Here is a 115,343-nt window from a genome sequence, read left to right on the forward strand (position 1 = left end):
TGCCGGTGGCGTTGGCCGAGAGTGGAAAGCTTTTCCTGCTGTGGCTTCTGGGCCGTCACGTTCTGATCGCCGGTGCTTCCGGGGCGGGTAAGGGCTCGGCGGTGTGGTCGATCGTGCGGGCCCTGGCGCCAGCGGTGAACGCGGGAACGGTTCGGCTGCGTGGCGTGGATCCCAAGGGCGGGATGGAGCTGTTCCCCGGTCGCGCGCTGTTCGGCCGGTACGCCGATGAAGACCTGAGCGACATGCTCGCCCTGCTGGAACAGGCCGTGGCGGACATGAACGAGCGCAAGCACCGCCTCAAGGCCGCCGGCCTGCGCGTCTTCACCCCTTCTACGGATGACCCGCTGGAAGTCATCCTCGTCGACGAACTCGCGTTCCTGACCGCCTACGCCCCCAAAGACATCAAGCTCAAAGTCGCTGCTGCGATGCAGATTCTGCTCTCCCAGGGTCGCGCGGTCGGATTTAGTGTGGTAGCCGCGTTGCAGGACCCGCGCAAAGAAGTGCTGCCGTTCCGGGACCTGTTCACCTACCGGATCGCGCTGCGGTTGTCGGAGGACTCCCACGTCGACATGGTCCTCGGGGACGGCGCCCTTGACCGGGGCGCGGCGTGTCATCTGATCCCGGCGAGCCTGCCCGGCATCGGTTACGTCCACGTCGACGGCGCCCACGAGCCAGTGCGGGTGCGGTTCTCCTACCTGTCCGATGACGACATCGTCGACATGGCGATGCGCTGGCCTGCACCCGAAAACCGCGACTGGACAACCCCGTCCACTGACGGGCCGGTTCGGGTCGAGGTCCAGGACGTCATCGACCGCGATGACACGTATCCCTTCCGATTCTGGACCCGCGATGAAGGTGACGACGCGTGAGCGAGAACCCGGCCACCTCAGGAACGGCCATGCCAGAACCCAGCCACATCCCCGAGGCGAGCGGGCAGACCAGCCCGGCCCCCGCCTGGTGGTCCCGCCTCCAGCGCCCTACGGACCCCAACCACAGCGCCAGTGCCACCCAGCCCGGTCCCGGCCAGGACGTCCCCTCATCCCTGCCGGTGGCGGGAAGCATCGCGGGAGCGGCCCCGCAACTGGCCATCGCACCAAGTGACTGCGCCGCTGAGCTTGGTCCGGACATGATGAGCCCTGGCGGGGCGCACGCGGGTGAAGACCTTCCAGCTGATGAGGCAGAGCCCGTAGACCAGCAGCAGGGCCGAGAGCGCGTTGCGGGCCGACTCGGGGATCTCGTGCACCAGGAGGACGCCGACGGCAAGAACGGCGATCATGCCGATGACCTGCAGCGCATCGATCGCGGCGTCCCTCACGCCGGGGACGATACGTCACCCCCATCCCTGATGTGGCCGGAACGCTGGCGCATCACTCCTGCGGTCGGCGCGATCGTCACCGATGCCGGCGTCACGTTCTCCTTGGCCCCGGCCTCACCGAACGATCACCCGATCCGAGTGCGGTGCACCTCCTGTGACTGGGACACCACCGGACCTCAGCCCGAAACGGTCGATGCCGTCCGCGTCCACGCTCTGCGCCACATCGCCGACCCGACCCCTCGGATCTCCCACTTCCCCGCATGGCTGCTGCCCCGGCTGAAAGGACACCGATGACCACCATCCCCACCGCCGCGAGCAACCTCGGGAACCCGATGCAGCCGCAGAAGGCGGCCCTGTCGAACCTGACCCGTAACAGCCGCGCCGAACGCGCCCGCATGCCCGTAGCCCTGCACGTGGCCGAAGACGTCGCCATCGCCCACGGCGTCTGCGTCCGCCCCATCACCCAGCGGGTCACCGACACCCTGACCGGTGAGGTCACCCTCGTCGACCTCCCGTGCGGGGCGACGCTGGCATCCAAGTGTCCGCCCTGTGCCGAGCGTGCCCGGCGGCTCCGGATGCACCAGTGCCGTGCCGGTTGGCACCTGGATACCGATCCGATCCCGGATGAGGATTCCTCCACGAGCACGCAACAGGACCTGGTGGCGGTCCGCGCGGACGTCACCGCTGCCCGGGACGGATTCCTTGACCGGGACGACCACGAGGCCGCAGCTGCCGCCAGTGAGACGCTCGACGCGATTGACGGCGAACTGCACGAGCTGGGTGTGCGTGGACCACTGGAACGGGAACCCGCCGAGACGGTTCGCCGTAAGCGCTCCACCCGCCGGCGTCAGGACGCACCGGAACTGCCTCGGCGGGCCATGGCGAAAACAACAGTGGGACAGACTTTCACCGGTACCGATGGGAAGGTTTTCCGGCCCTCGATGTTCGTGACGGTGACGCTGCCGTCGTACGGACGGGTGGACCGCAACGGCGTCCCGGTGGATCCGGGCCGCTATGACTACCGACGCGCTGCCAGGGATGCCATTCATTTCCCACGACTGATGGACCGACTGGTGCAGAACCTGCGCCGGGTGGCCGGTTTCGATGTCCAATACTTCGCGACCGTCGAGCCTCAGCGACGGCTGGCACCGCACGCTCACATCGCGATCCGGGGCACGATGCCCCGTGCCTTGGTCCGGCAGGTCATCGCCGCGACCTATCACCAGGTGTGGTGGCCGGCCGCTGACACCCCGGTCTACATCCGGCAGGACGACCTACCCGTCTGGGACGAGGACGCCGACGCTCACGACATCGCCGGAAATCCGATCGGTGACAGCGTCGGCTACCTCGACCCGACCACGGCCGCCGTGCTGCCGACCTGGGACGAAGCCCTCGACGACCTCGACGCCGATGACGACCTCGAACCGCAGCACGTGGTCCGGTTCGGCATCCAGTCCGACATTCAAGGCCTGCTGTCCGGCTCCCCGGACGCTGACCGGCGCATCGGCTACCTGGCCAAGTACCTGACCAAATCCATGGGCGCCGCCCACGGTGAAGACACCGATGCCGCCGTGACCGCCCACGTGGACCGCCTCGTGGCCGCGCTGCGCTTCGAGCCGTGCTCCCCTGGCTGTGCGAACTGGCTGCGCTACGGCATCCAGCCCAAGAACGCCCGTCCCGGCCTGGTCCCGGGCTCTTGCAAGGCCAAGGCGCATCGCCGCGAACACCTGGGCTACGGCGGCCGGCGTGTCCTCGTCAGCCGCAAATGGTCGGGCAAGACCCTCACCGATCATCGCCACGAGCGTCGAGCGTTCGTCTTGGCCCTGCTCGGCGTCGACCCCGATGAGGCCACCCGAGGTGACAAGACCAGCGACCGGTACGTCTGGGAACCGGTCAACCCGAACGAGCTACCCCCGCTCTCGACGCGGCTCCTGCACGCCATCAGTCAACGTCAAATCTGGCGCGCGGCTTACGAAGGCGCCAAAGACGGCAGTCCGCCGAAGCCTTCTGGTCAGTACACATCCGTTGAGACCAAGGAAGGTGCAGCGTGAACCCCACCCGAATCGCTCCGCTGTGGAGTGTTACAGATGTTTCCGAGTACCTCCAGGTCCCTGTGCAGACGCTGTACTCGTGGCGGTCGCAGGGCGGCGGTCCGCCGGCCCGGAAGGTGGGCAAGTACCTCCGCTACGTTCCCGAGGACGTCGTCAGCTGGGTCAACGAACTCGGGACGGAGGTGGCTTGATGGCGCGTCAGTCTCTGCCCCTGGGCACCTACGGGAAGGTGAAGACCTGGCAAGACGGCAGCAGCTGGATTGCCCGTGCCCAGTACCGCGATCTGGATGGGGTTGTCCGTCCGGTGAAGCGTCGGGGGAAGAGTCAGGCTGCGGCGGAGCGGTCGCTGAAAGAGGCGCTGCGGGATCGTCAGACTCCGCTCAAAGACTCGGAGGTGGCGCCTGGGACAAAGATCGCGAAGGTCGCCGAATTGTGGCTCGCTGAGATGGAGACGTTGGTTGACGAGGGCACCCGCAGCCCAGGAACCTACGACACATACAAGTCGGTCTACGGCACCCATGTGAAGCCGGTGCTCGGCTCGCTGACGGTCCGGGAGGTGACGACGCCGGTCGTCGACCGGGTGCTGACGACGATCAAAAAGAAGTCTTCGAGCCGGGCTCGGACGGCCAAGATCGTGATCAGCGGCATCATGAAGTACGCCGCACGGCACGGTGCCGTCACGGTCAACCCGGTTCGCGAGGTCGGGCGAATTGACAGCACACCGAAGCGTCGGCCGCGGGCTATGACCGCTGCGGAGCGGAAGCAGTGGCTAGATGCGGTCGAGTCCAGTGAGAAGGCCCGGACCTGGGACCTTCCCGACCTGACGCGGATGATGCTCGCGACTGGATGCCGGATCGGAGAGTGTCTCGCGATCGGATGGTCAGACGTCGACCTTGAAGAAGAAACCGTTGACATTGCTTGGCGTCTCGTACGACGAAGCGGCGCGGGGTTGTCACGCTTGTCCTCTACAAAGACTGGGGTGAAGGGGGAGCGGCTAATCCCGCTTCCGAGCTGGGCGGTGGGCATGCTAAAGCGGCGTCGAGCGGTGATCGCACCCGAAACGGCCCCAATCTTCCCTGACTCCCTTGGGGGATGGCGCGACCCATCAAACGTACGTCGAGTGTGGCGGGAGATTCGTGATGACGCAGAAATGGGCGATTTGGTCAGCCACACCCTACGAAAGACCGTGGCCAGCTTCCTCGATGACGCTGACATCTCGACACGCAAGATCAGTGACCAGCTCGGGCATGCCAAGGTGAGTATGACCCAAGACCGCTACCTAGGGCGACGACTGAGAGACCGCCAGACGGCGGATGTGCTCGAAAACGTGATCGACGAGGTCTGACTCCTCCGAAGCGGACACGGCCCTGTCCCCATCGGGCCATCCTGTGACATTGGATCTACGCCGCGTAATGGCTTATGGTTCTGGAACCTCAACTGAGGTCTTGGAACCATAAGTCATAGGAGGTATCTTGTCGCAGGACCAGGAACCAGATGATGCGGACGCCGAGGAGCAGAGTGAACGGGCGCGACGAGCTCGTCTCGAAGAGCAGAACCGTCGCCTGCGTCGCTTCAACCTGGATGTCGACGTCTGTCACCAGATCAATGGAGCTCTTTTGACGGAGTACCGGCGGGCCCCTCAGCGAGGATCTGCGGGTGGGCCTGGAAGTTACGCCTATGAGGGCGGGCTTTCGGAGCTGACGGTCCAGCTCGAAGAGCGGGGCTACGACCGGCACGATGTCGTAAATCTTCCGGTCATGGTGAGCGAGTCCCTCAAGACGGGGGTGGTCATCACTTCAGGTGACGCCTACACGGGCGTCTGGAACGCAGGAGTGATGCCAAGTACCCGTTACAGGAAGGGCGGGGTAGCTCACCATGCCATTCGGGCAAATCGAATGCCTGGGCAGGATGTAATCGGCCAGATCCTTTCTAGAGAAGAGCTGCCGCCGGTAGTGGAAGGCTTGGCTGAGCGGGTGGATCGCATCTTGGGAGGTTTCGCGCTCTATTTGTATCTTTTTCGGATCGACTGGGCGCAGTTGGAAGTTCGCAGCGAGTTTTCTCTTCCTGCTCCGAAGCAGGAGTCGGGGCATATACGACGGTTCCTAGATCGTAATGCCATACCTCCGTATCCTATTCCTGAGGGGCGTACCCCGGATCAAGAGGCGGAGATTGATTTTGAAATTGAGTGAGTGCAATGACCTTCGAACCTGCAAGGCTTGTTTTGGCGCGGCGATGGGCCGGATATTCTGCGTCGGCCTTGGCCAAGGCCTTGGGAGTCTCGACCCAGAGCGTACATAACTACGAAGCCTCCAGGCAGTCTCCGTCTCCCTCGACGCTAGCGCAGATGTCGCAGGTTTTGGGTTTTCCGCGGGCTTTCTTTTCCATGCCGCCTGTAGACGCGGTCTCCTATGAGCAGGTCAGTTTTCGGGCTAGGACCAAGATGACTGCCAAGGCTCGAGATCACGCCTTAGGGGCCGCTGACCTGGCAGTTTCTCTGCGACTGCACCTTGAGGGGAAGTATCCACGTCTGCCGTCGGTCGACGTGCCTACCCCTGAGGGTGGGGTGGCTCCTGAGGTCGCCGCCGAGTATGTACGGGCGCGGTGGGGGTTGGATGCACAATCCCCCGCACCCAACATGGTCCACCTGCTGGAATCTAAGGGCGTTGCCGTATTTGCCGTCCCGTCGGCACATTCGAGCTTGGACGCATTTGCATTCTGGCGCAATGAGCGTCCATACGTCTTACTCAGTACGAACAAGAGCGCTGAGAGAAGCCGATTCGATGCTGCGCACGAGTTGGGTCATTTAGTGCTTCACTCGAGCATTGACGTTGCTGGACCTGACGTTGAGCGGGAGGCTAATGCGTTCGCCTCGGCGTTTCTCATGCCCTCAAGAGGTGTAAGGCGGAGAATTCGACCAAACAGCAGCACTGAAGAAATTTTAACAGAAAAGAAATATTGGAAGGTGGCGGCGATGGCATTAACCTACCGCTTGCATGCCCTTCAGCTTCTTTCGGACTGGTCGTATCGCAACAATATTCTTGCTCTGGGGAGGCAGGGGTACCGCTCTGGCGAACCAGCGGGCATGGAACATGAGCGATCCTTGCTTTTCGCGAAGGTCTTTCTCGGGCAGTCAGGTGCACGGAATTTTAAAGAGGCGGTGGCAGCCACGAACCTCACTCCCGGCGTGATCGGGCAGCTGACGTTCGATGTTCGACCCACTCTCGCGGCGAAGCGGCTCGAACCGACGAGCGCCCATCGAGACGAGAACGCAGTCGCTTACGCAGCCCTCCGGGTCGTGAGAGGTTCGTGAGGGGTAGAGACGGTCCGATCTGCAACGTCGATTCTGCGGCCTGACAGCGGTTACGGTGTGGCGTCAGCCCCCTGCCGTTTGATCCTCCCCCAATCGGCCAGCTACGAACCGACCTCTGCAAAAACGTCCCAAAAGTGTCCCGAACGAAGAAGCAGGCCAGAGTCTGAGACTCTGGCCTGCTCTGTTGTGGGCCCCCGGGGGATCGAACCCCGAACCCGCGGATTAAAAGTCCGCTGCTCTGCCGATTGAGCTAGAGGCCCTTGGGACAACACTGACCCGCCCCACAGGTTAGGGCAGGGACGCCCGATCGGCAGCCGACCGGGGTGCAATCCCTCCGACAGATTACCGTGCGGTAGGCCGAATGGTTGGTCTACCCACGGGTTAGGTGCCGGATCCGGGCCAAAATCACCTTCTCGCCCGCCTCGTCCCCACCGTCAGCAACCGCAAGGCAACGCAGGGGTATCTCCCGGCAGTGCTCCGCCGGCGAAGGATACCCAGCCGCTGAGGAGTCACGCCGCAGCCTCCCCGGGCCGGGTCGGCCGCCCGCGCAGGATCCCTAAGGGCAGGTAGTTACGGCCGGGCCGGTGGTAGTGCACCGGATCTGGCTTGTTGCCATCCGGGTCCAGGTAGGTCAAGGGCTTGCTGGGCGGCGGGTTGTGCCAGATCGATCTGTAGGAACGTGGTCAGCGTTCTTTGTGCGATGCGGGGACGAGTACGACCTTGCCGAAGGCGGTGCGGGACTCGGCCAGCTCCATGGCGTCGGCCACTTGATCGAGGGGCATCCGGGCGGCGATCTTGGCGGTGATGGAACCCCTGGCGAGCAAGGTGAGGACTTCGCCCAGATCGCTTCGGACCCGGGACCGGAACGCCGTGGGCCGCAGGAGGTGGCCCGCCCACAGGTCGTAGAAGTAGGCCTTCTTGCCGTTGGGCAGGAGGTGCAGGGCAAAGACGCGGGCGAGGTTGCCCAGGAAAGCCGGCCACAACGACCCGTCCTGGTTCATCGCTGCCGCGATGGCGTACGAGACCAGGGTTCCACCGGGAGCCAGCAGCTTCCCGCGGCTGCTCAGGAAGCGCGGTCCGGAGCCTTCGTCACGGACTTCAGGATGAAGTCCGAGGCCTGTGCCGCCGGCATCGGCCGGGCGAAGTAGTATCCCTGTGCCCGCTGGCACCCGAGCAAGGTCAATTCGTTGGCCTGGTAGGGAGTTTCAATGCCTTCGGCGATCGTGTCGAGGTGCAGGGCCTGGCCGAGGCGGATGACGGCCTCGGCCACCGCCGAACCCTCGGGCTGGCCGTTCAGCTTCGCCACGAAGCTCTGGTCCAGCTTCAGAATGTCGACCGGCAGCTGGGTCAGGTAGCTGATGCTGGAGTAGCCGGTGCCGAAATCGTCGACGGCTATCCGGATCCCGGTGTCGCGCAGCTCCTGCAGCTGGCGCAGGGCGGCGGAGTCCTTGACCAGGGCCGTCTCGGTGACCTCCAGTACGAGGCCGGTCGGGTCGTAGTCGGTCCGGGCCAGCACCTCGAGGATCTCCTCGACCAGGTGAGGGCGTTCCAGCTGGCGGGGCGACACGTTGACGCTCACGGAGAGGGCCGGGATCCGGTCACGCCACTCGCGGACCTGCCGGCAGGACTGCTCCAGCACGCTCATGCCCAGCCCGTGGATCAGGCCGGTCTCCTCGGCGATCGGGATGAACAGGCCGGGGGAGAGCATGCCGCGGGTGGGGTGGCGCCAGCGGATCAGGGCCTCCAGGCCCACCAGATCTCCGCTGCTCAGGTCCATGATCGGCTGGTAGTAGGCCTCGATCTGCTGGTCCGCGACGGCCCGGCGCAGGTCTTCGCGCAGTTCCACGAGCTGCTCGTCCGCCTCCAGCCCGCCGCCGTCGGCGAAGAGCTGCCAGCTGTGGGTGCCGGCCCGCTTGCTGGCGTACATCGCGAGGTCGGCCTGGTGCAGTACTTCGCGTTCGGCGGCGGAGTCCGAGCCCTGGGGAAAGGCGTGGACGGCGATGCCGATGCTGGTCCGGACCTGGACCGGCCGACCGAGGACGTTCAGCGGTGCGGACAGGCCGGCCCGGATCCGCTCGGCGATGGCCACCGCCTCGGTGGCGCTCTCCAGACCCTCGATGATCATGGCGAACTCGTCGCCGCCCAGGCGCACCACGGTGTCCGAGCTGCGCACCGACTCGCCCAGGACATCGGCGAAATGCTGGAGCACCTGGTCGCCGCCGACGTGCCCGAGGGTGTCGTTGATCTGCTTGAACCCGTCCAGGTCGAGCAGCATCACCGCCACCTCCCGGCCGGACTCCGCAGACCGGTCGGCCGCCCGGGGCAGCACCTCGGCCAGCATCAGCCGGTTGGCCAGGCCGGTCAGCGGGTCGGTCAGGTTCATCCTGCGACTGCGCCGCAGCGCGAGCAGGCCCCGCACCGTGACGCCGAGCAGGGTCAGTGCCATCAGGACCGCCAGCACCGTGAGGGCCACCGTGAGGTCACGGGACCGGGCGTACGAACGGCGGGCGGCGAGCATCTCGGCCTCGGAGTCGGCGTCGACGCTCGCGTGCAGCCGTCTCAGCGCGGTCTGGGCGGTGCGGGTGAGCGGAGCGGTGAGGTACTCCCGCAGTTCGAGGAAGGTGTCGGCGTCGCTGGGGAAGTCGGAAGCGACCGGCAGCAGCTCGCGCTGGAACACGGCCCGGTACTCGTACAGCGCGTTGGCGAACAGGGTCCGGTCGGTGTCCAGGTTCGTGGCGGGAAGGGCCGCGAAGCCCTTCCACGACGCATCGATCTGAGCGTTCGCCGCGGCGATGCGGCTCAGGACCTGGTCGAGGCCTTCCTCGTCGTCGGCCAGGACCAGGTTGTCGACCTCGTAGAGGACCTGCTCGTAGCCCAGGCTCACCTCGTTCAGCGCCTGACCGGCCAGCTGGTTGTTGCGGTAGATCTCTTCCAGACGGTCCTGGGTACTGCCGACCTGCCGCACGGCCATCACACCGAGCACGATCAGCACGGCGCACAGCAGCGTCACGACAGCCGTGAGGTACCCGGCGACCGGCCGGTTCCTCGACACCCCGAGCGCCACGACCAGTACCCCGTTCCCTCCGGCGACTGCTCTTCATCGGCGGTCCGGGAGGGATTCTTGACCTTGGGCCCGGTGAAGAACGAAAAGAGCCCCGTGGCATGGGGGTACAAGGCCTGAGCCGGGCGGGTTTCCCCGCCTCGGTTCTCTCAAGCGCGGGTGCCCCACGCTCCGACTCCTAGCAGGACTGAGTGTCGGCCGGAACCCGCTGCCGAATCATCATGACCCGAAAGGTTCTTCCATGGCGTGGCACTTGTTCCGGTTGGGACGCTGGTCGTTCCGTCACCGGCGGATCGTCGCGGGTTTCTGGCTCGCCGTTCTGGTTCTCATGGGGGTGGGATCATCCACCCTCGCCGGTGCGACGAACGACAACTTCTCCCTGCCCGGGCTGGAGTCGACCGATGCGTTCAGTCTGATCGAGGAGCGCAGCCCCGGTGCCTCACCGGACGGTGCCACGGCCCGTCTGGTCTTCGAGGCGCCGGAAGGCCAGACCCTCAAGCAGAACGAGAAGGCGATCACTGCGGCCCTCGCGACGGTCACGACGGACGACGTGCAGTCGATCGCAGACCCGTTCACCTCCGGCACGGTCTCGGAGAACGGCCGGGTCGGGTACGCCACCGTCACCTACTCCACGTCGTCCGTCGATCTGACCGACGCGGACAAGGACGCCCTCGAGGCGGGTAAGAGCGCGGCCGAGGACGCCGGTCTGACCACCGCGATCGGTGGGGACGCCCTGGTCGCCGAGGCGGCCGCTCCGACTGCCGAGATCATCGGTGTGGTGGTCGCTTTCGTCGTTCTGATCGTCACCTTTGGCTCGCTGGTCGCGGCCGGGATGCCGCTGCTCACAGCCATCATCGGGGTCGGGATCGGTGCGGCGGGCATCACCACGCTGACCGGATTCGTCGAGCTGAGCTCCACCACCCCGGCGCTGGGCTCGATGCTGGGGCTGGCCGTCGGCATCGACTACGCCCTGTTCATCATGTCCCGCTACCAGCACGAGGTGAGGTCCGGGCGAGCCCCGGAGGAAGCGGCCGGGGTCGCGGTCGGAACGGCCGGCTCGGCCGTGGTGTTCGCCGGTCTCACCGTGGTGATCGCCCTGGCCGGGCTGTCGGTCACGGGCGTCAGCTTCCTCACCCAGATGGGTATCGCCGGGGCCGCGATGGTCGCCGTCGCCGTGATCATCGCCCTCACCCTGCTGCCCGCCTTCCTCGGGTTCGCCGGGAAGCGGGTGCTCAAGGGCGGCATCAAGGGCCTCAAGCAGAGGGACGCCGAGGGTGACGGCACCGTACGCACCAACGGTTTGCGCTGGGTCGAGGCAGTGAGCCGGCACAAGGTGGTCGCCCTGATCGGCGGCGTCGCCCTGGCCGCCGTCATCTCCATCCCGGTGACGAAGATGGAACTGGCGATCCCGGACGACGCCACGGCCCCCGCCGGCAGTGACACCAACATCGCCTACAACCTGATCGCCGACAATTTCGGCGCCGGCGCCAACGGCCCCCTGGTCGTGGTGGTCGACACCATCGACGCCACCGATCCCGTCGCCGCGGTGAACACCGTGGTGACGAAGCTCCAGGCCATCGACACCGACGTGGCCGCAGTGGTGCCGCCGGTGACCAGCGACAGCGCCGAGGCGACGGCAGCCTTCGAACAGCAGCTGGACGCCGTGCACTTCGCCACCGTCACGGTGATCCCGGAGAGCGGCCCCTCCGAAGCCTCCACCAAAGACCTGGTGCAGGCCATCCGGGACGATCTCTCCTCGTTGCCGGGCGACACCGGTGCGACAGCCATGGTTACCGGCCAGACCGCCGTCGGCGTGGACATCTCGCAGAAACTGCTCGACGTGTTCCCGCTCTACCTGATCGTGGTGGTGGGCCTGGCGTTCATCCTGCTGATCCTGGTGTTCCGCTCGATCCTGGTACCGCTCAAGGCCGCCCTGGGCTTCCTGCTCTCGGTCGGGGTCGCGCTGGGTTCCACGGTGGCCGTGTTCCAGTGGGGCTGGCTGAACAACCTGATCGGCCTGGACGTCACCACCCCGGTGGTGTTCATCCTGCCCCTGCTGCTCACCGGTGTGCTGTTCGGCCTGGCCATGGACTACGAGGTCTTCCTCGTGACCCGCATGCGCGAGGCCTACGTGCACGGGACTGAGGCCCGGCAGGCCGTGATCGAGGGCTTCTCGCACAGCGCCCGCGTGGTGGTGGCGGCCGCGATCATCATGTTCGGCGTGTTCGCGGGCTTCGCCCTCGGCGACGACGTGATGATCAAGACCATCGGATTCGGCCTGGCCGTAGGCGTCATCGCCGACGCCTTCCTGGTGCGCATGCTCATCGTCCCGGCCGTGATGGCCATCGCGGGCAAGGGCATCTGGTGGCTGCCGACGTGGCTCGAGCGGGCCCTGCCCGACTTCGACATCGAGGGCGAGGCCCTGACCGAGAAGCTCGGGCAGCCCGCCGGTTCAGCAGAACACCCGGTGCCCGCGGAGCACTGAGCCCGCGACCGGTCACTGCGGCGATCATGCACATCCCGCCCGGGACGGGCATGATCGCCGCAGACCCCGCCGGATGAACGAGGCCGACAAACCATGATCACGAACCACCTGCCGACCGGTGAGAACCCGCTGGGTCGGCTGAGCCGTTTCGACGGCTCGACCTTCCATACCGTGCCCGAGGGCAGCGTCGACGCGCCGTTCGTGCACGTCTTCGTCCACGGCTGGCAGCCGGGATTCCAGCGCCAGGAACGTCTCCACGCCCTCACCGACGTGCTCCACGCCCTCCCGGCCTGGGACCCGCGCCTCACCGACGCCACCGGCCGCACCCTGATCTCCTACTACCAGGCACTGCTGGACGCCTTGGTATCTCTGGGACCTGACCACTGCGTCCTCTGGTATTCATGGTTGGACGAATCCGCCACGGACACCGACCTTCTGCTGGCCTTCCGTTCCCGGCAGGCGACCCAGATCAACGGCCGGCGGCTGGCCCTGGCCCTGCAACAGGCATCGGGACGGCCCGATGCCCGGTTACAGCTCATCGGGCACAGTCACGGCAGCGCCGTGGCGGTGCACGCGGCGGTCTCGCTGGGCCGGCCCCCGGAACAGATCACGCTGCTGGACGCCCCGGAGAGCGCGATGACCCGGATCGGTGGTGCGGCCGACCTCATCGACGCGGTCCTGCCCCGGCTGGCACCCGGCCGCGACGGTGACACGCCCTTCGTCGACTCGTACACCAGCGTTTTCGGCCGGCCCTACCACCGCAAGCCCGGGCTGTCCGCGGTCGTGGACGTGGCTCTCACCCCGGGCCGTCCACCGATGCGTGACCCGCGCCGGGCCATCAACTGGGCCCACCTGTACGCCGTTGAATGGTATGCACTTTCGGTGCTCGATCCGGACCGCGCAGTGGGCTACGGCTGGTCTCCGCTGACCGGCGCCGACCCATCGGCCCGGTCGGCGCTGTCGTCGTCCTACTACTCGGTCCTCCCACGTCGCCCGCTCGATCTGCGCTCCCGTCGCGACCTTCCGCAGACCCCGGCGGCGCGACGGATGGCGGCGCTGCCGATGCAGCACACCCCGGTCGTCGGTGCTGAGCTGTACCTGAGCCCGCAGGCTCCGGACGCCGCGCTGATCCTGAACAGCGTGCCCGGTGACTTCCTCGTCGAGTTCGACCTCGAGATCGAGGAAGGCGACGAGAACGTGCAGATCCAGATCGCGGTGGACGCGGTGCCCGCCTTCGTGGCACAGACCCGCTTCCCGGTCCCGCAGGCCGGCCGTTACGTGATGCTCTCCGACGGCCGGCCCGGCGAGCATCTGCTCACCGCCACGATGACCGGTAGCGGATCGGCGGTCTCGATCACCGGGGTCAGCATGGTCAACTGGCGCGGCGCCGACGAGGGCTTCTCCTTCCAGCGCACCGCCTGGGCGATCTTCTCGGCCGGGGCCGTGACGGGCGGCATCGCCACCGCGTTCACCCTGATCACCGCGAGCTGGACCGTCCGCCGGGTTCTGTCCCGGATCACCCGTCGGCACCGGTGAACTGCACCAGGATGGACGGGTGACGCAGAGCCTCGAACTCCTCCTCGATCCACAGCTCGACGCCGCCGTTCGTGAGCAGTGGCAGCGGCTGATCGACGCCGGGCTGCCCAGCCAGGGCCGGCACACCGGCTCCAGCAATGCCCCGCACATCACTCTCACGGTCGCGAGCAGTGTTCCGGAGCCGATGGAGGACGAGCTTCACGACCTGGTCGGGAGGGTTCCGGTCCGGATCGGGCTGGGTGGGCTGCAGTGTTTCGGGAGACCGGACGGCCGGCAGATCATCGTGCGCCCGATCGTGGTGAACCAGGATCTCCTGCGGCTCCAGGAAGAGGCGGCCCGGCGCTTCGACGGGCTGCCCGGTACCGATCGGCGCCTGACCCCGGGGCACTGGTCGCCGCACGTCACGCTCGGGCACAAGTTCACGCCGCAACAGGTGGGCGAGGCGATCGAGGTGCTCGGGCCGATGAGCGAACGGGAGGGCGAGGCGATAGCCCTACGCCGCTGGAACTCTGACGCTCGACAGGCCTGGCTCCTCGGCCCCTCCAACAAACCTTCTCCGTGATCATGCAAATCCCCCAGCCTTCGGCCGGGAGGTGCCCCCACTCCCCAGTGTTCTAGAACTCTGACGCTGAGAGTTCTAGAACTCCGGGGAGGTTTTGCATGATCACGGAGGGTTTTTTAGCCGGCGGCTATGCGGCGTAGGGCTTTGATGCCCGGCAGGAGGAAGTACTCCCCGCCCCGGCAGGTGACGATCTGGTTCGGCTGTTCGACGAACGCCGGGTTGGGGCCCTGGACCACGAACTTGCAGCCGTTCGGGGCGGCCCCGGAGATGACGTCGCGGTCGGCGCCCAGGCGGAAGGAGTTGCCGTCACTCATCCAGTGCGCCTGCACGAACTCGAACTGCCGGTGGATGTCGCCGACCAGGGCGACGAAGAGCAGGCCGCGCTCGTCGTGGTCGCCGGCGTCGGAGGGGGCGGGTTCCCCGGCCCAGAGCTGGGCAGAAACCGGCTTCCCGTAGGGAATTCCGCGCCGTAGCATGCGGTGCCGCAGGGCCAGGGTGCCCTCCAGCTCGGCACTGCGACCCTCGATGCGGTCGGGATCGGGGTCGGTGGGGCGGGAGTCGCGGGGATTCGCCCGGCGCACGTGGGCGCCGACCGGGCAGCCGAAGCCCTCGGGGTCGCCGGCCTGGTAGTCGAAGGTGGACTTCGCCAGGGCCGGGCGCGGGCCGTCGGTGGACAGGGTGATCGGGGTGCCGTCGCGCCAGCGCCCCATGATCTTGGCCGCCGCCAGTTCTTTCGGGTCGGTACCGGTGGGCACCCGGGAGGCCAGGTTGCTGGCGAGGTCCTGCGTGAGGGCCTCGAAACCGGCCACGTCCTGCTCCAGCTTGCGCCACACCAGGTAACTGCCGTTCAGGCCGACGCTGGTGGCCAGGTTCGCGCCGGCCGTGTCGCCGTCGATGTCGCGGTAGCCCAGAAGCGCTTCGCCGGGCGGTAGTTCGGCGGTGTGGCGGCCGGTGGTGACGCCGTGCACGCGGGGCTGGGACAGGCCGTCGACGAACCCGAAGTGTTCCCGGAACCCGGCGGCGCGGGCACCGTCCGGGCCGGGCGCGTCGGCGATGCGTCCGGCCTCGACGGTGTCGAGCACGACCAGACCCGAGCTCTCGTCCGGGAGAAGGCCCGGCCGGGAGGCCAGTTCGGCGTCCAGAACCTCGTGCGTCGGGGCGGAGACCATGAGGAGCAGGTGGAGGTCCTGAGTCTGGGTGAACGGGCCCTGCCAGGTGTCGGTGCCGGTTCCGGGGATCAGGCCGGCCTCGCGCGACGCCATACCGGCGCTGAACTCGGCCGGAAAACCGGTGAGCTCGGCCGTCGGCAGGCCGAAGGCCTGCAGGCCCGCGTAGCTGAGGGCCACGTGCACGGCGAAAGTAGGTGAACTGGGCCGTTTCTGGGTCGGGGTACCGGCGTCGGCGCCCTCCACGTCACGTTCCAGCCGGTCCACCAGGTGCTCGGCCCAGCCGGCGGTGGGGATCTCGTCGACGATCCGGCCCAGCCAGGACCGCGCCGAGGCGGAGTCGGTCACCCGCAGCATCAGGTGACGCGCCGCGTGGTGACGTGGGTAGCCGGAGGTGACGAGGTTCTGGACGTCGGTGAGGTCGGGATCGGTGAGCTGCGCGCCGGTGCCCAGCCGCTGGATCGTGCCCCGTTCCGGATCGGCCTGGGCCGGTACGGGTCGCTTTTCGGGGTAGCGCAGGGGCAGGGCGCCGGCCGGCGTGCGCACCCGGTCGGACTTGCGGTGCCCGTAACGGGTGGCGGGCAGGCTGAGGTCGCCCGGGGTGAGGTCGGCCAGGTCGTCGTCGAGGGTGCTGAGCAGGTTCTCGGCGGAGGTCTCGTCCAGGGGCGTTCGGGGCCGATCGGGCCGGTCGTGGGCGGGCTCGGCGGTGGCCGCCTCCCAGGCCTCCCGCAGGCGCACGGCCAGCTCGGCATCGGTCAGGCCGTCGGTCTCCACCGCCAGCGCGGCCACCCTCCGGCGCACCTCCAGGGCGTTGCGCACGTCTTCCACCGAGGGCTCGGCGTCGCTGGCCGAGAACACGTACCCCGAGCGCAGGCTGTGTTCCTCGAGGAACCGGGCGAAGGCCTCGCGGTCGGCCCGGCCCGGGTAGCCCTCGCAGAGCTGCCAGATCTCGTCGGCCCGCTCGCCCAGGCCGACGCGCAGCCGTTCGGCGTAGTCGGCCTGGTCGTGTGCGGCGCTGTGGCCCGCGCCGTCGTAGCTGGCGGTGAAGAGCAGGTAGGAGGTCTCCGGCCGGTCCACCTCCTGCGGCCGCCCGCCGTGCATGACGAGGTCGAGAAGCTTGGCGCCCCGGCCCATCCGGTGACGGTCGGGCCGGGCCTGCGGGCGGAACTCGTGGCTCGGCATCACGGCCAGGCGGGCGAAGTGGGTGCCGGGCACGTCGAGGAACGGGCTGGACCCACCCCGGATCCGGGCCAGGTTGCGCTGCAGCGCAACCACGGCGTCGTCGGGCACCCGGGCCAGCACGGTGATCACGCGCTGCCGCGAGCCACGGGGCGGATTGATGTACTCGTGCACCAGCCCGGGGGGCAGGCGGCGCACCAGGGCACCCGGGAGCACACGGCCCAGAAGGCGGTGGGGTTTCCGGGCCGTCGGTGAGGCAAGGGACGTGGGTGAAGTGGGGGAAGTGGGCATGGCTCGGCTCCGTAAAAGCTCGCGAAAAGTTCTACAGGTCGCGCTGGACGTCGGCGAGCAGGCCGCGCCAGGCGCGCACCAGCTGCGCGTCGTCGAGTTCCTGCGGTCGGGGGAGACGTTCGGTCAGCCCCGCGCGCACCCGCAGGGCGGACGCGATCTCGGTGGCCGTGGCGCCCGGATAGGCGGAGAAGTAGTGCGCCAGCCGCCAGTCGTTGCCACGGATGTAATCGGTGAACGGCCGGGGCGGCATCGGCCCGGGGAAGCCGAAGGCCGAGCCCCAGAGCAGAACCATCTTCTGCGGGGTGGCCCGGGAGAAGACGTCGATGTAGTCCAGCCACGAGCCGTTGAAATTGCTCACGAACATCAGGTAGCTGTACCGGCGCTTCCGCGACTCGCCCGGGAACCGGTCGACCATCACCCAGTACGCGACGTGGATGAACGAGAGCCGACGCAGGGTGCTGTCGGGGCCCGACCATGACTTCAGCCGCAGCACGGCGCGCACCAGCGGGGACCAGAAACGGGGGAGCGGGGTGAAGGTGGTCAGCCCGGTGGCGCGGCCGGACCGGTTGGCGGCGATGATGTCGAGTTCTCCGTGATCGGTGGGATCCGGATGGTCTTCGAGCGTCCCTGCCCCGTGACCGAGCCCGGCGCTCAGGCGCTGGAGCCTGCCGACCGGTGCCACCGGGTCGCCGTCCTGTTGCGACCACATATGGCCCCCTCCTTGGGAAATGAATTCCGGATTGCTCTCGTCCTGACGGGCCGATCACCGTAGAGTGTTCATGTAATTACCGAACGCAATACCGGTAGTGGAAGAAAGGCCCGACCCCCTGACGCTAGGGGGCGGGCGGACGGTCCGCTTCGGGGTTGGACCCTGGGGTATTCACATCACCCGATGGGGCGCACCCAGGGCTCAGAACGTGCTAAACCAGTTTGAATCCTCACATAGACTCGGCGAATGGTATTCGGGCGGATCACCGAACGAGTGGTGATCGACGAACTGCTCAGCGGCGTGCGGGAAGGCCGCGGGGCGGCTCTCGTGATCCATGGCGAGGCCGGTATCGGCAAGAGCACCCTTCTGGGGTATGCGCACGAGCAGGCCAAGGGCATGCGGGTGCTGTCGGTGCGCGGCTTCGAATCCGAGTCCGAAATCCCCTTCGCCGGCCTGGCCGACCTGATCCGCCCGGTGCTGCCGCTGCTCGAGGTGCTCCCGCCGCCGCAGGCCGCAGCCCTGCAGAGCGCGCTCTCCCTCGGCCCCCCGGTGGCCGGTGACCGGTTCTCCGTCTGCGCCGCCACCGTCGGGGTGCTGGCCGCCGCGGCCGCCGACACGCCCCTGCTGGTGGTGATCGACGACCTGCAGTGGCTCGACGTCTCCTCCCGGGAGGCTGTGCTGTTCGCCGGGCGGCGCCTGGCCAACGACGGCATCGGCCTGCTCGTCGCCCTGCGCACCGAACCCGATCGCGCACCCCACGAGCGCGCCCTCGACCGGCAGTACGCGGGCCTCCCGCAGATGGCCGTGTCGGGCCTGGGGCAGTCCGACGCCCGCGACCTCTGCCATGTGCTGCGTCCTTCCGCCTCGCCCGAGGAGATCGAGCAGATCTACTCGGACACGGCCGGGAACCCCCTGGGCATCCAGGAACTCTGCGGGGCGCTGGGCCGGCCTGTCGCCGGGGGCCCCACGGTGCCCGCCCAGTCGTCCCGGCTCACCCAGACGCTGGCCGCCCGGCTGAGCCAGATGCCCGGGCGCACCCGCCAGGCCCTGCTGCTGGTGGCGGCCGCCGGGGGCGGGCGCACCGACGTGGTGCGCCGGGCCGCCGGGGTGATCGGGCTGGAACTGGCCGACTTCGCCCCGGCCGAGGACGCCGGCCTGTTGCTCGCGGACGACGAGCAGGTCGACTTCCGGCACCCCCTGATGCGGTCGGTGCTCAACTCCGCCTCCACCCTGCACGAGCGCACCGCCGCGCACTCGGCGCTGGCCCAGGCGCTGGCCCAGGTGCCCGGCGAGGCCGCCGCCGACGCTCGCGCCTGGCATCTGGCCCAGGCCGCGCTCCCGCCGGACGACCAGGTCAGCGCCCTGTTGGCCGAGGCCGGTACCCGGGCCCGCTTCCGCGGCGGAAACCGGGAGGCCGCTAAAGCTTTCGAGCAGGCGGCGCGGTTCGGCACGGCGGCCGCCAGGCCCGCCCTGTTGCTGCGCGCGGCGCGGTGCTGGCAGCTGGCGGGACGCACCGGGAAGATGATCCCGCTGCTCGACGAGGCCCTGGCCCTCACCACCGATCCGAAGCTGCGCGCCCTGATCCGGCACATGCGCGGTTACGTGCGGATGTGGCGTGCGCTTCCGCGGGACGGCCTGACCGAGATGATCGACGGCGCCAACGAGGCGGAGAAGGTCGACGCGGCCCGCGCCTCGCTGATGTACGCCGACGCCGCGATCGCCCACTTCATGCTCGGTGAACCGGTCGAACTGCTGGCCGCCACCCAGCGCGCGTTCGAGCTGAGCGAGGGCACCGAGGGCGTGGCCCAGCTGGTCGCGGCCGTGGCCTACAGCGGTTCGCTGGTCATCAACGGCCACCGGGCGGAAGGCCAGTCGTTGCTGTCCCAGGTGGTGCCGCTGCTGCTGGAGGTCCCGCCCCTGCCCCGGGCGCAGGAGTTCGCGCACGCCGCGTTCATCGCGATGTGGCTGGAGGACTACCCCCTGGCCGAGCAACTGCTCGACGCGATCATCACCGAGGCCCGGGCCAACGGCGCGCTCGGCGTGCTGCCCCAGGCGCTCTCGATCGCCTCGGAGCTGGCCTTCCGGCAGGGCCGCTGGCGTCAGGCCCAGGCCTACGCCGACGAGAGTGTCGAGTTGGCCAAGGAGACCCGGCAGGCCAATGTCTACGGCCTCTACTTCGTGGCCCGCAACCACGCCGTGCACGGCCGGGCCAAGGCCGCGCACACGATGATCGACCTGACCAACGACGTGCTGGGCCGCTACGAGGCCACCGGGCTGCTGTTCCAGACCACCCACGTGCTGGGCCTCCTGGCGCTCGGCGACGGGGAGCTGGACGAGGCCGTCGCCCGCCTGGAGGAGACCGGCCGCCTGCCCGTCGCCGTGCACACGAAAGACCAGAGCATCGTGCCCTGGGCCTTCGACCTGGTCGAGGCCTACGCCCGGGCCGGCCGCACCCACGACGCGCAGGCCCTGCTCGACGAGATCGCCGTGGACGAGGCCCCGCCCGGCTGCCGCTCCGACCTGCTGATCGCCCGGACCTGGCGCTGCCGGGGCCTCCTGGCCACCGGGAAGGTCCCGGTGGCCGAGGCCTTCGAGCTGGCCCTGGCCGCGCACGACCGGCTGCCGATGCCCTTCGAGCGGGCCCGCACGCTGCTCTACTTCGGCGAGCGCCTGCGCCGGGGCCGCCAGCGCGCCGAGGCCCGTACCCACCTGCGTCAGGCCCTGGAGATCTTCGAGCAGCTCGACGCCCCCAGCTGGGCCGGCCGGGCCCGCAACGAGCTCAAGGCCACCGGTGAGACCCTGGCCCGGGGCACCGGTATCGCGGCCGAACTCACCCCGCAGGAACTACAGGTCGCGCTCGTCGTGGCTCGCGGCACCAGTAACTCCGAGGCGGCCGCAGCGCTGTTCCTGAGTCAGAAGACGATCGAGTACCACCTGAGCAACGTCTACCGGAAGACCGGGCTGCGCTCGCGGGCCGAGCTCATCGCCCAGTTCGCCGACGCGCCCGGGTGACCCGCGTCGTCCATCAGTAAAAGCAGTAAAAGCAGTAAAGGCACAGAACGAAAAAATGAGGGACGCCGACGGGCCCCTGATCCCGTCGACGTCCCTCTCCCCCTGCTCGCGCGGGATCACACCCTCCACGGTGCCCCGCGCGCCCCCACGAAACGTTTTCAGCGCCAGGCCTGAGCATCCAGGCCGGACTCCTCGAGGCGCTTACGCAGCCGGGTCAGGTACCGCCCCCGGGTCGGGCCGATGCTGCCGATGGCCATCCCGGTCTCCTTCGAGATCTCCGCGTAGGCCGGGCGGTCCGAGCCGGTCACCGCGCGCAGCAGGTGGGCGCCACGGGTGGGCAGTTCGTCGACGAAGTCCCAGAGCACCTGGGTCATCGCGTCGTCCGTGACCTGCTTCTCCGGGGTCGGGTTGGACTCGTCCGGCACCGCGGCGAAGAACTCGTCCGAGGTGCCGACCTCACGACCCCGGCGGCGGATCAGGCGCAGGCACTCGCGCTTGGCGGTGGTGGTGAGCCAGGCCCCGACCCGCTCCGGGTCGTTCAGCCGGTTCAGGTTCTCGACCAGGCGTAGCCAGGTCATCTGCACCGCGTCACCGGCGTCGGCCTCACTGAGCCGGAAGCCGCGCACTGCGGCCCAGACCTGGCGCTGGTGGCGCTCCACGAGCTCCTCGTAGGCCCGCCGGTCACCGCGACGGGCAGCCAGGACCAGGTCCGAGACGGTGCGTTCGGCGCCGGCCGCGTACAGCCGCCGGCGGTCGGTCTCTTCGATCACGTCGAGAACGGTCATGGCTCTGGCCTCCGGGAAGTTCGTGGAAGTACACCGAAAACGCTAGAGACCAAGGACCCGGGGCGGATCAGGGTCAGACCCCAGGGTGATGCGCCGACCCGAGGTGGTCACCCCAGGGAGCCGATCATGATTCAGCGGATCCTCCAGGGTTACTTGCGGGATGACGGACGGGTTCCCCGGGGTGCTGATACGGGCACGCACAGTGACGCAATGGCCACGGCCCATGCCGATACGCCAGAATCGTCCTTCCGCCGGGTGACGTCGGCGGTCATCTGGTGGTCGGTTCGGATTAGGAGCGTCATCGCGCCATGGGCACCATGCGCCGTCCTCCCGGGGTACTCGCCGGGGCACCGGTCTCCCCGGTCACTTCTGACGTGCGTCCTTCGCGCCCCTCCAGAACGCCGTCCAGAACCCCGCGGGCGTCCCGCCCGCAGGCCGCGGCCCGGAAGAAACCCCGAGGCAGAATCGGTATCGCACGGTCGCTGGCCGGCTGGACGGCCCTGCCCGTGCTGGTCGCCGCGGCCCTCGTGCCGGGGGTGCGGCCGGGCTCCCTGGCCCTGCTGTGGGCCGCCTACGTGGTGCTGCTCTGGTTCGTCGCGGCCCGCACCAAGACCGTGTCGTGGTCGTACGTGGTGCTCCTGTTGCTGGGCTCCGTGCCCTGGGCCGTGCTCGTCGGCCTGGCCGCCTGGGGGCTGGAGGAGACCCTGGGGTCGTCACTGCCCGTGGCGGCGCACGCATCGGTGATGGCCGCTGTCGCCCAGCAGTCCCTGCTGCTCATCCCGCTGCTCCTGCTCGCCGTGCTGGCACCCACCCGGGCCCGGCGGTTCTCGATGGCCGACTGGCTGCTCACCGGGGTCGTGCTCGGTGCCGGGTTCGAGCTCACCTACACGCTGCTGGTGCCACAGACCGCGCCCGGCTTCTCGTTCAGTCTGTTCGCCGGCGCGCTGCCCGGTCTTCCGGGGCAGCAGGTGCTCACCGGGCTGGGTGGTGGTGCGCTGGGCTTCGCGGTGGCGGCCCGCCGGCACGCCAACAAAGCTTCGCTCTCGCTGCCCGGCCGGCTGCTGTGGCTCGGCCTGACCGCGCTGCTGCCCCTGCTGGTCTGGTGGCTGGCGGTCAGTGCGCAGACCGTGGCCACCCTGGGCGCCGACACCACCTCGGTGCCGCCGGAACTGGTCGCGGGCTGGCGGGCCGGTCTCGAGGGCGCGGCCCTGGGCTGGTTCCTGGTCGCCCTGATGGGGCTCGCCCTCCTGGTCGACGCGGGCCGGCTGCGTAACGCCGCCGAACTGGAACCCGACCCGATTCCCCACCCCTTCCACCCGGTGCAGGCCGCCGACTCCTGGGCCGGGCGGGCCACCCGCTGGGCCGGGACCAGTGAGACCCGCACGGTCACGGCCCTGGTCTGGCTGGTCGCCACCGCCTGTTCGGTCGTCGCCTTCGCCGGGCGCGACCTGGGTGTGGTGTTCGCCGCCGTGCGGCGCAGCGGCCGGGGCTCCGGCGCCGCCCGCTGGACGGCTATCAGCCGGGGCCGGGCCGCCGGGGTGATGGTGCGCTGGGTGCGGGCCGAGGCGATCGGGCTGGCCGCCGACCCCGCCACCCGGGGTGCCCTGCTGCGGAACCGGCTGTCCGCCGTTGCCGGTCTGCTCGTGCTGGCCGCCACCGTGGCGCTGCTCGGGCCGTACTGGGCCGGCCAGATCGACGACCGGCCCCTGACCGGCCTGACCGGGCCGGCCGGGGAGCTGCCGGGTGCCGCCTGGCCCGCCGATGCCCTGGGCCGGCCCGGTCCGGACGGCTTCGCCGGCACGTTCTGGATCGTGCAGCTGGTCGCCGTCCTGGTGCTGCTGGCCGGTGCCGCCGACTGGTCGGCCCTGGGCTACCGCAACACCTTCCTGAGCCGCCGCCCGGTTCCTCAGGGACGCGCGTCCATCGGTGAATATCTCCGCGGTACCGGACTTTCCGGGGCCATCGTCGATCTGGCCTGTCTGCTCGCCGGCACCCTGCCGAGCCGTGCCGAGACCCATCCCTCCGGCAGCGCCATCCGCGCGGCGATCGGTGACTTCCGGGCCGACCCGCGATCGTTCATCGAGCGGCGCCGCCGTCAGATCCGGGCCGGGAAGGTCCAGATCGATGACGAGGACGATGAGCCCGACGTGCTCCCCGCGGTGCGCCGGCGTCAGCCGGGCGAGGAGCTGCCGGCACTGAAACTGGCCGACGGCCGCCTGCTCTCCCCACTCAGCCCGGATGCCGAACGGGAGTTCACGGCTCATCTGAACGGTCTCGACCGCTACGAGCCGGAGCCCGAGGGAGAGGGGGCACGGTGGCGGGTACAGCAGTGCGGCCGGTACGAGTTCCGGGTGTCGGGTCGGCCGGAGATCTGGTCGTCCGGCACCACCGAACGCTCGCTGCGGTACGGGCTGTGCGTGTTCGGCCTCTGGTACTCCGGCGGCTCGTCGTGGCAGGTCTCCGCCGGCCTTCCGTCGGTGCTGCCCGACATGGTGCGGCACCGCGCCGATCTCGAACTCGACCGCCGGCTGATCGAATTCACCACGGTGGTCAACTATCCGGGTAACCCGTTCCGCGCCGTCGAGGTCGTGGTCAGCGACCAGCGGGTGGCCGAGTCGGTGCAGGCGCGGATGGACCGGCTGGCCATCCCCGGGATCGTGGTGGTGGCGCAGTGATCGAGGCGATGCTCACGCCCAACGGCGGCCGTTTCCGGTTCGACCCGGCGCTGCTGGCCGACCTGGCCCCGCACGTCTGGCCCGACGCCGTGCAGGTGCGGGCCCAGGGGCAGGTGGCCGACATCCTCGGGTCGTACCTGCACCTGCCCGGGCTGCACCAGCCCGGCAGCGCCCGCGGGGTGGTGCTCGGCCTGCACCGCAGCGGTGAGGCGATCGGCATCAGTTCCGGCACCGCGCAGAACGCGGCCGACGTGATCGCCTGGATCTGCGCGGTCAGCCGGGTGCCGCAGCCGCACGAGGCCGGTCACGTGCTGCTGATCGACTGGATGCCCGACCCACTGCCGCTGTCCCCGTCCACCACGGCCGAGGAGCTGCTGAGATTCCGGGCGATGCTGCGCAGTTCGTTCTTCAACGGCTAGGGCGTGTCCTAGAGGGTGGTGCCGACCAGGCTCCCGACCAGGTAGGTGACCACCATGGCGAGGGCGCCGCCGACCACCACCCGCACGATCGCCCGGCGCCGCCCGGAACCGCCTAGCGTCGCACTCACCCCACCGGTGAGCGCCAGCGCGAGCAACACCACCAGAAACGTCACCGGTACCCGCGCCTGCAGGGGCGGCAGCACAATGGCGAGCGTGGGCAGAGCCGCACCCAGGGTGAAGCTCAGGGCCGACGCGCCCGCGGCCACCGTAGGGCTGGTGAGTGCGCCGGGGTCGAGGTGAAGTTCGGCATCGGCGTGGGCCGCGAATGCGTCATGTGCCGACAGTTCCACGGCCACCTGCTGCGCGGTCTGCTCGCTCAGGCCCTTCTGCCGGTAAAATCCCGCCAGTTCTTGCAGTTCACCTTCGGGATCGTCTTCCAGCTCACGCATCTCCTGAGCCAGCACGCTGCGCTCGCTGTCGCGCTGGCTGCTGACCGACACGTACTCACCCAGCCCCATCGACACCGCTCCGGACACCAGGCCGGCCACCGCGGCGGTCAGGATGGCCGAACGGTCGTCGGTGGCTCCCGCGACGCCGACCACCAGGCCAGCGGTGGAGACGATGCCGTCGTTCGCGCCGAGCACACCGGCGCGCAGCCAGTTCAGCCGGCTCAGACGGGAGCCGGGATGAGGTTCGCCGCCATGCGGCCCAGTGGACACGGCGGAATCACACCACATTTCTTCTTTCATTGTCTAACAACGCTTTTCAGGTGAGGTAAGCCATTCCTCACCCATCTGCCGGCTCATACGTGTGCGGAGGGTGACGACTCCAGGGCCGATCGGGCTGAACCGGCGGTACCTCCTACACCTGGGCCGGAACCGGGGCGAAGGTCAGCGCATGATGGAGGGGGTGAGAACTGCCGTCATCGTGGACGACGACCCGGAGGTCCGGATGATTCTGCGCGCTGCGCTGGAGTCGACCGGATTCACGGTCTTCGAGGCGACGACGGGGCACGAGGCGGTGGTTCGCGTCCGGGAGCACAATCCCGACCTGGTCACCCTCGACCTGGTCCTTCCCGGCTTCGACGGGGTCGAGGTGTGTCGCCGGATCCGGGAACTGACCGACGCCTACATCGTGATGATCACGGCGAGTTCCGACGAGGCCGACCGGTTGGTCGGGCTCGCCACCGGTGCGGACGACTACGTGACCAAACCGTTCAGTCCGCGCGAGGTGCAGGCCCGGGTCGCCGCGATGTTCCGCCGACCGCGGCGCGTGGCCCGCACCGGGTCCAGGGACCCCGGCGAGGAGCTGGTGTTCGGCCGTCGCAGCTATCTCGACGCGGCCCCCCGGCACAGCGTCCCGCTCCAGAGCACTTCCTCGGAGGGCCGGCACGTCTATGCGGTGCCGGGCGGCGAGACTGTGCCCGACGTCCCGCCCTGGGGCCCTTCCATGCTCTCCGGCGCGGACGAGGACGACCCCGGTCTCCTGCGGCACGGGCACCTGGCCATCGATGTCGAGGGGCGCACCGCGACCTACGCCGGTACCGAGCTCCCGCTCACGAAGATCGAGTTCGACCTGCTCGCCACGATGACCGGGAACCCGCGCCGGGTCTGGCGCCGCGAGACCCTGCTCAACATCGTCTGGGGCGGGCAGTGGTCGGACCATCACGTGGTCGAGGTCCACATCGGCAACCTGCGCCGCAAGCTCGCCGACGTCGCGGGAGCGGGCCTGCCCATCATCAAGACCGTGCGCGGCATCGGCTACCGGATGGCCCCGGTCGACCCGGCCCAGTCGTCGGGACATCACGCCGGCCTGCCCACCACCTACTGAGGTGGGGGGCGTCGTCCCCCATTTGAGGTGAGTGTCGTTGCTCCCTCTACGAAATGAGGGACGACGTCCCTCACCTTTTTGTTCGTGATCACGGAGGGTTGGGGGGAACTTCAGAGGAAGGGGCAGTTCGCGGAGCCGGTCGTGACCGGGGCGCTCGTCCAGTTGCTGTAGACCGCCTGGATCCGGAACTGGTAGGTGTTCGGTGTCAACAGGCCGTTGCGCACGACGTTCACGGTCCAGGTCGTGGTGGCTCGCCCGGAGATGCTGACCGCGGTCTGGGGCGTTCCGTTCAGGACAGGGGTGATGACGTATCCGGTCGCGTAGATCGACGTCGTCACGGACCAGGTGAGTTTCATCGTGGGTTGAACGAAAATGATGATGCCGCAGGTGCTGTTGTCCGCGGTCACCGAGATGGTGGCCGGGGCGGCCAGGGTGGCCGTGCTCGCCGTGGTGCTCGCCACGGCGGTGATCTGGAACGCCGCCCGGGCCTGGAGCGGCGCGAGCAGCACGAAGATGATCGCGGCCAGGGCGATCAGGATCGGCCGGCGGCGCAGGCCACTCAGCGAGGCGGTCATCGGGTAGGTTCCTTCGCGAAAGGGCTCTGGTGGTATTGGATGTCGTGTGGGTCGGGTTGCTTGTTGCTGCGCCGGCGCGGTGTCCAGATGATCGAGAGGGCCAGGACGGCGCCGACGACGGGTGCCACGTACACGGTGACCCGGGCGACCCCCGGCTCGCGGAAGAAACGGATGCCCTCACCGATCTTCGGGATCACCGTGTCGACCCGCCACATCGTGCCGCTGGTGAAGTTGGCGGTCCACGGGTCGTTCGAGGGATTCGCGTCGCCCTTGGTCTGAACGGTGACGCTGCCGTTCGTCTCGGTGGTCACCGTGATGATGCGGTGGCTGACGATGCGGTGATCCTCGACCGGGATCCGGTAGGTGATGATGTCGCCGGGCTTCAGGTCGTAGATCGAGGTGCGGGTGTCCACGGCCACGTCGCCCGGGTTGATCGTGGGCACCATGCTGCCGGTCAGCATGGTCATGGTCTGGTACGGGAACAGGTGGGGTCCGACGGCGAGGAACAGGAACAACGCGAAAGCCACTGTGCTGAGTACATTCCCGATCTGATACGAGAGCACTCCGACGATTCTGCGGAAGTGGGCGGCAGGGCCGTCGGGCACCAGGGTGACGGCCGGAGTTGCCTGCCCCTCACCACCAGAACCAGTGCCAGAACCACAGCCCGCACCGAGCCTCAGCCCAGCCGCCCGGCCTGTTCCGTGCACGATCTCGTCGAAGGAGACGGAGTCGGGTGAAACCGGGCCGGGGAGGTCGCGGACCGGCGCGGTGGCGACCACGACCATGTCCTCGACCTCCCCGGGCGGGTAGAGCTGGCAATCCTTACTGTCGGCCGGTAGGCGGGCGGAATTTACTTGTTCGTGGCGGTCCGCTGGGTACCGAGGAAGGTGAAGCCGATGGTGCTGCTCTGGTTCTGCAACGAGTTGTCCGCCGTACTCGGCAGGGTCAGCGTGACCTTGAGATGGTCGGTGGTTCCGGCGGTCAGGGCGTTGAGGTTGGTCAGGGCCAGGTTCGCACCGATCACCGGGGTGCTGGCGAGGACCGCGGTGGTGGTCCCGCCGCAGGTGTAGGTGAAGGCGGGGGAGGTGCCGGCCTCGGTCCAGGCGGTGGAGCAGTTGTCGATCTTCAGCTGCAGGCCCATCGACGAGCTGGTGTCCAGCAGGCTGCTCGACGTGGCCGCGGTGGTCAGGGCCACGCTGGCCAGGTTCTGGGTACCGGAGTTGGTGAGGTCCACCGCGCGCTGCATGGTGTCGCCCGGCACCAGGCCGGTGGCGCCCAGGGTCAGGCGGTTCGCGGCGGAACCGGCGGTGCCGAGGGCGATGGTGACCGTACCGGTCGCGACGGTGGTGCTGGCCGAGGTCGAGCTGGTGAAGGTACCGAAGGTGCCCAGACCGGCCACGGCGGCCGCCGAGCCGAGGACGGCGACGGAGGCAACGACCTTGCCGGTCATCGTGGTCAGTCCGAGCTTCATATGCCGTGCTCTCCTTGCTGGGCAGGGGTGGGTACCCCTAACGAGTCGGCGGGGCGGTTCTGTTCAGAACCGCCCCGCCCGCAAGGTTTCCGCAAGGAACCCTCAGCCCTCGGATCAGCCCGGACCGAACCTCTCGATCCGCACGTCCGCGGCGGGCAGGCCCAGGGTCACCAGCAGCTGGGAGGCGTGCTCGGTGAAACCCGCCGAACCACACACGTAGGCCGTGGCTCCGGGCACCGCGGCCAGCAGGGGCTCCAGGTCGGCCGCGGTCAGCCGGCCCACCGGGCGCCCGTCGGCGTCAGGCGCCTGCCGGGTGTGGATCACCGTGGTCTCCGGGCCGTACTCACCTGGGTAATACAGATCCTCCGGCCGGCGCACCGACACCAGCAGGCGCAGGGGAACCGGTTCGCCCTGGGCGTGCCAGTAGCGCCGCATCGCCATCAGCGGCACCACACCCGACCCGCCCCCGAGCAGCAGGGCCGGGGTGTCGCCGCGCCAGACGAACCAGCCGCCGAACGGTCCACGGACCTCGACCTCGTCGCCGACCCCGATCTCCTCGTGCAGGTACGGGGAGACCTCGCCGTCGTCGATGCGCTCGACGGTGAGCTCCACCTCGGAGCCGTTCCCGGGGGCGGAGGCGATGCTGTAGGAACGCTGCGCGGTGGAGCCGTCGGGAGCGGTGAGCCGCACGTCGTAGTGCTGGCCGGGAACATGCCGGTCGACGTTCTCGCCCCGGATCGCGAGCCGGAAGGTCCTGGCCCGGGCGGTCTCGTCCCGGACCTGGGTCACGACCGCCGGGAGCCAGAGACGACGGGCCCCGGAGGGTGGGACCCGCCGCGTCACCGGGCCCAGCGTGGGCAGCGCCGGCAGAGAAGCCGGCAGAGAAGGAAGTGCGGGAAGGCCGTCAGTCACCGGAGTACCGCTGTTCCAGCCACGGGTCCCCGAGCTCGTGGTAGCCCCGCTGTTCCCAGAATCCGGGCTCGTCGTGGTCGAGCAGGCGCAGGCCACCGATCCACTTGGCGCTCTTCCAGAAGTACAGGTTCGGCACCAGTAGCCGGGCCGGACCACCGTGCTCGTGGGGGAGCGGCTTGCCCTCGTGCTCCCAGACCACCCAGGCCCGGCCCCCGGTGATCTCGGCCAGCGGCAGGTTGGTGGTGTAGCCGGTGTGGCTCCAGGCCACCACGTGCGTGGCCTCCGGCAGCACCCCGGCCTCGGCCAGGAAGGTGTCCACGCTGACGCCGGAGAATCCGGTGCCCAGTTTCGACCAGCTGGTGACGCAGTGGATGTCGCCGGACCAGGTCGAGCTCTCCAGCCGGTGCGCGGTCTGCCAGTCCCAGGTCTTCGCCTGCTGCACCAGCCCGTCCACGCGGAAGCTCCAGTTGTCGGCGGTGAGCTGGGGGCTGACCTCCGCCGTCAGAACCGGCCAGCTACTGCCGGTGTCGTACTGGCCAGGGGGCAGCCGGGGATCGGGCAGTTGCCCACGGCCGAAGCCGGTACGCGCCATGTCGCTTCCTCTCGCAGATTCTTGGGGTACGGCAAATTTAATCGAACACCTCAGCATCGTTGCAGGTGACGGCATTCCCGGCTACATCTATCGAATTTGGTCCGAAGTTTCGGGTAGCGCTATCCGTGACCGGATGCGCACTATGGTCGGCGTGTCGATCGAAGACCTCGCCCAGGCGGCTGGTCCGGTGGCAGGAACGGTGAGTGATCCCTTGGACGGTCAGCCACTCACCGAGTCCGATGCCGAAGGCTGGATCCCCCGAACCTGTTTCAAGTGTGGCCCACCGCGCACGGTGGGTATCGAGCTGGAATATCTGATTCACCGCGACGTGGACCCGCCGGAGCATCTGGCGCCGGACAAACTGAAACTGCTGCACGACGACATCCAGACCCAGGCGCTACGATCCGGATTCACGGTCGAGCCCGGTGGGCAGGTCGAGCTCAGCTCCCTCCCGGCCGATGATCTTCCCGGTGCGATCGCCGACCTGACAGCAGATCTCGAGAAGCTGACCGCCGTCGCGAGTCGCCACGGGGCCCGGCTGACCGGAACCGGTATCGACTCCCTCCCCCTGCCCGTCCGGTACCTGCAGGAACCCCGATATGCCGCGATGGAGGAGTATTTCGATCGCACCGGCTCGGCCGGGCGGGTCATGATGCGCGCCAGCGCCTCGGTCCAGGTCAACATCGAGGCCGCGCGCATCGGATCCGGTCCCGGTGATTTCGACCGGCGCTGGGAACTGCTGCACGCGATCGGTCCCGCCACCGCCGCCGCGTTCGGCCGGCCCACCCGGCACCCCGTCGCCGACCCCCGTCTGAAGGGCTATCGCCTTCTGCGTCAGGGAATCTGGCGCCGCCTCGACCCGGCGCGCTGCCACGCACCCGTCCCGACCTCCGGTGAAACGCTTCAGGAGGCCTACACCCGCTGGGTTCTCGACGCCCCCGTCCTGGCGGTGCGGCGAAACGGCCGCCCCTGGACGGCGCCGCGCGACCTGACCTTCCGCCAGTGGTTGCGTGAGGGTGCCCGGGCCGTGCCGGACGCCACCGCGCCCACCCTCGAGGACCTGAAGTTCCACCTGACCACGCTGTTCCCGCCGGTGCGGGCACGGGGGTTCTACGAGGTGCGCTACCTCGACCAGCAGCCCGGCCCCGGGTGGCGGGTGGCGGCCGCCACGGTCGCCGCGCTGATGCAGGACGACTCCGCCGGTGACGCCGCGCTGGAGGCCTGCGAGCCGGTGCGCGACGCCTGGGAGCTCGCCGCCCGTGAGGGCCTGGCGAACGACCGGGTGCGCGAGGCGGCCCGGAAGGTGCTGGAGCACGCCGCGCAGGCCCTGGACCGGGACGGGATGGGCGAACTGGCCCAGCAGACCTCCGAGTACCTCGACCGCGTGGCCCTGACCGAACCGAGCGCAGTGGAGGAGCGACCGTGGTGAACCCCGATCTGGGTCCGGCGGAGCTGGACGACGCCCAGTTGCGCGAACGCCTGGCCGCCGACCTGATCCGCGCCCGCGCCCGTACCCAGCAGCTGACCGACGTGGACGACACCGAGCTCACCCACCAGCACTCGCCGCTGATGTCGCCGCTGGTCTGGGACCTGGCACACATCGGCAACCAGGAGGAGCTGTGGCTGCTGCGGGACGTGGCCGGGCGCGATCCCCTGCTGCCCGAGACCGTGGACCAGCTCTACGACGCGTTCCAGTACCCCCGCAAGGACCGGCCGAAGCTCCCCCTGCTGGAGGCCGGGCCGTCCCGTCAGTACGTGGACGGCGTGCGCAGCAAGGTGCTCGACGTGCTGGAGCGGATCCCGCTGAACGGGCGCCCGCTGCTGAACCGGGGGTTCGCCTTCGGCATGATCGTGCAGCACGAACAGCAGCACGACGAGACCATGCTGGCCACCCACCAGTTGCGCACCGGAGAGGCGCTGCTGAGCGCACCGCGGCCACCGCGGGCGTCCGCCAAGAATCTCCCGCCCGAGGTTCTGGTGCCGGGCGGCCCCTTCACCATGGGCACCGACGTCGAGCCCTGGGCCCTCGACAACGAGCGTCCGGCCCACGCCGTCGACGTGCCGGCCTTCTTCATCGACACCACCCCGGTGACCAACCGCGCCTACCGGGACTTCGTCGAGGACGGCGGCTACGACGATCCGCGCTGGTGGGACCCGCGGGGCTGGGCGTACCGGCAGCAGACCGGGCTGAGCGCCCCGCAGTTCTGGAACCGCGAGGCAAACACCTGGACCCGGCGGGTTTTCGGGCGTACTGAACCGCTTCACGACGACCAGCCGGTGGTGCACGTCAACTGGTACGAGGCCGACGCGTACGCGCGTTGGGCCGGTCGCCGGCTGCCGACCGAACCGGAGTGGGAGAAAGCGGCCCGTTTCGACCCGGTGTCCGGGCGCTCGCGGCGTTTTCCCTGGGGCGACGAGGAACCGTCCGCCGAGCACGCCAATCTCGGTCAGCGGTATCTGGAACCGGCCGAGGTGGGAGCGTACCCGGCAGGGCGGTCCGCCCTCGGGGTGCACCAGCTGATGGGCGATGTCTGGGAGTGGACCTCGAGCACGTTCAACGGTTACGACGGATTCCGGGCCTGGCCGTACCGGGAGTACTCGGAGGTCTTCTTCGGGCCGGACTACCGGGTGCTGCGCGGCGGCTCGTTCGGGTCCGACCCCTCGGCCGTGCGGGCCACGTTCCGCAACTGGGACTACCCGATCCGGCGGCAGATCTTCAGCGGTTTCCGGTGCGCCCGGGACCTGACCGCCGCCGAGAAAGATGTGTAGACACCTCGCCTACGTCGGCCCGGAACTGAGGATCGGGGAACTCGTCACCGATCCGCCGCACGCCCTCACCCGCCAGGCCTGGGCCCCGCGCCGGCAGACCCACGGGATCATGAATGTGGACGGTTTCGGGCTCGGCTGGTACGCGCCGGGCGATCCCCAGCCGGCCCGGCACCGCGGCGACGGGCCGGTCTGGGGCGACGAGACCTTCGCCGACCTGGCCCGCACCGTGCGGACCACCGGGCTGCTCGCGGCCGTCCGCTCCGGCACCGAGGGCATGGTGTCGGGGCGGGGGGCGGCCGCACCGTTCCGCGACGGTCCCTGGCTGTTCAGCCACAACGGCGCCCTGCCGGGCTGGCCGGGTTCGGGAGCCGAACTGGTGAAGGACCTCGAACCGGCGCGTCTCCTGCGGCTCGACGCGCCCACCGACGCCGCCGCGCTCTGGGCCCTGACCCTCGACCGGCTGGACGCGGGCCACACCCCGGAGCAGGCCCTGCGGCACGTGGTGCGGCGCACACTCGAGACCACCGGAGGGCGGGTGAACCTGCTGCTCACCGACGGCCGGCGGATTGCCGGCAGCGCACAGGGCGCGAGCCTCTCCTACCGCCGCACCCACGGCGGGGTGGTGGTGGCCTCCGAGGCGTACGACGACCAGGACGGCTGGCACGACGTGCCGGACGGGCAGCTGATCACGGTGGAGGACGGCGACATCGCGCTGAATCCGCTCTAGAGCAGAAAAGGATCTCATGGACTACGGTTTCACCGATCACCTGCCCGAGGACTTCGCCGACGGGAGCCTGCGCGCCGACGTGCTGGCCGGATTCGGGGCGACGCCGAAATGGCTTCCACCGAAATGGTTCTACGACAAGAACGGCAGCGAGCTGTTCGAGGACATCACCCGGCTGCCGGAGTACTACCCGACCCGCAGCGAGCGGGCGATCCTCCAGGCGGACGCGGCCGGTATCGTCGGCCGGTCCGGTGCCCGGCACCTGGTGGAGCTGGGGTCGGGGTCGTCGGAGAAGACCCGGTTGCTGCTCGATCAGCTGGATCAGGACCGGGCCGTCTACACCGCGCTCGATGTCAGTGGGAGCGCGCTGCGGCAGGCCGCCCAGGCGCTGCGCATCGCCTATCCCAGGTTGCGGATAGAGGCTGTCCGGGCGGACTTCGAGCAGCATCTCACCGCGGTGCTACGTGACGGCCGGGACGAGGGGCACCGGATCGTCGCCTTCCTCGGCGGGACGATCGGCAACCTGCGCCCCGAACAGCGTCAGGCCTTCCTCTCGGCCGTGCGGGACGGTCTGGGACCCACGGACTCGTTCCTGCTCGGCGCCGACCTGGTGAAGTCGCCCGCCGTGCTGGTGCCCGCCTACGACGACGCGGCCGGAGTGACCGCGGCGTTCAACCTGAACCTGCTGCGGGTGCTGAATGACCGGCTGGGAGCCGATTTCGACCCAGAAGCCTTCGAGCACCGGGCGTTCTGGAACGAGTCGGAGGCCTGGATCGAGATGCGGCTGCGCGCCCGGGACGACCTCACCGTGCGGTTCGCCGATCTCGACCTCACTGTCGAGTTCGGCGCGGGCGAGGAACTACGCACCGAGATCTCCGCCAAGTTCACCCGTAACTGCCTCGAAGAAGAGCTCACAACGGCTGGTTTCACCCCGGAGGGCTGGTGGACCGACCCGGACGGCCGGTTCTCGCTCTCCCTGTGGAAGCCTCTTCAGGACGACTCGAGTTCTTGAGCCATCCGGGCCTGGATCTCCAGGATCTCCTGGATCCGGTTCTGCACCGAGTCCATCTGGCCGATGATCTCGCTGGTGCTCTGGATGCCGGTGGCCACGGAGCGGGCGTTCGTCTGGATCGCGGCGATCTGGTCGGACACCTGTCCCGTGGCTCGGGCAGTCTCCTGGGCCAGCTGCTTCACCTCGTCCGCGACCACGGCGAAGCCCTTACCGGCGTCCCCGGCCCGGGCCGCCTCGATCGTGGCGTTCAGGGCCAGGAGGTTCGTCTGGTCGGCAATGCTGGAGATGATCTTGATGACGTCGCCGATCGCCGCGGACGCCGCACCCAGGCTCTCCACCTCGCCGGTCATCGCCCCGGCCCGGTCCACGGCCTCGCCGGCCACCCGGGTGGCGTCCTGGGTGGCGCCGCGCAGCTGCTGAACCGTTTCGAAAAGAGCTCGGGCGCCGGATTTCTCGGACTCGGCCCGGCGGAGTGACTCCAGCCGCTGGGAGACCAGCTGCTGCACGTTGCGCAGGGCGCCCATCCGCGACTCGGACAGCTCGATCGTCTCGGTGGTGAAGAAATCCATCGTGCCGATCACCCGGCCGGCGATGATGATCGGGAAGCAGATGCCCGACTTCACCCCGGCCCGGCCCGCGGCGGGAGCCCGCACGCAGTCGGTCAGGTCGGCCAGGTTCTTCACGAAGACCAGGTCGCGCGCCCGCCAGGCGCGGCCCGAGAGGCCCACCCCCTCTGCGAAGCTCGCGGCCAGGGTGACCTGGCGGAACTCGTCGCCGGCGGATCCCGACTCCAGCTCGAACCGCAAGACGTCCTCGCCCTCGGCAATGGCCCAGAAGGAGCCGTAGGCCCAGCCGAACGAGGCGCGTACGGCCTCCAGGGCCGCCCGGGTGCAGCCGGCCTCGTCGACGACCTGGTTCAGGGTGCTGACCACCTCGGTGACGGCCAGCCGGTCGTCGGCGACCTCCTGCAGCTGGGCCTGGGCGATCGCCCGGTACACCGCCATGTCGGCGAGTTTGGCGATCTCGACGATCTTCTCGCGGCGGCCGGGATTCGGGGCGATCGGGGTGGAACAGAAGTACTCCAGCACGCCACGGACCTGGCCCTGGTTGCGGACCGGGTAGAACATGCCGGCCACCATGCCGAGCTTCTCCGCGGCCTGGGCCCGGACCGATCCGGTCGCGGTGTTCAGGTCGTCGACGAAGATCGTGTCACCGGAACGGTAGGCGCGGCCGACCAGGCTGGCGTCCACCGAATTGCGCTTGCCCGGGAAGGCTGCCGACATGGCGCCCGCGATCTTGCCCGACTCGTGGATCAGCCGGAGCTCGCCCTCGTCCAGCAGCCAGGCGGCGCCGTAGTCCACGCCGCTGGCCCGCACGAACGCGTCCACCGAGATGCGGTAGGCGCTCTCCTCGTTGGTCACCGACTCCAGCGCCTCGATGACCTCCGCGTACGTCTCCACGTCACGAGGCGCGGTGAACTCTGTTGTCCCGCCGGCGCGCCTTCTGCCCAACACCACGGATTCCCCATTCCCCAGTCTGTAGTGGCGCGCAGCGCCACTCGTCAGGGGATCGGATCGTGAGGTGCCGAGCTTGAACCCCGAGCGAGGACGCGCGTCCTCAAGTTCTCTTTTCCGGAACTCGAGGACACGCGTCCACCGGGGAACCGATCAGCCGGTGTTGCGCAGCCCGGCGGCGATGCCGTTGATCGTGAGCAGCAGTGCCCGCTGCAGATCCGGGTCGGGCGTGATGCCTGATGCCGAGGCCTGACGCGAGCGGGCCAGCAGCGAGATCTGCAGGGCGTGCAGCGGAGCCAGGTAGGTGTCACGCAGCTCCAGCGTGCGGCGCAGCACGGGCGACGCGGCGAGCAGCTGGTCGCGCCCGGTGACCCGCAGCACCTCCTGCACCGTGCGCTCGTGCTCGGCCTCGATCACGGCGAAGAGCTTGGCGGCCTCCGGGTTCGGGCCGTCGCCCACCAGCGTGCGCACGTAGCGACCGGCGATCTGCAGGTCGGTCTTCGCCAGCGTCATCTGCACGTTCGACAGGAACGTGCGGAAGAAGTGCCAGGAGCCGTACATCTGCTTGAGCGTGTCCTCGCGGCCGTCCTCCCGGGCCGCCGCCAGGCCGCTGCCGACCCCGAACCAGCCGGGCAGGTTCATCCGCGACTGGGTCCAGCCGAACACCCACGGAATGGCCCGCAGATCGTCGAGACCACCCGGGCCACCGGGCCGGCGCGAGGGCCGGGAACCGATGTTCAGGTTGCCCAGCTCGTCCACCGGGGTGGCGGTGACGAAGAACGGCACCAGCAGCGGGTCACGCACCAGCGACCGGTAGGCGACCTGGGCCGATCCGGCGACCAGGTCCATGGTGCTGTTCCAGCCGTTCAGCACGTCGTCCGGAAGGCGCGAGGTGCGGTGCAGCACCGAGGCTTCCAGCACCGCGGCGAGCGCGAGCTCGATGTTCTCGCGGCCCAGCTGCGGCAGTGTGTACTTGTCCGAGATCACCTCGCCCTGCTCGGTGACCTTGATCGGCCCGTTCAGGCTGCCGTACGGCTGGGACAGGATCGCCTCGCCGGTCGGGCCACCCCCGCGTCCGACCGAGCCGCCGCGGCCGTGGAACAGCCGCAGCACCACGCCGTGCTGGGCGGCGACGTCGCGCAGCGCCCGCTGGGCGCGGTGGATCTGCCACTGGGAGGCCGCGATCCCGGCGTCCTTGGAGCTGTCCGAGTAGCCCAGCATGATCTCCTGGACCTCGCCGCGGGCGGTGACCACCCGGCGGTAGGCGGCGTCGGAGAGCAGCGCGTCCATCAGCGGGCCGGCGGCCTCGAGCTCGGTCACCGTCTCGAAGAGCGGCACGAAGCCGATCTTCGCCCAGGCCGGGGCCTCGTCGCTGCCGGTGTCGACCAGCCCGGCCTCCCGGGCCAGCACGACCACGGCCAGGATGTCGTCGATGTCCTGCGCCATCGAGACGATGTAGCTCTCGATCACGTCGGGGCCGAACTTCTGCAGGGCCCGGCGGATGGTGTGGAACAGATCGAGGACGCCCGCGGCGGGCTGGGGGAGGGTGTCCACGCCCGCGCCGATCAGGGGGCGGCGGTGGGCGAGCTCCTTGGACAGCACCTGGATCCGGGTGGGCCGTTCCAGTTCGGCGTAGGGCTGCTCGAGCTCCCCCAGCCGGTCGAACAGCGTGGCCAGGGCGGCGTGGTGCCGGCCGGCGTGCTCGCGGATGTCGAGCGTGGCCATGCCCATCCCGACGGCCACGGCGGTGCGCAGCAGGCGCAGCACCGGGCCGTTGGCGATCAGGGCGCCGTCGTGGGCCAGCAGCGAGTCGCGGATCAGTTCCAGGTCGGCGATGACCTCGTCGAATCCCAGGTAGTCGCGGCCGGGCTCGTGCGGGGTGCCGTTGTCCAGCCGGTCGCGGGTGCGGGACAGACGCACCCGGATGTAGCTGAGCTTGAGCCGGTAGGGCTCCTCGTAGTTCAGCCCGATGAAGGCCGCGTAGGCGCCCGGCAGGGCCAGGCGGTCGGCCTCCAGGCTGGTCTTCAGCTCGTCGCTGACCGAGACGACGCGGGTGGACGAGGCCAGGTCGAGCACCAGTTCGTCGACCGCCGAGATCAGCTCGCGCAGGCCGAAGTCGTGCTGCAGGCCGAGCACGTCGAGCGTGACCTGGGGGGTGACGTTCGGGTTGCCGTCCCGGTCGCCGCCGGCCCAGGTGCCGAAGCGCAGCGGCCGGGCGCCGGCGGGCAGCTCGATGCCGATCCCGGCCAGCTGCAGGTCGAGCTCCTCCAGCAGGTCGGGCACGACCTGGGCGGTGAGGGTCTGCAGGTAGTAGATCGCCGTGCGGGCCTCGTCGGTCGGCTTGGGCCGCTCGGTGCGCAGTTCGTCGGTCTGCCAGAGCAGGTCGACCAGCTCGGCCAGCCGGCGGTGGGTCCGGGACACGTCGACGGCCCGCCCGCGCGGGTCTTCCTGCTCGAGGATCAGGTCGGCGATCTTGCGCAGCAGGTCGAGCACCGAGCGGCGGCTGGCCTCGGTGGGGTGCGCGGTGAACACCGGTCGCAGCTCGACCCGGGCCAGGATCTCCTTGACCAGTTCCGGGTCGATGTCGCCGGAGTCGATGGCCTTGCCGATCCGGCCGACCGTGGCCTGCAGCGGGCCCTCGGGGCGGGCCGTCAGCTCCTGCCAGCGGTGCAGCTGCTCGGTGATGTTGGCCAGCTGGAAGTAGGCGGTGAAGGCCCGGCCCAGCACGATCGCGGTCGGGTCGTCCAGACCGCTCAGCAGGGTGTGGAGCTCACCGTCGTCGGGCTGCCGGGCCAGCACCCGGACCTGTTCGACCAGGGCCAGCAGCTCGGGGCCCTCGTGCCGGGTCAGGGCCTCGCCGAGCAGGGTGGAGAGCTGCCGGACCGAGGCCCGCAGGGCTGTGTGCTGCTCGTCGGAGGCCACGCCACCGGCGAACTGACCGACATCGGGCTCCCGGTGATCGGCGTCCACCATCTGCTGGACGTCGGCCTCGCTGGGGCTCTGGGGCGGGGCGGAATCGTCGCTCATGGGCTTGAGTCTGCCGCAAGCTCCTCGTCGTCCGGGAGGGTCATCCGTTGGTGAAGAATCCGAGGTGCCGGTGCTCCCGGTTCCGGGATCTGAACAACCAGTCCGACATGTGGGACGAATCGGGGTTCCTCGGGGGGTGCGCCCCGCACCCAGGCGGTGCCCCAGGAGGCCGGTGCGCCGAGCCCGGTCAGCACCGCGAAAGGCACCGCAGCCCCGGTCTCGGTGTCGATCAGGTCGTGCCGACCCGGGCCGGTGCGCTCCAGCTCGGCCTCGGTGGCAGCCAGCACCTCGCGGGTCAGCCGGCCCACCACCGCCATACCCCGCGCCTCCCGCCAGGCCCGGCCGGTCGCCAGCAAGCGCACGGCCGCACGCCGGTCACCCTCAGCCAGCGCGACCGCCCCGAGCAGGCTGACGGTGTCGGGCAGGGTGATCAGCTGCCCGGCCTCGTACATCAGCGGCAGCGCGGCCCGTAGCGCCGTGCCCGCCGCGTCCGGCCCGCCCAGCCGCAGCTGCACCAGGCCGGTGCCGGCCAGGACGTCGGCCCGCAGAGGCACCGACTGCCCACTGCCGGCCGCGGCCGCCGCCTCGGCCAGCAGATTGCTCGCGCGGACCGCGTCGTCCTGGTCGGCGGCCACCGCGGCCAGGTTCACCAGTGCCACGGCCAGGTTGCTCGAGGCCTGCTCGACCTGCGACCAGGCCCGGAACGACTCGAACAGCGACTCGGCCGCGTCCGGGTGCCCGGTCTCGTCGAGCAGCTCACCGTGCTCGTTGCCCAGCCGCACCACCAGGGCCCAGGCCCCGGCCCGGCGGGCGGCCAGCAGCGCCTCCTCGACCAGGGTCAGGGCGTGGGCGGGCAGACCGGAGTACCGGGCGGCGACCGAGCGGGCGGCCAGGGTGCGGGCGGTCAGCTCGCCGTCGTCGATCGCGCGGGCGGCCTGGTAGGCGCCGTTCAGGGCGGGCTGCGCCCGTTCCAGGTCGGCGCCGACCAGCGCCAGGTTGCCCGCCATCAGCAGCAGCCGGGCGCGCTCGTGCTCGGAGGTGGCGGCGCCCCGCGCGGCCTCCACCCAGTGGTCGGCCTGCCGCAGACGTCCGGTGTAGAACCAGTGGCCGAGCAGACTCAGCACCAGGCCCACCAGCAGGCTGCCGTCGCGGGCCGTGGCCGCGTGCTCCAGGGCGGCGGTCAGGTTGGCCGACTCCGACTCCAGGGCCAGCAGCACCGGGGAGTCGGGGTTGCGGCCGGGCTCGTCGGCGGCCTGGCGGGCCAGGCCGGCGAAGTACCGCGCGTGCCGGTCGGAGACGGCCCGGCGCTGCTCGGGAGGCCGGGCCGCCAGCATCTGGGCGGCGTACTCGCGGATCGTGGCGAGCATGCCGAAGCGACCGGAACCGTCGGCCAGCACCAGGCTGTGATCGACGAGACGGTCCAGCTCGGCCAGGGCCCCGGCCTCGCACACCGCCTCCATGGCCTCGAGGGTCCAGCCGCCGCTGAACACCGACAGGTCGGCCAGCAGCCGCACGCTCCGATCGGGCAGCCGGGCCATCGCCTCGTCCAGCAGGGCCTGCAGGCTGCGCTGGCGTTCGGGCAGGTCGGACGGGCCGTGCCGGAGCAGCTCCAGCCGTCCGGCCGGGCGCAGGCGCCGCCGCATCTCCTCCGGGGACAGGGTGCGGATGCGGGCCGCGGCCAGCTCGATCGCCAGCGGGTGCCCGTCGAGCAGGTCGCAGACCGCGCCCACCTCGTCCGCGTTCACACTGCTCACCTCGAAGCCGGGCAGCACGGCCGCGGCCCGGTCGCGGAACAGCCGCACGGCGTCGGGCGGGGCCAGCGGGGGGACGGGCAGCAGGTGTTCGCCGCGCAGGCGCAGCGCCGTGCGGCTCGTGGTCAGCACACTCAGCGAGCCGGCCCGGTCGAGCAGCTCGGCCACCACCCCGGCGGCCGAGGGCGGGGCCTGCTCCATCTCGTCCAGCACGAGCAGCGTCGGCTCCTCGTCCAGCGCCGCCGCCACGAGCTCGGGCAGCGGCCTTTCCTGGCGGCCGCTGTGCCCCAGGGCGCGGCCGATCGCGGTCAGTAGTTCCTCGGGGCCCCGCACGCCGTCCAGGCCGGTCAGCACCGTGCGGCGCCCCGGAGCCGTGCGGTGGGCGATCTCCAGAGCCAGCCGGGTCTTCCCGATCCCGCCCGGCCCGATCACCGTGATCAGCCGGGTGCCGCGGGCCAGCAGGTCGTGGGCGGCCCGGAGTTCGGGGTCGCGGCCGATCAAGCCGGTGCGGGGACGCGGGGGACTGCGGCGGCGGGCCGGGGTCAGGGAGGTCGCGTGGCGCAGCACCTCGGCCTGCAGGTCACGCAGTGCGGGAGAGGGATCCACCCCCAGCTCCTCGTCCAGACGGCGCTGGGCCGCGGAGAAGGCGGCCAGCGCGTCGGCCTGCCGTCCGGACCGGTAGAGCGCCGTCATCAGCTGGCCGGTGAAACGTTCGTCCAGCGGGTGGCTGCGCACCAGTTCCTGCAGCTCGGGCACGATCGCGGCGTCCAGGCCGAGGGCCGCGTCGGCGTCCAGCCGGGCTGCCAGCGCCGACAGCCGCTGACCTTCCAGCCGGACCCGGTGCACCTCACCGATGCTGCTGGTCAGGTCGGTCAGGGCGGGCCCGCGCCAGAGGCCGAGGGCCGCCCGCAACTCGCGGGCGGCGGACCGGGGGTCGCCGGCCGCCAGCGCGGCCTGCCCGGTGGCCGCGGCCTGCTCGAAGCGGTGCAGGTCGATGGCCTCGGCCGGCACGTCGAGCAGATAGCCCTGCGAGGTGCTGCGCAGCACCGAGTCGGGGCCCAGTACCCGGCGCAACCGGGACACGTAGACCTGCATGGTGTTGACGGCGCCCCGGGGCGCCGCCTCGTCCCACAGCTGATCGATGAGGCGCTCGGTCGAGATCGGGGTGCGGGCCGACAGAGCGAGCAGAATGAATACGGCCCGTGATTGGCGGCCACCGAGAGTGACTGATGTTCCGTCGTCGGTGACGTCCAGCGGGCCGAGGAGCCGAATCGCAAGACGAGAGGGAACGTCCTGACGGAGTGTCATCGGACGTAAACGTACCGATGTCACGGGTGGGTTCAGGGGAGATTCACGATCGTGTCAGCCCACTCGTGCAGTATCGGCGTGCGGGCCGGTGGTCCTCCGGTGAGATTCCGGTGGTCCTGGAACGGACGGGACCGTCCCGCCGGTCCGCACCAGATCTCATCGGCATGTCGCATCTCATCGGCATGTCGTGCAAAGCGTGCCTCGCGATCATGTAAAGACTCTGCGTGCAAGGGCGTCCGAGGGCTGTCCGAGGGCTGTCCGAGGGCCTTCGAGTGACGTAATTCTCGTGCTGCACGCAGACTGCATCGATCGCCGAATCCCAGGTTCCGCAGGTGGGATTGGCGATCACGGGTCCGGCCTGATCACGGTAGGTCCCGGGTCGCATCCGAGGGGTTCGCGAAGCTCCCGGCGAGGGGCGTTCGGCGGGCTCTGATCTTTGTCGTAAATCACTGTAACGCTGAGACTTTGCTGAAAACTGGCGAATAATGGGCGTTCCGGTTCGCGCGGCGGGTATCGAATGGGAGAAACTGTTCGCTGGCCGACTGCGTAAGACCGGAGATCAATGACCGACAGACAGTATCCGCCGCGAAGCGCCGGTGACCACGGATCGACGACCGCTCATCACGGGCGGGATCCCGGGCCGGTCGGCGAGACCGAAGAACCGAAGAAGCCCAAGCTCCCCGTCAACGTCATCCAGGTCAGCGCCAGTGCGGGTGCTGCGGTGACCTCCGCCATCGCCGCCTCGTACTTCGGGGTCGGTGGCACCATCGCGGGCGCCGCGTTCGGGTCCGTCGTGTCGACGGTGGCCGGTGCTTTCTACAGCGACACTCTGGGTAAGGCGCACAAGGTCGTCGCGACCACGACTGCCGTTGTCGTGCAGCGATTCCCGGGTGACATGCCACAGGCCGAGAGCATTCACCGGATGAACGGCCCGGCGGGGCTGCCGGTCGCCGACTCGCTGAACCGGGTGGGTTCCGAAGACACCCGTCACGTCGACGTCGAGCACATGCAGGTGCCGATCAACGACGAGACCCAGGTGATGAACCCGGTCGGCGACGATGCTACGCGGATGATGCCGCCGGTCACCGGCGCGGGTGGCAACCCGTCGTACCAGCAGCACACGCGCGTGCAGGGGGCTTATCAGCCGCAGGCCGAACACCGCTCCCAGACCTACCGGGCGTCGGGTGCTGCCGGTCGCGCGAGTGCCCGCCGGGCTGAGCCGCAGGAGCAAATCTGGTGGAAAAAGCCGGGTTTCCTGCTGACCGGAATCTCCCTGGCCGGCTTCCTGATCGCCCTGGTCGTCATTCAGGGTACGGAAACCGCTATCGATCGACCGCTTTCGGGTGGTAAGAAAGGCACCACCACGATCAGCAAGTTCGTGAACAGCGACAGCACGGACGACGACACCTCCACCCCGACCGAGTCCGCTACCCCCAGTGAGGCCGTCACCCCGACCGAGTCCGCCGCGCCGACCGCGACCGACAGCGAGACGGTGGTCCCGACCGAGACCGTGGCGCCGACCGAGACGGTGGCGCCGACCGCCACCGACACCGCTCCCGACACGGGTAGCGGCGACGTGCAGCCGACCGACCAGACGCAGAGCACCGACGCCCCCACCGACGGCAGCGCCGACGGTAGTGCTGACGGCAGCGCCGACACCGGTGACGCCGGTGCCGACGCCCAGGTGCAGGAGCAGAGCACGCCCTGACCTGCGGTACCCCGTACGGGTCGTCGGCCTCGCGGCCGGCGGCCCGTGCCGTAGTTTGGCTCTGCATCCATACCCGTAGGAGCAGGAGTCCCGGTTGGCCGCCCGATTACGCTCCCGCCGGATCCTGCTGCCGCTGCTCTTGGTGGTGGTGCTCGCCATCTGGTTCGCCGGGGCCCGCGCCGGTTCCTCCGAGGCCGGCTTCACGCAGCAGAACCTCCAGGTCAGCGGCACCCCCGAGAGCGACGGTGACCCGGTCGACCTGGACGCCACGCTCTATCTGCCCGAACGCACCCCGGCCCCCGCGGTGCTGCTCGCCCACGGTTTCGGCGGGAGCAAGGCCAGCGTCGTGAGTGATGCCGAAGACCTCGCCGAGCGTGGCTACGTGGTGCTCACCTACAGCGCTCGCGGGATGGGTTCCTCCGGCGGGCTGATCCACCTCGACAGCCCGGACTACGAGGTGAAGGACGGGCAGCGGATGCTCGACCAGCTCGCCGGGCGTCCTGAGGTGCAGACCGACCGCAGCGGTGACCCGGTGGTCGGCGTGGTCGGTGCCTCCTACGGCGGCGCGCTGGCCCTGATGCTCGCGGGCACCGACGACCGGGTCGACGCGATCGTCCCGATGATCACCTGGAACGACCTGCGGCAGGCCCTGTTCCCACAGCCCACGAAAACCGGCGGGACCGGCGTCTTCAAGAAGCAGTGGACGGCCTCGCTGCTCGGCTCCACGCTGATCGGATCCGGGGGTTCCCTGGGCACCACACCGTCGGCCGACCAGCTGAAGAACCTCGCCGAGGGCGACACCCAGCAGGCCCTGTGCGGGCGCCTGGCCGAAGACCTCTGCCAAGGCTACGTGCAGACCGCGACCACCGGCGAGCCCACGGCCGACCTGCTCGACCTGCTCGGGAAGTCCAGCCCGGCGCGGGTCGCCTCGAAGATCACCGTCCCGTCGCTGCTGATCCAGGGGCAGCAGGACTCCCTGTTCCCGCTCTCCGAGGCCGACGCGAACGCCCGGGCCATCGCGGCGGCGGGTGGCGACGTGAAGCTGTACTGGGACACCGGCGGGCACGACGCGGGCTTCGACACCGAACCACTGCGCCCCGTCGTGGCCGATTTCCTCGACTCCGCGCTCTCGGGGGGTTCGCTCGCCGGCACACCCGGTTTTCAGGTCGAGGTGGCCTCCGGTGCGCTCGCCTCCGACACCACCGCACCTACCTCCCAATTGAGGACGTCGACGCTGGCACCGGGGGTGCCCTCACGGGACGCGTCGGGTCGGGTCCGGGAGAGCAGCGCCCCGCTCACCCAGCTGAAGCTGAGTGGCGCCGGTCAGTTCGCCCTGGCCCCGCCCGGTGCGACGCCCGCGGCCATCACCTCGCTGCCGGGAGCCGGGGCGTTGCTGAGTGCGCTGGGGTCGACCGGTTCTTCCCTCAACCTGAACGCTCTGCCCGGTGAGTCGGCGACGTTCCAGACCGAGCCGCTGACCCGGGCCCTCACCGTCACCGGCTCGCCCCGGGTGACGGTCGGCATCGCCTCGTCCGCGAAGGAAGCCACCCTGTTCGCCTCGGTCGTCGACGTGGACGAGGACGGCGGCACCACTCTTCCCTCGCAGCTCGTCGCGCCGATCCGGGTGACCGGACTCGGCGCCGGCTCGACTCAGGATGTGACGATCGACCTGCCCTCGGTGGTGCGGGACATCCCGGCCGGCCACCGGCTTCGGGTGGTGCTGAGTACCACCGATCAGGCCTACGCCATGCCCCAGGAAGCGCGCCTGTATCGGGTGTCCCTGGCCGGCGACGGGATGCTGACGATCCCGCAGGCCCGGTTCACGGTGACCGACGCCGGTTCGGCGGTGCCCTGGGGCGGCGTGATCGGTGTGGCCGGTGGGGTGGCCCTGATCCTGCTGCTGTTCCTCGTCCTCCATCGACGCAAACTCAGTGGGAAACCCGACGGGACACTGACCGACACACCCATCGCGATCGAGGGGCTGGGCAAGGCCTACGGTGACGGGTTCCGCGCGGTCAGCGACCTGAGTTTCCGGGTCGAACGGGGCCAGGTACTGGGGCTTCTCGGCCCGAACGGCGCCGGTAAGACGACCACACTGCGCATGCTGATGGGCCTGATCCTGCCCTCGGAGGGGCGTATCCGGATCTTCGGCCACGAGGTGCGGCCCGGGGCTCCGGTGCTGTCGCGGCTGGGTTCGTTCATCGAGGGCCCGGGATTCCTGCCGCACCTGTCGGGCCGCGACAACCTGTCCCTGTACTGGCGTTCCACGGGGCGCACGGCCGATCCGTACCTCGAGGTGGCGCTGGAGATCGCCGGTCTGGGCGACGACGTGGACCGCAAGGTGCGCACCTACAGCCAGGGCATGCGGCAGCGGCTGGCCATCGCCCAGGCCATGCTCGGCCTGCCCGACCTGCTGGTGCTCGACGAGCCCACGAACGGGCTCGATCCGCCGCAGATCCGCGAGATGCGCGAGGTGCTCGGCCGTTACGCGGCCACCGGACGCACCGTGGTGGTGTCCAGCCACCTGCTCGCCGAGGTCGAGCAGTCGTGCAGTCACGTGGTCGTCATGGCCGCCGGGCGGCTGGTGGCCCACGGACGCGTGGACGAGTTGGTCGGTGACGGCGCGTCGGTCACGGTCGAGGTGGACTCGCTGTTGAAGGGGGCCGAGGTAGCGAAGGCGGTCGCGGGGGTGGACGAGGTCCGCGTCGTCGACGGAGTTCTCGTCGTGCGCGCCGACCTGCAGGCTCGCGCCGACCTGGTGCGGGACCTGGTGCTGGCCGGGGTCGCGGTCTCCCGGGTGGCGCCGTCGCGCGGCCTGGAAGAGACGTTCCTGGCTCTGGTGGGGGAGGAGGCCTGATGCCCGCGACCGGTCATTCGGAAGGGCTGGAGCACCTGCCCCCGCCCTCAGATGTGGTGTCACCCGACGGTTCCGCACCGGGTTACAGCGCCCGGCGCACCCTCGGCCTGCGGGTCGAGGCCCGGCGTCAGCTCACCCGGCGGCGCACCCAGATCTCGCTCGGTTTCCTCGTCGTGCTGCCGTTCATCCTGGTCGCCGCCTTCAGTTTCGGTGAGCCCGGCAACGGCAACCCGCAGACCGCCCTCGTCGACCTGGCCACCAGTGGCGCCGCGAACTTCACGGTCTTCACGCTGTTCGTCAGCTCGGGCTTCCTGCTCGTCGTGATCGTGGCCCTGTTCGCCGGCGACACCGTGGCCAGCGAGGCGAGCTGGTCGAGCCTGCGCTACCTGCTGGCCGTCCCCGTACCCCGTTCCGTGCTGCTGCGCCGGAAACTCACGGTGGCGCTGGGGTATTGCCTCTTCGCCCTGGTGCTGCTGCCCGCCGTGACCTATCTCGTCGGTGGGGTCTTCTACGGCTGGTCACCCCTGAAGACCCCGCTCGGCGGAACCATCGAGGGCTCGGAACTGGCTGTGCGACTGGCGATCGCGGTCGGCTACATCGCGGTGTCCCTGCTGTTCGTGGCCGCGCTCGCCTTCCTCGTCGGGGTCTACACGGATGCTCCGCTGGGTGCCGTGGGCGGTGCCGTGATGCTGGTGATCCTCTCCAACATCCTTGACTCCATCACGGCTCTCGGCGACTGGCGGCGTTTCCTGCCCACCCACTACTCCCTTGCCTGGACCGACGTCCTCAGTTCCGAACTGATCTGGAATGCCATGGTGAGAGGCGCACTTTGGTCGATCGGGTACAGCGCGGTGCTGCTCGCCTGGGCCTGGTGGCACTTCGATCGCAAAGACATCACGAGCTGAAACATCTCCCGAACGGGTTAAAGCGGCTTGTCAAGCCGCCGATGTAGTGGCGCGACGTCATGTCGCTCAAGCCACGCAGAATCCGGATGAACGCCCGGATACCACCCAGGAGGCACAGTGCCCTCGAATAACACCACTGCGGCGACGAAGCCGGCCGGCGACCGGGTCGCCCGGCCGGTGCCGAAGCGCACCTCCACCCCGAAGCGAGCTGTGGCCGCGGCGAAGTCGGCCGCCACCCCGCGGAGCACGGCCCGCCCGGCGGCGAAGAAGACCTCCACCCCGCGCCCGGCCACCCGGCCGGTTGCCGCGAAGAAGACTGCTCGCACGACGACCACCTCGCGCCGGACGACCGCATCGGGTGCGACATCCACCCGCCGGGCCGTCACCCCCAGGACCACGACCCGCAAGGCAGCGGCCACCACGGCCGCGCCCGCGCCAGCGACCACAGCTGCGAAGAAAGCGACGACGGCGCGCTCGGCCGCGAAGACCACGACGGCCAGGCCGGGGAGCAAGGCGCCGGCGACGAAGAAGGCCACTGCCACTACGCGTTCGGTTGTCAAGACGTCTGCGGGCAGGGCAGCGACGGCGAAGAAGACGGCAACGGCGAAGAAGACCGCAACGAAGACCGCGACGGCAACGAAGACGGCGAAGAAGACGGCGACGAAGGCTGCGACGGCGAAGAAGACCGCAACGAAGGCCGCGACGGCAACGAAGACGGCGAAGAAGACGGCGACGAAGGCTGCGACGGCGAAGAGGACCGCGACGGCCGCTAGCCCGACCGCTCGTAAGGCAGCAAGCACCCGTCCCGTCAAGCAGGCAGCGGTCAAGAAGACCGTCTCCAAGGCTGCTGCGAAGAAGACGGTCACGCCGCGTTCGGCGGCGAAGCCGTCAGCCACGAAGCCGACCACGCGGAAGGCAGCGACCACTCGTCCCGCGGTGACGACTACGCGGAATGCAGCGGGCGCGCGTCCGGCGGCGACGCGCAAGACGGCGAGTACGCGTCCGGCGACGACGCGGAAGACAGCGAGCACGCGCCCGGCCGCCCCGGCGACGGCGAGGAGCACCCCCGGCTCGGCAGCGAAGACCGCGCCGAGAAAGACCACTGCGACGCGAGCTGCGACGAAGACCGTCGTGAGGAAGACCGCCACGACTCGTCCGGCAGCGAAGTCGGCGGCAGCGAAGTCGGCGGCAGCGAAGACGGCCGCAGCGAAGACCGCGGCAACGAAGACCGCGCTGAGAAAGACCACTGCGACGCGAGCTGCGACGAAGACCGTCGTGAGGGAGACCGCCACGACTCGTCCGGCAGCGAAGACGCCGGCAACGAGGACGGCTGCACGGACTCCTGCGGCCCGGAAGACCGCCGCTCCACGCGTAGCGGCGAGGACGTCTACCCCGCGTGCGTCGGCCCAGAGGACCACGCGTTCGACGGCGACAGCGGCGGCCGGCAAGACGGTCACATCGCGTCCGGCCGCCAAGACGGCGACGGCGAAGAAGATGCCCGCGACGCGTCCGGCCGCCAAGATGGCGACGAGGAAGACATCCGCCACTCGTCCGGCCACGAAAGGGCCGGTGAGGAAGTCGGCCCCGGCGCGTCCGGCTGCGAAGACAGCAGCGGGGAAGACCGCCACCGCGCAACGATCCGCTCAAGCAGCTGTCACGAAGTCGGTCACGACGAGTCCGGCGGTCAGGACCGCGACAAAGAGGACGACTACCACGGGTTCTGTCGCGAAGGCCCCGACGAGGAAGACGGCTACCAGGAAAACAGCCACCACGGGTCAGGCCACCCAGGCTACGGCCGGGAAGCCCTCTTCATCCCGTTCGGCGATGAAGACCGGCGGCGGAAGGGCCACCGGCGCTGCGAGTCGGACCGCCAGGAGCACGGCCGGGAAGACTGCCTCATCCCGTTCGGCGGTGACGACTGTTGCCAGAAAGACCGACGCCGCACGTCCTGCTCCGCGCAAGACCGACGCCACGGGTCCGGCCACGAAGGACGCGAGCACCGGTCGTCCGTCGGTGAAGTCATCCACCGCCACACCGGCCTCGGCCGGGACGGTTGCCAAGAGGTCAGCTTCGGCCGGGACGGTTGCGAAGAGGTCGGCCTCGGTCGGGACGGTAGCGAAGCGGTTGTCCAGGCCAGCAACCGTCGCGAAGAGGTCGGCCTCGGCCGGGACGGTTGCCCAGCGCTCGGCCTCGTCCGGGACGGTCGTCAAGCGGTCGAGCACGGCCTCGTCGACCGGTCCAGGCACGACCACCGCGAACACGACGGCGAAGGAGGCCTGGTCCCCGGCCGTGGCCACGCCCGACATCTCCGCCATGCCGGAGTCCACGACCATGCCGGTGCAGCGGACCGTTCCTGAGCCGACCCCGGCGGCCGTCTCCGTAGAACTGGCCTCGGATGATCGGCCCTCCAGGTCCTGGCCGAACCCGATCACCTCGCCGACCGCCACCGCGGGGGTGCATGCCGCCGAGACCGGTACCGCATCGTCGGGTGACGCCACCGCTCCGTCCAGCACCTCGTCCTCCCGGCAGATCGCACCGGACCGTTCGGCCCGGGAGAGCACTACACAGGAGGACGTACGGGACGCACGGGAACAGGAATCAGAGAGAGTTCCGAGCGCCTGATCTTCGGGGAGAGGCCGGTGCCCGCGTCGTGCGGATGCCGGCCTTTTCGCTGTTCAGAAGGCTGTGGACGTGGGCCGGGAGGGGTATTCCGCAACGGTGCGCATTCGGTCGGTTCCGGCGGTGTGAACTTCGTTGCGTCGGTCGTGGGCTGCACGAGAGCGCGAGCGGTGGAAGCATGACCCGAATGACCTCAGGTGGCTACCGTCCCCGGCGCCCGGCCTTCTTCGGCCCGGCGGTGATGGACACGTTCCAGGGTGGTCCTGACCCGGCCCAGCGGATCGAGGCAGCTCACCGCACGGCCGCGGCTCTGGTCGACCACGCCCGCAGCAGCAATGACCCGGACGCGACGGCCCGCATCGTCGCGCTGGCCGACATCTACGGTCTCGACGAGATCGCGGAGCTGTGGGCCGCCCGCCCCGCGCAGAGCCTTCCCGGTGCGCTCTGGCGGATCTACGCGCTCCAGGCGGGCATCCGCCGCGACCCGGTGGGCCTGGCCCGGGCCTTCGACGAGGGGCGCCACCGGGCGCCGGTGCACGAGGCGGTAGCCGGGGTAGCCGATCCGCCGGGGCCGGCCGAAGTGCAGGACATGTCCGACGCGATCCTCGGCGGTGCCTTCACCGGTGACCTGGCCGACGCGCTGGAGCGGGCCGCCGCCTTCTGCCATGTGGTGGCCACCGGCTGGGCCGTGCAGGCCGACCTGCGCCTGAACGCTGACGACCACAGCCTCACCCGCTCGGCCGGTGACCTGGCCCGCACCGGCACCGAATTGGAGCTGGCGGCCAAGATGTGGCGCAACGGAGAACTGAGCTGACCAAGCGGGGCGAAACCGGCCCGCCGGGGGAACAGCGGGCGCCCCGTCATGAGTTAATAGATCTCGTGACGCCCTTCGGGGTCTCACCGGGCGTCGGACTGCGGTAGCCCCGGGTCCCATTTGAAGCCGCCTAGAGCGGCCGTTGCACCGTGAGGTGCTCCCGGTCCGGCGTCCCGAGACGTGCACATGATCGGCGCCGTCCCCTTCAAGGGGCCGGCGCCGATCGCTCTTTTGCGGCCGGACCTCACGCTCGATAACCGTCGGGGCGGGCAATCCTCAAGATCATTACGAACCGGTCACGCATGACATCCGTCTGTGATCTCCACTCTCCGCAGTCGAAACACTGGCCGGAGGGGGCCCAAACGGGCACCAGCCGGTCGAGAGCAGCCGAATGAGTGACGCAGCGTGCTCAGGATCTAGCCTTTCCGAGTGTCGTTCACTTGGAAGTCGCCGTGTGGTCTAGACCTCTTTGCCTGATGTCGAGGGTTCGTTTGGTGCCCGTTAACCATCGACCGCAGATCGCTTCACTTCCGCTCCCTACCGTCTGTGGCGGGCATCCAACCGTGCCCCGGCGCCGCGCCCATCGCAGCGCCTGCAGAACTGGCTGGGCTTCGTTCCCGGCTCCATGAAAGGGAATCCCTTTGAAGCTCTCCAAGCACGTCGCGCTCACCAGTGTGGCGCTGGCAGGCGCCCTCGCGCTGACCGCCTGTGGCTCGGATGACAACAGCACCGGCAGCAGCGGCTCCGACGAGACCGGCACCTCGGTCAGCGGCACGCTGAACGGTGAGGGCTCCTCCGCCCAGAAGAACGCCATCGAAGAGGTCATCTCCACCTTCGGTGACGACAACCCGGACGCCACGGTCAACTACAACCCGACCGGCTCGGGCGACGGTGTCAAGAACTTCATCGCCAAGCAGGTCGACTTCGCCGGTTCCGACTCGGCCCTGAAGACCGAGGCCGTGGACGGCGTGGTCGAGGCCGACGCCGCCGCCGAGCGCTGTGGCGGCAACCCGGCGTGGAACCTTCCGCTGGTGGCCGGCCCCATCGCCATTGCCTACAACCTTCCCGGTGTCGAGGGCCTGACCCTCACCCCCGATGTCGCCTCCGAGATCTTCCTCGGTGAGATCAAGACCTGGAACGACCCCAAGATCGCCGCGATCAACGAGGGCGTCACGCTCCCCTCCACCGCGATCTCCGTGTTCTTCCGCTCGGACGAGTCCGGCACCACCGAGAACTTCCAGAAGTACCTGTCCGGTTCCGCCCCGAAGGCCTGGACCGCTGAGCCGTCGAAGGTGTGGCCGGGCAAGGTCGGCGAGGGTCGCGCCAAGTCCGACGGTGTGGCCCAGGGCGTGAAGAGCGTCGAGGGTGGCATCACCTACGCCGAGTGGAGCTACGCGACCTCCAACAACCTGGGTGTCGCCAAGATCGACAACGGTGCGGGCGCCGTCGAGCTGACCGGTGAGAGTGCGGGCGCGGCCCTGACCGCGGCCGAGGTCGCCGGTGAGGGCAACGACCTCAAGCTGAAGCTCGACTACGCCACCCAAACCGCGGGTACCTACCCGATCGTCCTGGTGACGTACGAGATCGTCTGCTCGAAGGGCCTGGACGCCGACAAGACGACGCTGCTGAAGGCTTTCCTGAAGCACTTCGCGAGCGCCGACACCCAGACGGGTCTCCAGGAGGCCGGCTACGCGCCGCTCCCCGCCGAGATCCAGACCAAGGTGAACACCGCGATCGACGCCATCTCCTGACCCTCTAGGGTCTGCAGCAACAGCAAAGACCGACGCCCCGTGGCTCCCGGTCCCGTCCCGTGAGGGGCGGCATCGGGGACACGGGGCTGCAGTTCGTTCACCCGGGTGGGAGCCAGAGCCGATGGAGTCGGTCCGGCTTCCCTCCACCCAGTCCCGAAAGCCCTCTAGCCCCGAGGATCCACGGATGTCCACCATCACCGGCCATTCCGAGCTCGACGCCGAGCCATCCGGCGACTCAGCTTCCACCGGTAGGCGCGGCGACCGCATCTTCAGCGGGCTGGCCACCGGCTCCGGCGTCTTCATCATCGTCCTGGTCGTCGCCGTCGCGGTGTTCCTGCTCAGCCAGGCCATTCCGGCTCTGCTCGACAACAAGGCCAACTTCCTTTTCGACCGGGTCTGGGAGGTGAACGACAGCGAACTGCGGTTCGGCATTCCCGACCTGCTGTACGTCACCGTTGTCTCGTCCCTGGTCGCCATGCTCATTGCGGTGCCGATCGCGATCCTGGTGGCGCTCTTCCTCACCCAGTACGCGCCGGCCCGGCTGGCCGCGCCGTTCGGCTACCTGGTCGACCTGCTGGCCGCCGTGCCCTCGATCGTCTACGGCCTCTGGGGCTTCTTCGTCTTCCGGGAGTACGTGGAGCCCGTGCAGAACTGGCTGGCCGACTACTTCGGCTGGACGAAACTGCTCGAGGAGCCGGTCTCTCTCGGCACGGTGTTCCTGGCCTCGATCGTGCTGGCGATCATGATCCTGCCGATCGTGACCGCCATCTCCCGTGAGGTCTTCGCCCAGACGCCCGCGACCCACAAGGAAGCCGCCCTGGCTCTGGGCGCCACCCGCTGGGAGATGATCCGCACCGCCGTCATCCCGTTCGGGACGCCGGGCGTCATCTCCGCCGCGATGCTCGGCCTGGGCCGCGCGCTGGGTGAGACCATCGCGGTCACGATCATCGTCAGCACTAACCCCGGCGCGTTCCGCTTCTCCCTGTTCTCCGGTGGCGAGACCTTCGCCTCGAAGATCGCGAACAACGCGGGTGAGCTGGGCTCCTCGACCAAGGCCGGTGCCTACATCGCCGCCGGGCTGGTGCTGTTCGTCCTCACCTTCCTGGTCAATGCAGCGGCCCGGATCATCATCGAGCGCAGGAAGGCCTTCTCCGAGTGAGCGCGCTGACGCAAGACACCCTGTCCCCCGCTCCGGCTTCCCCGATCGACAAGCCGAGCGCTTCTCGGGCCGTCAAGGACAAGCTCGCCACGGTCGCGGTCTGGACCGCCTTCGGTATCGCGATCATTCCGCTGGTCTGGATCCTCTACACGGTCATCGACCGGGGTGCCGGCCTGCTGTTCGACCCCCACTGGTGGACGAACTCCCAGCGCGGCATCGTCGCCCGGGTCGCGGGCGGCGGCGCCTACCACGCCATCATCGGCACGTTGCTACAGGCGGTCGTCACGGCGGTCATCGCAGTCCCGATCGCGGTCTTCACCGCGATCTACCTGGTCGAATACGGCCGGGGAAAGCTGGCCCGCACGGTCAGCTTCATGGTCGACATCCTCACCGGTATCCCCTCGATCGTGGCCGCGCTGTTCATCTACGCGGTCTGGGTGACCACCTTCGGTCTGGAGCGGGTCGGCTTCGCGGTCTGCCTGGCCCTGGTGCTGCTGATGATCCCGGTCGTGGTGCGCTCCACCGAGGAGATGCTGAAGCTCGTCCCGAACGAGCTGCGCGAGGCGTCGTACGCGCTCGGCGTGCCGAAGTGGAAGACGATCTTCAAGATCGTGCTGCCGACCTCCTTCAGCGGCATCGTCACCGGCGTGCTGCTGGGCCTGGCCCGCATCATGGGTGAGACCGCGCCGCTGCTGATCCTCGGCCCGTACTCGAAGTCGATCAACACCGACCTCTTCGGCGGGTTCATGGCCGCTCTGCCGACGATGATCAACCAGGACCGGGTCGAGTCCTACGCCCCTGCCCTGAACCGGGTCTGGGCCGCCGCGCTCACGCTGATCGTGCTGGTGATGGTGCTCAACATCGCCGGTCGCGTCATCGCCCGCCGCAGCAAGGTCAGCCGCTAGGGCCATCGCCCGTCATCCACCATCCGTACCCGGGCTCTCCCCGAAGCCCGGACAGCAAGGGAGTGCATCCGATGGCCCAGCGCATCGATGTCAAAGACCTGAACGTCTACTACAGCTCGTTCAAGGCCGTCGAGGGCGTCTCGATGGCTGTCGACCCCCGCACGGTCACGGCCTTCATCGGCCCCTCCGGCTGCGGCAAGTCCACGTTCCTGCGCACGCTCAACCGCATGCACGAGGTGATCCCGGGGGGCCGGGTCGAGGGCAGCGTCCAGCTCAACGGCCGCGACCTGTACGCCAAGGAGGTCGACCCGGTGGCCGTGCGCCGCACCGTCGGCATGGTGTTCCAGCGCCCGAACCCGTTCCCGACCATGTCGATCTTCGACAACGTCGCCGCGGGTCTGCGCCTGAACGGTGAGAAGCGCAAGAAGGTGCTGGCGGAGCGGGTGGAGAAGTCGCTGCGCGGCGCCAACCTGTGGAACGAGGTCAAGGACCGTCTGGCCAAGCCCGGAGCCGGTCTCTCCGGCGGTCAGCAGCAGCGTCTGTGCATCGCCCGCGCGATCGCCGTCCAGCCGCAGGTGCTGCTCATGGACGAGCCCTGCTCGGCGCTCGACCCGATCTCGACCATGGCCGTCGAGGACCTGATCAACGAGCTGAAGACCGAGTACACGATCGTGATCGTCACCCACAACATGCAGCAGGCCGCCCGCGTCAGTGACCGCACGGCCTTCTTCAACCTCGCCGCTACCGGCAAGCCCGGCCGCCTGGTCGAGATCAACGACACCGACAAGATCTTCAGCAACCCCACGGAGAAGGCCACCGAGGACTACATCTCGGGCCGCTTCGGGTGATCGTCTGATCTTTCTGTCGCTGTAACAAAAGGACGGTGCCGGGCCGCGAGGCCGGTGCCGTCCTCTGTTTTGTCGATGTACCGGGAAGGTGGGGGAGTGCTATAGGCTGGGCGCTGCATCCCGAAGCGCTTTCATTGCGACAAGTGTCGGTTTTGCGTCGCCGGGACCGGGGGAATCCCCTCGGCCGACCGGTTGGGTATCGATCATCAATCGTCAGCAAGTCGTAACACTCTGCTGCGCGCTTGCTTGTCACTCGGTGTGTTTGAACGACCGCAATAAGCCATTGAAATGCATTCAAGAGAAGCCTAAATGTCCGCTTTATTAGCGAAAACTACTGAACGTAAAGACTTCCTGACCAAGAGTTGCACTAATTAGGGCCCTTGCGAACGGGCTTGGACGGCACTTACCTTGCTACAACAAATAGTGCAATCGCGGTACGCTGCATCCCTTTCGGTGGTAATTATCCTCTGCGACTAGAACCTTGCTCTAGGCGTGTGCTTTCGCCGCGGTGGGCTGGATTCGTTTGCTCCAGGTAACTGTTACAGCCGTTCCGGAAGGATGGATCAGCGAAGATGGTGAGGGAAGACCCCGGTGGCCAGTGATTTGATCGGCCGGCGCCAGATGATGCAGCAGCGTCTCGACCGGGTCAGAGATCTCGAACTCGCCATCCGCGAGCAGGTTGAACTCATCGCCTCGCGGGCGGGGATGACAGTCGAGCAGTTCGACTTCGACGGCTCGTTCCGTGCGTCTCTCGCCTCCCTGGCCGGCCTTGCGGCCCGCCGTACCACTTTCGACATCGTCCTCACGCTGCCCGGCGCTCCTCTCGGGGTGCGCATCCAGCAGTTGCACGGCGAGGTCAAGGTCGAGGTCGTCGAGCTGGACGTGCCCTACGGCGGCGCGCAGCTGCCCGCCCAGCTCCCGGAACCGGCTGCCCAGCCGGTCTCGCCGCCCGTCCCGCAGCCGATGGTGTCCCAGCCGATGGCCGAGGGCCGTCAGGTGATCCGCGGTTCGCTCGTGCCGCAGGCGATGGGGCCGGTCACCGAGCCCATCGACCTGATCCCCAGCAAGATCACCGATGCGATGCCGGGCGCGAGCTCGGAAGACCTGGTGGTCTCCGACCTGGCCGCACTGCTCTGGGAGGGGATGGGCGAGCCCACCCCCTGACCAGTGACGGACCGAACGTCCCGGAAGCCGAAACGCCCCCAGCCGAAACACCCCGTCTCCCGCCCGGACTGACAGCCGGCACCTCCGCAGCAACGCCCTACTGCGCGCACGCCAAGCGCCACAGGAGTCCACATCGATGAAGATCGCACAGAAGCTCGGCCTGCTGGTCGGTGCTCTCCTGGCGGCGGTACTGGTCACGATTCTCGTCCTCTCGGCCCAGCTCTCGTCCACCTCCCGGGAGTACAAGGACCTGATCGACGGCAACATCCAGCAGCGTGAGACCTCCCGCACGATGCTGGTGGCCTTCGGGCAGCAGGTGACCGCCTTCCAGCAGATCTTGCTGCAGGCCCGGACCGCCGATGACTACAAGCGTCTCAAGGGTGTGTACGACGAGCACGTCGACACGGTGAACGGGCTCAACGACGAGCTGCTCAAGAACGTCGGGCCGGAGGACCCGCGGCTGAAGACGTCGCTGGAGGAGTTCCAGTCGTCGCACAAGGCCGTCGGTATCCAGTACACCGCCGCGCTGAACGCCTTCGTCGCCTCTCGCTACCAGGCTGTCGACGAGGTCAGCACCTCGGCCGAGGGCCTCGAGCAGTTCCCGAACGACCTGGTCAACGTCATCGCCGACTACCGCACCCGGTCCGCCCAGGAACTGATCCAGCAGCAGAACGACTCCACCTCGAGCCGTCTGCGCCTCATCTACATCGGTGGCGTGCTGCTCCTGCTGCTCGCGACCGGCTTCGCCGTCGTGGTGGTGCGGGGCATCGTGCGCCCGGTGCGCTCGCTGACCAACGCCGCCCTCGCAGTCGCCAACGACCGTCTGCCCAAGGTCGTGGCGGAGATCAACGACCTGCCGGCGGAGGCACCCGCGCCGAGCCTCCCGCGGTTCCAGGTCAACACCCGCGACGAGCTCGCCGAACTGGCCGGCGCCCTGAGCACCCTGCAGGACAGCGCCGTCGGCCTGGCCCTGGAGCAGCGGCGTAACGAGCAGGCCAACGCGGAGACCCTGGTCAACCTGGGTCGCCGTAACCAGAGCCTGATGACTCGTATGCTCGGTTACGTCACCGAGCTGGAGCGGGACGAGAGCAACCCCTCGTCCCTGGACCGCCTGTTCCGTCTGGACCACCTGACCACCCGTATCCGGCGGAACGCCGAATCGCTGCTGGTCCTCGCCGGTGCCAAGCAGACCCGTACCTGGTCGCACCCGATCGCCATGCAAGACGTGGTGCGCGCCTCGCTCTCCGAGATCGAGGAGTACAACCGGGTCACCGTGCACCACATGGACCACGCCAAGGTGGCGGGTTCGGTCGCGGCCGACCTCACGCACATGCTCGCGGAGCTGCTGGAGAACGGCACCCGGTTCTCCCCCCGGGAGCGTCAGGTGCAGGTGGTCGGACGGCTCATCCCCAGCGGTTACCAGTTCGACGTCATCGACTCCGGCCTCGGTATGACCGAGGAGGAGCTGGACGCGGCGAACGACCGGATCGCCCACGCCGGCCAGCGCCGGCCGGACGCGAAGGTGCTGGGCCTGCACGTGGTCGGCCGGATCGCCGCCCGTCGTGACATGGTCGTGCAGCTGCTGCCGTCCGACCAGGTCGGCCTCACCGCGCAGGTTCTCGTGCCCGGTTCGGTCATCAGCGATGCGAAGCTGCCGACGAACTTCCACGAGGTCACCGACGTCCCGATGCTGAGCCCCGCGCCCAGCAAGAAGACCGACGTGTCCGAACCCCCGGCCCCCGCCCTGGCCCCCACGCCCCGGCGTACGCCCACCGCGGCCCCGGCCGGGCGCCAGTCCCCGAAACCGGCCGGCGGGGGCGTGGTCCAGCCCTTTCCGGGAGGGTCGTCCGCGCCCGTCGGCGCCCCGGCCCAAGGACACATGCCGCAACGCCCACAGCTGACCTCGGGCTCCTCGCCGAACCTTCCGGCTCCGGCCGGACTGCCCTCCGGCCTCTCGTCGGCGTCGCAGAACCCGCAGAACCCGTCCCGGCGGGTCCGCGGGGCCCAGCTGGGCGATCTCGGCTCGAACCTGCGCGATCAGACCCCGCGCGCAGTTGATCCTGAACTCGCGAGGTCGCAGATGTCCTCGCTGCAGTCCGGAGTCGCCGCGGCCCGTCGTGGTAACGACCAGGCCGCTCACCAGAACGACCGGCCCCCGGCCACCGCGCAGACCCCCGCCGGCTCGCAGAACCCGATCCCGGTGCGCCGGGTGCGGGGCGCGCAGCTCGGGGAGCTCGGGGCCGGGACTCCGGGAGAGTCCCAGAACAGCACCGTCGATCCGAATCGCGTGAGGTCGCAGATGTCTTCGCTTCAGTCAGGGGTGGCGGCCGCACGCCGGGAGGCCGGCCCCACCGGTGAGCCGGCCCCCCAGAACCCGCCGCCGCCCACCGCCCCGGTCCGCCGGGTCCGGGGCGCGCAGCTCTCCGAACTCGACACCGGCGCCGGCGGCGCCTTCCGCGGCCTGCCCCGCGACGCCGCGGGTATCGGCCGTCAGCTGTCGGGCCTGCAGGCCGGCACCACCCGGGCCACCCGTGAGACGGGCCGGCCCAACGCAGGAGATGAAGAGACCATGGGGAGCAACGAATGAGCCCGAACGGATACGGCGCGACGGCAGTCCTGAGCCCCGCCGCCCAGAACGTCAGCTGGATGCTCGACAACTTCGTCCGCGAGACCGCCGGCGTCGAGCAGATCATCGGAGTCTCCTCCGACGGTCTGCTGATGGCCATGTCGGTGCGGATGGACCGCGGTGACGCGGACAAGCTGGGGGCCACGGTCTCCGGCCTGACCACGCTCGCCCAGAGCGCCAGCCACCTGCTGAACAAGGGCGGCCTGACCCAGGTCATCATCGAGTTCTCCGGTGGTTACCTGCTCTGCTCGATGATCAACGGCCGCGCCTGCCTGGGTGTCGTCACCTCCCAGCAGTGCGACCTCGGTCTGGTCGGTTACGAGACCGCCATGCTGGTCGAGCGGGTCGGTGCCCTGCTGACGCCCGAACTGATCTCCGAGCTCAAGGCGAACCTGGCGCGGTGAGCGACTACGACGGGCTCAACGAGGAGCAGGAGAGCTTCGGCCGGCCGTTCCTCGGCCGGGTCATCCGGTCCGAGGCCGATCACGGGTTCGCGCCCGAGCCGGTGGACGAGACCCCAGGCGGTCACAACCGCCCGTACCTGATCACCGGTGGCCGTACCGGCGGCGGCGCCGCCGGCATCGGTATCGAGACCCTGCTGATCCGCGACCCGGGCGCTGTTCCCAACAACGCCTGGTCGCCGGAGATGGCGATGATCGTGCGCACGTGCGACAGGGCACTCGCGGTGGCCGAGGTGGCCGCCTACATCGGCCTGCCGATCGGGGTGGTCCAGGTGCTTGCCGGAGACCTGGTCGCGGCCGGCGTTCTCCAGCGGTCCGCGACGTCGAAGTCCCTGGCGGACGACGTCGCCTTCATCGAGAGGTTGATTCACGGTGTCTCTGCACTCTGAGACCAGAAATGTGGCGGGGGGCCAGCCCGACGGGGGCAAACGCCCTCCGATCCCGGTGAAGATCCTGATCTCCGGTGGCTTCGGCGTGGGCAAGACCACCACGGTCGGCGCGCTCTCCGAGATCGACCCGCTGAGCACCGAGGCGCCGATGACGTCGGCATCGATCGGTGTGGACGACGCGGGTGTCGGCAGCCAGAAGACCACCACCACGGTGGCCATGGACTTCGGCCGCATCACGATCGACGAGAGCATCATCCTCTACATGTTCGGCACGCCGGGCCAGGACCGGTTCGGCTTCATGTGGAACGACCTGGCCGAGGGCGCCCTGGGCGGCGTGGTGCTGGTCGACCCCAGCCGGATGGAGGAGTGCTTCGTCGCGCTCGACTACTTCGAGAACATCCAGCTGCCCTACGTGGTGGCGGTCAACACCTTCGCCGGCCGTGAGTCCCTGACCCTCGATCAGGTGCGGCACGCGGTGAACGTCGACCCCGACGTTCCGGTGGTCGCTGTCGACGCGCGTGATCGCGAGCAGGTCAAGGCCGTGGTGCTGACCCTGCTGCGCCGCATTCTGGCCCGGGCGAAGAACCGTACCCGTGGCTGAACGAGGAGGAAGATTGTTACGCAAGGTCCTGGCTGGTCTGGTGACCGCCGGTCTGGCGTTCACGCTCGCGGCCTGTGGCTCGGACGAGGTGCCGGCCGACAGCGTGTACGCGAATGTCGGCGCCAAGGTCGGTATCTCGCTGCCGAACGAGACCTCCGACCGGTGGGCCGGTGACGGTAGCGCCATGGCGAGCCAGTTTAAGGCGATGGGCTACAAGGTTGACGTGAAGTACGGCGCCGACAAGGCGGAGCAGCAGATCAAGCAGGTCCAGGCCATGGTCGACGAGAACGTGGACCTGCTGGTGATCACGGCGATCGACGGTAGCTCGATGACCGACGTGCTCGCCAAGGCGGCGGCCAAGAAGATCAAGATCATCGCCTACGACCGTCTGCTCACCAACACCCCGAACATCGACTACCAGGCCACGTTCGACAACACCCGGGTCGGCGTCATGCAGGCCAACCTGATCGTGGAGAAGCTGGGGCTGAAGAAGGCAGACAGCGGCCCGTTCACCGTCGAGCTGTTCGCCGGTCACTCCGGGGACGCCAACGCCAAGTCGTTCTGGAACGGCAGCATGAGCGTGCTGCGCAAGTACATCAGCAGCGGCCAGCTCGTGGTGAAGAGCGGCCAGAACCGCTTCGCCCAGACCGCCATCGACCTGTACAGCGGCGATCTGGCCGAGGCCCGGATGAAGAAGATCCTCCGCACCTACTACGGTTCCGAGGACGTCGATGCCGTGCTGTCGCCCTACGACGGCGAGACGATCGGCATCATCAAGGCGCTCAAGGCCGACGGTTACGGCACGGAAGCCAAGCCCTGGCCGATCACCTCGGGCCAGGACGCCGAGCTGCCCTCGGTGAAGTCGATCATCGACGGTGAGCAGACCGCGACGATCTTCAAGGACACCCGGGAACTGGCGAAGGTCGCCGTGCAGCAGGGCAACGCACTGCTGACCGGCACCGACCCGATCGTCAACGACACCACCACGTACGACAACGGGGTCAAGAAGGTCCCGACGTACCTGCTCTACCCGGTGGCCGTCGACAAGACGAACTACAAGACTCTGCTCGTCGACAGCGGCTACATCAAGGCCGCCGACCTGATGTCGTAGGGCACCGTCCGATGAAGGACGCGGTCGGGCACCCCGGGTGCCCGACCGCGTCCTTCATTTTGGGTGGCTTCTCAGGAACGCCGGACCGCGCCCCGGAAGCGCTCGACCGCCACGATCCGCCCCGCCGTCGCGACGTGTGCGACCAGAGCCTCACCGGTGCCCAGCCAGGGGTTCGCCTCCGGCATCCCGGCCCGGGCCGGCGGCGTGCAGGCTTCGGCCAGCGTGGTCATGACCGCGGCCAGCACCGGCCGGTGGGTGCAGACCAGTGAGCTCCCGGAGGCGAAGTCCGCAGCCAGGATCGAGCGCAGCAGTTCGGGCACCCGGTGCGGGTCGTTGCGCAGGCCCTGCTCCGACAGCAGCGGCAGCACCTCGACCCCGGCGTACGGGTCATCGGCCCCGTTGCGTTCGCGCAGGTAGGGCGCCAGCGTGAGCATGCAGCGCGCCCACGGCGAGGTCAGCAGCACGTCCGGGTTCCAGACCCCGAGCAGGCCGGGCAGCGCGTTGGCCTGGGAGCGGCCCACCGACGTGAGCGGCCGGTCGGCCTCGGTCCCCGGCCAGTGGGCCCGGGCGCGGGCCTTGGCGTGGCGCAGCACCACCAGGGCCCGGGTGTGCAGCACCCCGGCCGCGGCGTGCTCGATCAGCGCTTCCAGGGGCGGTAGATCGCCCGGACGGGTCAGCCGGGCCCGGGCCTGCGACACCGGCAGCCAGGCCACGTCGTCGATCTCGTCGGCGCCGGCCGTGCGGAGGGTCTGCGGGCCGGCGGTGGCACTCCAGTAGTGAACGGTCTTGTCCCGCCCGTCGGGCAGCACGTAGTCGACCGAGGGCAGAGCACGCCCGAGCAGCGGACGCACGCCGGTCTCCTCGGTCACCTCCCGCACGGCACACTCGGGCAGGCTCTCGCCGGGCTCGATCTTGCCTTTCGGCCACGACCAGTCACCCCAGCGTGCGCTGCGTACCAGGAGGACCTCGATGTCGTTCGGGTCGCTCACCAGGCTGCCGGGGGTGTGGGGGGTGCGGGGGCGCCAGCACAGGGCCCCCGCCGAGACGACGGTGGGCCGGTCGACGAGGGTGGGGTGGCGCCGGCGACGGGGAATCGGGCTGCGTCCCTTCCGCTCGATCTTGCGGGATCCGGTCTTTCGGGAACGCCTGGACGAGCGGGTGGGACGGCGGCTCACCCTGCGACTATCGCAGATGCCCGAGCTCTCGTCCTGTCGGCCCCGACCTGCGAAGACCGCCCCCGAAGCACACTTTTCAGGCTCCTTGTCACGGCGAACCGACGTGTGGGTACCCTTGTCAATGCGGGCAGATTCACAAGGGGCAAACGTTGTTCGACGGCCCTTGGGGGACTAATCGACAGCATTGGTCACTACTCTGTCGACCGTGCGTAGGATCGGGACCGGAGCAGCCATGCTGTCTGCCGGCGTCGTCGTCGGTGTGGTGGTCAGCGGAGGGTTCTCCGGTGGCGGGTCCACGACCGCAGCTGCAGCGTCCCCACCGTCCTCGGCGTCGCCGTCCGTGACGGCCACGAACGACGCGGCGCCGGCCTCCGGTACCGCGTCCGTGACCGAGACGGCTACCGAGGCAGCGGCCACGGCCGCCCCCAGCGCGAGCGTCTCGGCCGACTCCTCGGCCGAGGACGCCGCGGCCGCCCGGGCGCAGGCCCGCCGCAAGGCTGCCGTCCAGGCCGCCGAGGGGGCCACCACGACCGAGAGCGGCGGCACCGTCACCTACGGCGGCCAGGTGGTGCCCGACCTCATCGTCGCGCCTCCGGAGAAGACCGACGGTGCGCTGCGGCTGACCGTGGGCCTGGGTGACTCGATCACCTACCGGTCCGGCTCGTGGTTCCGCCGGGTCTGCGGCTCCGGCGTGATCAACACCTGCCGCGACTCCGGCATCCGCGGTGACACCACCGCCGGCATGCTCAGCCGCCTGCAGACCGACGTGCTCGACCTGAACCCCGACGCGGTCACGGTGATGGCCGGCACCAACGACATGCTGTACGGCTTCACCACCGCCCAGAGCATCCGCAACATCGGTGAGATCGTCACCCAGATCAAGGATTCCGGCGCCACCGTGGTGCTCTGCACGATCGCCCCGCGCAACGCCACGCCCGGTGAGGCGATGGCGCTGAACAAGGCGATCCGCAAGTACGCCAAGAAGCATCACGTCGCTCTGTTCGACATCGCCCCGCTGCTCAGCACCTGGAACGGCCGCTTCAAGGCCGGCCTGACCGACGACGGCGTCCACCCCAACGCCCGGGGCATGAAGCTGGTCGCCGACTACGCCGAGCAGCGCCTCCCCGCGCTGATCAAGTAGCTCTAGAGCTTCAGCTCACCGAACGGCACCCGCTCGTCGAAGCGCCGGGAGACCCTCCCGGCGCCGCGCCACAGGCGGGCCACGTAGTCCTTGTCCTCCTCGAGCACCAGGTTGCCCATCACCCGCAGGGCAATGGTCATCAGGAACTTCGAGCGCATGCCGACCGGGCCGCCGTAGGTCAGCACACCGGGCACGGTCAGCAGGGTGGCCAGGCGGCGGGCGATCGAGAAGGCCTCGCCGTAGTGCTCGCGCAGGGTGGCGGGCCAGGCGCGGTTGAGATCCGCGTAGCTGCGCCCGGTTCCGCGGCCGGTGCCGGCGCCGGCGGCGAACAGTTCGGCCACCAGCCGGCCGGTCTCCAGGCCGTAGTCGATGCCCTCGCCGTTCAGCGGGTTCACACAGCCCGCGGCGTCACCGATGAGCGCCCAGTTGGGCCCGGCCACCCCGCTGACCGCGCCACCCATGGGCAGCATCGCCGAGCGCACACCGCGCGGTTCGCCGCTCAGCTGCCAGTCGTCCCGGCGCAGGCCCGCGTAGATGTTGATCAGATCTTTGAGATGCACGTCGGCGGGCCGCTTCTCGGTAGCCAGCGCGCCCACGCCGATGTTCACCTCACCGTTGCCGAGAGGGAACACCCAGCCGTAGCCGGGCAGCAGCTCGTTCTGCGCGCCCCGCAGCTCCAGGTGCGAGGTGATCCACTCGTCGTCGCTGCGGTCGGACTTCACGTAGGCCCGGGCCGCCACACCGAACGCCGTGTTCTGGTGCCATTCCCGGCCGAGCACGCGGCCCAGCTGCGAGCGGTAGCCGTCGGCCACGACCAGGCGGCGGCAGCCGATGGTGTAGTTCGGCTTCTCCTTCCCGTCCGCCGATCGGCCGCCGGCGAACACCACGCCGATCACCCGGTCGCCGTCGCGCATCACGTCGATCGCCCGGGCGTTCTCCAGGCCACGCGCGCCGGAGGCCAGGGCCTCCTCACGGATCCGGTGGTCGAGCGTGGTGCGGGGTACCGCCGAGCCTCGGTCGGGCAGTGAGCCACCGGGCCAGGGCAGGTACAGCTCCTGCCCGAAACCGCAGGCCCGCAGGCCCCGGTTCGACGGGTAGGAGGACAGCCACTCGCTCAGGCCGAGCTGGTCCAGTTCGGCGATCGCGCGGGGCGTCAGGCCGTCACCACAGGCCTTGTCGCGGGGAAAGGTCTCCTTGTCGGCCAGCACCACGTTGAGCCCGGCACGGGCCGCCCAGGCCGCCGCGGCCGACCCCGCCGGCCCGGCGCCGATGACGAGCAGATCGGTGGACGTCGGCGTCTGGTCAGTCATGGGGACAGTGTGCCCCTCAGAGGTACGTGATCGTCCCCCACCCCTCCTTCGTGATCATGCGATCCCTCCCCGGGGAGGGATCGCATGATCACGAAAGGGTCTTAACGCCTGCGTCCGGACCTCTTCGGCGGGCGGCTGGCGATGATGTACGACTGGAGGTCGCGCAGGGGCTGGCCGTCGGCGTCGTGGTGGTGACGGGTCCAGGCCCCCTCGCCGTCCAGGTGCCAGGAGGCCGTGTCCGCGTCCATCGACACGTTCAGCAGCTCTTCCAGCTCGGCCACGTCGCGCGGGTCGCGCAGGCGCAGCATGGCCTCCACCCGGCGGTCGAGGTTGCGGTGCATCATGTCCGCGCTGCCGATGTAGACCACCGGCTCACCACCGCCGGCGAACCAGAACACCCGGGAGTGCTCCAGGAACCGGCCGAGGATGCTGCGTACCCGGATGTTCTCGCTCAGGCCAGGTACACCGGGCCGGATCGCGCAGATGCCGCGCACGATCACGTCCACCTTCACGCCGGCCCCCGAGGCCCGGTACAACGCGTCGATGATCACCTCGTCGACGATCGAGTTGATCTTGATCTTCACCCCGGCGGGCCGGCCCGCCTCGTGGTTGGCGATCTCCCGCTCGATGCGGTCGACCAGGCCCGTGCGCAGCGAGCGCGGGGCCACCAGCAGGCGGCGGTAGGCCGTCTTCGGGGCGTAGCCGGAGAGCTGGTTGAACAGCCGGGACAGGTCTTCGCCGACCTGCGGGTCGCACGTCAGCAGCCCCAGGTCCTCATACAGCCGCGCGGTCTTCGGGTTGTAGTTACCCGTGCCCACGTGGCAGTAGCGGTGCAGCCCGTCGGCCTCCTGGCGCACCACCAGACTGAGCTTGGCGTGGGTCTTCAGGCCGACGATGCCGTAGACCACGTGCACGCCCGCGCGCTCCAGCTTGCGCGCCCAGGCGATGTTGGCCTCCTCGTCGAACCGGGCCTTGATCTCCACCACGGCCAGCACCTGCTTGCCCGCCTCGGCGGCGTCGATCAGGGCGTCGACGATCGGCGAGTTGCCCGAGGTGCGGTACAGCGTCTGCTTGATCGCCAGCACCTGCGGGTCGTCGGCCGCCTGCTCCAGGAACGCCTGCACGGTCGTGGAGAACGAGTCGTACGGGTGGTGCAGCAGGATGTCGCGGCGCTTGATCGCGTCGAAGACATTGGTCGGCTTGGAGCGCTCCACCTCCGACAGCTGCCGCGGGGTGGCCGCGACGTACTTCGGGTAGTGCATCTCCGGCCGGTCCAGGTCGGCGACCAGGTTCAGTCCGCGCAGGTCGAGCGGCTCCGGGAGCGGGAACACCTCGGACTCGCTGACGCCCATCTCACGCACCAGCAGCTCACGCATGTGCGGCCCGATGTCCTCGGCCACCTCCAGGCGCACGGGCGGGCCGAAACGCCGCCGCAGCAGCTCTTTCTCCAGCGCCTTGAGGAGGTTCTCGACGTCGTCCTCCTCGACCTCGAGATCTTCCTGGCGGGTCACCCGGAAGGTGTGGTGCTCCAGCACCTCCATGCCCGGGAAGAGCTGGTCGAGGTGCGTGGCGATGATGTCTTCCAGCGGCACGAACCGCGCGCGGGGCAGGTCGTCGCCCTCGTCGACGTTGTTCGCCTCGTCGTCGGCGTCCACGTTCACCAGGCGCGGCAGCAGCTGCGGCACCTTCACCCGGGCGAACATCTCCTTCTCCGTGACCGGGTTGCGCAGCACCACGGCCAGGTTCAGCGACAGCCCGGAGATGTACGGGAACGGGTGCGCCGGGTCGACCGCCAACGGCGTCAGCACCGGGAACACCTGCTCACGGAAGAACCGGTGCAGGCGTCCCTGCTCGTCCTCCGCCAGCTGGTCCCAGCGGGCGATGGTGATGTTGGCCTCGGCCAGGGCCGGGGCGATGTCGGCGGAGAACAGCTTGGCGTGCTCCGCCTGTAGCTCGTGTGCCCGGGAACGGATGCGCCCGAGCAGGTCCCGCGGCTCCAGCCCACTCGCCGCGCGCACCGCCAGACCGGTCGCGATCCGCCGCTTCAGTCCTGCCACCCGCACCATGAAGAACTCGTCCAGGTTGCTCGCGAAGATCGCCAGGAACCGGGCCCGCTCCAGCAGGGGGAGGTCGGCGTCGCGCGCCAGTTCGAGCACCCGCTCGTTGAACGCCAGCCAACTCAGCTCGCGGTCCAGGAACCGTCGCACCGGCGGCTGCTCCACCTCCCGGAACAACGCGGTGAGCTGGGCGTCCTCGGCGGCGGCGACGAGCGAACTGACGGCGTCGGAGCGGGTGTCCGCGGAGGAGTTGCGGTCGGGGGTCACGTCTTCCTTACTGGCCACCGCTGCGACGGGGGCGGCCGGCTCTTCGGGGGTCAGGAGGGCCTCGGGCAGGTCGCCGACGGTGGACGCCGACGGGTCGGCCGCGAACCGCGAACCGCCCGGGCCGCTCCGGGCCGGCTTCTTGGCCGTTCTTGCTGTCTTGACTGCCTTGACGGTCTTCGCTGTCTTCGTTGCCTTGCGGGCACTGCGCCGGTCGGTGTCCGGTTTCTCCGGCGTGGCCGCGGTCTTTTTCGTCGTGGCGCTGCGCGCGACGGCTTCGGTCACGGGGGCCTCCTGCGCGGTGTCCGGGCTCTTGACCGTCCTGTTTGAGGACGATGTACGCGCCGCAGCCTTTCGGGTCGCCCGTGTGCGGGCGGTCGCCGGCGGGCGAGGGGCCGGCGCTGCCGGGTCCGGTGTCGGTCCGGCCGAGTTCGGTCGCGGCCCCGCGGGCGTGGCTCTATCGGCCTGATCGGCCTGATCGGCCTGATCGGCCTGATCGGCCTGATCGGCCTGATCGGCCGGCTTGGTCGCGGACGGAGCCACCACGCTCGTCGTCTTCGAGGTCGTGTTCTGCCGGGCCGCGGCCGGGCGGGAGGTGCTCCTGCGCCTGGGGGCAGCCTGGTCGGTCCGGGCCTGGCCGGCTGGTGTCCGGCCGGGCTCTTCGCCGGCCGCCGCGGTAGCCGTGGCTGCGGCGGTGCTGTCCGACACGGCAGCGGTGATCTTCCGGGCCGGGGCGCGCCGGGTGGCCGCCCGGCGGGGGCCGGTGCTCGTCCCGGTGCTCGTCCCGGTGCCTGTCCCGGTGGTCGGGCCGGTGGTCGCGCCGTCCTGCGCGGCGGCCGTGTCGGTGGTCGGTTTCTGTTGTGCAGCAGCACGTTTCCGGGTGGAGGGAGCGCGGGTGGGGGACGACGCGGTCTTCCGGGTGCGCGATGTCCCGGCAGCGGTCGACGGGCCCGTACGGGCGTTCGTCGTGCTGCCGGCCGCGCTGGACTTCCGGGTGGCCGCCGGGGTGGGGGAGGGGCCGTCCGAGCTGGTCATGTCCGCCATGCTCTCACTGTCCTGGTCTCGCGCTCGATGTCCGATACCGGCGATGAGACCGGATCGGTGCGGTTGTCAGTTCTGACCCGTGTGGAGCCGCGGGTGAAAGTCCATCCCTACGGCCTAGTTCGGCCTACGAGGGTCGTAACTTCAGTTCTTCGGAGCGTCGGCGTACGGGCCCTCGTGCACCACGTCGACGCTGAAGGAAGTGAATCCCAGCCGGTGGTAGACCTTCAGCGCCGGTGCGTTGTCGGCCTCCACGTAGAGCAGAACGGTCTCCAGGCCCGTTTCGTTCTGGGTCTCGCCCCCGGCGGGAAGGCGCAGACCGGCCAGGTGACGCAGGCCGGCCAGCGTGAGCGCCGTGCCCAGGCCGCCGCCGTGGCGCTCCGGGTCCACCCCCACGGCGTAGACCTCACCCAGCCCTTCGGGGTGCACCTTGGTCCAGTGGAAACCGAGCATCCGCCGGCTCCCCGACGAGTCCGGGGAGTTCGAGGAGTCCGACTCCTCGGCGACGAAGAACCCGGCCGGGTCGAACCAGGGCTCGGCCTTGCGGGCGTCCAGGTCGGCCTGGGTCATGCGGCCCTGCTCGGGGTGCCAGCTGAACGCGGCCGCATTCACCCGCAACCATTCCGCGTCGTCCTCACCGGGCCGGAACGCGCGCAGCGTGACGCCCTCCGGCACCCGGAGTTCGGGCAGGTCGTCGGCACCCGTCAGCGGACGGCGCAGCTGCAGAAGCTCGCGCACCACGCGGTAGCCCAGCCGGGCGCCCAGCGCCCGGGCCCCCGGGTGATCGCCGTGCGACCAGACCCGGGCGAGGTGATCGGCGTCCCCCATCTTCTCCAGCAGAGCCCGCCCGAAACCCTGGCGACGGCTCTGCGGGGCGACGACCGCCTCGGCGTCCACGATCGTCCGGGAACCGTCCTGCTCCGGAGAGGTCTCGGTGTGGGCGTAGCCCACGATCGCGTCGGAGGAGTCGCGCACCACCAGGTGACGGCCGGACCCGACCGCGGAACCGAGCTGGAGCAGCACGTGCTCGGAGATCGGGGCGGCCTTGTCGGCGGCCGTCGCGGCGGTGAGAACGGCCCGTACGCCCGCGGCGTCGGACTCGGAAAGCTGGTCGGATACGACGATCTTCACGCTGGGGATCACCGTTCGCAGCATATGTCGTGACGGCGAGACCTCGACCCGAGGTGACCTCGGGACTCATGTGAACGGATGGCGAACGCTTTACGCGACCACTTACGCGTCCACCGTCTCCTCGATGCCGACGCGCTCGCGACCCGGGGGCACGAACCGGTAGCCGACGTTGCGCACGGTGCCGATCAGCGCGTCGTGCTCGGGACCGAGCTTGGCGCGCAGACGCCGTACGTGGACGTCGACGGTGCGGGTGCCACCGAAGTAGTCGTAGCCCCAGACCTCCTGCAGCAACTGGGCGCGGGTGAAGACCCGGCCCGGGTGCTGCGCGAGGAACTTGAGCAGCTCGAACTCCTTGTAGGTGAGGTCGAGGGCGCGGCCCCGCACACGGGCACTGTAGGTGACCTCGTCGACGATCAGATCGCCGGCACGGATCTCCGGGGTCTCGTCGGACTGCTGGGCCTCGGCCAGGCGGCTACGCCCGGCGGCGAGCCGCAGACGGGCCTCCACCTCGGCCGGACCGGCGGAGTCGAGCAGCACGTCGTCCGCACCCCAGTCGGCGACGACGGCGGCCATTCCGCCCTCGGTCAGCACGAGCAACAGCGGTGAGGACAGACCGGTGGTGCGCAGCAGGCGGCACAGGGAGCGTGCACCCGCCAGGTCCCGGCGGCCGTCGACAATGACGGCGTCGGCCGGTGGGGCATCGACGAGAACAGCCGCCTCGGCCGGTAGCACCCGAATCTGGTGCGGCAGCAGGCCGAGCGCAGGCAGCACCTCCGCGGAGGGGGCGAGGGCATTCGTCAAGAGAAGGAGTGAAGCCATCTGGTGAGACCTCCGCGTCGTCCGACCGTGCAGGTGGCGAACCCCCGTGTTGCCGCGTCTTTGCGGAGCGCAACCAGCTCAAGCGTATGTGACAACACGTTGTTGGCACAGGGGTTACCTGGGTTTTGTCACCACGCAACGTCACAGATGAATCACGTAAGCGCGGATCTGAACGTAAACGTGACCTCACCGGAGCGTTTCCGGGGGGTGTCTGCAGTGAATCCGGTTCGGTGCGTTCCCGCCAAGGGGTGTGAGGTGTGACTCTCGCGGCATCGGTCACCGGCAGATCGTCACCGCGTGCTGGTGAGGACGGTTTTGTCCGGGATCGAGGTCCGGCTCTTGTCTGTGATCATGCCCGGATCGGCCCGCGAGCCCGGCTGAAGGTGCCCGAAGACGCGCTCGGCCGGGGGCCGGGTGCGGCCATCTGTCAGGATGCGACCGTGACCGCCCCGCTTCCCGCCGGCCTCGCCATCGTGGCGGCCGCCGTTCTCGCCGTGGCCGGTTACGCCGGAGGATGGATGATCGCGGCTGCGGCCGGGCTCACCGTCCTGGCCCTGGCCGTCGGCTGGAGCGACCTGCTCCGGCTCCCGCACCGCCCCGGCACGTCCGCCCTGGTCCTGATTCTCGGCGTGAGCGGCCTGGTGGCCGGGACCGTCGCGGTCTCGCCCCGGATCGACGTCGATCAGCCACTCTCGGTGTTCTCCGGGGTGATGGCCGGCGCCGTCCTGAGCAGCTTCGGCCACGAGATCGTGCGTCAGGACGGCCGCCACGACCTGGTCGAGTCCGTCACCGGCACACTGGCCGGTCAGTTCGTCGCGGTGCTGGCCGCCGGCTGGATCCTGGTCGCCGACAGCGGCGGCGCGCAGGCCGTGGTGGTGGCTGCCGCCGGCGCCGCGGCCGCCCGGGTCGCCCTGGCCCTGCCCCTGTCGCAGTCCGTGCTCACCTGGGCCGGGCTCGGTGCCGGTCTGGCGGCGTCGGTGATCGCGTCGCTCGTGGTCGGCGACGTTCCGGTGATCACCGCGGTGGCCGTCGGGGTCGCGGTCTCGGGGGTCGGCATCGCGATCGACCGGCTGATCGACGCCGACGGGCGGCTGACCCGGCTGCAGCCCGCCACCCTGGCCCGGGCCGCGGCCCCGATCGCCGCGGCCGGCACCGCCGCCTACGCGGTCTTCCGCCTCGGTATCGGCTGAGCCTCAGTAGACGAGCGCCTGGGTTCCCGGCCGCAGCAGACGCTCCACGTAGGTCGCCGCCCCGGCGATCGTGACGCCGGGCAGGACATCACCGGGTGCGATCGCCCGGCGCGCGGCCGACTGCGAGCACACCGCCAGGCTGCCGAACTCCAGAACGAGGTCGATCAGCTCGGGCAACGGCGTGGCGTGCTCCAGTTCCACCCCGGCGGCCCGGCCGGGGAGTGCGAGCGAGCTGCCGTCACCACTCAGCCACACGTGCACGGGCACGCCGGACGCACACGCGGCGGCAGCCACGGTGAAGGCCTGGTTGCAGCGCTCCGGGGCCTCCGGCCCGACGGTCACCTCGATGACGAGCGATCCAGCTGATTCGTCCACTGATCCGTCCACTGATCCGGCCACGCCGCGAAGCTACCGCGAGGGCTCCCCTCCCCTCCTTCCGTGATCATGCAAATCCCCCAGCCTTCGGCCGGGAGGTGCCCCCACTCCCCGGAGTTCTAGAACTGTCTGCTCGAGAGTTCTAGAACTCGGGGGAGGTTTTGCATGATCACGGAGGTTTGGGGGTGGGGAAGGGGTGCATGATCACGGGGATGGCGCGGGGCCCGGGGCTTCGGGTTCTGGTTCGGCACGTGCGCCGCTTACGATCGGCGGGTGGCGTTCCAACTAGACATCGACCTGCCCACCCCGCTCGCACCCCTGGCCTGGCTGATCGGTCGCTGGGAGGGTGCCGGTGTGATCGGCTACCCGACCATCGAAGAGGCCCAGTTCGGCCAGGAGATCGAGTTCTCGCACGACGGGCGGCCGTTCCTGTCGTACGTCTCGCGCATGTGGCGGCTGGACGACGCGGGCAACCAGGTCGAGCCGCTGGCCACCGAGACCGGCTACTGGCGCCCGGTCGCCACGCCGCAAGACCCGCAGAACCCGGGCACCGAGCTGGAGGTGCTGCTCGTGCACCCCACCGGCATCTCGGAGATCTACCTGGGCCGGGTCGACGGCCCGCGCATCGACCTGCAGACCGACCTGGTCGCGCGCACGTCCACGGCCAAGGAGTACACCGCGGCCACGCGGCTCTACGGCCTGGTCGAGTCCGACCTGCTCTGGGCGCTGGACATGGCGGCCGAGGGGCAGCCGCTGCAGTCCCATGCCTCGGCCCGGCTCAAGCGGGTCTGACGCGATGGGCAAGGTGACCGCGCAGGCCCTCGACCAGGCGCTGCGGGAGCGTGGCCTGCGGGCCACCCCACAGCGCCGGTCGGTGCTGCGCGCGGTCACCGAGCTCGGTCACGCGACCCCGGAAGACGTCTGCGACTTCGTCGGGACTGACTCGGGCGACACGGTCAATCTCTCCACGGTCTACCGGTCGCTGGAGCTGATGGAGAAGATCGGCGTCGTCAGCCACACCCACCTCACCCACGGTTCGCCGACCTACCAGGTGGCCAGCCACGTCAACCATCTGCACCTGGTCTGCCGGGGCTGCGGGCGCATCGACGAGGCCGACCTCGACCTGGCCCGCCCGCTGGCCGACGCCGTGCGCGCGGCCCACGGTTTCGAGACCGACCTGGCCCACCTGTCCCTGCACGGCACCTGCGCGCAGTGCCGCGGCGACGAGGTTCAGCCCGATCCCGACCACGGTCACGGTCATGGCCACGGACATCCCTGATCCGGGAAGTTCTGTGCGTCCCGGCGCGCTGGAGACAGACATGAGTGACGTCGCTGTGCCGCAGAGCCCCACCGAGCTGACCTACCGCAGTCCGCTGCTCGAGCGGCCCGGTGCGGTTCCCGCTGAGGGCCCCGACGCGGGTCTGGCCTGGCACTACGGCAATCCGACGGCGGAGCAGCGACGGCTGGAGGCGGGTACGGCGAAGGCCGACCTCTCCCACCGTGGGGTGGTGCGCATCGAGGGCCCGGACCGGCTGACCTGGCTGCACTCGATGACCACCCAGGCGCTGAGCGGCCTGGCGCCGTACACCTCCACCGAGGCGCTGCTGCTCACCCCGAACGGGCACGTCGAGCACGACCTGCATCTGGTGGACGACGGCACGGCGGTCTGGATCACGGTCGAGCCCGGCACCGCCCCGGGGCTGGTCGCATTCCTGAAGAAGATGCAGTTCATGCTGCGGGTCGAGGTCGCCGACGTCACGGCCGACTGGGCCGTGATCGGTGAACCCGTCGACGCCGAGAGCGCTCCCGGCGAACCGCTGGCGTGGCGTGACCCGTGGCCCGAGCAGGGCGTCGGCGCCGCGCTCTACACCACGGCCGAGGTCGAGGTGGAGGGTCACCCGGCCTGGGCCTGGCGCGAGGTGCTGATCCCGAGAGAAGAATTCAGGACGCGGGTGGCGGCGGGGGAGTTCGACGACGCCGCGGGCACGTGGGCGGTGGACGCCCTGCGCGTGGCCGCCTGGCGGCCACGGCTCGGTTTCGAGACCGACCACCGCACCATCCCGCACGAGCTGGACTGGCTGCGCACCGCCGTCCACCTGGAGAAGGGCTGCTACCGCGGTCAGGAGACCGTCGCCCGCGTGCACAACCTCGGCCGCCCCCCGCGCCGCCTGGTGATGCTGCACCTGGACGGCACCATGAACGAACTGCCCGTCACCGGCGCCACCGTGCTCCACGGCACCCGTGAGGTCGGCCGGGTCACCACCGCCGCCCGGCACCACGAGCTCGGCCCGATCGCCCTGGCCGTGCTCAAGCGCTCCACTCCGGCCGATGTGCAGCTGGTGGCCGGTGGGGTCGAGGCCAGCCAGGAGATCGTGGTGGACGCCGCCTCGGGACCCTCCGCCGTCGTCCCCAAGATCCGCCGCCTCCCGCAGGCCTGATCAGCGTTCCCCCCAACCTTCGTGATCATGCAAGCTTTCCGGGGGCCGGGGGCCGGGGGCCGGGAGCCGGGAAAGCTTGCATGATCACGGCCGAGGGAGCGGGCGGAGATCTTACGGCCGCGCCTGGCTTCTCTGGATAAATTTCCGGTCCGCGTTCACGATGGCCGGATGAGTCGCACACTGATCACCGTTGCCCCGACCGGCGCCGAGATCGACAAGGCCGGCTGCCCGCAGTTGCCCACGACCCTCGACGAGCTCGTCGCCGAGGCCAGGGCCTGCGAGGCGGCGGGCGCGGCGATGATCCATGTGCACATCCGCGACGCGGAGCACCGGCCCACGCTCGACCTCGGCCGGTTGCGCGAGACCGTGGTCGCGCTGCGGGAGAACACCGCGCTGATCGTGCAGCTCTCCACCGGCGGCAGCGTGCACGATCCGCTCGACGCCCGGCTGGCCGTACTCGAGGCGGAGCCCGACTCCTGCTCGCTGACCTGCGGCACGGTCAACTTCGGCGACGACGTGTTCAGCAACCCCTGGCCGTTCATGGCCGAGCTCTACCGCCGCACGCAGTTCACCGGGGTGGTGCCGGAGTTCGAGCTGTTCGACCTCGGTCAGGTGACGTCGATGGCCCGGCTGCTGGAGGAGTTCGGCCCGCCCGCCGGGGGTCGGGTGCACGCCGACTTCGTGCTGGGGGTGCCCGGCGGCCTGCCCGCGACCGTGCCGGCCCTGGTCGCCGGGGTGCAGGCGCTGCCCGCCGGGGTGACCTCGTGGTCGGCCACCGGGATCGGGCGCGGGCACCTCCCGGTGCTGGCCGCGAGCCTGGCGATGGGTGGGCACCTGCGGGTCGGTATGGAGGACAACACCTTTTACGCCCCACGCCGCCCGGTCACCGGCAACGCCGAGCTGGTGGCCCGGGCCGCGGCGCTGGCCAGCACCCTGCAACGCCCGGCGATGAGTGCCGTCGAGGCCCGCGAACTGATCGGATTGCCCGCTTTGCTGTGACCCGCATCATGCGTCCCGGGACTTCGGGCAGCTTGCAAAGTGCTAACTCGAGCAAGCACAGTGGCCGGGTGGCGACCATCAAAGTGCCCGACCGGGTGAGTGACCTCGGAGCCTTCGTGCGGGAACAGCGGGAGAGCGCGAAGCTCTCCCTGCGGCAGCTCTCGCACGTCGCCGGGGTCAGCAATCCCTACCTGAGCCAGATCGAGCGTGGTCTGCGCAAGCCCTCTGCCGAGGTGCTCACGCAGATCGCCAAAGGGCTGCAGATTTCCGCCGAGGCGCTGTTCCAGCGGGCCGGCCTGCTGGAAGAGTCCGTCGGCGTCGAGGCCGAGGTGGCGATCCAGAGCGACATGCGCCTGACTGCCCGGCAGAAGCGGGTGCTGCTCGACATCTACGAGACGTTCCGGGCGGAGAACGCGCGCGACGACGCCGAGGCCGACCGGAACGCCGGTGATGCGGCCGCGGAGGTCGCAGCCACCGTCGTGCCGCTGATCGCCAAGAACGGTCTCAAGTCCTCCGCGGACGACTCCGACCAGGCAACGGAGCACGTGGTCGCGGGAGAGGGCGTCGCTGAGGGGCATCCGGCCGGTACCGGCCGGCGCAGTGTGCTGAAGCCGGCGACCACGCGGGCGCCCCGCACCACCCGCAGGCGCTCGGCGGCCTCGAAGGCCTCGCTGCGCGAGGTCGGCAAAGACGACTGAACGGCTCACCGAACTTCTGTCCATCGGCAGTGCCGCCGGCGGGCCCATCCGGCGGCTCCTCGCGGCAGCAGCCGAATCCGGCACCTGACCAGGAGGACCTCATGGCCACCAGCATCGATAGCACCGACAGCGCCGAGTCACCGAGCCCGGGCAACGGCCGCCCCTCGATCAGTACTACTCCGCTCTTCGCCGCCCTCGGCGCGACCGACCTGGCGGTCCAGCAGGTGCGGGCCGCCGCGGCCGGCGCCGCCGCCTTGCAGCAGAAGTTCGCCTCGGACGTCGAGGCCCGCCTCGCCGGGGTCGAGAAGCGCGTCACCTCGATCGACCCGAAGGTGCTGCGGGAGCAGGCCGAGCAGGCGCCCACCCGCGCCGTCGCCCGGGCCCTGGAGGTCGCGGTCCGCGCCGAGGCCGTCTACTCGGAGCTGGCCCGCCGCGGAAAAGACCTGGTCGAGCGGGTCTCCACCCAGTCCGACACCCAGACGTTCCGCGCCCAGGCCGGTAGCACCCTGGACCGGGGCCGGGCCGCCGTCACGGTCGCCCGCCGGGCCGCCGACGACACCGCGACCGCCCTGCGCGGAACGCTCCGGACGGGACGTCCCGGGGCCGCAGAGCCGACCGAGGTGACCGAGCCGACGACGAAGCTCAACGAAGAGGCCGTGCTCCGCGCCGTGGCCGTCGGCGACGGCGGGGACAAGGCCGTCACGCGCCCCCGCACCCCGGCGAAGAAGACCTCGACCACCCGGAAGAGTGCAGCTGTCACGGGGGCGACGAAGACCACGACCGCCCGCAAGTCGGCCGGTACGGGGCCGCGGGCGACGAAGAGCCCGGTCCCGAAGCCGGGCGAATAGGGACGAAGCACCGGGCCGGAACCGTCGGGAACGATCGCCGGTTCCGATCGTTGTCTCCACTGACCATCCCCTGGAGAGACGACCGGGGAACCGCCAGGCCCTAAGGTATGTCTATGAACGCGCTGGGTAGTTTTCAGGACCTGCTGACGCTCATCATCGGCGTGCTGGCTCTCGGCGTGCAGGCCTTCGCCCTGATAGACGCACTACGGCAGCGGACAGACGCGTTCGTGGCCGCGGGGAAGCTCACCAAGCCGATCTGGCTGGCCATCCTCGCGGTGGCGGCCGCGATCGGGGTGATCTTCGTGTTCAACCCGTTCGGTTTCTTCGACCTGATCGCCTTCGTCGCGGCGGCCGTCTATCTGGTCGACGTGCGCCCCGCGATCAAGTCGATCACCGGTGGTGGCAACAGCGGTCCCTACGGGCGCTGGTGAAGTAGTTCCTCCGCGCTGACCGGTTCCGCGCGACTCGTCGCGGAACGGGGTCGTACAGTCACGCTTCGCCATCGAAGAGCCGCTAGAGTCGGGCTCTCGTCGTCGCGCTCGCAACCCGCGGGCGTGGCGGTGCCCACGGTGTCAGCGTGACTGCCCGACCTCAGGAGGGTCCATGACCGAGTACAGGCCCGGAGGGCGTCGCCGGATCGACCGGGTACTCGCGCCGGGATATCTGGACGGGATCGATCTGCTCGACCTCGACGAGGTCCGCATCCGCCGGGCCGAGGCCGACCAGGAAGAGGTCGATCTCTCCTACGCCCGTCGCCTGCTCCAGGGCCGTATCGACATTCTGCGGGCCGAGCAGGAGCGCCGCAGCGGTGACGGTTCCGACGCCCCGGTCTTCGGCAACCGCACCGACGAGGCGATCGCCGAGACGCTCAAGCGCATTCTGGGCGGCGAGAAGCGCACCGACCGGGGTATGGGCCGGCACCTGGCCGCCACCCCGAGCCGGGTGGGCGAGCACCGCCGCGAGGCCGAACGGGCCGTCTCCGACGTCAGCGTCTCCGACCTGGACATGCCCGACGCCGAGCTGGAGGCCGCGATCCGCAAGCTGATCGACATCGAGAGCCGCACCTCCGCCTCCCGCCGGGCCGTGCAGCAGGTCGTGGATGCGCTGACCGCCGAGGTCGCCCGTCGCTATCAGCTCGACCAGGTGAGCCTGGCCGACCGGTTCTGAGGCAGCTACTACGCTGAACGACCGTGAGAGCAGTCGTTCAGCGCGCGTCATCCGGTCGGGTCACGGTCGACGGTGAGGAGGTCGGCGCCCTCGACGGGCCCGGCCTGGTGGTCCTCGTCGGTGTCACCCACGACGACGGTCCCGGCCAGGTGACCACCATCGCCCAGAAGATCGCCAACCTGCGCATCCTTCACGGCGAGAAGTCCGCGGTCGACCTCGGTGCCGGGGTGCTGCTGATCAGCCAGTTCACCCTCTACGCGGACACCGCCAAGGGCCGCCGTCCGTCCTGGAACCAGGCCGCGCCCGGCCCGGTCGCCGAGCCCCTGGTCGACGCCCTGGCCGAAGCGCTGCGTGATCAGCACGGCCTCAAGGTCGCCACGGGCCGCTTCGGCGCCGACATGCAGGTCGAACTGGTCAACGACGGCCCGGTGACCATCCTCCTGGAAGCCTGATCACAGAAGAGATGTGCGAGGGCGGACTGCGTCCCAGCGCACCGTGATCTCGCCCAGCCGCCAGCGGGAGGGGCCGTCCAGCACCGGCCAGCCCTCCGTCTTCACCGCCGACACCGTGGCCAGCCAGCGCTGACGCACCCCGAACGAGCTGAGCGGGGCGTTGCGGGTCCAGGCCGAGTCGAGGGCGTTCAGGTACGCGTGCACCCGCTCACCTGGAATGTTGCGGTGGATCAGGGCTTTGGGCAGGCGCTCGGCCACGTCCGAGGGCCGCTCGAGTCCACCCAGCCGTAGCGAGATGCTCAGCGACACCGGCCCGTCCGCGGCGTCCACCGCGATCCAGGTGGAGCGCCGGCCGATCTCGTCGCAGGTGCCGTCGACCAGCAGCCCGCCGGGGACCAGACGCGAGCGCACCAGGTCCCAGGCCGGGGCCACCTCATGCTCCGCGTACTGCCGCAGCACGTTGAAGGCCCGCACCAGGACCGGTCGGCGACCCTCCAGCGGCAGTTCGAAACCGCCCACCCGGAAGGTCAGGCCCGGCCGTTCCAGCGGCCTGGCCACGGCGACCCGGACCGGGTCGATCTCGATACCGACCACGTCGACGTCGGCCCGCACCACACTGAGCCGCTCGTGTAGTTCCACCGCGGTGATCGGGCTGGCGCCGTAGCCCAGGTCCACGACCAGTGGATCCGCCGCGCGGCGCAGGCGGGGAGCAGCCGGCCCGGCCAGCCAGCGGTCGACCCGCCGCAGCCGGTTCGGGTTGGTGGTGCCCCGGGTGATGGTGCCCTGCACGGCGTGGGGGCGGGGTGTCACGAGGTCAACCCTAGGGCGATTCCTCACCCTCTGATCCCCTGTCGATCGGGACGCCGACCGGTAGGTGACGACATTGCACCCTCACGTGACCACGTGGTGACGATCACCCTCGGCAGGTTCGGGAAGACCGGCCTGGTCTGGTGAGTTAGCTACCTTCGGGGGATTTTTAGGCGTGGAGCATCGAGCATGGAGGACGCATGGGGCTGATGAGGCCGGACGGAACCCCCGGACGGGTCGCAATGCTCTCTGTGCACACCTCTCCGCTGGAGCAGCCGGGTACCGGCGATGCGGGCGGGCTCAATGTGTACGTCGTGGAGACGGCGAAGCGTCTGGCACAACGCGGCACCGAGGTGGAGATCTTCACCCGGGCCACCTCGGGCGACCTGCCGCCCTCGACCGAGCTGATGCCCGGTGTGCTGGTGCGCAACATCGTCGCGGGCCCGTACGACGGGCTCGCCAAGGATGACCTGCCCGGGCAGCTGTGCGCCTTCAGCGCCGGGGTGCTGCGCACCGAGGCGCGCCTGGCGGCCGGCTGGTACGACCTGATCCACTCGCACTACTGGTTGTCGGGGCAGGTGGGCTGGCTCGCGGCGGAGCGCTGGAACGTGCCGCTGCTGCACACCATGCACACCATGGCCAAGGTGAAGAACCTGTCGCTGGCGGGGGCCGACAAGCCGGAACCGGCCGGCCGGGTGATCGGCGAGGAGCAGGTGGTGGCCGCGGCCGACCGGCTGATCGCGAACACCGATCTGGAGGCGCGTGACCTGATAGGTCTGTACGACGCCGATCCGGAACTGGTCACGGTGATCCCGCCGGGTGTGGACCTGGACGTGTTCAGCCCGACGGCGGGCGGCGGGCAGGCCGGGGCCCGGGCCCGGCTGGGCCTGGCCCAGGGCGCCGACGTGGTGCTCTTCGTCGGCCGGATCCAGCCGCTGAAGGCCCCCGACGTGCTGCTGCGGGCGATCGCCGAGCTGGTCACCCAGAATCCGGCCCGCCGGGCGAACCTGGTGGTCGCCGTGCTCGGCGGTCCCAGCGGCTCAGGTCTGGAACGCCCCGAAGAGCTGCAGAAGCTGGCGGTCGAGCTGGGCATCGGCGACCTGGTCGCGTTCCACCCGCCGGCCGACCGGCCGGTGCTGGCGGACTGGTACCGCGCGGCCGACCTGTTGGCCATGCCGTCTTACAGCGAGTCGTTCGGGCTGGTCGCGGTGGAGGCCCAGGCCTGCGGCACACCGGTCGTCGCGGCCCGGGTGGGTGGTCTGGCCTCGGCGGTGCGCGACGGCCGCACCGGTCTGCTGATCACCGGGCACGAGCCGGTGCGGTGGGCCCGCGCCCTGGACGACCTGTTGCGGGCCCCGCACGTGCGGCAGCGGATGGGTCAGGCGGCGGTGCGCCACGCGAACAGCTTCAGCTGGGACCACACCGTGGACACCACGCTGGAGACGTACGCGGCCGCGTGCGCCGACCACCGACTGGCGGCCGGGGGACCGCAACTGACGGTTGCGGCAGGCTGAGAGAATGAATCGCGAGCGTGAGGACGCGGAACAGGCCGTCCGTGACTGGGCCGCCGGGGTGGGGATCGAGTGCCAGAGCGGTACCCGCCGGGGCGAGTACGTGGTCGAGCTGCCCGGTGAGGCCAAGCTCCGCACGGGTGTCTCGCTGCTGGTCACCGACCGCGCGCTGAGTGTCTCGGCGTTCGTGATGCGGCGCCCGGACGAGAACCACGCGGCGTTCTACCGCTGGATGCTGCAGCGCAACACCCGGCTGCCGGGCGTCGCCTTCGCTCTGGACCCGCTCGGGGATGTCTACCTGACCGGGCGGCTGCCGCTGGCCGGGGTGAACCCGGACACGATCGACGATCTGCTCGGGGCGATCCTGACCGCGTCCGACGGCTCGTTCAACGACCTGCTCAAGCTCGGATTTCTCTCCTCGATGCGCCGGGAGTGGGCCTGGCGGGTGGACCGGGGCGAGTCGACCCGCAACCTCGAGGCCTTTCGTCACCTACTTCAAGGCGAGTGACCCGCGGACCGGCGAACCGCGTCCACTAATGTGCTGGGTATGGTGTACACCCTCGTGCTGCTCCGTCACGGCGAGAGCGAATGGAACGCGAAAAACCTGTTCACCGGCTGGGTCGACGTGCCCCTGTCGGCCAAGGGCCGCGAGGAGGCCGCTGCGGGCGGCAAGCTTCTGACCGATGCCGGGATCCTTCCCGACGTCGTGCACACGTCACTGCTGCGCCGCGCGATCACCACGGCCTTCCTGGCGCTCGACGCCGCGGACCGGCACTGGATCCCGGTCAAGCGCAACTGGCGTCTCAACGAGCGTCACTACGGTGCGCTGCAGGGCAAGGACAAGAAGCAGACGCTGGCCGAGTTCGGCGAGGAGCAGTTCATGCTCTGGCGCCGTTCCTACGCCACGCCGCCCCCGCCGATCGCGGCCGACGACGAGTTCTCCCAGGCCGGAGACCCGCGCTACGCGGATCTCGGTGACGACATGCCCGCCACCGAGTGCCTGAAAGACGTCGTCGAGCGCTTCATCCCGTACTGGGAGAGCGACGTGATCCCCGACCTCCAGGCCGGTAAGACCGTGCTGCTGGCCGCGCACGGCAACTCGCTGCGCGCGCTGGTCAAGCACCTCGACGGCATCTCCGACGAAGACATCGCCGGGCTCAACATCCCGACCGGCATCCCGCTGGTCTACGAGCTCGACGACGACTTCAAGCCGGTCGTCAAGGGCGGCAAGTACCTCGACCCCGACGCCGCCGCGGCGGCCGTCGCAGCGGTCGCCAACCAGGGCCGCTGAGTCTCCGGAAACCACCCATGAGGGACGCACGTGGGCAGCCCACGTGCGTCCCTCATTTTGCGGGGTGGTTCAGTTCTGGTCGTTCACCGGCTCGCCGTGCGCGGCCGAGTGGTCGCCGGTGACCAGGAAGACGACGCGACGGCAGACGCCGACCGCGTGGTCGCCGTAGCGCTCGTAGTAGCGGCTGAGCAGCGTGATGTCGACGGCCGACTCGACGCCGTGGTTCCAGTCCGGCGACAGCAGCTTGGCGAACAGCTCGCGGTGGATGCGGTCCATCGCGTCGTCGTCGGCCTCGAGCTCCTCGGCCGACTGGACGTCGCGGCTGGCGATGATCGAGCCGGTCTTGATCACCAGGCGCTCGGCGATGTGACCCATCTCGACGATGTCGGTGCGTAGTTCGGCCGGCACCGCCGAGTTGGGGTAGCGCAGTCGTGCCAGCTTGGCCACGTGCCGGGCCAGGTCGCCCATCCGCTCCAGGTCGGCGCTCATGCGCAGCGCCGCGATCAGGGTGCGCAGGTCGGTGGCGACCGGAGCCTGGCGCGCGATCAGGACCAGCGCGCGCTCCTCCAGATCGTGGTGCAGGGCATCGACCTGCTCGTCGGCCGCGATGACGCTCTCGGCCAGACTCAGGTCGGCGTCGAGCAGGGCGGTGGTGGCCCGGGCCATCGCAGACCCGACCAGCCTGGTCATCTCGACCAGCTGGTCGTCGATCGACTGCAGATCGATCTCGAATTGCTCGCGGATACCGCCGCTCACTGTCACTCCTGGTGTTCTGTACTCGGCCACGGCTGTCTCACTTCACCTGGTGGGGCAGACGTCTTCACCGCAGGTGACGGATCGACGGCACATCGCTCATCACGCTCGCAGCGGCCCGTGAATAGATCACGAGCTGAAGGTGAACAGGCGCCGAAGGGTTGGCCCGGCCGGGCCCTCGGCGGCAGAACTGCCCCGCGGTCAGCTTACGCTGACATGGTGAGCACGCCCCTGGCCTTTGCCATCGCCATCGGGATCGGCCTGGTCGTCGGGTTGGTCGTCGGCGTGCTGGGCGTCGCCGGACGCCGGGACACCCGGCCGCCGGTGGTCCCGCCGCCACTTACCGGCCCGCTCCCCGAGGGGGCCGCCGACGTCCTGAACGTGCTCGCCTCCGCCTCGGTCGTGCTCGCCACCGACGGCCGCCTGATCAAGTCCAGCCCCGCCGCGCACGCCTTCGGCCTGGTCCGGGGCCGCGAGCTGGTGCACGCCCAGCTGCGCGAGATGGCGGTCGAGGCCGGCACCCTGGGCCTGGTGCGCGAGCGCGAGCTGGAGCTGCCCCGGGGCCCGCTCGGCCGGGGCCGCCTGGTGGTCTACGCGCGGGTCGCGCCGCTGCGTCCCGACCTGGTGCTCGTGCTGGTGGAAGATCGCACCGAGGCCAAGCGTGTCGAGGAGATCCGCCGCGACTTCGTGGCCAACGTCAGCCACGAGCTGAAGACCCCGATCGGGGCCCTGAGCCTGCTGGCCGAGGCTGTGGCCGACGCCTGCGACGACGCGGACGCCGTGCGCCACTTCTCCGGCCAGATGCAGCGGGAATCGATCCGCCTGACCAAGCTGGTGCAGGAGATCATCGACCTGTCCCGGCTCCAGGTGGCCGACGCCCTGCACCCGCCGGAGCCGGTCGGCATCGACGACGTGGTGGCCGAGGCCGTGGATCGGTGCCAGATGGCCTTCCGGGCCAAGAACATCGAGGTGGTCGTCGGTGGCGACCACGGCGCGGTGGTCTACGGCGATCACAACCTGCTGGTCACGGCCGTGCGCAACCTGGTCGACAATGCCATCTCGTACTCCCCGGAGAACACCCGGGTGGGGGTCGGGGTGCGCCGCGTCGGCGGGATCTGCGAAGTGGTGGTGAGCGACCAGGGCATCGGCATCACCGCCAGCGATCAGGACCGCATCTTCGAGCGTTTCTACCGGGTCGACCCGGCCCGGTCGCGGGTCACCGGGGGCACGGGCCTGGGTCTGAGCATCGTCAAGCACGTGGCGGCGAACCACGGCGGTGAGGTGATGCTGTGGAGCCGGTCCGGTCAGGGCTCCACGTTCACCTTGCGCCTGCCGGAGAGCGTGCAGCCCGCCGGGACCCACGACCAGCGTCCTGGCTCCGACCACTCCACCGCGGAGACCTGGGAGCCGGCGGAACCCAAGCCGGAGTCCAGGCCGGACCCCGCACCGGAGTCCACGCCGGATTCCGTCCCGGGGACCGGCGCACCGGCGCCGTCCCCCACCGAGACCGCACCACCCCGTCCGGACACCGCAGGTGCCGACGGGACCGCTGAGAAAGGACTCCCGCAGGACGCGGGGTCCGCGCTGAAAGGAGCAACCCCGTGACCCGCATCCTGGTGGTGGAGGACGAGGAGTCGATCAGCGACCCGCTGTCCTACCTGCTGCGCCGAGAGGGCTACGAGGTGGCAGTCGCCGGCGACGGTCCGGCGGCCCTGGACGAGTTCGACCGCAACGGCGCCGATCTGGTTCTCCTCGACCTCATGCTTCCCGATCTGCCCGGTACCGAGGTCTGCCGCCAGTTGCGCGTGCGCAGCAAGGTGCCGGTGATCATGCTGACCGCTAAGGACAGCGAGATCGACAAGGTGGTCGGTCTGGAACTGGGCGCCGACGACTACGTCACCAAGCCGTACTCGTCCCGGGAGCTCGTCGCCCGGATCCGCGCCGTCCTGCGCCGGGGCACCGAACCGGACGTGGCCGAGGGCGCGACGGTCGAGGCCGGCCCGGTGCGGATGGACGTCGAACGGCACGTGGTGACCGTGAACGGCGCCGCCGTGCCGATGCCGCTGAAGGAGTTCGAGCTGCTCGAGCTGCTGCTGCGCAACGCGGGCCGGGTGCTCACCCGGATGCAGCTCATCGACCGGGTCTGGGGCTCCGACTACGTCGGTGACACCAAGACCCTCGACGTCCACGTGAAGCGCCTGCGCAGCAAGCTGGAGCCCGACCCGGCCAGCCCTCGCTACCTGGTCACCGTGCGCGGCCTGGGCTACAAGTTCGAGGCCTGAGCACCTGAGCACCTGAGCACGGCCCCGTGAACGCCTGAGGGCGGCCACCCCGCAAGGGGTGGCCGCCCTCAGGCGTTGGTCGCCTCTGGCCGGCGTCAGTTGGCCGAGGTGGTCTCTTCCGCGGCCGCGGTCTCCTCGGCGGCGGTGCCGGACACCTCGGGGGTGCCGGTGGCGTCCGGCGACTGGCCGTTCCCCTTGCCCTTACCCTTCCCGTTGCCGGTCGGGGTGGCGGTGGGCGTGGCGCTGGGGGTCGGGGCCGCGGTGACGCCGGCGTAGGTGCCCTCGGGCGGCATCACCGGCAGGTTCAGGTCGACCCGGCCACCGCTGGTGGTGGACGCGGTCAGGCCGGTGATGTCACCCGGCTCCACCGCGAGCTCGCTGATGGCGACCTCGGTCTGGTTGGCGCCCGGGCCGAACTGCACGGACTCGCCGGCGGCGACGGCCACGGTGGTCTGGCTGGGCTGCCCGGTCTCGCCGGTCGCGGCCTGGAGCTGGATCCGGGCGTCGCTGGTGCCCCGGTTGATGACGGAGCCGATCAGCTCGGCCGGGCCACCCTTCTCGGCGCCGACCACGAGCAGGTTGCGCAGCACCACCTGGGTGCCGGGCAGGTCGGCGTCGATGCCGTCGGACGCCGGGTAGGGCGTCTTGATCACGGCGGGGGAGGTGACCGAGCATCCGGCCAGGCCGAGAGCGACGGCACCGATCGCGAGGGCGGTCTTGGCGGCTAGAACACGGGTGCGCTTCACGGCGCTGGCCTCCTGCGGATTCGAAAAGTGCGGTCGCAGCCTATCGGGCCCCCGCGCAGCTCCTCAGGCACCCCACGCCGCAACCGCCTCGGCTACTGCATCGGTCGTTGTCGGGCGCAGGACAAGCCCCGCGGCCGGGTGCGTTCCGAGGGGGTACAGGGGCCGGTGACCGGGCCGGGACCGGTTCGGGACCGGGGCGGGGTGACACCGTGTGACCGTTCGAAACCACGCCGTGTTGCATCTTTTCGGCAGGTCGTATCATTGCTATGCCTCTGACCTGCGAAAATACTGATGATCCTCTAGTCCCTACCGAGCCGGACGTGGTAGTCTGTAGTTGGGAAAGGGGATACTTACACATGGCTTTCACGGTCGGCGAGACTGTCGTTTACCCCCATCACGGGGCGGCACTCATCGAGGAGATCAAGACCCGTACTATCAAAGGCGAGGAGCGTCAGTACCTCGTCCTGAAGGTTGCTCAGGGAGATCTGACCATCGAGGTGCCGGCGATGAATGTCGACCTCGTAGGTGTCCGGGACGTCGTGGGCCAGGAAGGCCTCGACAAGGTGTTCGAGGTGCTTCGCGCCCCCTACGCCGAAGAGCCCACCAACTGGTCCCGCCGGTACAAGGCCAACCTGGAGAAGCTCGCCTCCGGCGACGTCGTCCGGGTGGCCGAGGTTGTTCGTGACCTCTGGCGCCGCGACCAGGACCGTGGTCTTTCCGCAGGTGAGAAGCGCATGCTGGCTAAAGCCCGGCAGATCCTGGTGTCCGAGCTGGCCCTGGCGGAGCACACCAACGAAGACAAGGCCGAGGCCCTCCTCAACGAGGTCCTGGCTTCCTGAACCACCCGGTCGCCCTGGTGGCGGCAACCTTCCCCGGTCCTGATGCCGGGTGGGGATCTTCGTAAGTCCTGAAACCGGCGTCTTCGCCGAAATCGTTTCCGGGGTTCTTCGGACCTCATCACGATCTTCGGTGGCGGCGCCGGCTTTCTTTTGCCATCGGAAAATCAGGTACCGTTTCGCTGCGAAATCATCCGGACGAGGTTTAGTCAATCCGGCAGGCCCGTCCGGGTGAATGCGTTGGTAAACTCACCCGAATCCGCCGGTCGTGATTCGGGTGATCCTGACTCCCGGAATTCTGATGAGGTACTCGCCATGTCCACGGCATTTGTCGCGGTGATCCGTGTCGACGATCTTCCGGCCGCGGACCTCCCCGGTCTGGCCGCGGCCGGGGCGGTTGCCGTGCACACGCTGCACGACCTGGCCGCCTGCACCGAGCCGGACGACGCGATCGCGGTACTGGCCGATCCCGGACCGGCGCAGCTGCTCGAGCCCGTGCTGGCCGCGCTCGAGGGGACCCCGGCCGCCGGCCTGGCCGTGACGAGCGTGCGGCCGGTCACCGACACGCTCAAGCGGGTCGGGCCGGACGGGGGCCTGAACGGCACGGCCGACCGTGAGCACCACCGGTTCGTCACGCTGCCGGTGGCGACCCGGCTGGGGCTCCTGCGGGAGGCGCGACGGCGCGAGCCGACGGCGGCGACGACCGGAGAGATCCTGGCGTCACTGGCGGCGGCGGGGGCGACCGTGGTGGCGGCAGGGCGTTAGGAGGGCTCCCCCCCCAGAACCTTCCGTGATCATGCAAAATCTCCCCGGAGTTCTAGAACTGTTGCGATGAGAGTTCTAGAACGCCGGGGAGATTTTGCATGATCACGAACAGGGTTGGGGGCGCACCTTGCGAGCTAGCGGGCCGGGCCGGGCCGGGACAAGACAGGGCCGGGACAGGACAGAGCCGGGCCGGGCGGTGAGTGTCAGGGCGCCCTCGGCTGAGGGGCCTTCGGTCAGTGGGGGAGGAGGGCCTCGGCGCGGGTCATGTCCTCGGCGAAGGTGACCTTGAGGTTCGCCGGGCTGCCGGCCACCGCCACCACACGCACCCCGTCGCGGCCCTCGAGAGCCGCGGAGGTGTCGGTGCCCTCGGTGCCGTCGCGCAGGGCCTGGGCGTAGGCCTCGAGCAGGGGGGTGGCCCGGAAGGCCTGCGGGGTCTGGACCCGGTGCAGCGACTCGCCGGGTGGGGGCGGGCTCAGCCGGCCTGTCCCGTCCATCGCCCAGGCCTCGCTCTCGGGCAGTGTGGGCACGGCGCCGCCGTGGGTTGCCGCGGCCTGGATGACGGTGCGCAGCAGATCGGGGCCGGCCAGGGGCCGGGCGCCGTCGTGGACGGCGACCACCTGCAGCGAGCCGGCGCAGATCGGCCACGACAGGTGGTCGAGCGCGTTCTGCTCGGACCCGTGCCGGGTGACGCCGCCGTGGATGATCTCGACGGGCAGGCGGATGTCGGCCGCGGCCACGGCCTCTTTCGCCTGGGCCTCGTCCTGCGGGCGGATCACCAGAACCACCCGGCCCACCTCGGGCACCTCGTCGGCCCAGGACAGGGCCCACGACACCACGGGACGACCGCCGAGGGGGAGGTAGACCTTGTTCTCGCCGGCACCCACGCGGGTGCCGCTGCCTCCGGCCAACACCACGAAGGCGGCGGCACCTGCGGGACAAGGACTTTCCGGATCGGTCACGATGCTTGATTCTAAGGCCACTCCGGTGGATCGGGCCTCATGGTCCACACTGGCGACCGTGAGTGATCTTTCAGTCAACGACCGGATCAGCGCTCTGCCGCGGACCGGGCTGGGTGTCGACGTGCACGGGTACGCCCCGGAGGGCAGCGGGCGGACGATGTGGCTGGCCGGGCTGGAATGGCCGGGGGAACGGGCGCTGGACGGGCACTCCGATGCCGATGTGGCCGCTCACGCCGCCTGCGACGCGTTGCTGTCCGCCGCCGGCCTGGGCGACCTGGGGTCGCAGTTCGGCACCTCGCAGCCGGAGTGGGCGGGGGCGGCGGGCACCACCCTGCTCGCCGAGACCGCCCGGCGGCTGGGTGAGGCGGGCTGGGTGATCGGCAACGTGGCGATCCAGGTGATCGGTAACCGGCCCAAGCTCGGACCCCGCCGCGACGAGGCCCAGGCGGTGCTCTCGAACGCCTGCGGGGCCCCGGTGACGGTCTCGGCCACGACCACCGACGGACTGGGCCTGACCGGGCGGGGAGAGGGCGTGGCGGCGGTCGCGACGGCCCTCGTCGTCCAGCAGCAGTAAAAGCAGTTGGGTGAGACCGGTAACCTTGACAGGTGAGCCTCAGACTGTTTGATTCCGCGACCCGGCAGGTACGGGACTTCGTCCCCGTCGTCCCCGGCAAGGCGGGCATCTACGTCTGTGGGCCCACACCGCAGAGCTCACCGCACATCGGCCATGTCCGGGCCCAGGTCAACTTCGACGTGCTCCGGCGCTGGCTGACGTACGGCGGCCTGGAGGTCGGCTACGTCCGCAACGTCACCGACATCGACGACAAGATCCTCGCGAAGTCGGCCGAGGCGGGCCGGGAGTGGTGGGCGCACGCCTTCCTCTACGAGCAGGAGTTCACGCACGCCTACGACGTGCTGAACGTGCTGCGACCGACGATCGAGCCGCGGGCCACGGGCCACATCACCGAGATGGTGGAGCTCATCGAGCGGCTGATCGCGGCCGGCCACGCCTACCCGGCGGCCGACGGTTCGGGCGACGTCTACTTCGACGTGCGCTCGTTCCCCGCCTACGGCTCGCTGACGCGGCAGAAGATCGACGACATGGAGGCCGCGGCCGACACCGCGCCCAACACCCGCAAGAAAGACCCACGCGACTTCGCGCTCTGGAAGAGCGCCAAGCCGGGCGAGCCCACCACCGCCTCCTGGCCCACGCCGTGGGGGCGGGGGCGCCCGGGCTGGCACCTGGAGTGCTCGGCGATGGCCACCCGCTACCTGGGGGCCGAGTTCGACATCCACGGGGGCGGTCTGGACCTGCGGTTCCCGCACCACGAGAACGAGCTGGCCCAGTCGCGGGCGGCGGGTGACGGGTTCGCCCGCTACTGGCTGCACAACGCCTGGGTCACCATGTCCGGCGAGAAGATGAGCAAGTCGCTGGGCAACACCATGACGATCGCCGAGCTGACCCGCACGGTCCGCCCGGTAGTACTGCGGTACGTGCTGGCCACGCCGCACTACCGGTCGAACATCGAGATCAGCCCGGAGTCGCTGGCCGACGCCACGACCGCCTACGAGCGCATCGAGAATTTCGTGCACCGGGCGGCCGAGCGGCTGGGGGCACCCGGATCGACCGAGAAGGTGCCGTCGGCGTTCGCGGCGGCGCTGGACGACGACCTGGGCGTGCCCGCGGGCGTCGCCGTGCTGCACGACACCGTGCGGGAGGGCAACCGGGCACTCGCCGAGAACGACGGTGCGGCGCTCGGAACGGCGCTGGACGAGGTGCGGGCGATGACCGCGGTGCTGGGTCTGGACCCGCTCGACCCGGCCTGGAGTACCGGCGGTGCGGCCGGCGACGCCCGGACCGCAGCGCTCGACGTGCTGGTGCGGGCCGAGCTCGATGCCCGCGCGACCGCCCGTAAGGAAAGAGATTTCGCCACTGCGGATGCCATCCGCGACCGGCTCGTCGCAGCCGGAGTGGTAGTCGAGGACACGCCGGAAGGCGCCCGTTGGAGTCTGGAGGCCAGTAGTGGCCGGTAATTCGTCGCGCAAGGGGGCCACCCGTAGGCCCGGTACGAAGAAGGGCGCGACGGTCGGCACCGGTGGCCAGTCCCGTAAGCGCCTGGAGGGCAAGGGCCCCACGCCCAAGGCAGTGGAGCGGGAGTACCACCCGGCCGCCCGCCGGGCCCGTTCCACCGCCAAGACCGGGGGCTCGCAGCAGCGTCCCGCCGGCACCGGTGGCAACCGTTCGCAGCAGAAGCGCTCGTCGACGGCGGGCAGCTCCGAGATGGTCGCCGGGCGCAACCCGGTGGTCGAGGCGCTGCGGGCCGGGGTGCCGGCCAAGGTGCTCTACGTGGCCGCTCGCATCGACAGCGACGACCGGGTGCGTGAGGCCATCAAGACGGCTGCGGATGCCGGTCTTCCGCTGATGGAGGCCTCTCGCACCGACCTCGACCGGCTGACCGGTGGCGCCGTGCACCAGGGCCTGGCCCTCCAGGTCCCGGCGTACGAGTACTCCCACCCGGACGACCTGCTCGAGGCCGCGGCCCGCAGCGGGAGGCCGCCCCTGCTGGTGGTTCTCGACGGTGTGACCGACCCGCGCAACCTCGGCGCCGTGGTGCGTTCGGTGGCCGCGTTCGGTGGTCACGGCGTGATCGTGCCCGAGCGCCGGTCGGCCGGCATGACCGCCACCGCGTGGAAGACCTCGGCCGGTGCGGCCGCGCGAACCCCGGTGGCCCGCACCTCGAACGTCAACCGGGTGATCGAGTCATTGAAGGCCGCAGGCTGTTTCGTGGTCGGTCTGGACGCGGGCGGCGATGTGTCGCTGCCCGGGCTGGATCTCGCGACCGGTCCGCTCGTGCTGGTGGCCGGGGCCGAGGGCAAGGGGCTCTCCCGTCTGGTGCGGGAGAACTGCGACGCCATCGCCTCGATCCCGATGATCGGCGGCACCGAGTCACTCAACGCCAGTGTGGCGATGGGTGTTGCGCTCTATGAGGTCTCGCGGTTGCGGGCCGGATAAGCCAGACACAAAATGGAGGACGCCGTTGAGACTCGAGTCTCAACGGCGTCCTCCATTTGGTGGGCCTCTAAGCGATCGGATCGATCACGACCGGCATCTCCTGGGTGTCGACGCCGAGAACGGCCTTCTCGTCGGGCCGGTGCACCAGCACGTTACGGATGTAGCTGGCGACCGCCTCGTCGATACCGACGTCGCGGCCCTGGTTCTCGGAGATGAACCAGCCGTGTTCCAGTACCTCGTGGAACACCTCGGCCGGAGCCAGTTTTCCACGCAGGTCGGCCGGGACCGCCCGCACCACCGGCTCGAACCGGCGGGCCAGCCACTCGTGCGAGATGACATCCTCGTCCACGTTCTGCCGGTCGGTGGCGGCCCGGTAGGTGTCGAGGTCGTTGAGCAGGCGGCGGGCCTGGTTCTCCTCGACGTCGAGCCCGGTCAGGCGCAGCAGACGGCGACGGTGGTGACCGGCGTCCACGACCTTGGGCTGGATCTCGATGGACGTGCCGGTGACATCGGTGTTGATGTTCAGCTCGCCGACGTCGAAGCCCAGGTCGTTGAGACGGCGGATGCGGGCGTCGACCCGCCAGCGCTCGTCCGTCTCGAACGCTTCCTTGGCCGTGAGTTCCGACCAGAGCGTGCGGTAGCGCTCGATGAACGCGTCGGCGGTCTTCACCGGGTCGAGGGCCTCGTCGAGCAGGCCACCGGCCTCGAGGTCCATCAGCTCGCCGGCGATGTTGGTCCGGGCCAGGTCGAGGTCGTGCTCGCGCTGGCCCCGGGACAGGCTGTCGTAGAGGTCGCCGGTCTCCGCGTCTACCAGGTAGGCGGCGAAAGCGCCCGCGTCGCGCCGGAACAGCGTGTTGGAGAGCGAGACATCGCCCCACCAGAAACCGCTCAGGTGCAGACGCACCATCAGCACGGCCTGGGCGTCGATCAGCCGCATGACCGGCTCGGGGCCCATGGTCTGGGAGAACACCGCGCGGTAGGGCAGGGAGAACTGCAGGTGCCGCGTCAGCAGCACCGGGTCGAGGTCTTCACCGTCCTTGTCGGTGCGCCCGGTGATGATGCCCAGCGGCTCGACCGCGGGCAGACCCAGGCGGCGCAGGAGGCGCAGCAGCCCGTACTCGCGCCGGGCGAACTCCTCGGTGATCTCTTTGGCGGCCAGGACGTTTCCGGAAAGGTTCACGAAACGTACGACGTGCCGCGAAATACCGCGGGGCAGGGTGGCCAGCCGGTTGGCCGGCCAGTTCTCCAGAGGCAGGTGCCACGGCAGGTCCAGCAACGCCGGATCCGGTGCCGCGGAAGTGATCTGAAGTGTTCTGGTAGTAGTCATCTCTCGAAACCCCCGCTCGTGCGCGGGCGACCCCGCACCGGCCGGTCGAAACCGGCCGGTGCGGTCGTCGAACTGAGCAGTGACGCGATCAGGCGCCGAGCCGCTCGCCCGAATCGGCGTTGAACAGGTGCGTGTGGCCTTCCTTGGCCTGGAGGTGGACCGTCTGGCCCTTCTCCGGGGGACGACGCCCGTCGACACGAGCGATGACGGGCAGGTCAGTGCCCTCGCTCTTCAGGGTGCCGTGCAGGTAGGCGTCGGCACCGAGAACCTCGACCAGCTCGACCTGGACCGGAAGGCCGCGGTCGGACAGGGAGAGGTCTTCCGGACGCACACCCAGGGTCACGTGGCGACCGCCGGCGTTCAGCGTCTGCTCGGAGATCCGGTAGACCTCGTCGCCGAACTGCACACCGCCGTTCACCACCGGAAGGTTGAGCAGGTTCATCGCGGGGGAGCCGATGAAGCCGGCCACGAACGCGTTGTTCGGGTGATCGTACAGCTCACGGGGCGAGCCGACCTGCTGCAGGAGACCGTCCTTCAGCACCGCGACGCGGTCACCCATCGTCATGGCCTCGGTCTGGTCGTGGGTGACGTAGACCGTGGTGACGCCCAGACGTCGCTGTAGCGACGCGATCTGGGTGCGGGTCTGGACACGCAGCTTGGCGTCCAGGTTGGAGAGCGGCTCATCCATCAGGAACACCTGGGGCTGGCGGACGATCGCTCGTCCCATCGCCACACGCTGCCGCTGACCACCCGAGAGGGCCTTCGGCTTGCGGTCCAGGTACTCGGTGAGGTCGAGGATCTTGGCTGCCTCGGCCACCCGCTGCTGGATCTCGGACTTGCTGATACCCGCGATCTTCAGCGCGAAACCCATGTTCTCGCCGACGGTCATGTGCGGGTAGAGCGCGTAGCTCTGGAACACCATGGCGATGTCGCGGTCTTTCGGCGGCATCTGCGTGACGTCCCGGTCGCCGATCAGAATACGTCCTTCATTGACGTCTTCCAGACCGGCGAGCATGCGCAGGGAGGTGGACTTGCCGCAGCCCGAGGGCCCGACGAGAACCAGGAATTCGCCGTCCTCGATCTCCAGCGAGAGCTTGTCGACCGACGGCTTGGTAGCACCCGGGTAAACACGGGTTGCCTGGTCATATGTGACGGTGGCCACTTTGCCACTTCCCTTCACCGGCAGGAACGTGCCGGACGATCCGAGTGGAGGGTGAACCGGCCGCCGGGGTTGGCGACCGGGTCATTACCGGATTGCTCCGGACCCGCGCGGGGCCCGGTCGAACGATGGCTGAGCGGCGCACGGGGCGTCGTCGGCCACGGGGTACATCTAAGACTGCCGAACGGCCCGGCGCATAGGGGTAGTGGGTGTCATCTGCGTCCCACTGGGCCCGGGCGGGACGTTTCCCGGCCTTTCCGGTCCCGGTTCGGCACCATGGGTTCATGGGAATCAGGGAGAAACGTCTCATCATTCGTCCCTAATGTCGCATTCTGTCTGTTCTCATCAATATCCGACGAGAATCTTCAGGAGCCCGGTCCATGGCGTCAGCACCCCGCGCCCGGCTCGCGGACATCGCGGTTCAGGCCGGTGTCAGCGAGGCGACGGTGAGTCGTGTGCTCAACGGCCGCTCCGGTGTGGCCGAGGCCACCCGGGAGGCCGTGCTCACCGCCCTGGACGTGCTCGGTTACGAGCGCCCGGTGCGGTTGCGCCAGCACTCCGCCGGGCTGATCGGCCTGATCGTGCCGGAGCTGGACAATCCGATCTTCCCGGCCTTCGCCCAGGTGATCGAGTCGGCGCTGGCCCATCACGGGTACACGCCGGTGCTCTGCACGCAGACCCCCGGCGGGGTGCGGGAGGACGAGTACACCCAGATGCTCACCGAGCGCGGGGTCGCGGGCATCGTCTTCGTGTCCGGCCTGCACTCCGACACCTCCGCCGACCCGTCCCGGTACGTCGCCCTGCGCCGTCGGGGCCTGCCGATCGTGCTGGTCAACGGCTATGTCGAAGGGCTGGACGCGCCGTTCGTCAGTAATGACGACGTGACCTCGATGGACCTCGCGGTGAACCACCTGGTGGCCCAGGGGCACCGGCGGATCGGCCTGGCGCTGGGCCCGCGGCAGTACGTGCCGGTGATCCGGAAGATCGACGGGTTCCGCACGGCGATGCGGCGGCACCTGGGCCGCGACGACGTCGACGACGCGATCGAGTGCTCCCTGTTCAGCGTGGAGGGCGGGGCGGCCGCCGCGCACCGGCTGATCGACGCCGGCTGCACCGGGGTGATCTGCGGTAGCGACCTGATGGCGCTGGGGGTGATCCGGACCGTGCGTGACCGGGGGCTCCAGGTTCCGGCCGACGTCTCGGTGATCGGGTACGACGACTCTCCGCTCATCGCCTTCACCGACCCGCCGCTGACGACGGTGCGCCAGGCGGTCCAGGCCATGGGGGCTGCGGCGGTGCGGGCCCTGCTCGACGACATTCACGGCGGAGGTCACGGGGCCTTCGCGCCGCGGACCGAGTACCTGTTCCGTCCGGAGCTGGTGGTGCGGGGGTCCACCGGGTCGGTCCCGCCCGGTGATCAGGGTGTTCGGTAGGTCTCCCATCGGCTGATGGGCTGTGATCCTGGACACGTTCGGGGGTTCCCCTTCGTGCAGAGCTCACCTACCCTCGGTGAAGGGCCGCAAGCGCGTTCCCGGCCGCCCGGACCCCTGTCCGGGTCTTGCCTGTATCGCCTGTAGCGACTGAATCGGTGGAGGTCCAACCACATGCGGATCAGCGAACTACTCCGGCAGAAGGGCGGGCTGGTCGTCACGATCAGCCCTGACCGGCCCGTCACCGAACTCCTCGACAAACTGGCCACGAACGGTGTCGGCGCGCTGGTGGTCTCCGCCGACGGGCAGTCGGTGGACGGCATCGTCAGTGAGCGCGACGTCGTGCGCAAACTCCAGCGATTCGGCCCTGGCCTGCTGCAGGAGCCGGTCAGCGAGATCATGAGCCGCGACGTGCAGACCTGCCCGCCGGCCACCGAGATCGAGGAGCTGGCCAAGCTCATGACCAACGGCCGGTTCCGGCACGTGCCGGTGGTGGACGGTGATCATCTGGTGGGCATCGTCAGCATCGGCGACGTGGTCAAACACCGTATGGACGAGCTCGAGGGTGAGCGCGACCATCTGCAGGCCTACATCAACACCTGAAACCTACAAACCCCGGCGATCCCGGCGATCCGATGCTCGTAGCGGCTACCCGTCCGGGGGAGCCGCTACGGGAAGTCGGTCGTTTGGCCTACCGTGTTCACCATGCCGCACGATGCAACCGCCCGTGCAGCAGGCGACACGGGGCGGATCGGTCAGTACCGCCTTGTTCAGCGCCTGGGAGAAGGCGGGATGGGCGTTGTCCACCTCGGTCTCGACGAGAACGGCAAGGCCGTCGCCGTCAAGGTGCTGCGCCCGCACATCGCGGGCGACCCGGACGCGCGTCGCCGCCTTGCGCGTGAGGTCGCCACGCTGCGCCGGGTGCGTCACCCGCGCGTGGCCGGCGTGCTCGACGCCGACGTGGAAGGTGACACTCCCTATGTCGTCACCAGCTTCGTCCCGGGCAAGACGCTGGAGAAGCACGTCCGTGATCACGGCCCTCTGCCGCGCGGTCACGTCGCGCGCATTGGCCAGGTGCTCGCCGACGCCCTGCGCGCGATCCACGCCGCCGGGGTGGTCCACCGCGACGTGAAGCCCGCCAACGTGATGCTGCTCGACGGTGAGCCGGTGCTGATCGACTTCGGCATCGCGCACGTCGCTGACGAGTCCCGCATCACCCACACCGGTCTGGTGATGGGCACCCCGGGATACCTGTCGCCCGAGATCATCGGTGGTGACGCGGTGAGCGCCGCCACCGACTGGTGGGGCTGGGGCGCCACGCTGGCCTACGCCGCCACCGGCCGCCCCCCGTTCGGAACCGGCCCGATCGAGGTCGTGCTCGACCGGGTGCGCCGCGGCGCGATGGACGTGGACGGAGTGGACGACGGTCTGCGCAAGACGCTCACCGCCGCGCTCTCGGTCGACCCGCGCCGGCGCCCGCACCACGACGAGCTGATCGCCGGTCTGGCCGCGGCGGCGCCCTCCCGGCCGAGCACCGGCCCGAACTCGCAGGGCCCGTCCTGGGGTTCGCGGGGCGATGTGTACGTCACCCCCGACGAGGAGACCCAGCGTCAGCCCGGCCCGAAAGAGATGGCGGCGAACCGCCAGATCCGGCCCGGCGACTCCACCGAGATCCGGCTGCCCGCAACGGACGACGCGGACGAGATGCCCACGGCCCGCACGCCCCCGCCGTCGTTCAACACCGGTTTCGCGAACGCGCAGACCTCGGTGATCCCGCCGCACGCCTCGGGTGGGAACAATGATCAGACCTCGGTGATCCCCCCGCACGCCTCGGGTGGGAACAACGACCAGACCTCGGTGATCCCGCCGCCGTCGGCCCGGGCGAACGCCCAGACCTCGGTGATCCCTCCGCACGCCCTCGGGCATGGTGGCAACAACAGCGAGACGTCGGTGATCCCGCCGTCCTGGGGTTCCGCGCCGGAGTCCACCCGCCGTTTCGACCCGCCGAAGCCGAACCAGAACTCGAACCTGGGCCAGAACGCCGGTCCGGCCAACGGTTTCGAAGCCCGGACCCAGCAGGGCCAGCGCCCGCAGAACCAGAGCCCGCAGAACGCCGGCCAGAACCCCGGCCAGAACCCCGGCCAGAACCGGGGCCAGGCCCCGGTCCTGGCCAAGGGGCGCCCGATCGGCGACGACCCGCACCAGTCCCAGGCGCACCACGACGAGGACGAGCGCGGCGAGAGTGTGCTCGACCGGCTGCCGCTGGGCTCGATGCCGCTGTTCCTGTTCGGCCTGCTGGTGGTGCTGGCCGGGGTGGCCGCGGTGGCTCCTTACGGCGCCATCGTCATCGTGGCGGTGGGCATGATCGCCGCCCGCGTGGTCGACCGCACCAGCACGGCCCTGGGGCACCGTCGCGATACGCGCGGGTCCCGGGCCAGCGACGGCCTGGTCACGGCGCTGTCGATGCCCTGGCGCATTCTCAGCGGCGCGTTGTCCACGGTCTTCGGGCTGGTACTGCCGGCCCTGATCGGCGTCAGCGTGGCCTTCATCGTCGCCTCGGTGCAGTCCGGTGCGGCCTCGTCCAGCGTGGTGCCCGGATCGCCGATCCCGCTCGCCGCGGGCATGGTGGCCCTGCTGCTCACGGCCTGGTGGGGTCCGGGCGGTGGCCCGGTGCGCCGCGGTACCGAGAGGGTGGCCGCGGCCATCACCGGTGGCCCGACGGCTCGCCTGGTGGCGTGGTCCGTGATCGTGCTGGTGCTGATCTCCTGTCTCGTGGTGCTGCAGAACAACGAGCACAAGGCCGACTGGGGCCCCCTCGAGGGAAGCTGGCTCGTCAACGAGATCACCGCGTCCTAAGCACTCTGCAACTCGTACTGCGGGCTGGGCTTCCCGAACAGGTAGCCCTGGGCGTGCTTGACCCCGATCCCGACGAGCAGGGCGCTCTGCCGCTCGGTCTCGACGCCCTCGACGATGACGTCGATGCCGAGTCCCTGCCCGAGGCCGATCAGGGCCTCGACGATGCGGTCGCACTGCGGGTCGTCGCCCAGCCCCGCGGTGAAGCTGCGGTCCACCTTGATCCCGGAGACGGGCAGGTCCCGCAGGTACGACAGGGCCGAGAAGCCGGTGCCGAAGTCGTCCACCACGATCCGCACGCCCAGCCGGTGCAGCCGATCGATCTCCGGCCGGGCGGCGGGGGCGGCGCTGAGCATCACCGACTCGGTCAGCTCGAGCACGAGTTGCCCGGCGGGCAGGCCGGACTCGGCCAGGGCCTGCTCCACCAGGCCGGAGAAGCCGGGGCGGATCATCTGGTTCGGTGACACGTTCACGGCCACGTAGCCGGGGTCGCGGCTGGCGGCGGCGGCCCGCACGGCGGCGCGCAGTACCCAGGCGCCCAGTTCGACGATCAGCCCCGACTCCTCGGCGATCGGCAGGAACGTGATCGGCGGCATGAGCCCCTTCTCGGGGTGACGCCAGCGAACCAGAGCCTCCCGGCCGATCACCCGGCGCCCGGTGAGCCCGACGATCGGCTGGAAGTGCAGCTCCAGCTCGCCGTCGCCGATCGCGGTGCGCAGCTGTGACTCCAGGTCCAGACGTTCGGAGGCGGCCTGGCGCAGGCCGGGGTCGACGACGTCCCAGCGGTCGCGACCCCGGTTCTTGGCCTGGTAGGTGGCGATCTCGGCGTCACGCAGCAGCATCAGCGGGTCGTTGTCGGCCGAGGTGGAGAGGGCGATGCCGATGCTGAGGGTGGGCCGCAGCGTGCGTCCGCCGAGTATCAGCGGCTCGTTCACCGCGGCCCGCACCCGGTCGGCGATCGCGCCGGCCTCGTCCTCGTCGGTGATGTCGTCGCAGACCACCACGAACTCGTCGCCGCCGAGGCGCCCGGCGGTGTCGCCGGGGCGCAGGGAACCGGCCACCCGGCGGCCGATCTCGGCCAGCACCTCGTCGCCGTCCTCGAAACCGGCGTTGTCGTTGACGACCCGGAAATGGTCCACGTCACCCTGCAGCACGGCGGCCCGCAGCCCGCTGCGGCGCGTGCGGTCGAGAGCCTGCTGCACACGGTCGAGCACCAGCGGACGACCCGGCAGGCCGGTGAGCCGGTCGTGCAGCGTCATGTGGGTCAGCAGGCCCTGCGCCTGGTGCAGGTCGCTGCGGTCCTCGACCTGCACGACGAGCTGCACCGGGCGGGACGAGGAGTCGCGGATCGGCGTGATCACCAGGGTGCCCCACAGGTGCATGCCTCCGTGCCCGACGAAACTCCGCTCCAGCCGCAGGGAATCCTCATCGCTACCGATCAGGCCGGAGATCCGGGCGCGCACGGTGACGATGTCCGCCGGATGCACGATGTCGGCCAGGGAGCGGGCCTGGAGCTCGTCGGCGCGGTAGCCGAGCATCCGGCACAGCGTGCGATTCACCCGCAGGAAGCGGCCGTTCAGCGTCGCCACGGCGATACCGATCGGGCTGTGCTGCATGGTGCGGCGGAAGATGTCATCCCCGCCGACCTCCTGCGCCACCGGCGGGACAGCGGCCGGGTCAGTGGCAGGGGCCACGGAACTGACCACGGCGCGGGGCCGGCCGTCGTCACCCAGCAGCGGGATCGAGGTGACCTGCAACAGCCGGCTGACCCCGTCGACCAGCACCGGATCGGTGAAACCGCTCTGCATCTGGCCGCTGCGCAGGGCCGCCGAGCTGATCCGGTTCACGCCCTCGATGCGGCCCGGGCGGGGGTCGGCGACCCGGCGATGACCGTTGAGAGCCATCGGGCTGGTCTCGTCGGCGCGACGCTGGGCCGGCACCCCGGAGCTGGGTTCCTCCAGCAGTTTCAGGTCCAGGAGCTGCCCGGCCCGCAGATTGGCCAGGAGCACGCTGCCGTTCAGGTCCTGCAGCAGCACGCCGTCCGGGAGCGCGCCGAGCAGGGCCCGGTGGCGGGCCTCCGACTCGGCGACGGACACGCGGGCCCCATCGTGCCGGGCCCGGCGTAGATCTCCTCGCGGCATGACTCTCCTCATCGTGTGCCGCGCCCTCGCGAACGAGACCCGGCGTTCCTCACCGGCAGTCTATGAACCCTCACGCCACGCATCCGGGACGACACGGGGAGGTCTCTTCCCGTTGACACTTTCCGGTGCCCGGGTTACTCCGCTTTGGCCCACGACCCGCCACGGCTTCTGAAAAATCCCGTCCGGAGGGTCGTTTGCGAGAACACGACCGTTGCTCCCGGTTCGGCCGGGTCCGGTCCCGGGAACTCCCGGAGGGTGCATCGGGGACTTCCCTGATCGCCCGGCCGCTGTGACCCGCGACATACTCGGAGGTCACGACGGGTGGGGACCCGTCCCGAGGGGGAGAGATCCATGACTCGCACGGCCACGTTCGTCGTCAGACGCCGCTGGTGGGTGATCAGCTTCTGGCTGGTCATGCTCGTCGCCGGGGCGGGAGCCTCGTCCGTCGTTCCCGACCGGCTGAGCTTCGACTTCTCGATGCCCGGCCAGGAGGGCTACGAGACCTCGGTGAAGCTGGCCGAGGCCTACGGCATCGCCGGGGACATGTCCTACGTGCCCGTCTACACCGCGCCGGACGGCGACATCGCCGGGCACCGCGACGAGATGGCCCGGATCGACGCAGCTCTCGCCGATCTGCCGGGGGCGCAGGTGATCGGCTACGCCGGCACCGGCGACGAGCGCTTCCTCACCGACGACGGGCGCAGCGCGTTCAGTCTGCTGTTCACGCCCACGCCCCAGGGGTTCGCCGACCCGCTGGCCGAGCAGCTTACGAGCACTCTGGCGCAGGCTGGTCAGGGTGCCGGTCTGGAGGTGAGACTGACCGGATACCAGCCTCTCTCGACCAGCTCGGCGGAAAGCACCGAGGGCCCGAGCGTGCTCGTGGAGACCCTGGTCGGGGCATTCGGCGCGCTGATCGTGCTGATCTTCGTCTTCGCCTCGTTCCTGGCCCTGGTGCCGCTGCTGATCGCCGCGGTGGCGATCCTCTCCACCTTCCTGGTGGTGCTCGGCCTCACCGAGATCACCGACGTGTCGTTCGTGGTGCAGTTCCTCGTCTCCCTGATCGGCCTGGGCGTGGCCATCGACTACTCGCTGCTGGTGGTGTCGCGCTGGCGGGAGGAACGGGCCCACGGCGCCACCAACGACGACGCGGTGGTGACGGCGGTGCGCACCGCCGGGCACGCCGTCCTGGCCTCCGGGGTCACGGTCGCCATCAGTCTCATCGCCCTGATCCTCGTGCCCGTGCCGCTGCTGCGCAGTATGGGTTTCGGCGGCATGCTCATTCCGCTGATGAGCACCCTGGTCGTGCTCACCCTGCTGCCGGCCCTCCTGAGCCTGGTCGGCCCCCGCGTCGACTGGCCCCGGATCCGCCGCGAGAGCAAGGCGTCCCGGGGCTGGTCGGCCTGGGCCCGGGGCGTGGTGCGGTTTCGCTGGGTCGCGGCCGGGGTGGGTGTCGCGGCGCTGGGGCTGGCCATCGCCCCGGTGTTCGGCCTGCAGTTCGGCATGACCAGCTCCGCCTCCCTCGCCGACTCCGGGCCGGCCTACGACGCGTTGCGCGACCTGCGCGAGGGAGGCGTCGGCAGCGGGGTGCTCTCACCGATCAGCGCCGCCGCGGCCTCACCCGCCGACGTCCCCGCGATCGTCGAGGCCGCCGGGAAGGTCGACGGCGTGCGGATGGCGGTGCCGCTCGACCCCTCGCCGTCCGGCCTGGTGGACGTGATTGTGGTGCCCGACGCCGAGACGGTGGACAACAACTCGGTCGCGATCACCGACGACGTACGGGAGGCGGTGAGCGGCCTACCCGGATATGAGGGGCTGGCCGGTGCCGGTCCGGTCGTGCAGGACTACCAGAACGCCGTGTACGACCGGTTCCCCCTGGTGCTGGCGCTGATCGCCCTGATCACGTTCGTCCTGCTGATGCGCACCTTCCGCTCGGTGCTGCTGCCGCTGAAGGCCGTGGCACTGAACCTGGTGAGCGTGGCCGCGGTGTTCGGGCTGGCCACGTTCTTCTGGCAGGAGGGCCACGGCTCCCAGGCCCTGTTCGGCGTCACCGAGACCGGAGCCATGGAATTCTGGCTCCCCGTCCTCATTTTCGCTTTCCTGTTCGGCCTGTCAATGGACTACGAGGTGTTCCTCCTGGCCCGGATGCGCGAGGAGTACGACCGCACCGGCTCCACCTCACGGGCCGTCGTCGAGGGGGTCGGCCGCACCGGCCGCCTCATCACCTCGGCCGCACTGATCCTGTTCTTCTCGTTCGCCGCACTCGCCTCGGCACCTGACACCGACATCAAGGTGCTGGCCACCTCGCTCGGCGTGGGCATCCTGCTCGACGCCACCCTGGTGCGCTCGCTCCTGGTACCGGCCCTGGTGTCGCTGTTCGGTCAGTACAACTGGTGGCTGCCGGTCTGGCTGGCCCGGCTCCTGCGGGTCGAGCCGTCGCCGCTGCGGCCCGACGCTCCCGTGGTCCCCGAAATTGAGGACGAGGGGGAGCGTCGGCCCGTCAGCGTCAGCTGACGTCTGGTTCCGTCGGGTTCCGTCGGGTTCAGTCGACGCGTTCGAGCCCGGCCTGGCGAGCACCCTCGATCGCCGAGGTCAGGCCGAACGCGTTGACCGGCCCGGTCGCCCCCGCCGCCGCGGGCCCGCAGTTCGGCACCGCGATCGCATGCCAGGCCAGCAGCCGGGCGGTGAGGTCGTACGGGTTCGGCCCGGTCAGCGTCACCCGCGACAGCGTGTTGCCAGCCGAGTCCATCGCCTCGGCCACCACCATGCTCACCATCCCGGTGCGGCCCACCGAGTCGGGCCCGGCCTCGGCGTCGCGCACCATCCGCCGGTGCATGAACTTCGTCATCGCCCGCCCCGGAGACAGCCGGGCGGTACTCGTCGCCGACTTCGGCAGCAGCGACCGGCCCTTGGGGTCGGTCTGCAGCCAGCCGATGAACACGTCGACGTCCCGCACCCGGGGCTGGAACTGGGCCAGCGTGAAGTGCTCCGGCCCGCCCACACTGATGGCCCGGCGTTCCAGGCCGTCGATCGTGTAGGTGCGCTCGCGGCGCCCGGGCATCTCGGTGTCGATCACCCCGTCCCGGCGCACCAGGCCGGGCTCGAAGAGGGCACCCGTCACCGACTCCAGCACGCCCGCGCTGAACGAGTTCTGCTCGAAGTCGCCGAGCACGAAGTAGGCCACCTGCACCTTGGTCGCCTCCTGCCCGGCCTCCTGCAGGGCCGCGGCGCCGGCGATGTTGCCGGGGGAGAAGCTGAAGCCGACCGAGGGCATGACCACCACCCCCGCCTCGCGGGCCGGGCGTCCCCACTTCTGGAACACCGTGCGCACCCACGGCGGCTCGGGAGCCACGTCGAGGTAGTGCGCCCGCCGCGTCACGGCCGCCCGCACGACCTCCTCACCGACCGTCCGGAAGGGGGTGATCGTGCTGATCACCACGTCGCCGGGGCTGATCAGGGCGGTGAGGGATCCGCGATCCCGGGCATCAGCGATCCGGAAGTCCAGGCCCCCCAGCTCGTCGGACAGCTGCGCGAGCTTGTGGCCGTCCCGCCCGGCCAGGATCGGTGTGAGCCCCCTCTCCACCAGAGCCCGGGCCGTGATAGCGCCCAGGTATCCGGTGGCCCCCAGAAGTACGGTTCGCGGTCCATTTGTCACAGGCTGAAACTAGGCACTGGGCCACTTGTTCACCAGCGGAAACCCTGAACCCAGCACCATTTGGCGGCGGCAGGTGACGCAAATCATGAGACCAAACGGACGTTCCTGTCAGGTAACGCTATTCGGTCATGTCGGCTTCGGGGTGAGTTGCGAAACTCGGATTGCTCCTCTGGTCAGCGGATTTTCGGACGCACGTCCAGAAGTTCGGCGATGCCGGGGCGGCGCCAGTGGTCTGCCGAGGCCGTTCGTCACGGCCTGGCCCCTGAACCGGCGATTCGCACAGATCGGCCGAGGGTGCCGCATCGGGGCCCGCATGACCGGTAGAGTCTTCCGTGCAGGAACTCGCCCGCTTAGCTCAGTTGGCCAGAGCAGCTGTCTTGTAAACAGCAGGTCATCGGTTCGAATCCGATAGCGGGCTCCAGGGTCAGATGCCTGAAAGATGGACTGACCAGCACGTATGCCCTTTGGGGGCGACCCCGCGATGTGCAACCGAGTGCCGTTCGGTGTCGCCATATGCCGCTGTCTCTGCCCCATCTCTGCCCAGAATCAGCACAGGGGCACGGCCACGGGTCTGTGGCCGTGCCCCTGGTCGCAGAGGAGGGCGTCAGGCTTCGATGACGCTGTCCTCGTCGTAGCCCAGGGCCTGGCCGATCCTGGCGTTCGCGGCGGCTGAGCCGCTGTCGATGCACCCGGCGTAGACCTTGAGCAGCACATCGGAGCTGTGGCCGGCGCGGCGAGCGACCTCCGGGATCGGGACACCCGAGTTCAGCCACAAGGTCACGGCGGCATGCCGCAGGTCGTACGGGAGGCTCGCAGACCTGTAGGGACAAGGGGCTCGGTCACACCCGGCCGGTGCGTCCTGGGTCCGAATGTCTCAGGGGGAGACCCGGCTACGAGAAGCCAGAGCCCGCAGGTCGGGGGTTGTCCGCCCGGACATCAGCAGACCCGAGATCAGGGCTCGGATCGCGGGACGGGCATGAGTCTCTTCTGGGGCCAGATGCTCGGCGGCCAGCAGCGCTCGTAGACATTCATCGCGGTCACCGCGTAGGGCCTGGGCCGTTGCGACGTCGCCCCAGTACCGGGCCCGCCGTTCGATTGTCGGTAGCCGGGACGGGGCGAGGGCGTGCGCTGTGGCTAGGGCCGTAACGGGATCACCGGTGCTGGTCTCGGCCGAGATGCGATGCAGAGCCACTGTCGCGGGGGTGAACCCGCCGACGTATCGGCGCACCACAGGACCGTCTGCCAGACCGGCAGCGATGACGGCGGCTTCGGCGGTGAGCTCGCGCATCCCCTGACCGTCACCGATCTTCGCAGCGGTGTAAGCGGCCGACTGCACCAGCAGACCTCGCATCGCCGTGCCCTCGCGGCCGGCTTGCCGCAGACGCGGGTCGTCGGCCACTGATAGCGCGATGGAGAGCGCCTGATCGGTCCAGCCGGAACGGCGGGCCAGGACGGCCAACTGTCGGGCGGCCTCGCTGGCCAAGAGCACGTCGTCACGGTCGGTGGCCAGCTGTCGTGCGCGGTCGGCGGCCATCCACCCCAACGGCTGGTCGCCGAACTTGATCAGGACCCGGGTCGCGACCAGGTACGCCTGCGCCAGGACCGTTTCATGCGCATCGCTGCTGTCGGCCCCGCCCGTGGGCGGCGCAGAGTCTGGTTCGGTCATCTGGTGCCCAGCACGGATCAGCGCAGGCAGAGTCTGTGCCAGGCTCCCGTACCGGCATCCTGCATCCTGCTCGATCACGAGCCGCAACTGCGCCGACAGTTGCCGAGGCATCTCGTCGGCTGCGTCGGCACCGGGATCGTTGAGGCCGAGCATCGCATCGCGGATACCCCCAACGAGGGTCTCGGCAGCGGTGGTCTGGGGTAGTGACGATGCCGGCTGCTCCCCGAGCACGGGCAGGCCAGCTGCGCTGGTCGCTGATAAAGCTAGGAATGCTCGCCGCCGCACGCTGTCCTCCTGCCTGAGGATGTCCACCCTAGGCGGGGAGAGACGCGGATAGGCCGTAGTTCCGGTCTGTCGCGCTGTCGTCGAATGCTGATTGGATACGGCTTCGGCCAGACCGACCTCGGCCACCGGAATGCCCAGCGCCGTGCAGAACCGGCGTAGGACCTCGACATCAGTCAGAGGCGAGATGCCGCGCTCGTACCGGGAAACCTGAGCGGAGGAGTACCCCGTCAGCTGTCCCAGTTGTGCCTGGGTAAGTCTGCGCCCAAGCCGGGCTCGGCGTACCACCAGGCCTGTCATCACTGCAGACGTCGACATTCAGCCCCGTTCCCCCGTACCAGCCGCGCCACCCCTGTCGGACTTTAACTCCGATCCAGCGACCGCAGAAGACGAATTGCATGGTTTGCAAGTTGATGAGCATCAGGCGACCGTGCCGCTATCCGCTCCAGCTCGGGAGCCGTCTACTGGAAACACGTCAGGAACCTGGCACAGCAGTAGCTTTCGAGAATCGGAGTGTCATGACCGGCACGTCTGTTGGCGCATTGCGCCCTCTCCCTGAAGCCGCGCTTCACCGAGAAACAAGCGCACCTCCGGTCGGAAATCCGACGGGCGGGCCCGCCAGGCTCACCGCCGAGCAGTTCCGTCGTCACTTGATCAGCCAGCACATTCCGGTGAAATACGTAGCCACTCTGGATACCGGTGAGTTCCAGGTTTACCTCCCCGCCGGTATCGCACCACGCCAGTTCCAGGCACTTCTGGAGCGCATCGAAGCGCTGCCGGAAGTACGTAGCGCACAGCGGCCACCGATAGGCCGGGGCGCTGACGTCCTGTTCGTTACTCCCTCGTGGCTGCCGATGGGGCAGATAGAGGGATCGCCCTGATCGGCCGTCCGTCCCGGCCGTCTCCCTCCGTCGGCCGCGTCGGACGGTCCTGAGACCTTCGGACGGCTCAAACGGGGTGGGCCTTCCGAAGGTTGCGGGGGCCGGTGCCCGGGACCTCCTTCCCAAGCCGGCACCGGTCCCCACCGCGATCGTCGTCTCGGTGCACTCGCCCAGCCGGGATCCGTTCCCCGACTGCGCTATCGGCATAGTGGACTGGGCTGCCCCGTGTCTTCATGCCCGGGGTACCGCATCAAGGAGAGTCCATGACCGCTGTTGTTCTGACCACTGATCATCTGGCCTGGACAACCATTGCGGACGGCTTTCGTGCCTGGCTGATGGACGCAGGCGAGGAGACCTGAGCCGGTCAACCGGGAGCCGGACAAGTGCCTGCAGCTGCGGTGGTTCGCGGTGCAGGACCTGCCCGAGAACCTGATTCCCTATCCGGCCGCGGGGTTGCGGGGGTATCTCGGCGATGACCCGGGATCACTCTGCACGGCTGGCCGGACAACGCCGGGCCCGGCTGATCACCAGGGCATCACCGTTCCGTCCCAGCTGAAGAACGCGCCGGTCGGGCCGTTGTCATCGAGAAGGGCCAGGCGTACCGCTCCCTCGGCCGCCTCGGCCGGGTCTTCGCCCAGGGATCGGGCCCGGCCGTTCAGGTCGGTCGCCCGCAGGCCGGGGGCCAGGGCGTTGATCCGGAATTCGGGCAGGGCCTGGGCGTAGAGCGTGGTGATCATGTTCAGGGCGGCCTTGGACGAGCGGTAGCTCACGGCGGCGGGGGAGTGCATGGCGGGGGCGCCGGTGGCGGACGCCCGCACCGCTTCGTCGGTGCTGGCCCCCAACGAGGCCGTGCCGCTGGAGATGTTGACGATGCGAGGGGCGGACGAGCGGCGCAGGGTGGGGAGGAAGGCGTTCGTGACGGCTACGACGCCGAAGACATTGGTCTCGTAGGTGGTGCGGAAACTGTCCACCGACGCTTCGGGGCCGATCGCCCCGTCCACCATCATTCCGGCGTTGTTGATCAGGATGTCGAGGGCGCCGATCGCCGAGGCGGCGGCCGCGATGCTCTTCTCATCGGTGACGTCGAGCTGGACGAAGTGGCAGTCGCCGCCGATCTCCTCCACCGCCCGGCGGCCGCGTCCGGCGTCGCGGGAACCCAGGTGCACGGTGAGGCCGGCCTGGACGAGCTGCCGGGCGATCTCCTGGCCGATGCCCTTGTTGGCGCCGGTGACCAGCGCAATCGTGGAAGTCATGGGACCAACGCTGCCGCCCGCGTCCTCAGTTATCCAGGTACCGGTGATACCCGAATAACCACGGGGAAAAGCGCGTTCAGGGAACATGCCGAGAACCGAACTGGCCCGGTTCCTGCGCGACCGCCGGGAGGCGCTGCGCCCCGTGGACGCCGGGTTGCCCCCGGGCCGCCGACGCCGCACGCCCGGGCTACGCCGCGAGGAGGTCGCCGAACTCGCCGGGATGTCGGTGGACTACTACGCCCGGCTGGAACAGGGGCGTGGTCCGCGTCCCTCGCCGGGCGTGCTCGAGGCGGTCGGCGGCGCCTTGCGTCTGGAACCGGCCGAGCGCATCCACCTGTTCCGTCTGGCCGGCAGCACCCCGCAGGCGCCGTCCGCACCGACCCGCCGGGTGCGTCCTCACGTGGCCGGTCTCCTGCACCGGATGCCGGGCACGGCGGCCGTGGTGACCGCCGCGAACTATGACGTGGTGGGCTGGAATCCGCTTGCCGCAGCACTTCTCGGGCCGCAAGAGGGAAGGAACCTGGCCCGCCGCCGATTTCTCGGCCAAGACGTCAGCGCGTCTACGGCCCCGGAATTCTCGGAGATCGTGGTGACCCGGCTACGAGGGGCGGCCGTGCGCTATCCGCACGATGCCGCCCTGAACCGGCTGCTGAGCGACCTGCGCGAGGGCAGCGAGGAGTTCCGCGAGCTCTGGGCCCGTAACCCGGTGAGACTGCCCGGCCACCAGGTGAAGACGCCCGAGCATCCGGAACTCGGCCGCCTGCGCCTGAACTGCGACGTTCTCGCGGTGCCGGAAGACGATCAGCAGGTCGTCTTCATCACCGCCGACCCGGGCAGCGCCACCGAGCGGGCGCTGCGGCAGCTGGCTGCCCGGGCCGTCGTCAGCGCTACCTGACCCCGTACTTCTCGCAGGCCTTCTTCAGAGCTTCGGTGGTGCAGACCTTCCCGGCCGTGGTGGCCCCGTCGTCGATGACGTCCTGCACGTTGTCCGCGTAGATCGCCTGGGGCTCGATCAGCACCGACTTCACCGGCTGATTGGTCTTGGTGTCGGTGACCGTGCCGCTCGCGACGGCGTCGGCGCCCGCGGTGTCACCCTTGATCAGCTTCACCGTCAGGTCGACCGCGGCGGCGGCCTCCTTGTTGATCGACTTGTAGACCGTCACGCACTGGTTGCCGAGCAGCACCTGCTGAAGGCCCGTGTCGGTGGCGTCCTGCCCGGTGACCGGCACCTTCCCGGCGCGGCCCTCGGTCTTCAGCCGGGCGATCACCGCACCACCCAGGGTGTCGTTGGCGGCGGCCACCCCGACGAACTTGCCCTTGAGCTCGGTGTTGATCTGCTCGAACAGCGTGCCGGCCTTCTGGCTGTCCCAGTCGGGCACGGCCTGGTCGGCGGCCACGCCGTAACCGGCGTCGCGGATGGCCTTGTCATAGCCCTGCTTGAACAGCGTGGCGTTGTTGTCGGTCGGCGAGCCGTTCAGCTCGACCACGTCACCGGTCGTCGTCCCCTCGTCCTGAAGGCATTTCACCAGGCCTTCACCGATCGTCGTGCCGACCAGCACCGGGTCGACCGCGACGTAGTACTTCGCCCCGCCGCCCAGCGTGAGGCGGTCGTAGTCGATCACCGGGACACCCGCGTCCGTCGCCTTCTTGATCACCGCGGCCCCGGAGTCGTTGTCCAGATTGACGATGAGCAGAGCACTCACGCCCTGGCTGATCATGCCGTCGGCGATGGTCTGGAACTTGGTCTTGTCGCCGCCCGCGTTCTGGATGTCGACCTTCACGCCGGCCTTGGTGAAGGCCTCGGTCAGGGCCGGTCGGTCGGCGTTCTCCCAGCGGGGGGACGAGGCGGCGTCGGGCAGGATCACCCCGACCGTGCCCTGCGGGGTGGTGCTGCCGGTCGTGGAACCCTCGGAGTCACCACCGCAGGCCGAGAGTGTGAGCAGGGCTGCCGAGCCGATCGCGGTCGCGGCGAGCATCTGTCTGCGCATGGATCCGGTCCTCCCTCTGCCCGGCCTCTTTGCCGGGCGTGGAACAGGACGTCAGACCCGTCATCGGCCCTGACGCGGATATGTTGCAGGGCGCAACCTATGCCTGTTACCGGAGGATTGACCAGGTTTAACTGGGGACCTGGGAGCGCGTACGCCACAGCCAGTAGAGGCCGATCATCGGCAGCACCAGCGGCACGTACCCGTAGCCCTGCCCGAAGTTCGACCACACCGTCGCGTCCGGGAAGTCGCCGGAGTCGAGCACGCTGAACAGGCCCACCCCGATCACGCCGATCAGCTCGAAGGTGCACGTGATCAGCGCGACCCGGCGCCAGGTCGCGCCCGGGCGGGCGAGGGCCAGCGTGGCGACCACGTAGACGATGCCGGAGAGCAGCGACAGCAGGTAGGGCACCGGGGCGTTGCTGAACTCCGTGGCGATCTGGACGATCGCCCGGGAGCAGGCGGCCAGGGCGAAGATCGCGTAGACGGCCACGAGAAGCCGTCCCGGGCCAGAGGTGCGGGGGTCATCCACCGACGGTGCTCCAGATCTGAAACATCCGGGCCGTCATCACGGCCACGGCAAAGCAGGCAACGAAGATCACCAGGACGCTGGTCCTGGACTTGTCCGCGGCCGACCAGAACACTCCTGCGGGCAGGATCAGCAGCTCACTGGCGGCGTAGGCGATGAAGGTGGCGGTCTCGTCGGGTCGTTCGCCGCGCGTCACCAGCACGATCGCGACGATCAGCTGGACCAGCAGCAGCACCTCGAAGGCGACCAGCACCAGCAGCATGGTGTTGCTGGCCCGGCGGTCACGGGCGAAGAGCAGCACGCTCCAGATCGAGGTGATCAGGCCGAGGACGATCACCGGGCCGGACAGGATGCTGCTCACGAGGAGGCACTCTAATGGGGGTGTCGTGGCACCGCGCCTATCGGGCTGATCGCCCGGTGCACCAGGATGAGGGCATGTCTTATGTGGTCATCAACGTACTGACCGTTCCCGGTGGACGCGGCGAGGTGCTGGAGCAGCGCTTCAGCACCCGCGCCGGCATGGTGGAGAACAGTCAGGGCTTCGAGCACTTCGAGCTCCTGCGCCCGGTCGAGGGCACCGACCAGTACCTGGTCTACACCCGGTGGAACACCAAGGAGGACTTCGAGGCCTGGCAGTCCTCGCAGGCCTTCGCCCGGGGCCACGGTGAGGGCAGTACCCGCCCGGCCGGCGACGGTCCCGCCGCCACCGGCTCGAGCATCTGGGCCTTCGAGATCGTCACCGAGGCCTGAGGGTGTTTTCCTAGATTGAGGACGAGGGTGCTCGCCCCGGCGGGAAACCGCCGGTGGCGATCGGTCCCCACCGCTCGGGGGTGATCCGGATCAGGCTCTTGCCCTGCTTGACCATGGCCTCGCGGTACTCGTCCCAGTCCGGGTGCTCGCCGGCGATGCTGCGGAAGTACTCGACCAGCGGCTCCACCGAGTCGGGCAGGTCGATCACCTCGGCGGTGCCGTCGACCTGGACGTAGGCGCCGTTCCACTCGTCGGACTGGATGCAGACCGACGCGGTGGGGCGGCGCTTCAGGTTGATGGCCTTGGCGCGCTCGGGGTAGGTCGAGATGACGATCCGGCCCTGCGGGTCGACGCCGCAGGAGACCAGGGACAGCTGCGGGCTGCCGTCGGAGCGGGTGGTGACGAGCGTGGCCCGGTGACGCGGCCGGATGAACTCCAGCAGCTCTTCGAGCTCCACGCGCTGCGCGGTGGCAATGGTTGGCATAACGTCAATCTAATGCCGGGCTGACCTGAGGCTCCTTAGCGTGCGGCGTATGCGATACACCAAAAGGGTCCTCGCGGGCTCAGTAGCGAGTTTGATGTTGTGCGGCGGCATTGCGTTCTCCGCCTCGGCGGCGGAACCGGAGACGGTGACCTATACGGCCGGCGACGCCGTGATCGCCAACCCCGAGCGCGGCTTCTACAAGCACACCGAGACCCACAGCACCGGGTACACCCCCTTGAGCGCGGAAAACCTTGCCGGATATCGGAATCAGGGCATCACCCAGATTCTGCGGGTGTTCTACCTGGAAGATTTCGCCTCCGGTGCCGCCATCAGCGACGCCTATCTGGCCAAGGTGCGTGCCGACCTCGACACCGCACGGGAAGCCGGGATCTCGGTCATCGTGCGCTTCGCCTACGCGCAGGGCGGCGACTGGCCGTACAGCGCGCCTTACGGTGACGCCTCGCTCGACACCGTGCTGGCCCACATCGACCAGCTGAAGCCGATCTTCAGCGATGACGCCGACGTGATCGAGCTCGTGCAGCAGGGTTTCATCGGCCTGTGGGGTGAGGGCTATTACACCGATCACTTCGTGGCCGACCCGGCCAACCCCGGCGTGGTCACGGCGGCCGACTGGAAGAAGCGCAACGCCGTGCTGAAGGCCCTGCTCGACGCGGTGCCGGACGAGCGGATGGTGGCGGCCCGCACCATGTTCTCGAAGCAGCAGTACGTGGGCTCTTCCGACCCGCTGACGGTTTCGGAAGGCTTCAGCGGGTCGGACCAGGCTCGCATCGGCCATCACAACGACTGTTTCCTGGCCTCGGCCGACGACTACGGCACGTTCCTGTCCGACCCGATCACCCTCGACCAGGAGTATCTGGAGGCGGACAGCGCCTACCTGCCCATCGGCGGCGAGACCTGCGGGGTGAACGCGCCGCGCTCGGAGTGGGCCAGCGCCTCGGCCGAAATGGCCCGCTACCACTACAGTTACCTCAACCGTGACTACAACACCGACGTGCTGAACAGCTGGGGCGAGGCCGGTCTCACCGAGGCGGCCCAGAAGCTGGGCTACCGCTTCGTGATGACGGAGAGCTCGGTCTCGGACGATGCGGTGTCGCTGAGCGTGCGCAACGACGGCTGGGCCGCGCCCTACAACCTGCGCACGGCGCAGCTGGTGCTGAAGAGCGCGGACGCCACTCACACGGTGGCCTTCGACGGCAACGCCGATGTACGCACCTGGGCGCCGGGTGAGACGGTCGAACTCAACGGGCTTCTGGACGAGGTGCCGGCCGGTACGTACGACATCTACCTCGCCATCCCATCGGCTTCGCCGGCTTCGGAAGATGACCCGAACTACGCCGTCCAGGTCGCCAACGAGGGCACGTGGGACGCGGCGACGGGGCTGAACGACCTGAAGCAGAAGGTCACGGTCAGCTAGAGGTGAGATGGGGTGCCTGCCTCTTCGCCGAGGAGGTGGGCACCCTCGTCCCTCTGTTCGTCCCCGCCCTTTCGCCCGTGATCATGCAAATCCCCCAGCCTTCTGCCGGGCGGTGCCCCCACTCCCCGGCGTTCTAGAACTGTGGTCTCGAGAGTTCTAGAACGCCGGGGAGGTTTTGCATGATCACGGAAGGGTTCTTTCAGGAGGACAGGTCGACCACGCCCATGTCCTTGTCGCCCGAGCCCGTTGCTGTGCGTTAGCGAACATCCTGATCAGGAATGACCCTCTGTGGGGAATCGCAAATTTTAGTCACACAATATGGTGTAAATCAGTTTAAACTGTCCGAAGGGCGAGACAAGTGCCACGCGACTCCAGGAGGCGTGCGGTGCCCTTAGTGCCTAGGGTTACAAGGCGTGAATGACGTCACGATGGGTGAATCGTCATCGGATGTTCCTCTCCGTCACCACCCGCGTCGCCTCTGACACGCGGACCGAGGACCTGATCAGGAAGGCCGACCCCGTGTCGCACCAGTCGCAGCAGCAGCGAGACCCCGACCATCGCAGCGACCTCGTGGTGGTCGCGAATCGCCTGCCCGTCGACCGCAAGATCGCCCCCGACGGCACGTCCACCTGGAAGCCCAGCCCGGGGGGCCTGGTCTCGGCCCTCGAGCCGGTCATGCAGCGCAACTCCGGTGCCTGGGTGGGCTGGACCGGGGCTCCCGGCGACGCCCCCGAGCCGTTCGAGGCGCGCGGTATCCACCTGATCCCGGTGGAGCTGAGTAAGAAAGAGGTGGAGGACTTCTACGAGGGCATGTCGAACGGCGCCCTCTGGCCCCTCTACCACGACGTCATCGCCCAGCCGCAGTTCCACCGGCACTGGTGGGAGGCGTACGTCAAGGTCAACCGGCGGTTCGCCGAGAAGGCGGCGGAGAACTCGGCGGAGAACGCGCTGGTCTGGGTGCAGGACTACCAGCTTCAGCTGGTGCCGCAGATGCTCCGGGCCCTGCGGCCCGACCTGCGCATCGCCTTCTTCAACCACATCCCCTTCCCGCCCTACGAGATCTTCGCCCAGTTGCCCTGGCGGCGGCAGGTTCTCGACGGTCTGCTGGGTGCTGACCAGCTCGGCTTCCAGCGTCCGGCCGACGCCAACAACTTCCTGCGCGCCTGTCGCCGCAACGGCCTGGCCACCCGCCGGGGCATGGTGCACCTGCCGGCCGAGCCGCGCTTCGGTAGCGCCGACCACCACCCCTCGCGCGAGGTGCGGGCCGCCGCGTTCCCCATCTCGATCGACTCCGAGTCGATCGACGCGCTCGGCCGCCGCCCCGACATCCAGGAGCGCGCCCGCGAGATCCGGCGCGAGCTGGGCGATCCCAAGGTGGTGCTGCTGGGCGTCGACCGCCTCGACTACACCAAGGGCATCCTGCACCGGCTCAAGGCGGTGGAGGAGCTCTTCGCCGAGGAGGTGCTCAGCCCGCCCGACGCCGTGCTCG

At 69.6% G+C, this 115,343-nt stretch carries 99 protein-coding genes, 2 tRNA genes and 3 pseudogenes (2 of these 104 cut by a window edge); 64 read left to right on the forward strand and 40 right to left on the reverse strand.

Annotated elements, in window-relative coordinates:
* Positions 1 to 869, forward strand: the 3' portion of a protein-coding gene (locus QSK05_RS03880; RefSeq protein ID WP_285593977.1) for an FtsK/SpoIIIE domain-containing protein. The gene continues 658 nt to the left of window position 1, outside the view; the window shows 869 of its 1,527 coding nt (coding positions 659-1,527); its start codon lies off the left edge, out of view; it ends in the stop codon at positions 867 to 869.
* Positions 870 to 1,036: 167 nt separating this feature from the next.
* Here QSK05_RS03880 and QSK05_RS03885 read toward each other — a convergent pair whose 3' ends face one another.
* Entirely contained in the window at positions 1,037 to 1,315 is a 279-nt protein-coding gene (locus QSK05_RS03885; protein WP_285593978.1) for a hypothetical protein, read from the reverse strand.
* 290 nt (positions 1,316 to 1,605) lie between these two features.
* On the opposite strand from QSK05_RS03885, the gene QSK05_RS03890 reads away from it, so the two are divergent.
* From QSK05_RS03890 to QSK05_RS03910, 5 genes are all read left to right on the forward strand, one after another.
* Complete coding sequence (locus tag QSK05_RS03890) at positions 1,606 to 3,366, forward strand: replication initiator (RefSeq protein WP_285593979.1); 1,761 nt, start codon at positions 1,606 to 1,608, stop codon at positions 3,364 to 3,366.
* On the forward strand, positions 3,363 to 3,557 hold the full coding sequence (locus tag QSK05_RS03895; RefSeq protein ID WP_285593980.1) for a helix-turn-helix domain-containing protein: 195 nt from the start codon (positions 3,363 to 3,365) through the stop codon (positions 3,555 to 3,557). The genes QSK05_RS03890 and QSK05_RS03895 overlap by 4 nt, the downstream gene beginning before the upstream one ends.
* A complete protein-coding gene (locus QSK05_RS03900; RefSeq protein ID WP_285593981.1) occupies positions 3,557 to 4,711 on the forward strand; it encodes a tyrosine-type recombinase/integrase in 1,155 nt (384 codons plus the stop codon). The genes QSK05_RS03895 and QSK05_RS03900 overlap by 1 nt, the downstream gene beginning before the upstream one ends.
* A 127-nt stretch (positions 4,712 to 4,838) precedes the next feature.
* The gene (locus QSK05_RS03905) at positions 4,839 to 5,555 is read left to right on the forward strand and encodes a hypothetical protein (protein WP_285593982.1); all 717 of its coding nucleotides are present in this window, start codon (positions 4,839 to 4,841) and stop codon (positions 5,553 to 5,555) included.
* Positions 5,556 to 5,560: 5 nt separating this feature from the next.
* Positions 5,561 to 6,676, forward strand: coding sequence for an ImmA/IrrE family metallo-endopeptidase (locus QSK05_RS03910; RefSeq protein WP_285593983.1), 1,116 nt, complete (start codon positions 5,561 to 5,563; stop codon positions 6,674 to 6,676).
* 187 nt (positions 6,677 to 6,863) lie between these two features.
* Here the strand turns inward: QSK05_RS03910 and QSK05_RS03915 are convergent.
* The 3 genes from QSK05_RS03915 to QSK05_RS03925 form a co-directional block, all read right to left on the reverse strand.
* Positions 6,864 to 6,936: transfer RNA gene (locus QSK05_RS03915), tRNA-Lys, on the reverse strand.
* A 423-nt stretch (positions 6,937 to 7,359) separates the two neighbouring features.
* Positions 7,360 to 7,845 carry a zinc-binding dehydrogenase gene (locus QSK05_RS03920; RefSeq protein ID WP_285593984.1) on the reverse strand — a complete coding sequence of 162 codons (486 nt, stop codon included), beginning with the start codon at positions 7,843 to 7,845 and terminating at the stop codon, positions 7,360 to 7,362.
* A complete protein-coding gene (locus QSK05_RS03925; RefSeq protein ID WP_285593986.1) occupies positions 7,740 to 9,740 on the reverse strand; it encodes a putative bifunctional diguanylate cyclase/phosphodiesterase in 2,001 nt (666 codons plus the stop codon). The genes QSK05_RS03920 and QSK05_RS03925 overlap by 106 nt, the downstream gene beginning before the upstream one ends.
* Before the next feature lie 238 nt (positions 9,741 to 9,978).
* Here QSK05_RS03925 and QSK05_RS03930 point away from each other — a divergent pair, with 238 nt between their 5' ends.
* The 3 genes from QSK05_RS03930 to QSK05_RS03940 all read left to right on the forward strand — a co-directional run bounded on the left by QSK05_RS03930 (position 9,979) and on the right by QSK05_RS03940 (position 14,320).
* Complete coding sequence (locus QSK05_RS03930; RefSeq protein ID WP_285593987.1) at positions 9,979 to 12,222, forward strand: MMPL family transporter; 2,244 nt, start codon at positions 9,979 to 9,981, stop codon at positions 12,220 to 12,222.
* A 93-nt stretch (positions 12,223 to 12,315) separates the two neighbouring features.
* The gene (locus tag QSK05_RS03935; protein WP_285593988.1) at positions 12,316 to 13,758 is read left to right on the forward strand and encodes a hypothetical protein; all 1,443 of its coding nucleotides are present in this window, start codon (positions 12,316 to 12,318) and stop codon (positions 13,756 to 13,758) included.
* Between the two features lie 19 nt (positions 13,759 to 13,777).
* Complete coding sequence (locus QSK05_RS03940; RefSeq protein ID WP_285593989.1) at positions 13,778 to 14,320, forward strand: 2'-5' RNA ligase family protein; 543 nt, start codon at positions 13,778 to 13,780, stop codon at positions 14,318 to 14,320.
* A 116-nt stretch (positions 14,321 to 14,436) separates the two neighbouring features.
* Here QSK05_RS03940 and QSK05_RS03945 read toward each other — a convergent pair whose 3' ends face one another.
* Together QSK05_RS03945 and QSK05_RS03950 are read right to left on the reverse strand one after the other, a co-directional pair.
* Positions 14,437 to 16,863, reverse strand: coding sequence for a Dyp-type peroxidase (locus QSK05_RS03945; protein ID WP_285593990.1), 2,427 nt, complete (start codon positions 16,861 to 16,863; stop codon positions 14,437 to 14,439).
* Positions 16,864 to 16,987: 124 nt separating this feature from the next.
* Complete coding sequence (locus tag QSK05_RS03950) at positions 16,988 to 17,665, reverse strand: hypothetical protein (protein ID WP_285593992.1); 678 nt, start codon at positions 17,663 to 17,665, stop codon at positions 16,988 to 16,990.
* Positions 17,666 to 17,911: 246 nt separating this feature from the next.
* Between QSK05_RS03950 and QSK05_RS03955 the strand changes: the two genes are divergently transcribed.
* Positions 17,912 to 20,677 carry a helix-turn-helix transcriptional regulator gene (locus tag QSK05_RS03955; protein ID WP_285593993.1) on the forward strand — a complete coding sequence of 922 codons (2,766 nt, stop codon included), beginning with the start codon at positions 17,912 to 17,914 and terminating at the stop codon, positions 20,675 to 20,677.
* A gap of 158 nt (positions 20,678 to 20,835) precedes the next feature.
* Here the strand turns inward: QSK05_RS03955 and QSK05_RS03960 are convergent, their stop codons facing one another.
* Entirely contained in the window at positions 20,836 to 21,462 is a 627-nt protein-coding gene (locus QSK05_RS03960) for an RNA polymerase sigma factor (RefSeq protein WP_285593995.1), read from the reverse strand.
* Positions 21,463 to 21,770: 308 nt separating this feature from the next.
* Between QSK05_RS03960 and QSK05_RS03965 the strand changes: the two genes are divergently transcribed.
* Both QSK05_RS03965 and QSK05_RS03970 read left to right on the forward strand, forming a co-directional pair.
* Positions 21,771 to 24,137: a hypothetical protein gene (locus tag QSK05_RS03965; RefSeq protein ID WP_285593996.1), complete on the forward strand. Its 2,367-nt coding sequence runs from the start codon at positions 21,771 to 21,773 to the stop codon at positions 24,135 to 24,137.
* Positions 24,134 to 24,556 carry a hypothetical protein gene (locus QSK05_RS03970; RefSeq protein ID WP_231487145.1) on the forward strand — a complete coding sequence of 141 codons (423 nt, stop codon included), beginning with the start codon at positions 24,134 to 24,136 and terminating at the stop codon, positions 24,554 to 24,556. The genes QSK05_RS03965 and QSK05_RS03970 overlap by 4 nt, the downstream gene beginning before the upstream one ends.
* A gap of 8 nt (positions 24,557 to 24,564) precedes the next feature.
* Here the strand turns inward: QSK05_RS03970 and QSK05_RS03975 are convergent, their stop codons facing one another.
* Positions 24,565 to 25,293, reverse strand: coding sequence for a VIT1/CCC1 transporter family protein (locus QSK05_RS03975; RefSeq protein ID WP_352299869.1), 729 nt, complete (start codon positions 25,291 to 25,293; stop codon positions 24,565 to 24,567).
* Between the two features lie 163 nt (positions 25,294 to 25,456).
* Here QSK05_RS03975 and QSK05_RS03980 point away from each other — a divergent pair, with 163 nt between their 5' ends.
* The gene (locus tag QSK05_RS03980) at positions 25,457 to 26,386 is read left to right on the forward strand and encodes a response regulator transcription factor (RefSeq protein WP_352300238.1); all 930 of its coding nucleotides are present in this window, start codon (positions 25,457 to 25,459) and stop codon (positions 26,384 to 26,386) included.
* 110 nt (positions 26,387 to 26,496) lie between these two features.
* Here QSK05_RS03980 and QSK05_RS03985 read toward each other — a convergent pair whose 3' ends face one another.
* From QSK05_RS03985 to QSK05_RS04005, 5 genes are all read right to left on the reverse strand, one after another.
* Positions 26,497 to 26,961 carry a hypothetical protein gene (locus tag QSK05_RS03985; RefSeq protein WP_285594004.1) on the reverse strand — a complete coding sequence of 155 codons (465 nt, stop codon included), beginning with the start codon at positions 26,959 to 26,961 and terminating at the stop codon, positions 26,497 to 26,499.
* Entirely contained in the window at positions 26,958 to 27,746 is a 789-nt protein-coding gene (locus QSK05_RS03990) for a signal peptidase I (RefSeq protein ID WP_285594005.1), read from the reverse strand. Before QSK05_RS03990 ends, QSK05_RS03985 begins: the two co-directional genes overlap by 4 nt.
* Positions 27,747 to 27,811: 65 nt before the next feature.
* The gene (locus tag QSK05_RS03995; RefSeq protein ID WP_285594006.1) at positions 27,812 to 28,432 is read right to left on the reverse strand and encodes a TasA family protein; all 621 of its coding nucleotides are present in this window, start codon (positions 28,430 to 28,432) and stop codon (positions 27,812 to 27,814) included.
* A gap of 114 nt (positions 28,433 to 28,546) precedes the next feature.
* Entirely contained in the window at positions 28,547 to 29,275 is a 729-nt protein-coding gene (locus tag QSK05_RS04000; RefSeq protein WP_285594007.1) for a ferredoxin reductase, read from the reverse strand.
* Positions 29,276 to 29,336: 61 nt separating this feature from the next.
* Complete coding sequence (locus QSK05_RS04005) at positions 29,337 to 29,936, reverse strand: molybdopterin-dependent oxidoreductase (protein WP_285594008.1); 600 nt, start codon at positions 29,934 to 29,936, stop codon at positions 29,337 to 29,339.
* 151 nt (positions 29,937 to 30,087) lie between these two features.
* On the opposite strand from QSK05_RS04005, the gene QSK05_RS04010 reads away from it, so the two are divergent.
* Genes QSK05_RS04010 through egtD form a run of 4 tightly spaced genes read left to right on the forward strand, consistent with a single transcriptional unit; the run spans position 30,088 to position 34,441 of the window.
* Complete coding sequence (locus tag QSK05_RS04010) at positions 30,088 to 31,365, forward strand: glutamate-cysteine ligase family protein (protein ID WP_285594010.1); 1,278 nt, start codon at positions 30,088 to 30,090, stop codon at positions 31,363 to 31,365.
* Positions 31,359 to 32,705: an ergothioneine biosynthesis protein EgtB gene (egtB, locus tag QSK05_RS04015; protein WP_285594012.1), complete on the forward strand. Its 1,347-nt coding sequence runs from the start codon at positions 31,359 to 31,361 to the stop codon at positions 32,703 to 32,705. Before QSK05_RS04010 ends, egtB begins: the two co-directional genes overlap by 7 nt.
* Complete coding sequence (gene egtC / locus QSK05_RS04020; RefSeq protein WP_285594014.1) at positions 32,698 to 33,432, forward strand: ergothioneine biosynthesis protein EgtC; 735 nt, start codon at positions 32,698 to 32,700, stop codon at positions 33,430 to 33,432. The genes egtB and egtC overlap by 8 nt, the downstream gene beginning before the upstream one ends.
* A 16-nt stretch (positions 33,433 to 33,448) precedes the next feature.
* Positions 33,449 to 34,441, forward strand: a complete 993-nt coding sequence (egtD, locus tag QSK05_RS04025) for an L-histidine N(alpha)-methyltransferase (protein WP_285594016.1) — start codon at positions 33,449 to 33,451, stop codon at positions 34,439 to 34,441.
* Here the strand turns inward: egtD and QSK05_RS04030 are convergent.
* The 3 genes from QSK05_RS04030 to QSK05_RS04040 all read right to left on the reverse strand — a co-directional run bounded on the left by QSK05_RS04030 (position 34,420) and on the right by QSK05_RS04040 (position 42,041).
* Positions 34,420 to 35,901 carry a methyl-accepting chemotaxis protein gene (locus tag QSK05_RS04030; RefSeq protein WP_285594017.1) on the reverse strand — a complete coding sequence of 494 codons (1,482 nt, stop codon included), beginning with the start codon at positions 35,899 to 35,901 and terminating at the stop codon, positions 34,420 to 34,422. The genes egtD and QSK05_RS04030 overlap by 22 nt on opposite strands.
* Positions 35,902 to 36,108: 207 nt before the next feature.
* Entirely contained in the window at positions 36,109 to 38,982 is a 2,874-nt protein-coding gene (gene ppc, locus QSK05_RS04035; RefSeq protein WP_285594019.1) for a phosphoenolpyruvate carboxylase, read from the reverse strand.
* On the reverse strand, positions 38,979 to 42,041 hold the full coding sequence (locus tag QSK05_RS04040) for an AfsR/SARP family transcriptional regulator (protein ID WP_285594020.1): 3,063 nt from the start codon (positions 42,039 to 42,041) through the stop codon (positions 38,979 to 38,981). Before QSK05_RS04040 ends, ppc begins: the two co-directional genes overlap by 4 nt.
* A gap of 562 nt (positions 42,042 to 42,603) precedes the next feature.
* On the opposite strand from QSK05_RS04040, the gene QSK05_RS04045 reads away from it, so the two are divergent.
* The 3 genes from QSK05_RS04045 to QSK05_RS04055 all read left to right on the forward strand — a co-directional run bounded on the left by QSK05_RS04045 (position 42,604) and on the right by QSK05_RS04055 (position 47,511).
* A complete protein-coding gene (locus tag QSK05_RS04045; RefSeq protein WP_285594022.1) occupies positions 42,604 to 43,749 on the forward strand; it encodes a RodZ family helix-turn-helix domain-containing protein in 1,146 nt (381 codons plus the stop codon).
* A gap of 94 nt (positions 43,750 to 43,843) precedes the next feature.
* Positions 43,844 to 46,606 (forward strand): alpha/beta fold hydrolase, encoded by a 2,763-nt coding sequence (locus QSK05_RS04050; RefSeq protein WP_285594024.1) that lies wholly within the window; start codon positions 43,844 to 43,846, stop codon positions 46,604 to 46,606.
* A complete protein-coding gene (locus tag QSK05_RS04055; RefSeq protein ID WP_285594026.1) occupies positions 46,606 to 47,511 on the forward strand; it encodes an ABC transporter permease in 906 nt (301 codons plus the stop codon). The genes QSK05_RS04050 and QSK05_RS04055 overlap by 1 nt, the downstream gene beginning before the upstream one ends.
* Before the next feature lie 17 nt (positions 47,512 to 47,528).
* Here the strand turns inward: QSK05_RS04055 and QSK05_RS04060 are convergent, their stop codons facing one another.
* Together QSK05_RS04060 and QSK05_RS04065 are read right to left on the reverse strand one after the other, a co-directional pair.
* The gene (locus tag QSK05_RS04060) at positions 47,529 to 49,139 is read right to left on the reverse strand and encodes a hypothetical protein (RefSeq protein WP_285594028.1); all 1,611 of its coding nucleotides are present in this window, start codon (positions 49,137 to 49,139) and stop codon (positions 47,529 to 47,531) included.
* Between the two features lie 147 nt (positions 49,140 to 49,286).
* Positions 49,287 to 50,024 carry a hypothetical protein gene (locus QSK05_RS04065; protein WP_285594030.1) on the reverse strand — a complete coding sequence of 246 codons (738 nt, stop codon included), beginning with the start codon at positions 50,022 to 50,024 and terminating at the stop codon, positions 49,287 to 49,289.
* Positions 50,025 to 50,308: 284 nt separating this feature from the next.
* On the opposite strand from QSK05_RS04065, the gene QSK05_RS04070 reads away from it, so the two are divergent.
* From QSK05_RS04070 to QSK05_RS04120, 11 genes are all read left to right on the forward strand, one after another.
* Positions 50,309 to 50,944: a hypothetical protein gene (locus QSK05_RS04070; RefSeq protein WP_285594032.1), complete on the forward strand. Its 636-nt coding sequence runs from the start codon at positions 50,309 to 50,311 to the stop codon at positions 50,942 to 50,944.
* A 641-nt stretch (positions 50,945 to 51,585) separates the two neighbouring features.
* Positions 51,586 to 52,695, forward strand: a complete 1,110-nt coding sequence (gene pstS / locus QSK05_RS04075; protein ID WP_285594034.1) for a phosphate ABC transporter substrate-binding protein PstS — start codon at positions 51,586 to 51,588, stop codon at positions 52,693 to 52,695.
* Positions 52,696 to 52,879: 184 nt separating this feature from the next.
* Positions 52,880 to 53,854: a phosphate ABC transporter permease subunit PstC gene (gene pstC, locus QSK05_RS04080; protein WP_285594036.1), complete on the forward strand. Its 975-nt coding sequence runs from the start codon at positions 52,880 to 52,882 to the stop codon at positions 53,852 to 53,854.
* Positions 53,855 to 53,859: 5 nt separating this feature from the next.
* Complete coding sequence (gene pstA / locus QSK05_RS04085) at positions 53,860 to 54,759, forward strand: phosphate ABC transporter permease PstA (RefSeq protein ID WP_352300243.1); 900 nt, start codon at positions 53,860 to 53,862, stop codon at positions 54,757 to 54,759.
* Between the two features lie 71 nt (positions 54,760 to 54,830).
* Complete coding sequence (pstB, locus tag QSK05_RS04090; RefSeq protein WP_231487168.1) at positions 54,831 to 55,607, forward strand: phosphate ABC transporter ATP-binding protein PstB; 777 nt, start codon at positions 54,831 to 54,833, stop codon at positions 55,605 to 55,607.
* Between the two features lie 591 nt (positions 55,608 to 56,198).
* Positions 56,199 to 56,771: a ferredoxin reductase domain-containing protein gene (locus QSK05_RS04095; protein WP_285594039.1), complete on the forward strand. Its 573-nt coding sequence runs from the start codon at positions 56,199 to 56,201 to the stop codon at positions 56,769 to 56,771.
* A 136-nt stretch (positions 56,772 to 56,907) separates the two neighbouring features.
* Positions 56,908 to 59,358 (forward strand): ATP-binding protein, encoded by a 2,451-nt coding sequence (locus QSK05_RS04100; protein WP_285594041.1) that lies wholly within the window; start codon positions 56,908 to 56,910, stop codon positions 59,356 to 59,358.
* Positions 59,355 to 59,801 carry a roadblock/LC7 domain-containing protein gene (locus tag QSK05_RS04105; RefSeq protein ID WP_231487171.1) on the forward strand — a complete coding sequence of 149 codons (447 nt, stop codon included), beginning with the start codon at positions 59,355 to 59,357 and terminating at the stop codon, positions 59,799 to 59,801. Before QSK05_RS04100 ends, QSK05_RS04105 begins: the two co-directional genes overlap by 4 nt.
* A complete protein-coding gene (locus QSK05_RS04110; protein WP_231487172.1) occupies positions 59,798 to 60,247 on the forward strand; it encodes a DUF742 domain-containing protein in 450 nt (149 codons plus the stop codon). The genes QSK05_RS04105 and QSK05_RS04110 overlap by 4 nt, the downstream gene beginning before the upstream one ends.
* Complete coding sequence (locus tag QSK05_RS04115) at positions 60,231 to 60,848, forward strand: GTP-binding protein (RefSeq protein ID WP_285594044.1); 618 nt, start codon at positions 60,231 to 60,233, stop codon at positions 60,846 to 60,848. The genes QSK05_RS04110 and QSK05_RS04115 overlap by 17 nt, the downstream gene beginning before the upstream one ends.
* Before the next feature lie 13 nt (positions 60,849 to 60,861).
* Positions 60,862 to 61,959: a substrate-binding domain-containing protein gene (locus tag QSK05_RS04120; RefSeq protein ID WP_285594046.1), complete on the forward strand. Its 1,098-nt coding sequence runs from the start codon at positions 60,862 to 60,864 to the stop codon at positions 61,957 to 61,959.
* Between the two features lie 71 nt (positions 61,960 to 62,030).
* On the opposite strand, the gene QSK05_RS04125 is transcribed toward QSK05_RS04120, so the two are convergent.
* The gene (locus QSK05_RS04125) at positions 62,031 to 63,134 is read right to left on the reverse strand and encodes an NUDIX hydrolase (RefSeq protein ID WP_285594047.1); all 1,104 of its coding nucleotides are present in this window, start codon (positions 63,132 to 63,134) and stop codon (positions 62,031 to 62,033) included.
* A 205-nt stretch (positions 63,135 to 63,339) separates the two neighbouring features.
* On the opposite strand from QSK05_RS04125, the gene QSK05_RS04130 reads away from it, so the two are divergent.
* Positions 63,340 to 64,275: an SGNH/GDSL hydrolase family protein gene (locus QSK05_RS04130; RefSeq protein ID WP_285594049.1), complete on the forward strand. Its 936-nt coding sequence runs from the start codon at positions 63,340 to 63,342 to the stop codon at positions 64,273 to 64,275.
* 2 nt (positions 64,276 to 64,277) lie between these two features.
* On the opposite strand, the gene QSK05_RS04135 is transcribed toward QSK05_RS04130, so the two are convergent.
* Together QSK05_RS04135 and QSK05_RS04140 are read right to left on the reverse strand one after the other, a co-directional pair.
* A complete protein-coding gene (locus QSK05_RS04135) occupies positions 64,278 to 65,585 on the reverse strand; it encodes a geranylgeranyl reductase family protein (protein WP_285594051.1) in 1,308 nt (435 codons plus the stop codon).
* Positions 65,586 to 65,686: 101 nt separating this feature from the next.
* Positions 65,687 to 67,963 (reverse strand): RNA degradosome polyphosphate kinase, encoded by a 2,277-nt coding sequence (locus QSK05_RS04140; protein WP_502879731.1) that lies wholly within the window; start codon positions 67,961 to 67,963, stop codon positions 65,687 to 65,689.
* 466 nt (positions 67,964 to 68,429) lie between these two features.
* On the opposite strand from QSK05_RS04140, the gene QSK05_RS04145 reads away from it, so the two are divergent.
* Positions 68,430 to 69,026 (forward strand): hypothetical protein, encoded by a 597-nt coding sequence (locus tag QSK05_RS04145; protein ID WP_285594054.1) that lies wholly within the window; start codon positions 68,430 to 68,432, stop codon positions 69,024 to 69,026.
* 65 nt (positions 69,027 to 69,091) lie between these two features.
* Here QSK05_RS04145 and mshD read toward each other — a convergent pair whose 3' ends face one another.
* Entirely contained in the window at positions 69,092 to 70,090 is a 999-nt protein-coding gene (mshD, locus tag QSK05_RS04150; protein WP_285594056.1) for a mycothiol synthase, read from the reverse strand.
* Between the two features lie 90 nt (positions 70,091 to 70,180).
* The gene (locus QSK05_RS04155; RefSeq protein ID WP_285594058.1) at positions 70,181 to 70,897 is read right to left on the reverse strand and encodes a winged helix-turn-helix transcriptional regulator; all 717 of its coding nucleotides are present in this window, start codon (positions 70,895 to 70,897) and stop codon (positions 70,181 to 70,183) included.
* A 440-nt stretch (positions 70,898 to 71,337) separates the two neighbouring features.
* Between QSK05_RS04155 and QSK05_RS04160 the strand changes: the two genes are divergently transcribed.
* Positions 71,338 to 72,087, forward strand: a complete 750-nt coding sequence (locus QSK05_RS04160) for a hypothetical protein (RefSeq protein WP_285594059.1) — start codon at positions 71,338 to 71,340, stop codon at positions 72,085 to 72,087.
* Positions 72,088 to 72,090: 3 nt separating this feature from the next.
* Here the strand turns inward: QSK05_RS04160 and QSK05_RS04165 are convergent, their stop codons facing one another.
* Complete coding sequence (locus tag QSK05_RS04165; RefSeq protein ID WP_285594060.1) at positions 72,091 to 72,486, reverse strand: DsrE family protein; 396 nt, start codon at positions 72,484 to 72,486, stop codon at positions 72,091 to 72,093.
* 249 nt (positions 72,487 to 72,735) lie between these two features.
* Between QSK05_RS04165 and QSK05_RS04170 the strand changes: the two genes are divergently transcribed.
* From QSK05_RS04170 to dtd, 9 genes and pseudogenes are all read left to right on the forward strand, one after another.
* Complete coding sequence (locus tag QSK05_RS04170) at positions 72,736 to 73,254, forward strand: heme-binding beta-barrel domain-containing protein (RefSeq protein ID WP_285594062.1); 519 nt, start codon at positions 72,736 to 72,738, stop codon at positions 73,252 to 73,254.
* A 4-nt stretch (positions 73,255 to 73,258) separates the two neighbouring features.
* Complete coding sequence (locus QSK05_RS04175) at positions 73,259 to 73,741, forward strand: Fur family transcriptional regulator (protein WP_285594066.1); 483 nt, start codon at positions 73,259 to 73,261, stop codon at positions 73,739 to 73,741.
* 40 nt (positions 73,742 to 73,781) lie between these two features.
* Positions 73,782 to 74,900, forward strand: a complete 1,119-nt coding sequence (ygfZ, locus tag QSK05_RS04180) for a CAF17-like 4Fe-4S cluster assembly/insertion protein YgfZ (RefSeq protein WP_285594068.1) — start codon at positions 73,782 to 73,784, stop codon at positions 74,898 to 74,900.
* A gap of 168 nt (positions 74,901 to 75,068) precedes the next feature.
* On the forward strand, positions 75,069 to 75,899 hold the full coding sequence (locus QSK05_RS04185; RefSeq protein WP_285594071.1) for a beta-keto acid cleavage family enzyme: 831 nt from the start codon (positions 75,069 to 75,071) through the stop codon (positions 75,897 to 75,899).
* A gap of 8 nt (positions 75,900 to 75,907) precedes the next feature.
* Positions 75,908 to 76,315: pseudogene (locus tag QSK05_RS36225) on the forward strand (helix-turn-helix domain-containing protein); the annotation flags it as partial.
* A gap of 383 nt (positions 76,316 to 76,698) precedes the next feature.
* Positions 76,699 to 77,445, forward strand: a complete 747-nt coding sequence (locus tag QSK05_RS04195; protein ID WP_285594075.1) for a hypothetical protein — start codon at positions 76,699 to 76,701, stop codon at positions 77,443 to 77,445.
* Between the two features lie 113 nt (positions 77,446 to 77,558).
* Positions 77,559 to 77,876, forward strand: a complete 318-nt coding sequence (locus QSK05_RS04200) for a DUF2516 family protein (RefSeq protein ID WP_285594077.1) — start codon at positions 77,559 to 77,561, stop codon at positions 77,874 to 77,876.
* Between the two features lie 172 nt (positions 77,877 to 78,048).
* Positions 78,049 to 78,612: an RsiG family protein gene (locus tag QSK05_RS04205; RefSeq protein WP_285594079.1), complete on the forward strand. Its 564-nt coding sequence runs from the start codon at positions 78,049 to 78,051 to the stop codon at positions 78,610 to 78,612.
* Positions 78,613 to 78,635: 23 nt separating this feature from the next.
* Entirely contained in the window at positions 78,636 to 79,064 is a 429-nt protein-coding gene (dtd, locus tag QSK05_RS04210; RefSeq protein ID WP_285594081.1) for a D-aminoacyl-tRNA deacylase, read from the forward strand.
* Here dtd and QSK05_RS04215 read toward each other — a convergent pair whose 3' ends face one another.
* A complete protein-coding gene (locus QSK05_RS04215) occupies positions 79,065 to 79,874 on the reverse strand; it encodes a class I SAM-dependent methyltransferase (protein WP_285594083.1) in 810 nt (269 codons plus the stop codon).
* A 197-nt stretch (positions 79,875 to 80,071) separates the two neighbouring features.
* Here QSK05_RS04215 and mshA point away from each other — a divergent pair, with 197 nt between their 5' ends.
* Genes mshA through QSK05_RS04230 form a run of 3 tightly spaced genes read left to right on the forward strand, consistent with a single transcriptional unit; the run spans position 80,072 to position 82,673 of the window.
* On the forward strand, positions 80,072 to 81,385 hold the full coding sequence (gene mshA, locus QSK05_RS04220) for a D-inositol-3-phosphate glycosyltransferase (protein WP_285594085.1): 1,314 nt from the start codon (positions 80,072 to 80,074) through the stop codon (positions 81,383 to 81,385).
* 4 nt (positions 81,386 to 81,389) lie between these two features.
* Complete coding sequence (locus QSK05_RS04225; RefSeq protein WP_285594087.1) at positions 81,390 to 81,890, forward strand: YbjN domain-containing protein; 501 nt, start codon at positions 81,390 to 81,392, stop codon at positions 81,888 to 81,890.
* Between the two features lie 39 nt (positions 81,891 to 81,929).
* Positions 81,930 to 82,673 (forward strand): phosphoglyceromutase, encoded by a 744-nt coding sequence (locus QSK05_RS04230; protein WP_352299891.1) that lies wholly within the window; start codon positions 81,930 to 81,932, stop codon positions 82,671 to 82,673.
* A 69-nt stretch (positions 82,674 to 82,742) separates the two neighbouring features.
* Here the strand turns inward: QSK05_RS04230 and phoU are convergent, their stop codons facing one another.
* The gene (phoU, locus tag QSK05_RS04235; protein WP_352300246.1) at positions 82,743 to 83,417 is read right to left on the reverse strand and encodes a phosphate signaling complex protein PhoU; all 675 of its coding nucleotides are present in this window, start codon (positions 83,415 to 83,417) and stop codon (positions 82,743 to 82,745) included.
* Positions 83,418 to 83,645: 228 nt separating this feature from the next.
* Between phoU and QSK05_RS04240 the strand changes: the two genes are divergently transcribed.
* Positions 83,646 to 85,031 carry an ATP-binding protein gene (locus QSK05_RS04240; RefSeq protein WP_285594091.1) on the forward strand — a complete coding sequence of 462 codons (1,386 nt, stop codon included), beginning with the start codon at positions 83,646 to 83,648 and terminating at the stop codon, positions 85,029 to 85,031.
* Positions 85,028 to 85,708 carry a response regulator gene (locus QSK05_RS04245; protein ID WP_231487197.1) on the forward strand — a complete coding sequence of 227 codons (681 nt, stop codon included), beginning with the start codon at positions 85,028 to 85,030 and terminating at the stop codon, positions 85,706 to 85,708. Before QSK05_RS04240 ends, QSK05_RS04245 begins: the two co-directional genes overlap by 4 nt.
* Before the next feature lie 95 nt (positions 85,709 to 85,803).
* Here QSK05_RS04245 and QSK05_RS04250 read toward each other — a convergent pair whose 3' ends face one another.
* A complete protein-coding gene (locus QSK05_RS04250; RefSeq protein WP_285594095.1) occupies positions 85,804 to 86,454 on the reverse strand; it encodes a hypothetical protein in 651 nt (216 codons plus the stop codon).
* 356 nt (positions 86,455 to 86,810) lie between these two features.
* Here QSK05_RS04250 and QSK05_RS04255 point away from each other — a divergent pair, with 356 nt between their 5' ends.
* Positions 86,811 to 87,293, forward strand: a complete 483-nt coding sequence (locus QSK05_RS04255) for a CarD family transcriptional regulator (protein ID WP_214153782.1) — start codon at positions 86,811 to 86,813, stop codon at positions 87,291 to 87,293.
* A gap of 312 nt (positions 87,294 to 87,605) precedes the next feature.
* Positions 87,606 to 88,055 (forward strand): glycosyltransferase family protein, encoded by a 450-nt coding sequence (locus QSK05_RS04260; RefSeq protein ID WP_285594099.1) that lies wholly within the window; start codon positions 87,606 to 87,608, stop codon positions 88,053 to 88,055.
* A gap of 233 nt (positions 88,056 to 88,288) precedes the next feature.
* Here the strand turns inward: QSK05_RS04260 and QSK05_RS04265 are convergent, their stop codons facing one another.
* Positions 88,289 to 89,014 (reverse strand): IspD/TarI family cytidylyltransferase, encoded by a 726-nt coding sequence (locus tag QSK05_RS04265; RefSeq protein WP_285594101.1) that lies wholly within the window; start codon positions 89,012 to 89,014, stop codon positions 88,289 to 88,291.
* Positions 89,015 to 89,099: 85 nt separating this feature from the next.
* Between QSK05_RS04265 and ispF the strand changes: the two genes are divergently transcribed.
* The 3 genes from ispF to rlmB are packed head-to-tail and all read left to right on the forward strand — an operon-like array spanning position 89,100 to position 92,027.
* Complete coding sequence (gene ispF / locus QSK05_RS04270) at positions 89,100 to 89,588, forward strand: 2-C-methyl-D-erythritol 2,4-cyclodiphosphate synthase (protein WP_352300249.1); 489 nt, start codon at positions 89,100 to 89,102, stop codon at positions 89,586 to 89,588.
* Between the two features lie 32 nt (positions 89,589 to 89,620).
* Positions 89,621 to 91,048, forward strand: coding sequence for a cysteine--tRNA ligase (cysS, locus tag QSK05_RS04275; RefSeq protein WP_285594104.1), 1,428 nt, complete (start codon positions 89,621 to 89,623; stop codon positions 91,046 to 91,048).
* Positions 91,038 to 92,027 (forward strand): 23S rRNA (guanosine(2251)-2'-O)-methyltransferase RlmB, encoded by a 990-nt coding sequence (gene rlmB, locus QSK05_RS04280; protein ID WP_285594106.1) that lies wholly within the window; start codon positions 91,038 to 91,040, stop codon positions 92,025 to 92,027. The genes cysS and rlmB overlap by 11 nt, the downstream gene beginning before the upstream one ends.
* 67 nt (positions 92,028 to 92,094) lie before the next feature.
* Here the strand turns inward: rlmB and QSK05_RS04285 are convergent, their stop codons facing one another.
* On the reverse strand, positions 92,095 to 93,354 hold the full coding sequence (locus QSK05_RS04285) for a DUF4032 domain-containing protein (protein WP_285594107.1): 1,260 nt from the start codon (positions 93,352 to 93,354) through the stop codon (positions 92,095 to 92,097).
* Positions 93,355 to 93,442: 88 nt separating this feature from the next.
* Positions 93,443 to 94,516 (reverse strand): ABC transporter ATP-binding protein, encoded by a 1,074-nt coding sequence (locus QSK05_RS04290; RefSeq protein ID WP_285594109.1) that lies wholly within the window; start codon positions 94,514 to 94,516, stop codon positions 93,443 to 93,445.
* Between the two features lie 377 nt (positions 94,517 to 94,893).
* Here QSK05_RS04290 and QSK05_RS04295 point away from each other — a divergent pair, with 377 nt between their 5' ends.
* The 3 genes from QSK05_RS04295 to QSK05_RS04305 all read left to right on the forward strand — a co-directional run bounded on the left by QSK05_RS04295 (position 94,894) and on the right by QSK05_RS04305 (position 98,799).
* Positions 94,894 to 95,946, forward strand: coding sequence for a LacI family DNA-binding transcriptional regulator (locus tag QSK05_RS04295; protein ID WP_285594111.1), 1,053 nt, complete (start codon positions 94,894 to 94,896; stop codon positions 95,944 to 95,946).
* 171 nt (positions 95,947 to 96,117) lie between these two features.
* On the forward strand, positions 96,118 to 96,546 hold the full coding sequence (locus QSK05_RS04300; RefSeq protein WP_285594112.1) for a CBS domain-containing protein: 429 nt from the start codon (positions 96,118 to 96,120) through the stop codon (positions 96,544 to 96,546).
* Between the two features lie 102 nt (positions 96,547 to 96,648).
* A complete protein-coding gene (locus QSK05_RS04305) occupies positions 96,649 to 98,799 on the forward strand; it encodes a serine/threonine-protein kinase (RefSeq protein WP_285594114.1) in 2,151 nt (716 codons plus the stop codon).
* Here the strand turns inward: QSK05_RS04305 and QSK05_RS04310 are convergent.
* A complete protein-coding gene (locus tag QSK05_RS04310; RefSeq protein WP_285594118.1) occupies positions 98,796 to 100,937 on the reverse strand; it encodes a putative bifunctional diguanylate cyclase/phosphodiesterase in 2,142 nt (713 codons plus the stop codon). The two genes, QSK05_RS04305 and QSK05_RS04310, sit on opposite strands and share 4 nt — an antisense overlap.
* A 351-nt stretch (positions 100,938 to 101,288) precedes the next feature.
* On the opposite strand from QSK05_RS04310, the gene QSK05_RS04315 reads away from it, so the two are divergent.
* Positions 101,289 to 103,448, forward strand: coding sequence for an MMPL family transporter (locus QSK05_RS04315; RefSeq protein ID WP_285594120.1), 2,160 nt, complete (start codon positions 101,289 to 101,291; stop codon positions 103,446 to 103,448).
* Between the two features lie 28 nt (positions 103,449 to 103,476).
* Here QSK05_RS04315 and QSK05_RS04320 read toward each other — a convergent pair whose 3' ends face one another.
* Positions 103,477 to 104,589, reverse strand: a complete 1,113-nt coding sequence (locus QSK05_RS04320) for a saccharopine dehydrogenase family protein (RefSeq protein WP_285594122.1) — start codon at positions 104,587 to 104,589, stop codon at positions 103,477 to 103,479.
* Positions 104,590 to 104,933: 344 nt separating this feature from the next.
* On the opposite strand from QSK05_RS04320, the gene QSK05_RS04325 reads away from it, so the two are divergent.
* Positions 104,934 to 105,010 (forward strand) — tRNA-Thr (locus QSK05_RS04325).
* A gap of 183 nt (positions 105,011 to 105,193) precedes the next feature.
* Here the strand turns inward: QSK05_RS04325 and QSK05_RS04330 are convergent.
* Positions 105,194 to 105,403: pseudogene (locus QSK05_RS04330) on the reverse strand (tyrosine-type recombinase/integrase); the annotation flags it as partial.
* Positions 105,404 to 105,463: 60 nt separating this feature from the next.
* On the reverse strand, positions 105,464 to 106,255 hold the full coding sequence (locus QSK05_RS04335; RefSeq protein ID WP_285594126.1) for a hypothetical protein: 792 nt from the start codon (positions 106,253 to 106,255) through the stop codon (positions 105,464 to 105,466).
* 3 nt (positions 106,256 to 106,258) lie between these two features.
* On the opposite strand from QSK05_RS04335, the gene QSK05_RS04340 reads away from it, so the two are divergent.
* Positions 106,259 to 106,459, forward strand: a complete 201-nt coding sequence (locus QSK05_RS04340; RefSeq protein ID WP_285594128.1) for a hypothetical protein — start codon at positions 106,259 to 106,261, stop codon at positions 106,457 to 106,459.
* A gap of 207 nt (positions 106,460 to 106,666) precedes the next feature.
* Here QSK05_RS04340 and QSK05_RS36230 read toward each other — a convergent pair.
* Positions 106,667 to 106,855 (reverse strand): annotated as a pseudogene (locus QSK05_RS36230) (helix-turn-helix domain-containing protein); the annotation flags it as partial.
* 200 nt (positions 106,856 to 107,055) lie between these two features.
* Here QSK05_RS36230 and QSK05_RS04345 point away from each other — a divergent pair.
* The gene (locus QSK05_RS04345; protein ID WP_285594130.1) at positions 107,056 to 107,418 is read left to right on the forward strand and encodes a hypothetical protein; all 363 of its coding nucleotides are present in this window, start codon (positions 107,056 to 107,058) and stop codon (positions 107,416 to 107,418) included.
* Positions 107,419 to 107,942: 524 nt separating this feature from the next.
* Here the strand turns inward: QSK05_RS04345 and QSK05_RS04350 are convergent.
* Positions 107,943 to 108,671, reverse strand: coding sequence for an SDR family NAD(P)-dependent oxidoreductase (locus QSK05_RS04350; protein WP_285594132.1), 729 nt, complete (start codon positions 108,669 to 108,671; stop codon positions 107,943 to 107,945).
* Positions 108,672 to 108,756: 85 nt separating this feature from the next.
* Here QSK05_RS04350 and QSK05_RS04355 point away from each other — a divergent pair, with 85 nt between their 5' ends.
* The gene (locus QSK05_RS04355; protein WP_285594134.1) at positions 108,757 to 109,566 is read left to right on the forward strand and encodes a helix-turn-helix transcriptional regulator; all 810 of its coding nucleotides are present in this window, start codon (positions 108,757 to 108,759) and stop codon (positions 109,564 to 109,566) included.
* On the opposite strand, the gene QSK05_RS04360 is transcribed toward QSK05_RS04355, so the two are convergent.
* The 3 genes from QSK05_RS04360 to QSK05_RS04370 all read right to left on the reverse strand — a co-directional run bounded on the left by QSK05_RS04360 (position 109,559) and on the right by QSK05_RS04370 (position 111,546).
* The gene (locus QSK05_RS04360) at positions 109,559 to 110,659 is read right to left on the reverse strand and encodes a sugar ABC transporter substrate-binding protein (RefSeq protein WP_285594135.1); all 1,101 of its coding nucleotides are present in this window, start codon (positions 110,657 to 110,659) and stop codon (positions 109,559 to 109,561) included. The genes QSK05_RS04355 and QSK05_RS04360 overlap by 8 nt on opposite strands.
* A 127-nt stretch (positions 110,660 to 110,786) precedes the next feature.
* Entirely contained in the window at positions 110,787 to 111,188 is a 402-nt protein-coding gene (locus QSK05_RS04365; protein WP_285594138.1) for a hypothetical protein, read from the reverse strand.
* Positions 111,181 to 111,546, reverse strand: coding sequence for a hypothetical protein (locus tag QSK05_RS04370; RefSeq protein ID WP_285594140.1), 366 nt, complete (start codon positions 111,544 to 111,546; stop codon positions 111,181 to 111,183). Before QSK05_RS04370 ends, QSK05_RS04365 begins: the two co-directional genes overlap by 8 nt.
* Positions 111,547 to 111,620: 74 nt before the next feature.
* Between QSK05_RS04370 and QSK05_RS04375 the strand changes: the two genes are divergently transcribed.
* Positions 111,621 to 111,935 (forward strand): antibiotic biosynthesis monooxygenase family protein, encoded by a 315-nt coding sequence (locus tag QSK05_RS04375; RefSeq protein WP_285594141.1) that lies wholly within the window; start codon positions 111,621 to 111,623, stop codon positions 111,933 to 111,935.
* A 10-nt stretch (positions 111,936 to 111,945) separates the two neighbouring features.
* Here the strand turns inward: QSK05_RS04375 and QSK05_RS04380 are convergent, their stop codons facing one another.
* Entirely contained in the window at positions 111,946 to 112,419 is a 474-nt protein-coding gene (locus QSK05_RS04380) for a PPOX class F420-dependent oxidoreductase (RefSeq protein ID WP_285594142.1), read from the reverse strand.
* 49 nt (positions 112,420 to 112,468) lie between these two features.
* On the opposite strand from QSK05_RS04380, the gene QSK05_RS04385 reads away from it, so the two are divergent.
* Together QSK05_RS04385 and otsB are read left to right on the forward strand one after the other, a co-directional pair.
* Entirely contained in the window at positions 112,469 to 113,854 is a 1,386-nt protein-coding gene (locus tag QSK05_RS04385; protein ID WP_285594144.1) for a DUF4832 domain-containing protein, read from the forward strand.
* Between the two features lie 447 nt (positions 113,855 to 114,301).
* Positions 114,302 to 115,343, forward strand: the 5' portion of a protein-coding gene (gene otsB, locus QSK05_RS04390) for a trehalose-phosphatase (RefSeq protein WP_285594146.1). The gene runs 1,565 nt beyond the window's last position; only the first 1,042 of its 2,607 coding nucleotides appear in the window; the start codon lies at positions 114,302 to 114,304; its stop codon lies beyond the right edge, outside the window.

Origin of the sequence: Kineosporia sp. NBRC 101731, assembly GCF_030269305.1 — a bacterium.
In the GTDB taxonomy this organism is placed as follows: Bacteria; Actinomycetota; Actinomycetes; order Actinomycetales; family Kineosporiaceae; genus Kineosporia.

Bases quoted from the DNA above. Each gene is read 5' to 3' on its own strand.
- QSK05_RS03950 (WP_285593992.1), bottom strand. From the start codon at position 17,665: ATGTGGTCGCAACAGGACGGCGACCCGGTGGCACCGGTCGGCAGGCTC.
- QSK05_RS03985 (WP_285594004.1), bottom strand. From the start codon at position 26,961: ATGACCGCCTCGCTGAGTGGCCTGCGCCGCCGGCCGATCCTGATCGCC.
- QSK05_RS04345 (WP_285594130.1), top strand. From the start codon at position 107,056: ATGACCGGCACGTCTGTTGGCGCATTGCGCCCTCTCCCTGAAGCCGCG.
- QSK05_RS04005 (WP_285594008.1), bottom strand. From the start codon at position 29,936: ATGGCGCGTACCGGCTTCGGCCGTGGGCAACTGCCCGATCCCCGGCTG.
- QSK05_RS04355 (WP_285594134.1), top strand. From the start codon at position 108,757: ATGCCGAGAACCGAACTGGCCCGGTTCCTGCGCGACCGCCGGGAGGCG.
- QSK05_RS04100 (WP_285594041.1), top strand. From the start codon at position 56,908: ATGAAGATCGCACAGAAGCTCGGCCTGCTGGTCGGTGCTCTCCTGGCG.
- QSK05_RS04295 (WP_285594111.1), top strand. From the start codon at position 94,894: ATGGCGTCAGCACCCCGCGCCCGGCTCGCGGACATCGCGGTTCAGGCC.
- QSK05_RS03930 (WP_285593987.1), top strand. From the start codon at position 9,979: ATGGCGTGGCACTTGTTCCGGTTGGGACGCTGGTCGTTCCGTCACCGG.
- QSK05_RS04285 (WP_285594107.1), bottom strand. From the start codon at position 93,354: ATGACTACTACCAGAACACTTCAGATCACTTCCGCGGCACCGGATCCG.
- QSK05_RS04135 (WP_285594051.1), bottom strand. From the start codon at position 65,585: ATGACTGACCAGACGCCGACGTCCACCGATCTGCTCGTCATCGGCGCC.
- QSK05_RS04175 (WP_285594066.1), top strand. From the start codon at position 73,259: ATGGGCAAGGTGACCGCGCAGGCCCTCGACCAGGCGCTGCGGGAGCGT.
- QSK05_RS04375 (WP_285594141.1), top strand. From the start codon at position 111,621: ATGTCTTATGTGGTCATCAACGTACTGACCGTTCCCGGTGGACGCGGC.
- ppc (WP_285594019.1), bottom strand. From the start codon at position 38,982: ATGAGCGACGATTCCGCCCCGCCCCAGAGCCCCAGCGAGGCCGACGTC.
- QSK05_RS03980 (WP_352300238.1), top strand. From the start codon at position 25,457: ATGGAGGGGGTGAGAACTGCCGTCATCGTGGACGACGACCCGGAGGTC.
- QSK05_RS03900 (WP_285593981.1), top strand. From the start codon at position 3,557: ATGGCGCGTCAGTCTCTGCCCCTGGGCACCTACGGGAAGGTGAAGACC.
- QSK05_RS04055 (WP_285594026.1), top strand. From the start codon at position 46,606: ATGCCCGCGACCGGTCATTCGGAAGGGCTGGAGCACCTGCCCCCGCCC.
- QSK05_RS03935 (WP_285593988.1), top strand. From the start codon at position 12,316: ATGATCACGAACCACCTGCCGACCGGTGAGAACCCGCTGGGTCGGCTG.
- QSK05_RS03975 (WP_352299869.1), bottom strand. From the start codon at position 25,293: ATGTGGTGTGATTCCGCCGTGTCCACTGGGCCGCATGGCGGCGAACCT.
- QSK05_RS03890 (WP_285593979.1), top strand. From the start codon at position 1,606: ATGACCACCATCCCCACCGCCGCGAGCAACCTCGGGAACCCGATGCAG.
- QSK05_RS04350 (WP_285594132.1), bottom strand. From the start codon at position 108,671: ATGACTTCCACGATTGCGCTGGTCACCGGCGCCAACAAGGGCATCGGC.
- QSK05_RS04105 (WP_231487171.1), top strand. From the start codon at position 59,355: ATGAGCCCGAACGGATACGGCGCGACGGCAGTCCTGAGCCCCGCCGCC.
- QSK05_RS04310 (WP_285594118.1), bottom strand. From the start codon at position 100,937: ATGCCGCGAGGAGATCTACGCCGGGCCCGGCACGATGGGGCCCGCGTG.
- egtD (WP_285594016.1), top strand. From the start codon at position 33,449: ATGGACTACGGTTTCACCGATCACCTGCCCGAGGACTTCGCCGACGGG.
- QSK05_RS04360 (WP_285594135.1), bottom strand. From the start codon at position 110,659: ATGCGCAGACAGATGCTCGCCGCGACCGCGATCGGCTCGGCAGCCCTG.
- QSK05_RS04335 (WP_285594126.1), bottom strand. From the start codon at position 106,255: ATGACCGAACCAGACTCTGCGCCGCCCACGGGCGGGGCCGACAGCAGC.
- QSK05_RS04185 (WP_285594071.1), top strand. From the start codon at position 75,069: ATGAGTCGCACACTGATCACCGTTGCCCCGACCGGCGCCGAGATCGAC.
- QSK05_RS04155 (WP_285594058.1), bottom strand. From the start codon at position 70,897: ATGGCTTCACTCCTTCTCTTGACGAATGCCCTCGCCCCCTCCGCGGAG.
- QSK05_RS03965 (WP_285593996.1), top strand. From the start codon at position 21,771: ATGGGCACCATGCGCCGTCCTCCCGGGGTACTCGCCGGGGCACCGGTC.
- QSK05_RS04195 (WP_285594075.1), top strand. From the start codon at position 76,699: ATGGCCACCAGCATCGATAGCACCGACAGCGCCGAGTCACCGAGCCCG.
- QSK05_RS04260 (WP_285594099.1), top strand. From the start codon at position 87,606: ATGTCCACGGCATTTGTCGCGGTGATCCGTGTCGACGATCTTCCGGCC.
- QSK05_RS04385 (WP_285594144.1), top strand. From the start codon at position 112,469: ATGCGATACACCAAAAGGGTCCTCGCGGGCTCAGTAGCGAGTTTGATG.
- egtC (WP_285594014.1), top strand. From the start codon at position 32,698: ATGTGTAGACACCTCGCCTACGTCGGCCCGGAACTGAGGATCGGGGAA.
- QSK05_RS03995 (WP_285594006.1), bottom strand. From the start codon at position 28,432: ATGAAGCTCGGACTGACCACGATGACCGGCAAGGTCGTTGCCTCCGTC.
- QSK05_RS04315 (WP_285594120.1), top strand. From the start codon at position 101,289: ATGACTCGCACGGCCACGTTCGTCGTCAGACGCCGCTGGTGGGTGATC.
- QSK05_RS04045 (WP_285594022.1), top strand. From the start codon at position 42,604: ATGACCGACAGACAGTATCCGCCGCGAAGCGCCGGTGACCACGGATCG.
- QSK05_RS03910 (WP_285593983.1), top strand. From the start codon at position 5,561: ATGACCTTCGAACCTGCAAGGCTTGTTTTGGCGCGGCGATGGGCCGGA.
- pstB (WP_231487168.1), top strand. From the start codon at position 54,831: ATGGCCCAGCGCATCGATGTCAAAGACCTGAACGTCTACTACAGCTCG.
- QSK05_RS04305 (WP_285594114.1), top strand. From the start codon at position 96,649: ATGCCGCACGATGCAACCGCCCGTGCAGCAGGCGACACGGGGCGGATC.
- pstC (WP_285594036.1), top strand. From the start codon at position 52,880: ATGTCCACCATCACCGGCCATTCCGAGCTCGACGCCGAGCCATCCGGC.
- QSK05_RS04205 (WP_285594079.1), top strand. From the start codon at position 78,049: ATGACCGAGTACAGGCCCGGAGGGCGTCGCCGGATCGACCGGGTACTC.
- mshA (WP_285594085.1), top strand. From the start codon at position 80,072: ATGGGGCTGATGAGGCCGGACGGAACCCCCGGACGGGTCGCAATGCTC.
- QSK05_RS04300 (WP_285594112.1), top strand. From the start codon at position 96,118: ATGCGGATCAGCGAACTACTCCGGCAGAAGGGCGGGCTGGTCGTCACG.
- ygfZ (WP_285594068.1), top strand. From the start codon at position 73,782: ATGAGTGACGTCGCTGTGCCGCAGAGCCCCACCGAGCTGACCTACCGC.
- QSK05_RS04380 (WP_285594142.1), bottom strand. From the start codon at position 112,419: ATGCCAACCATTGCCACCGCGCAGCGCGTGGAGCTCGAAGAGCTGCTG.
- QSK05_RS03955 (WP_285593993.1), top strand. From the start codon at position 17,912: ATGGTATTCGGGCGGATCACCGAACGAGTGGTGATCGACGAACTGCTC.
- QSK05_RS03990 (WP_285594005.1), bottom strand. From the start codon at position 27,746: ATGGTCGTGGTCGCCACCGCGCCGGTCCGCGACCTCCCCGGCCCGGTT.
- QSK05_RS03960 (WP_285593995.1), bottom strand. From the start codon at position 21,462: ATGACCGTTCTCGACGTGATCGAAGAGACCGACCGCCGGCGGCTGTAC.
- QSK05_RS04255 (WP_214153782.1), top strand. From the start codon at position 86,811: ATGGCTTTCACGGTCGGCGAGACTGTCGTTTACCCCCATCACGGGGCG.
- QSK05_RS04200 (WP_285594077.1), top strand. From the start codon at position 77,559: ATGAACGCGCTGGGTAGTTTTCAGGACCTGCTGACGCTCATCATCGGC.
- QSK05_RS04040 (WP_285594020.1), bottom strand. From the start codon at position 42,041: ATGACACTCCGTCAGGACGTTCCCTCTCGTCTTGCGATTCGGCTCCTC.
- QSK05_RS04225 (WP_285594087.1), top strand. From the start codon at position 81,390: ATGAATCGCGAGCGTGAGGACGCGGAACAGGCCGTCCGTGACTGGGCC.
- QSK05_RS04230 (WP_352299891.1), top strand. From the start codon at position 81,930: ATGGTGTACACCCTCGTGCTGCTCCGTCACGGCGAGAGCGAATGGAAC.
- QSK05_RS04070 (WP_285594032.1), top strand. From the start codon at position 50,309: ATGACCCGAATGACCTCAGGTGGCTACCGTCCCCGGCGCCCGGCCTTC.